Here is a 115,343-nt window from a genome sequence, read left to right as displayed (position 1 = left end):
ACCGAGTTGCTGGGTTTCGTGATTGACGCCCAGCAGGCTGGTGCGCAATTGCACCACGGCAACGTTGAGCGCCCGGCTGATGGCCGCTAATTCATCACGCCCTTCTACCGCCACTTCGACGCACAGGTTACCGTCGCGCAACGACTCGGCCAGCGTGGTGATGCCACTGGCACTGCGGCGAATCGAGGCTTGCAGGCAGGTAAACAAGTACAACGCGGCCAGGGCCAGCAGGCTGAACGTCGCCGCCACCGGAATAAAGTGCTGGAGCGAGCGCTCGCGGTAGTCACTCAGGCGCGTATCCAGTGAGTTAAGCGACTGGCTGCGCAACGCCCCCAACGCGCCCAACATGCTGTCGACGCTGCGGTCGAAGGCGGCGGTGTCCAATTTGATGGTGCCGCCAAACACGCCTTCATCCAAGGTTTTTAGTTCGTTATCCAGAAGCAGCAGGCTGCTGTCATATTGCGCCGTCCACGGCTCGATCCCAGGATATTGCTTGGCTTTGAGCGAAGCGGCGGCCTTGGCCAATTGGTCACGTGCATCGCCAATACGGCCGCGCAGGTCGCGCATCTGCAAGCGGCTTTGCAAGGTGAACTGCCCCGAAGCGATGGACGACTGGCCGACGCTGGCCGTGCGACCGATGCGCTCGATCAGGTCCGGGGTGTGCTGGGTGGAGATCTGCATCAGCAGGTAGGTTTCCAGCCACGGATCGAGGATCAGGCCAGTATCCAGAGTGATTTGCTCGCGCAAGGTTTGCAGCGCCGTCAACGCAGCAGTGAAACGGTCGTAGCCGTCCGGCCACCAGCCCACGGTGCGCAGGGACTGGGTGTCCATGCCCTTGACCGCCGCCTGCAATGCCTCAAACCGCGCAAGCGTGTCGGCGCTGGCGTTGCGGGCTTTGAGTGCTTCACCCAAGCCTTGCAGGCTTTGCATAATCATCGGGTTGCCTGCATCCACTTTGTCCATTGCTGCCTGGGCGGCAGGGGTTGGGGTGTGGAGGATATCCAATGCTTTCCAGCGCGCGGCCAGGTTGCGCTGCGCAGTCAATTGGCCATCGAGCGTGTCCAGGGCCAACAGTTGGTGCACGCCGGACTGCTCGCTGGTAATCACGTTCAATTTGCCGCGATAGTCCGAGCCAATCATCCAGAGGCTCCCGGCCAGGGGCAGCATGAACAGGAGAAACAGCACCTGGAATTTGCGCGCAAAACCGAAACGGCCGAGCAAATGGATACCGGGTGATAAAAGAGTGTGCATGGCCGACCGCTCCCAAAAACAAGCTGGAAATGACTAGAAGCAAAATGCCATGTCATTGATTAGCTTGGTTCTAGCAAGATACGGGCCGTTGCCGGAGGGGCCGGAGATAGGCGGTGCGGCAATCAAAAAGTGCGCGGGCGTGCGCAAAAATGGGGCAAAAACACTCAATGACGAGAGTGAAACGGTAACTGTGGGCGCCAGCTTGCCTGCGATGGCATCCGCTGGGGCTGCCAAGCTCACAGCCCCTCCCCCACCACCCTCTTAATCCGCCACTTTAACCCGCATGTACTGACTGAAATTATTGATGTGATCATCCAGGTTATCCTCAAGCATCATCCTGTACTGATCACAGAAATATTTCAGCATCGCCTCACGGGCCTCGGCCATCTCGGCGCCGGACTTGAAGTTGCGGGCGCTGGCCCAGGCATTGAAGCGCGTGGTGCCGAACATCATCGAGGCGCTGACCTCACCGAGGTTTTCACAGGTCTTGAGCTGCTCGTTCGACAGTTCGATATGCGCATCTGCGCGGTCGTAGAAGGCTTGGTCGGTGGTCTCGGCCATGGCAGGGTTCCTGGGTCAGCAAAAGAAGGCGGCTATTGGAGCATATTCGAGGCCAGCAAAGCAGGCGCCTCCCACTGGGAGACGCCTGGTGCTTCACGCCAACGCCAGCACCAACCGCTCAAGCCCGATACCGAAGCCCGCGCCTTCACGGTAAGCCCCGCCGCCCACGACTTGCTGTTGCGCACCCAATGTCGGGCAGCGCACCTCAAAGCCGTTGCCCTCCAGGTAGTAACTCAGCCCACGTTTCACGGCCAGGTTCAGCGCATAGTCGAGCCCCAGCGTGTCCAGAAACCCAGTACACAGGGCCTGGCTGCGCTGCAACGCCAACCCAGGGTCAGGGCTTAGAATCTCCAGCCCCAGTTGAGTGAACTCACGATAACGGCCGGCTTGCGGCCGCTCATAGCGATAACACCGCGCCACGTAAAAAAACATCGCCGCCGCGCGCCCCTCGAGCAAGTCGGCGTTGCGCTCCTGGAACAGCGCAGTGGCTTCCGGGATCAGGCAGCACTTGCGGCCCGCCTTGTCATCGAAGGCCCACATCTGCCCGATGATTTCACTGCCGCCGGTTTTTTCGATAAACGTGTCCTGGCCCCAAAGAGCCGGCACGATGACTTCTTCAGCGCCCGCTTCGATGAAGATAGCTCCGGAAACGGCCCTCTACTTCACGCATCGTTGCGGCTTCTTTGCCGGTGACCATTCGGGTTCCACGTATCATTGTCATGGGTTGAATCTCCAGTGTTTGCAGGCAATAAAAAAGGCGCCATAGGCGCCTTGGGTGGGGTTCATTGAGTGATCAGTGGGTCTGGTCAATCAGTGAGCGCAAGCAACCACGGCACCTGAAGGAAGGTCCGTGGGGATGATGGCGGTTGCTTTGCGAAAATTGAGTCATGGGCAGATCCTTGCACATGCGTAGGAAAAGTTACAAGTCACTTCACGCCAGCAGCTCGGTAATCCACCGCGCCTGCCGGGCAATTTCTTGCAGTTTTTGCTCCGGCACCGCCTGGCGTGCCTGCTCAAAACTGGCCAGGGTCTTGTGCTTCTGGCGCAGCATCCGCTGCCACTTGGCCAGGAACTCCGGGCTGCGGGCTTGCATTTGCAACGGGCCAAAGTACAGCTGCTGATCGGTATAGGTCACGGCGCCTGTGCGCTCGGCCACGATGATCTCGTAGTAAAAGCGGTTTTCCCGCAGCAACTCTTCGCTGAGGATGCGATAGCCGTTGTCCATCAGCCATTGGCGCAAGGGTTGCTCGCCACCATTGGGTTGCAGGACCAGGCGTTCCTGGCCGCTGAGGTGCACCTTGCCGTTGTCGAGGATGTCGCGGATCGTCTCGCCGCCCATGCCACAGACGCTGATCGCGGTGATCCCATCGCCCGGTTCAATCGCTGCCAAGCCATCGGCCAGGCGCACGCTGATGTGTTGCTCCAGGCCATTGTCGCGCACGGTGCGTTGGGCTGCGTAAAAGGGTGTGGTCGCCACTTCCCCCGCCACCGCTGCCGTGATCACGCCACGGCGCATCAAGGCCACCGGCAGGTAGCCGTGGTCCGAGCCGATGTCGGCCAGGCGCGCGCCAGCGGGCACGTTGGCGGCCACGCGCTCCAGGCGCATGGACAATGTGTGTTCGTTCAACGGTGGTTCCTTGTCATTCCCCGGAAAACCGGTCCCGGCTGTTGGTCAGGTGCAGCACCATGGCGGCCCGCGCCGCGTCCGGGTCCTGGCGCTTGATGGCATTGAAGATCGCCTCATGCTCAAGGTTCGCCAACTGCCCCAGCTTGGCGAAGTCGGCCCCGCCGCGTTCGACGCCCTTGACCTGGGTGCGCGGGATCATCGCACTGCCCAGGTGCAGCATGATTTCGGTAAAAAAGGTATTGCCGGTGGCCTCGGCGATCAGTTGATGAAAGCGCTTGTCCTCTTCCACACAGCTGTCGTTGCTGGCCAGCGAGGCCTGGTAATCGTCCAGCGCCTGGCGCATGTGTGCGAGCTGTTCGTCGCTCCTGCGCAGCGCGGCCAAAGCCACCGCTTGCACCTCCAGGCCCAGGCGCAGCTCGAGCATGTTACGCACGCTGGCGACCGTGTCCACATGCAAACGCAAACCTTGCTGGGCGTGCTGCACCAACACAAAGGTGCCGATGCCGTGACGCGTCTCCACCAGCCCCGACGCCTGCAGCTTGGAGATCGCCTCGCGCACCACTGTGCGGCTCACGCCATGCTCCAGCACGATGCTGGACTCGGACGGCAATTTTTCACCGGGTTTGAGCTGGCCCAGCAGGATGCGCTGGGTCAGCGCCTCGACCACACCTTGGGCGAGGTTATTGGAACGTTTACGCACAGGGTTTGCGCTTTCAATGGGCATCACTATGGGTCCACGGGGTTGGCTGAGGGGAGCTTAACACCCTGCCCCGAGTAGGCGCTGGCTTGATTCATAAAGCTCACAACTTGTATGACAACCAACCAGAATGACGCAATGCTCGCTGGCCTTTGCGGGCCGTGCGCGAAGGTAAAGATCGCGATAATTACATAGGCGATCGATCTACACACTCAACAAACGCTAGATAAATAACCAAAACACACAACCAATCAGCAGCCTTATAAGAACAAAAACAGTTGCAGGTGCATTGCGAACTCAAGAAAACCATTTGTATGATGTCTGGCAACAAAATACGCAAACCCGCATAAAAATAAATCAGGGGGAGTTTTTCAATTGTGAGCAATTCAAACCACGCATCTGCCGCTCCAGAAAGTGATTCGGTCCTCACGCGCGCCGTGAGCAAAGTGAAGGGCCACGTGCTCCCACTGTTCGTGATCATGTTTATTCTCAACTACATCGACCGGGTCAATATCGGCTTCGTGCGCACGCACATGGAGCATGACCTGGGTATCGGCGCGGCCGCCTACGGCTTGGGCGCCGGGTTGTTTTTCATCGGCTACGCGCTCTTTGAAGTGCCCTCCAACATGCTGCTGCAAAAGGTCGGTGCGCGCATCTGGCTGACCCGCATCATGTTCACCTGGGGCATCGTCGCCACGCTGATGGCGTTCATCCAGAACGAAACCCAGTTCTACGTCCTGCGCTTTCTGCTGGGCGTGGCCGAGGCGGGGTTTTTCCCTGGGGTGATTTACTACTTCACGCGCTGGCTGCCCGGCGTGGAGCGCGGTAAAGCCATCGCCATCTTCCTCAGTGGCTCGGCGGTTGCGTCGCTGATCTCCGGCCCGCTGTCGGGGGCACTTCTGCAGATAGAAGGGTTCGGGTTTCACGGCTGGCAATGGATGTTTGCCATCGAAGGCCTGGCTTCTGTGGCGCTGGGCTTTTTTGTGTGGTTCTGGCTCGACTCCAAACCCCACGACGCCCAATGGCTGACCCGCGAAGAACAGGACGCGTTAGTTGGCGCCATCGACCAGGAACAGCGCGAGCGTGAGGCGCTGACCACCATCAAACCGACCATTGCCAAGCTGCTCAAGGACCGCCAGATCCTGCTGTTCTGCGCCTTGTACTTCTGCATCCAGCTGACGATCTACGCCGCGACCTTCTGGCTGCCGAGCATCATCAAGAAGATGGGCGATCTGAGCGACGTGCAGGTCGGCTTCTTCAACTCGATCCCGTGGCTGATCTCGATCATCGCCATGTACGCCTTCGCCGCGCTGTCGGGCAAGTTCAAGTTCCAGCAAGCCTGGGTCGCCGCCGCGCTGTTGATCGCCGCCGCCGGCATGTTCATGTCCACCACCGGCGGGCCGATCTTCGCCTTTGTCGCGATCTGCTTTGCGGCCATCGGGTTCAAGTCCGCGTCCTCGCTGTTCTGGCCAATCCCACAGGGTTACCTGGATGTGCGCATCGCCGCTGCAGTGATCGCGCTGATCAACTCCATCGGCAACCTGGGCGGCTTCGTGGCGCCTACGACCTTCGGCTTTCTGGAGCAGACCACCGGCTCGATCCAGGGCGGCCTGTATGGCCTGGCCGGCACCTCGGTGCTGGCGGCCATCCTGGTGTTTTTTGCCAAGACTTCGCCTTCTGCCGTGCTGGCGCCGCAGAGCGTTGCAGCAACAGGCACCGCTATCAGCAAACCTCTTTAAGCTTATTAGGATCCTGCCATGACCACGCCCGTCGTCACCCATTTCCAAGTCGTTCCCGTCGCCGGCCACGACAGCATGCTGCTGAACCTGAGCGGCGCCCATGGGCCATTTTTTACCCGCAATATCGTGATCCTCAAGGACAGTTCGGGCAACACCGGTGTCGGTGAAGTGCCCGGTGGCGAGCGCATCCGCGAAACCCTGGAGGACGCCCGCAGCCTGGTGATCGGCCAACCCATCGGCCAGTACCAGCGCATCCTCAACCAGATGCGCACCACCTTTGCATCAAGGGACGCTGCCGGCCGTGGCCTGCAAACCTTCGACCTGCGCATCACCATCCACGCCGTCACCGCCATGGAGGCCGCCCTGCTCGACCTGCTCGGTCAATTCCTCGAAGTGCCCATAGCCGCCCTGCTGGGCGAAGGCCAACAGCGTGACGCAGTAAAAATGCTCGGCTACCTGTTCTATGTCGGTGATCGCACGGCCACCGACCTGGCCTACCGCAACGAGGCGGACGCCGATGACGAATGGTTCCGCCTGCGCCATGAAAAAGCCCTGACCAGCGAGGCCGTGGTGCGCCTGGCCGAAGCCGCCAAAGCCAAATACGGCTTCAACGACTTCAAGCTCAAAGGCGGCGTATTGAGTGGCGATGAAGAAATCGAAGCGGTGACGGCCTTGGCCGAGCGCTTCCCGGACGCACGCATCACCCTCGACCCGAACGGCGCATGGTCACTGAAAGAAGCGATCCGCCTATGCCGCGATCAACACCACGTGCTGGCCTACGCCGAAGACCCCTGTGGCGCAGAAAACGGCTACTCGGGCCGCGAGGTCATGGCCGAATTCCGCCGTGCCACCGGGCTTAAAACCGCGACCAACATGATCGCCACCGACTGGCGTGAAATGGGCCACGCGATCCAGCTGCAGTCGGTGGATATTCCCCTGGCCGACCCGCACTTCTGGACGATGCAAGGCTCGGTGCGCGTGGCGCAGATGTGCAATGAGTGGGGCCTGACCTGGGGCTCGCACTCCAATAACCACTTTGATATTTCCCTGGCGATGTTCACCCAGGTGGCCGCCGCCGCGCCGGGCGACATCACTGCGATCGACACCCACTGGATCTGGCAGGACGGCCAACGCCTGACCCGGGAACCGCTGAAAATCGAGGGCGGCTACGTCAAGGTGCCGAGCAAACCGGGCCTGGGCGTGGAGATCGATATGGATGCCGTGGCCAAGGCCCACGAACTGTACAAAGGCATGGGCCTTGGGGCGCGGGACGACAGCGTGGCGATGCAGTTTTTGATACCGGGCTGGGCCTTCAACAACAAACGGCCTTGCCTCGTACGCTGAGGTCTTCGCGTGCGGCAGCCAGGGCCAGCTTCACCAGCTCCTTGCGCTGCATCGCACGCCCAAGCACGGCCTGTGTACCTTGCCAATCGAGCGACAGCAGCAGGCTCAGCTTCTGCTGGCTGAGAGAAGGCTCGGCCAACCAATAGCTCTTGCGCTCGCGGATGCTGATAGCGTTCAACAGCCAGTCCTCACCTTGCGCCGCCAGCCATTGTTCAATGGCTGCGTGATGCCGCTGGAGCACCCCCTGCGCATCCCACACCGTCATTTGCGCAATGAGCTGCGGCAGGTTGCGCGTGGCCGTCATGTGTTTCATATCAGCCGCCATGGCGGCCTCAAGGTCGGCTTCGATCGCAGCCTGGCATTCGCTGAAATAACGCTGCGGCCAATCCGCCGTCAGCCCCGCCCGCCGCGCCAGCACCTCGTAGGCCCAGATATCCAGGGATGCGGTCATTTTTCCGGTGAAGTTCAGGGTATTGTCCAGAATCGCCGTGGCCAATAACGCAGCGCTGTGCCGGCTGATCTCCGGCAGCAGGCCGGACCTTTCCCAACGCTGGAAAACCAGCGTTGCCGCGGCACCGATTGGCCGGATATCAGCATCCGCACCCAGCTTCTGCGCCCAGTGGATTTCAAAGCCTGGATGATGGTCAATCACTTCGCACACCTGATCGAGTACCACGACCGGGTCAAAATGATGGTAGTCGGAGACATCCACCAACACGAACTCATCGTCGGCGCCGGGTTGGTAATCGTCCAGCGCGGCCTTCCAACCGAGCACACTGGCGCAAACGCTGAAATTGAGCGGCGCGCTGCTGACCGCACGCGCTTGAACACCTTGGTGATTCAGCAGTTCAGCGTAGGCTATGCAACAAGCGTAAGCGTCTATATCCAGATATGCAGAGCCTGAGGTCACGACCCTCATGATTAAATCTCCTTGAAGTACAACTCAGGCGGGGTCCGGTGCCGTGTGTTTTTTGGCTAGGGAACGTTCGCATCAGCGTGTGACAAGACCATGACTTCAAGGGGAAAGATACTGTGAAAACTGACAGTTGCTGATTATTGTCCGTTGTGCCGCGGCATTTTTTTGCTCGCGCCAGCTGCAACGGGCTGCACAGTCAGCTCAACGCCTAACGCCAGCATCAGCTTCTTGATCGTTTCAAAACGTGTTTTAGAGCCGCCCTTCAGGGTTTTATACAGACTCTCGCGATTGACCCCCGCCGCCTCGGCCACCTTGTTCACACCCTGGGCCTTGGCGACTTCAGCCAGCGCCTTCATGAGGATCTGCGGGTCCTGGGACTTCATGCTTTGTGCCAGATAAGCACTGATGATTTCCGGGCTGTCGAGGAAGCGCGAAGCTTCGTAGACGCTGGTGCCGGATGTATCAAGATCGAGGATCGGCATGTCCTCGGGTTTGAATGTCGCGTTGCTCATTTCATTTACCTCTCAGGGCAACAAGAATCTCTTTTGCCCGCTGTATGCCTCTTTTTTGGTCGGTTTTATCACTGCCCCACAGCATCAGGTAGGCCGTGATGCCTGTGCGTACAAAATAAATCCTGTAGCCAGGCCCGACGAATACACGCATTTCACTCAGGCCGTCACCGGCCGGCTCGCAATCGCCAAAATTGTTTTCTTCGGCGCGGTCCAGGCGAGTCAGCACCGCCGTTTTGCCCCATAAATCCTTCATACCGTCGAGCCATGTATCAAACTCCGGCGTCCTGCCGATTGAATTGGTCAAGGTCTCACCTGTAGCCTACTGGCTACTCCATACTGATGCTAGTGAATTTATTGTTCCGGCGCCAACCGGAACCAAAAACCCTAGCTCAGCCCCCGTATCAACAGGCGCCCGAGACTATTAGCGCGTGTTTCGTCCGCGTTTAAAGGGCCTGATCAAACAAGGGCGTCACGTCATAAGGCTGTTTGAGCATCTGCGCATCGACCAGGAAATCCGCCGTGGCCTGGGCTTCGCCGACAATGGTCGGGGAGATCGGCAGCACCTTGATCGCATCACGCTTGAACCACACCTTGGCAATCTCCGGTGCAGATTGGTTGGCCTTCGACCACGCCTGGGCATACTCATCAACGTGGCTGCTGCTCCACACCCGCGCACGGGTGAGACGCGCCACAAAATCTTTGATAATCGCGCGTTTCTGCGCCAGCGCCGGCTCATACGCAACGATGTAGGTCGGCGCGCTCATCAGGCCTTTGGCATTGCGGATCAGGGTGTTGCCCTCTTTTTCCTGCAACGAGACGTAGGGCTCCCAGGTGCCGAAGGCATCGATATCGCTCTGGCTCAGTGCGAGGCTGGCTTCGGCCGGCAGCAGGTATTTGAAGGTCACGCTGGTGCGCGGCACACCGGCCTCATCCAGGGCCTTGTAGGCCAGTTGCTGACTCCACGAACCGTTCCAGATCGCCACCGTTTTGCCCTTTAGCTCGGCCACCGAATGAATCCCTTTGCGCGCCACAATGCCCACGCCATCAAGGCTGGTCTGGGTGCTGGCGACCACTTTCACCGGCGCGCCATTGGCGGCGAGGCTGATCACCGGCGTATCGCCGACAATGCCCACGTCCAGCGCGCCACTGGCGACCGCCGAGGCCACCGGGGAGCCGGTATTGAAGCGTTTGAAGTCGATTTGATACGGCAGGTCTTTCAGCTCGCCGGACAGCTCCAGGACGATGCGATTGGAGAAGAACTGGTCACCCACCGTCAGGGTCTGCGGCGCTGCCGCCCACACCGATGGGCCGTGCAGTGTCAGCGAGGCCAGGCCCAGCACGGCAAGCAAATTACGACGATTGATCATAGGAGGAATCCACACAGTTAATGGCTGACTCAACCATCTGTGGGCGTGCAGTCTGGCAATGAGAGAAGGGTTTTGGCAGTCGCCGAGCGTGGCGCCCGTAGAAGCTAACGCAATAAAAGCGCCGGGTTTAATACTGTTGTGCACTATCGATAGAACCGCCGAACAGTGGGTTAGCTATTTTTCGTATTAAAAGTTTGCTGCCCACTGAGTTAGGGTGACGCCACCAGACCACTGGACCCCGCGCCTGAAACCCTTTCTGCAAGGTCCATTGCATGTCGACTCCCGTATTGAATATCTGGGGCACTGCGCCCTCCGCCCGTTACGAACAACTGGCCGCTCCGTTTCGCCCGCTGTTTGCGCAGATCCTGGCACACGCTGCCGAGGCGGATCAGACACGCGCCAGCCTGGCGACAGTGATCCAACAGCTCAACGCTCTGGGTTTGCCACGCTGGCGATTGCCAGTCAGTTACGGCGGGCAAGGCGCGACCTTCGCTGAACTGCTTGCGCTGCTGACAGAACTGTCCGCCGCCGACTCCAACATCACCCAGGCACTGCGTGGGCATTTTGGCTTTTGCGAAGACGTGCTATGCGCCAAAGACCGCGACTGGCGCGCCCAATGGCTCGACCGCCTCGGCCAAGGCGCCCTGCTTTCCCCCGGCAGCACCGAAGTCGGCAACCAGGCCCGTGGCGATTTCGGCACCCGCCTGCACCGCCACACCGATGGCACACTGCGCATCAGCGGCAAAAAGTTCTACACCACCGGCGCGCTCTACAGTGACCTGATCAACACCGTGGCCACCGGCGAAGACGGTGTGGTGTACAGCCTGGTGGTCGACCTCAAGGCGCCCGGTGTGCAGATCATCGACGACTGGAATGGCTTCGGCCAACGCCTCACCGCCAGCGGCACCTGCCTCTTCGACAACGCACCGGTGGTGGATGACGATGTGCGCCCCACCACCCAACGCTTCGCCTATGGCCAGTCGTTCTACCAGATCTACCACCTTGCCACCCTGGCCGGCATCGCCCGCCGCGCCGCACTCAGCGGCGCCGCCGAACTCAGCCAGCGCGCCCGCACCTTCACCACCGGCAACGCCGACACCGCCGCCCAGGATGTGCAGTTGCTGCAAGTGATTGGCGAAGTCGCCAGCCAAGCCTACGCCGCCCAGGCCATCACCCAGCACGCGGCGCAGCGCCTGGATCAGACAGCGCAGTATGTGATTGCGCGAGACCGGCCGCTGCAGGATGACGACTCGCAGGTTGCGTTGGCGGAATTGGAGGTGTGCCTGGCGGTCAATCCCGTGGTGGATGCAACACTGGCGGCGACCACCGGGTTGTTCGATGCATTGGGCGCCAGCGCCACGGCCAGCAATAAGGCGCTGGATCGGCTGTGGCGCAATGCGCGCACGTTGGCGAACCATAACCCGCGGGTGTACAAGTCGCGGATCGTCGGTAATTACCTGGTGAATGGGCTGCTGCCGCCCGCGCAGTGGCGAGTGGGCGTAGCCAAAGCCTGATCAACCACCCAACACAGTACCCGCATGATCGTTCCCACGCTCCGCGTGGGAACGATCAACCCTGTGGGAGCGGGCTTGCCCGCGATGGCGGAGGATCAGTTAACTAATTTATTGACTGACACACCGTAATCGCAGGCAAGCCAGCTCCCACATTTTGTTCGGCGTAAGGCTCATGTCCTACAACGAAGCCTGAAACAGGAAAGTCCGAAGCCACAGCGCCTTGCTCCATTGCCTACGCTTGCGTCAGAATCCGCCGGCTTGTGCGCTGTGGTGGGCGTCTCTAAGGTTGCTCGGTCGCTGACAACTCAGTGATCGGGTTTAGTAGCCCGAGTGACAACATAAAGTGCATGAGCCTCATCTCTCAGATGTTTTTGTCTGTGCTTGATGGTGGCTGTGCGCAGGGCGTCCTCGGGCGCGCCGGCTTTGTGTGTTTCCCCGGTCTACTAACCTGTGCACAGCTGCCACCCTTTCGTTTAGTAGCGAAAAGGTGTCGGCCCTAATCAGGTACAACACACATGTTCAAAATAACGCCGAACCCTCCCAGCGAACCGGACCTGAAACTCAATCAGGCCGCGCATCGCGCAATTGATCACTACCTCAATCCAAAAGCCGACCCGGCATTGTCACCACCTTCGCTGTTCAACGTCGCGGCCGATGCCAGCAACGAAACCCTGATCACCAACAGCTACGAAACCTTTTCCTCGGTCACCGCCTTACTGCTCGACCTGTCAGAAGACTTGACCGGAAAACAGCGCGACGTGGCGCTGGCGATTCACCAGTTGAGTGAGTTGGGGGTGTTGCTGATGGACAGGCTGCTGGAGCGCGAGGCCGCCGGCTAACGATCAAACACAAAACCCTGTGGGAGCGGGCTTGCCCGCGATGGCGGAGGATCAGTTAACTAATTTATTGACTGACACACTGTAATCGCAGGCAAGCCAGCTCCCACATTTTGCAACGATCATCTCGGCGGCCCTCAAGCCCGCTTCGGCAGCTTCCAGTTCGGCCGAATAAAGTGGCAGGTATACCCATTCGGTATCCGCTCCAGATAATCCTGATGCTCAGGCTCCGCCTCCCAGAACGGCCCTGCCGGCTCAATCTCGGTGACCACTCGACTAGGCCACAGCTTCGACGCGTCCACGTCGGCCGCCGTATCTTCGGCAATGTCGCGCTGCTGGTCACTCAAGTAATAAATCGCCGAGCGATAGCTGGGCCCCGTGTCATTGCCCTGGCGGTTAGGCGTGCTCGGGTCATGGATCTGGAAAAAGAACTCCAGAATCTGCCGATAACTGATCACCGCCGGGTCAAACACAATCTCGATGGCTTCGGCATGGTTGCCGTGGTTGCGGTACGTGGCATTCGGCACATCGCCGCCGGTGTAGCCGACACGCGTGCTGAGTACACCAGGATAGCGCCGCAACAGGTCTTGCATGCCCCAGAAGCAGCCGCCGGCAAGGATGGCGGTTTCGGTTGGGTTGGTCATGGTCTGCGCCCTCAGTGGATACGAGGGTAGTTATGGGGCTGGGTTGGCCAATACCAAGGTGGCACAGGCGATTAATCTCAAACACTGACAGACGAACGGGCTAGCGAAACGATCCCCAACGGGGCGGGTATTAACTGCAAACAGGGGATGTGCAGACCACAGGGTTTCAGGTGATGATTCGCTACCTAAATCAAGGACGATAACAACAATGAAAACCGCTCTACGCGCGCTGTTCCTGCTCTGCCTGGCCGCCCCCGCTTTCTCCGACGAAAGCTCGGTCGGTTTCAAAACCACCACCCTGCCCGATACGCACAACAACCGCCCACTGGAGTTGGTGGTGTGGTACCCCGCTACCACCACGGCCAAACCCACGCTGATCGCCGACAACGCGGTCTTCATCGGCGCCCTCGCCGTGCCCGACGCGCCGCCGGCTGCGGGCGAGCATCCGCTGGTGGTGCTGTCCCACGGTCACGGCGGCAACTGGGGCAATCAGGTGTGGCTGGCCAGTGCATTGGCGCACAAAGGTTACATCGTCGCGGCGGTCAACCACCCCGGCACCACCACCAAGGACCGCAACCCGCAAGCCGCCGCACAGCTATGGCAACGCCCGGCCGACCTGAGCCGCGCTATCGACGCCGTGCTGGCTCAACCGCAACAGTTTGGCGCGGTGGCGAACCAACACATTACTGCTGTCGGCCATTCCCTCGGCGGCTGGACCGTGCTGGAAATCGCCGGCGCGCGCTTCGACCCTGACCTGTTCAGCCGCGACTGCGCCGCACACCCGAAGCTGGGCGGTTGCATCGGCTACCATGAGATGAACCCCGCCGCGACACCCGACGGCAAAGCGCGTCTGGCTGCGGACTTGAGCGACAAACGCGTCACCGCCATCGTGTCTTTGGACCTGGGCCTGTCACGCGGCATGACCGACGCCAGCCTGGCGGCATTCAAGGTGCCTGCGCTGGTTATCGCAGGTGGCGTGCCAACCGAGGATATGGACCCCAACCTGGAATCCGCCAACCTGGTCAAGCGCCTGCCAAAAGCTACGACGCAGTACGTGGAAATCAGCGACGCCACGCACTTCAGCTTTATGTCGATCTGCAAACCGGGCGCAATCGCGTTGATTGAGGAACGCTCGCCGGGCGATGGCATGATTTGCCGCGATGGCGAGGGTGGTCGGCCACGGGCGGTGATTCAGCAGCAGGTGGTGGGGTTGATTACGGGGTTTCTGGAGCAGACAGCTCGCCATTAAAGGACAGGCTATCCAATGAATTGCTCGCCAAGGTGCACAACGGCATGAACCGCGCGATGGAGGGGAGTTTTCGGATTACCGAAGCTCCCCTCCATCTTTCGGAGCAGTAGGAACTAAAATGAGGGGTAGAAAACGCATTGCACCGGGGTAACGGGCATTAACTGCCGACTGCAATATTCTTACGCACCCAATTCACGCTGATAAATATTGAGAAGTTTAGCGTGCATCTCACCCATCCTCTCAAAGGTATTAAACACAACGGCGAGATAGCTTGACTCAATAACGGCGTGCAAGGCCGAAATAAACTGAGCCAGATTCAACTCCATTTCGTACCCACTAAAGTCAATGCGACCGTCTAATAGCGCGTCACGAATGCGACCTTCAACCATACTCCCATCATTATCCGTGGCGTCCATTATCGCCTGCTGTTTGTAGTCCGGACTCTCTATAATCTTCTGCACCAAGCGTTCCTGGTGTTGATTGGCAAATGCCAAAGCGTCAGTAACGTTATGGTGCTCTATAACGCTCTTGAGTTCGTCGATAAACTCGGAAAATGCTTCACCTTCAGCCAGCGGCATTTCCTTTGAGTAGATAGACCTAAGAACAGGGAGCACCTGATCCTTTTCCGGTAAAGACGCCTCATTGACCGACTCTATAGTTCGGGATATCTCAAACACGTCATCCGTAAATTCCTCATCCAACAGAAAGTCACCTACGTCAGCATAGAGAACTTCAAACAACTCATCGACATGATCTTCCGTCACCACTTTAGCTGCATAAATGCGCTGAACCAACGAAACCAAACATTGATTTTCTACAGCTCCCGGAACAAAAACCAGGCGTTTCTCTATTAATTCAGCCTTACCGAGAAATGTCTCCAAGGCGTTAGCAAGCTCCATATTTCTCTTATGAACCTCGTAGCTGAACCCCTTAAGTAAATGCTCAACTATATCAGTGGCAATACTTTTTCTAGATAGCTTTATATGCAGGCTGGGGTCGCATAAAATTTCATTAAAAATCGCCCGCGCGCAGGTCAAATCAGCGTCTTGAAATTCAACTTGCACCTCATGGTGTCTTGAGATCGGCGACGCCTGCGCATCCAAATACGGCAATGACGTCGACGAAATATTCTGTGAGCCCAACACTGTCACGGAACCGTAACTGAGCATTTTCACGTGGCACGCAGCATGAACATACAGCTCGACATGCGCGGGCAGGTACTTTATAAACTTTGTTAGCTGGTATTCGAACTTGGCACGGTCCAAGTCAAAGCCAAGCCCCCCAATACCGACAATTACTCTGGGTGCTTTGGACTTTCCGATAAAATTAACATTCAAAAAATACCCGGCACCCTGCAACTGTTTGTAGTGGGTATAGGTAACGATATGCGTCTGGTCGAGGGACTTTGCCCCATGTGCGCTCACATAGGCGTTATCAGCGTAGTGCTTGTGGAAAATATCGGCAGAAACCGACGCTAACTTTTTCATAGAAACATCCTTGTTCGTCAGAGCGTTATCGATTTGCAGGCTCCGCATACCCAAGCTGTGCTACAGGCATGGGAGACCGCTGTGGGGAACCGAGAGAGTCGCGATACTGCCGCTATTGCTGACAGGCTTTGCGTTGACGGCATCATAGCTCTTTATACTGCGGGGGGATTCACACTATAGCCGCCATGCAGCACTTCCTCTGACGTTGAACAGCGCTCAGAAAACCACCGATCGCTGACACACCGACGTCGCCACAATCTTCCCGCGCTTAAGCACCATCAGACGCGCGGGCAGATCAAGAATCACATCCCCCACCGCTTGCGTATCCAACAACACCAGATCCGCCGCCTTGCCCGGTGCTAACCCAAAGTGCTTAAGCCCCAAGGCTTTAGCCGGGTTGCTCGTGAGCATCGGCAACACCGTGGCCTGATCATCCGCTCCGCCCAGGTGGCAGGCGGGAATGGCCAACTGCGCAATATTGAGCAAGTCGCCGGTGCCAAACGGGGTGAATGCGTTGCGGATATTGTTGGTGGCCAGGCACACATTCACGCCGCCATCACGCAGGGCTCGCACCGGCGCCAGGGTGCGGCGCACGTTGTGACCATCGTTGCGTGCGCCAAGGTGCAGGTCGGTGGCGGGCAGGCACATTACGCTGATGCCGGCCTCGCGGATCAGCGCGATGATTTCGTGCTGTTTGTGCACAGGTACGGCGCCCAGGCTGGTCAGGTGCCCGACACACACACGGCCTTGATAGCCGTGTTCAATGGTCTTGCGAGCCAGGTATTCAATGCTCATGTGCTCGGCGTTGTCGGCAAAATCCTGGTGGAAGTCGATATCCTTGTCGTAACGCTGGGCCAGGCTGAACACATAGTCGATGTGTGCGTGCGCCGAGCTGTCGTTGTACGGAATGCCACCCACCACGTCGGCGCCCTTCTCCATGGCCTCGACCATCATGGCCTGCATGCCCGGTAGCTTCAGAATGCCTTCCTGTGGAAAGGCGACCACCTGGATATCGATCACGTCGCGTAGTTTGTCGCGCAACTCCAGCACCACATCAAAGCCGGTAAACCCTTGCTCGGGGTCGAACTCGGCGTGGGCGCGCACGTGGGTAGTGCCGGCTTGCACCAGGTCGCGCAGTACTTGAGTGGAGCGATCGAGGATGTCGTCGCGGGTCAAGGTGGGTTTGAGTTCGGCCGTGACGGCAATCGCCTCTTTCAGCGTGCCCGAACGGTTGGCCTTGCGGTGCATGACATGGGCTTTTTCCAGGTGCAGGTGCCCTTCGACAAAACCCGGTATCAGCACGTTGCCGTGGCCCTGGATTTCCTGCCGGGCGTGGGCTGAAATGTTCGGCGCGGTCTCGATGATCTTGCCGTTATTGACTGCCACATCCATCAGCGGCCGTGCGTCGTCGATGCGTACATGACGAAAGATCAAATCCATAACTGCGACCCTCAATATCGCTGCCGTGGCCCGAGCGCCTTGCAGCGCCGGGCCGTTACTCAGCTGATCAGAACGGTTTGGTCGGCAGGTACTTGCCATCCAGGGTGATCACGGCGCGGGAGCCACCGTCCGGGTCTTCAACCTTTTTGACGTCCAGCTTGAAGTTGATCGCGCTGATGATGCCGTCGCCAAACTTCTCGTGGACCAGCGCCTTGAGCGTGGTGCCATAGACCTGGATCATTTCGTAGAAGCGGTAGATGGTCGGGTCGGTCGGGATGCCGTTGCCGATGCTGCCGCGCACCGGGATGGTTTGCAGCAGGAGCACGGCATCCGCATCCAGGCCCAGGGTGTCGGCAACGGCTTGAGCGGCACTGGCCGGCAGTGGGTGCTGGCCGAGCAAGGCGGCGGTAACAAAGGCTTCGTGCAGGCCGGTGCCTTCGGCGATCTGGGCGAACGACAGGTCTTTGCGGGCTTTAGCCAAGAGGATGACGTCGGTCAGGGCAAGGCGAGTGGTCTGGCTGATTTGCGACTGGATCATGGGGTTATCTCCGTGGGTAAAAAGGAAGGTGTTGGTAGGAAACGGCGCGCGCAGTCGGGTTGTCGGCAAGGGCGACGAACTGGCCGGTGCGGCCATCGAAGGCCTGGATGCAGCCACTTTCGATGTCGTAGACCCAGCCGTGCAGGGTTACGCGTTTTTCTTCGAGGGCCAGGCGCACTGAAGGGTGCGTCTGGATATTGGCCAATTGCGCGATGACGTTTTCGCGCACCATGGAGGCGACTTTGGCGTGCTGGTCGACATGCTGGCGGGCCTCGTTGACCACCCGGCCGGAGTCAGCGTAGCGCAACCAGCCGGCCACGGCGGGCATGTGGTCCAGGCATTTGCAGGTGGCGATGGCGGTCATGGCGCCGCAATCGGAATGCCCGCAAATCACGATGTCGCTGACTTGCAGGGCGGCGACGGCGTACTCCACCGAGGCCGACACACCGCCCGGCTCGGGGCCGTAGGACGGCACGATATTGCCGGCGTTACGGATCACGAACAGGTCGCCCGGCTCGCGCTGCGTGACCAACTCTGGCACCAGGCGGCTGTCGGAGCAGGAGATGAACAGCGCCCGCGGGCTCTGCTGGTTGGCCAGGTCTTTGAACAGGCCGGCACGCTCGGGGAAGGCGTTACGTTGAAACTTCAGGAAACCGTCGATGATGTCTTGCATGGGTGACTCCTTTGGTTCGCGATGCGATGAAGCAAAGGTTACGCAGCCACTTAAATAAGGTAAAAGTCTCATATACGATCAAGCACATCAGATAATCTTATGAGTACAAGCATGCTGGCCCGACATATCCACTACTTCCTTGCTGTCGCAGAGCATCAGGGCTTTACCAAGGCAGCGACGGCCCTGCATGTCTCGCAGCCGGCGCTGTCGCAGCAAGTGCGGCAGTTGGAGGAGAGCCTCGGCGCGCAGTTGTTTGACCGCTCAGGGCGCAAGACCCGTCTGACCGACGCGGGGGAGGTTTACCTGCGCTATGCGTTACGGGCGGCGCAGGAACTGCAGGAAGGCCAGCGTGCGATCCATGACGTTGGCGATTTGAGCCGTGGGACGCTGAGGTTTGCTGTTACGCCCACTTTCACCACCTACCTGGTGGGGCCGCTGGTGGAAACCTTTCACCGCCGCTATCCGAACATCACGCTGAACGTGCGCGAGGTCGCTCAGGAGCAGATGGAGAACCAGTTGCTGGCTGACGAGCTGGATGTGGGCATTGCCTTTGATCAAGCGCACGCACCCGACATCGACAGCTACCCGCTGCTGGTGGAAACCCTGGCGTTGGTGGTCGGCAGCCAACACCCGTTGGCGGGCGAGGCTGCCATTGGGCTGCAGGCGCTCAATAGCGAATCGCTGATCTTGCTCAGCAAGGCGTTCGCCACCCGCGAGCAGATCGACCGCTACTGCAACCAACACGGCATCCGCCCACGCGTGGTGATGGAGGCCAATGTGATTGGCGCATTGATCGAGGTGGTGCGCCGGACCACGCTGTCGACGCTACTGCCGGCCGCGATTGCACGGGCGCATCCCGAGTTGGTAGCCATTGAACTGGGGCCGCAACGGTTGCAGCGCACGGCGGTGTTGATGCAGCGCAAAGGTGTGTACCAGAGTGCGGCGGCGCGGGCGTTTATCGAGGTGGCCAAAGAGGTAGCGGTAGCACTGGGAGAAGGGAGCTGACGTGCCGAATCGTCGCACCGCTGCGATGCTACAGGCTGAACGGGCTGTTGTGGCGAGCGGGCTTGCCCCGCGTTGGGCTGCGCAGCGGCCCCAGTAATGCCACCGCGCTCTTTCTGAAAAAAAGCAGCGCCTGATTTCAGGGCTGCTTCGCAGCCCAACGCGGGGCAAGCCCGCTCGCCACAAAGGTAGGCTCAACACTGCCCGGTGCTACGCTAACCACGCTCTGCACCATGCTGTTTGACCGGCGCTTTGTCTATCGCAAAACCTACTTCCCAGTCCCCCAAACTATCGCTTGGGCAACCACCACATACTCACCATTGAACGTGGCCGCAGGTGAACCATACAGCTGGTAACCCAGCGCAAGCGCTTCAGAGACTCGATGACAAAACGTGGCGTCATCTTTGCCGGTTAACAGCCGGTAAACCGGTAAGCCATCGGGAGGAGTGGTTTGCATGGACGTAACTTCCTGGTTCGACATGATTCATGTCGACTCTAGCACTCATCATTCCCTGCAAAAAACACCGACGACCCGATTCAAACCTGAGCAATCCGATAAGCACACCGCCGCGCGCCCAGTTGGATGTGCTCCACGCGCTCGACCTTGGCACGCAACACCTGCTCGAACACCTGCAATTCTGCGCGGCAAAACCCTTGGCACGCAGTAGCCGCTGCGCAGATCGGGCAGTGGTTCTCCACCAGGATCAGGGCACCGTCCGGCTGCTCGCTGCACTGGGCCATATAACCTTCACGCGTGCGCAGTGCCGCAAGCTTTTCGACCCGCGCTTTAAGGCCGCTGACGCCTTGCATCTCACGTTCATACAACGCCAGGGTCTGGCGCTCGCGCACGTCAATCAAACGCTCAATAGCCTCTTCACCAAAGGTCTCGCGTACGGTCTGCAACAGTTGCACGGTGAGTTCGGAATGGGTATCCGGAAAGCGCGCGTGCCCCGTCGCCGTGAGCTGCCAAACCTGGGTCGGGCGCCCTACCCCGCGTACCTCGGAGCGCGCCTCGACCAACCCACTGGCCGCCAGCTTCACCAACTGCTGGCGTGCCGCTTCACCGGTGGTGCCGAGGAACTCGCCAGCATCACTGGCCAATTGTGGCCCACGGGTCTTGAGCAGGTGCAGCAAACGCTCCGCCGGCGACACCGGCGAATATTCCAAGTCGTTTCTTGACAAAATAAACAGCCTCGTCGCAATATTCAAAGCAATTACTTGGCAAATTAACCCAAGCCTTCCAGCGGCACAAGGAATCGTCGATGCACACCCAAGACAGCAGCTGGAGCGAGTTGCTCCGGGGCAAGAATGCCACCCGTTCCATCGCCCTCTCCGGCGGCATTGCGCTGTATGCCACCAACACCTATATCGCCACGACCATTCTACCGTCGGTGGTCGCCGAAATCGGCGGTCTGGCCCTGTATGCGTGGAGCACCACCCTGTACGTGGTGGCCTCGATCATCGGCTCAGCCCTCACCTCCAAGCTGCTGCAACGCACCGGGCCGCGGCTGGCGTATACCGTCGCCACGTTGATCTTTATGGTCGGTGTGCTGATCTGCGCCTTGGCGCCAAACATGCCGGTGATGCTGGTCGGGCGTTTGATTCAGGGGTTGGGCGGCGGCATGTTGCTGGCCCTGTGTTACTCGATGATCCAACTGGTGTTCGAAGAGCGCTTATGGCCGCGGGCGATGGCGCTGGTATCGGGCATGTGGGGCGTGGCTACCTTGGTCGGCCCGGCGGTCGGTGGCGTGTTCGCCGAGATGGATGCCTGGCGTTTCGCCTTCGGCGCCATGGTGCCGATAAGCCTTGCTTATATGGTACTCACCCACCGTGCGCTGCCGCCCCGCGATCCCACGGCGAGCACGGCCAGCCGCTTGCCGGTGCCGCAACTGGTGCTGTTGGCCGCCGCCGTGCTGGCCGTGTGCGCAGGCAGCGTTTCGGCGCTGCCGAGCTGGAACCTGCTGGGCATCGCAGTGTGCGCCGTGCTGGTCTATGCACTGGTCCGCCACGAATCCACCGCGACCATACGCCTGCTGCCCAAGGACGCACTGAAGTTCGACGCCCCGCTGTGCGCGCTGTATGCAACCACTTGCCTGCTGGTGATCGGCATGAGCAGCGAGATTTTCATGCCGTATTTTCTGCAACACCTGCATGGTCAATCACCGCTGGTTGCCGGGTACATGGCGGCGCTGATGGCGGCCGGCTGGACCGTGTCGGAAATCCTCAGTTCCAGCTGGAGCGGCCGCAGCGCACAGCGCGCCATCCTCGCGGGGCCGCTGTTTATCGTGGCCGGGCTGGTGCTGCTAGCCATCACCACGCCGGTGGAAAGCCTGGGTGAATGGGCGCGGTTGGCGCCGATCTGCCTCGGGCTGTTCCTGGTCGGTTTCGGCATCGGCCTGGGCTGGCCGCACCTGCTGACGCGCATCCTGCAAGTGGCGTCGGAGCAGGACAAGGACACGGCCGCCGCGTCGATCACCACCTTGCAGCTGTTCGCCATGGCCCTGGGCGCGGCATTGGCGGGAGTGATTTCCAACGTGGCGGGTATCAACGACGCCACCGGCAATGCCGGCATCGCCAACGCGGCACAGTGGTTGTTTGCCCTGTTTACCCTGGCGCCGGTGCTGGCCTGGGTGATGGCGCGGCGCGCGACGCGGGTGAAGGTTGCGGCGGCGCAACTGACCCCGTCCTGACCACCGCCTACGCGCTACGCTTGGCGATCCAGCGGCGATACTGCCGCGTGCGCAAAGCGTTGCCCAGTTGCTGCTCGATCAATGCGCGTAACGGTGATACGCCGGGATCAGGCTGCTTGCGCTGGCTGAGTTTGCGCAGCTGGAACTTGACCAGCGCCATATTGGCCAAGGAGGCGAAGGCTTTGTTTTTCCAAGTGATCGGCGGCAGTTCGGGCGCTGTGTCTTTGCCTTCAAGCCACGCACGCGGCAGTTGCGGATCAATCGCCAACGCGGTGCCGATGCCCACCATATCCACGCCGCTGTGCACCACGCTTTCAGCCACCGGGCGTCGACGGATACCGCCGGTGACCATCACCGGCATCTTGGCGACCGTCTGGATGTCGTGGGCAAACTCAACAAAATAAGCCTCACGCGCCAGGGTTCGGCCGTCACGCGCGTCCCCCTGCATGGCGGGCGCTTCGTAACTGCCACCGGACAATTCCACCAGGTCCACGCCCAAGTCGTTGAGCCACTCAACCACCTGCTTGGCGTCATCGGCGGTAAACCCGCCGCGCTGGAAATCCGCGGAGTTGAGTTTGACCGCCACCGCGAATTCCCTGCTAACCACCGCCCGTACCGCCTTGACGATATCGAGCAACAGCCGCGCGCGGTTTTCCAGGGAGCCGCCCCACGCGTCTGTGCGTTGATTGCTCAACGGTGAGAGGAACTGACTCAACAAATAACCATGCGCCGCATGAATTTCCACGCCAGTAAAACCGGCTTGTTCGCCCAGGCGTGCGGTGCGCGCAAAACGCTGGATAACCTCGGCAATCACCTCGGCGGTCATCGCCTGGGGTCGGCTGAAGTGTTTGGATAACGTGCCCAGGTCCATGGCAACCGCCGAGGGTGCCCAGGTCTGTTGCCCCAGATTGGCCTGCATCTGGCGGCCGGGATGGTTGATCTGCAACCAGAATTGCGCGCCACCTGCGCGCCCCACTTGCGCCCAGCGCTTGAACTTGGCCAGTTGCTGATCATCCTGCAACACCACGCCACCGGGGCCGGTCATGGCGCGGCCGTCAACCATCACGTTGCCGGTGATGATCAGGCCGGCACCACCATCGGCCCAGGCCTGGTAGAGACGCAGCAAATCGGCGGAAGGCGCCTGGTCGGCGTCTGCCATATTCTCTTCCATGGCGGCTTTGGCGATGCGGTTATTGATGGTCGAACCGTTGGGTAATAACAGGGGATCGAACAGATTCATGGAGCAGTCCTCAGTTGGCGTGGGACCACCATAAGATTAAAGCCAACTTTAAGGTCAATGGCTTTTTTCAGGTCAGTGCACGGCTTTCTCGCGCTCATCCTGCAGGCGGTTGAGCAACAACTGCGCATTGTCCGCACACGCCACGCCCTCAGGCTTGCCTTCGATGCCGTCAATCACCCGCAGCAACTGGGCCTTATTCTGCGCCAGGCGTTGCTGCAACACCTCGATTTCCTCGACCTTGCGCTTGAGCCCTCCGAGCAACGCCTCATGCTGCCAGCCGCCAGCGTTCATCGGCAGCAATTGGCGGATTTCTTCCAGGGAAAACCCTGCCGCCTGTGCGCCCGTGATCAGTTGCAACATCCCCGCTGCCTCCGGCGCATAGTCCCGATAACCGTTGGCCTTGCGCGTGACCGACTTGATCAGGCCGCTCGCTTCGTAGAAACGGATGCGCGATGGCGCCAAGCCGCTGAGTTTCGCCAGTTCGCCTATTCTCATGTTCCACTCCGCGCGCACATTGACCTTGAGGCGGACTGTAAACCTCAAGTGATCAGGCAGCCAAGCGTGGCCGCCCATCGGTTGAGCCGCACTTTGTTCAACCGGTCACGATCAACACGTTGCTGTTGATGGCCGATCAATCACTTTGGAGAGATGAACATGGGGTATGTCACTACGCAGGACGGCGTTGAGATCTTTTACAAAGACTGGGGCCCACGCGATGCCCCGGTGGTCTTCTTCCACCACGGCTGGCCACTGAGCGCCGATGACTGGGATGCGCAGATGCTGTTCTTCCTGGCTAACGGTTACCGCGTCGTCGCCCACGACCGCCGCGGCCATGGCCGCTCCAGCCAGGTCTGGGACGGCCACGACATGGACCACTACGCCGACGACGTCGCCGCCGTGGTCAACCACCTTGGTGTACAGGGCGCCGCCCATGTGGGCCACTCCACCGGCGGTGGCGAAGTCATTCACTACATTGCCCGCCACGGCGAAGACCGCGTATCCAAAGCCGCCATCATCAGCGCCGTGCCACCGTTGATGCTGCAAACACCGAGCAATCCAGGCGGCTTGCCCAAGTCGGTGTTCGACGACATGCAGGCGCAGCTCAAAGCCAACCGTGCGCAGTTCTATCGCGACGTACCATCGGGGCCTTTTTATGGCTACAACCGGCCGGGTGCCAAACCGTCGGAAGGCGTGATCCAGAACTGGTGGCGACAAGGCATGATGGGTTGCGCAATCGCCCACTACGACGGGATTGTGGCGTTTTCGCAAACGGACTTTACTGAGGCTTTGCGGCGCATCACGATCCCCGTGCTGGTGATGCACGGCGATGATGACCAGATTGTGCCGTATGAAGATTCCGGGCCGTTGTCGGCAAAACTGTTGAAGAATGGCACGTTGAAGACCTATGCAGGGTTTCCCCATGGGATGCCGACGACGAATGCGGATGTCATCAACGCGGATTTGCTTGAGTTTTTACGAAGCTAAGTCACTCGTTGCTGCGGCGCCGCACAGAGAAGTAGTGGGCGTCGTCGCGCCCGGTTAGATGGTATTTTGCTTGAGTGGATTGATCGGTTGAACACACCGGTGTTCACTCAACGCTACCCAGCCGACCAACGAACCGAGCAAAAAAAACAATGAAACACCCCTCACTCGGGAGACAATTCAAAAGAATAGCGGCGTTGATATTAGTGCTTCTCGTCCTTGGGGCATGGATGTTTTACATGGGCTGGGCCTCTCGGGTTGCCAGGCAAACCATCTTGATGGCATGGATTCCTGAATGGACGACCTATGTGGTATTCGGCGTTGTGACAGGCCTCTATTGTGCGTTCAGGCCCGAACGCAATCGCCCGCCCAACAGCACTAATATGTCTTCGACTAACAAGTTTTTAGGGGGCTTCAGCCTTGGATTCGTTTTCCTCCTGAATAGTTATGCCGTGTGCGTCTACCTGCTGCCTGGCGAAGTAATCCACTATAAATCCGTCTATGAAATCAGGTTTCCGGGACCGGCTTATGGGAAATATAGTCGTTGCGAGGCGGGCTTATGGATCAAGGATCTACACACTGAGCGCGATATCGAACTGTGCACAACCCGATCAGAACTTGACGATCAAATAAAACGCGGTATGACCGTTGCCTGGGTGACAGCGCGTACGAACACGCTAGGCACTTACATTATTAACCACACCTTTACCTACCCGTGAACCACGCCCTGTGCGGCGATGTTGCAATACTGCCCCTTGAAATACAGCAAGGGCTTCGCCGCAGCCGCTGCTCGCAGACTTAACGCCTTTACTTCACCAATCACGATCAGGTGGTCACCGGCGGCGTGTTCGGCGTGAATTTCGCAATCCAGCCAGTGCAGGCTGCCGGCAATGATCGGATTACCCAAAGGCGAGTGCTGCCATTGCACGCCGTGCCATTTGTCTGTGCCGCGGCGGGCGAATTGGTTGGAAATCCCGGCCTGCTCACCCGACAGGATATTGACCACGAATCGACCGGCCTGGCGAATCTTGGGGTAGCTGGCCGAATTGGACATTACGCTGAATGACACCAGCGGTGGGCTCATCGACACGCTGTAGAACGACTGACACGTGAAGCCGACCGGCTCGTCATCCAGGTGCGAGGTAATCACCGTAATACCGGACGCGTAGTGCCCGAGCGCTTCGCGAAAGCTCAGTGGCTCGACCGTCGTAGTGGGAAATGACATGGTAAATCCTGAACAGGGAGTGCAACTTGGTACACCCCTTCCAATGGTGGCTCAACGCGCGTTATTGAGCTCTCTTCGAACGATCTCTGCGCCTGCACTCAATGCATTCAACTTGCCGCTCGCCACGCGGCGAGGCAAGGGCGCCATGCCACAGTTGGTGCACGGATAAAGCTTGTCGGCATCAACAAACTGAAGGGCTTTACGCAGGGTATCGGCCACTTCCTCGGGCGTTTCAATGGCGTGGTTTGCCACATCAATGGCCCCAACCATGACTTTTTTGCCACGAATGAGCTCAATCAGGTCCATGGGGACATGGGAGTTGTGACATTCCAGCGAAATGATATCGATGCTGGATTTCTGTAGCTTGGGGAAGGCTTCTTCATATTGCCGCCACTCCGCCCCCAGGGTCTTTTTCCAATCGGTGTTGGCCTTGATGCCATAGCCATAACAGATATGCACCGCCGTTTCGCATTTAAGGCCTTCAATGGCCCGTTCCAGGGTGGCGACGCCCCAGTCATTCACCTCGTCAAAGAACACGTTAAAGGCCGGTTCATCAAACTGAATAATGTCGACGCCCGCCGCTTCCAATTCCCGGGCTTCTTCGTTGAGGATCTTGGCGAATTCCCACGCGAGTTTTTCGCGGCTTTTATAGTGGTTGTCATACAGCGTATCGATCATGGTCATGGGGCCTGGCAGCGCCCATTTGATCGGCTGGTTGGTTTGCTGGCGCAAGAACCTGGCGTCTTCGACAAACACCGGCTTTTGGCGCGCAACGGCGCCTACGACCGTCGGCACGCTCGCGTCATAGCGATCACGAATCCTGACGGTTTCACGCTTCTCGAAATCAACGCCGCTCAGGTGTTCGATAAACGTGGTGACAAAGTGTTGGCGGGTTTGCTCGCCATCACTGACGATATCAATCCCGGCGTTTTGCTGTTCTTGCAACGCCAAACGCAAGGCATCTTGCTTGCCTTCAATTAATTCGTCACCTTGCAACTTCCAGGGTGACCACAGCGTCTCGGGCTCAGCAAGCCAGGCCGGTTTTGGCAAGCTGCCAGCTGTAGAAGTGGGTAATAACTTTTTCATGACAGGCACAACCTTGTAAGTTTGATGAGTCAAGCGGCGTATTGCGCGGACCACTGTTCAAGCACAGCGTGATAGGGCTTGATGAAATTTTCCTCAACAAACCTGCCCTGCTCAATCGCCAGCCGACCACGTTCCTCTCGATCATAAACAATGCGTGTTAATGAATAATCCTGATGCTTCAAACTGGGTTGGTAGCGTTTTCCGGCGACAGAATTGGCATTGTAAATTTCAGGCCGGTAAATCTTTTGAAAGGTGTCCATCGTGCTAATGGTGCTGATAAGTTCAAGCGTCGTGTAATCACTCAGCACGTCACCGAAAAAATAAAATGCCAAGGGTGCAACACTGTTGGGCGGCATAAAATAGCGCACCTTCAAGCCCATCTTCTTGAAGTACTCATCGGTCAGCGAATACTCATCCTGCTGGTACTCAACGCCCAATACCGGGTGCTGGTTTTCAGTCCGGTGATAGGTCTTGGTATTCGAAACGCTCAGGCAGATGACGGGCGACTTCTTAAAGTGCTGCCTGTACGCCGCTGAATTCACAAAGCACTTGAACAGCTTGCCATGCAGGTCGCCAAAATTATCGGGCGTGCTGAATTCAGCCTGGCCTCTGTTGTGGCCCAACAACACCACGCTAAAGTCATAGTCGCGTACATACGAAGAAAAATTATTGCCGACGATGCCCTCAAGGCGCTCATTGGTTTTACGGTCCACAATCGTCGTTTTCAACACTTCAATCAGCGGAATGGCCTGCCCATTGCCTTCAACACCGATCTGCATTTCAGCCGAAACAATCTCGAGTTCGAGCGCATACCGATCACCGCCAGCGTTATCCCAATGCGCCAAGGCATTGAAGCGGTTATTAATCATCGTCAAGGTATTGCACAAGTTTTCCTGACGACGCTCGCCCCTGGCCAAATTAGCAAAGTTAGTGGTGGTGCGCGTGTTTTCGGAGGGGCGATAGTGCTCGTCAAAACAAACACTCTTAATCGTAAATTCAAACGCGTTATCCATGACCACCTGACACCTTAAAAGTTGAGACAGACTTGAGTTCACTGCTTGTCTTTTAGCAACACGCCGACGTTTGACCCAAGTCTTTACAGTTTCAATAATTAAGGTGGAGTCTATGCTGGCTATAGAGCAAGAGATAATGAAACGATTTCACTAAACCTTTAGCCCTGTTCATGATGGGTTGCCTCAAACCCAATGGGCCGAGCCGTGGGCTGTTCAGCCCGAGACGCGCGCAAATAAGATCGCCTTGAGTGATACTGCCAGGCTCTCTTCCCACTCTGTTTTGCGCAGCTCAAAGGACCATGGATAAACCCAAAGACGCCGGCTTTGCCTATCAGACGGTCTACCGTTACCTCGTCGAGTTGATCGACGCCAGCCCATCGTCAGGCGAACGCAAACTGCCGTCCCTGCGCCAATTGGCCGAGCGCCTTGGCGTATCGGTGTCGACCACCAAGTACGCCTACGCCTTGCTTGAGGATGAAGGGCGGATCTACGCGCGGCCCAAACAGGGTTATTTCACGAGGGCCATGCCTGCACGGGTAACAACTGAAACCAACCTGCTCGACCAGGTGTTTGCCAATGCCCGCCAGCCGGGAATGCTTGCCTTGAGCAGCGATGCACCGGCGATGCTGTTGTCGCTGGAAAACCCGCTGCTGATGCTTGAGCGTGAACTGACTCGCCAGCACCCACGCTCTCTCGCGCCGCTTTACTTACCCTTCGGTGAGCCCGAGTTGCGTGCCGCGTTGGCCGAGCACTACACCCAATCCGCCGACCGCTACTGGCAGGCCGACCAGGTGTATATCGGCGCGGACTTGCACAGCGTGCTGGATGCGGCACTCAATGCCCTGGACCTGTGCGGCACCGTGGCGCTGGTGGAGTCACCGTGTTCGTGGGCGATTTTGCGCCAGTTGCAAGCGGCGAAGATTCGCGTGATCGAAATGCCGCTCGACGCCCACGGGCGTTTCGACCTGGCGGCGCTGGAAGGCGTGCTGATGCGTGAGCCGATTCGCCTGGCGGTGCTGTCGTCGACGGTGAATATCCCCCAGGGCGGCGTGATGCCGGCACAGGACAAGCAGCAGATCTGCGGCTGGCTGGCGGCGCGGGATATCTGGCTGTTGGAAAACGACACCTACGGCGAGCTGTACTTCGAAGCGCAGCCGCCGCGTTATCGCGACTTCGCCGACCTGCAGAAGCTGCTGGTGTTTTCGACCTTCGATAAAGTCATCGGCTCGGAAGCGCCGTATGGTTATGTGGTGTGCCGCGGGCACGCGCCGCAATTGCAACGGGTGTTTCTGGAGCGTGGGTTTCGCCTGTCACCGATCCGGCAAAAGGCGATCGCCAAGCTGCTCACCTCCAAGCGTATCGACGTGCATTTAAAAGCGCTGCGGGCGCTGCTGCTGGAGCGCATGACCGGCATGAAAGCCTTGCTGGAGGAACATTGGCAGGTGATCGCGCCCCAAGGCGGCGCCAGCTTCTGGCTGCAAGCGCCGCATGCGGTGGATATGCGTCAGGTATTTGAGCGCCTGCTGGCTCAACGCATCGTCATCGCCCCTGGCGAGCTGTTCAGCCAGCATGGCGCCTGGCCGCAACACCTGCGCCTGAGCTACACCCTCGACTGGAGCAAGGATATCGCCCAGGCCGTGAAGCGATTGGCCGAGGCGATCGATCAAAGCCCGTAGCAATGCCGCGCTTCAGGGAAACGGCCATGGCGCACATCGTCGGCAAACCGCTCGCAGGCATCGCGAATCACCGCGCCTACATCTGCGTACTGTTTGACGAAGCGCGGCAGGTGTTCGCCGCCCAGGCCCAACAGGTCTTCGGTCACCAACACTTGGCCATCGCAGGCCGGTGAAGCGCCAATGCCGATGGTGGGCATCCTTGAATCCAGGGTGATCTGCCGCGCGACGCCTTCGGCCACACCTTCGAGCAGCAGGCCGAAGGCGCCCGCCTCCAGGTTGGCACGGGCATCTGCGGCAATCACTGCAGCAGTTTCGGCGGTAAGCCCTTGGGCCTTGAAGCCGCCCATCACGTTGACGAACTGCGGCATCAGCCCCACATGGGCCATCACCGGAATGCCGCGCGCCACCAGAAACTCGACGGTGCCCGCCAACGCCACGTTGGCCTCCAGCTTCAGCGCATCGCAACCAGTGCGCGCCAGCACTTGGGCGCAGTTGCGAAACGCTTGCTCGTTGGATTCCTGATAACTGCCAAAGGGCATGTCGGCAATGACGCAGGCCAGGCGCGTGCTGTCGACCACGGCGCGGGTGTGGCCGATGATTTCTTCCAGCTGCATGCTCAAGGTCGAGGCCCGGCCGTAGCCGACCATCGCCGTGGAATCACCCACCAGAATGAAGTCGACCAGCGGGTCGATCAGCTTGGCGATGGCGCTGGAGTACGCGGTGAGGGAGACGATTTTCTGCTGGCCCTTCATGGCGACCAGTTGCGGGACGGTGAGGCGTTTGGTGCGGGTGTGGAGGCTCATCGGTGTTTTCCGTTTGTGCTGAATTCACGGCCCGATTATTGATAAAACCCCAGGGTGTTCAATGCACAGATTGACGCTAAAAAGCGACCCAGGTTTTTAACCTGATATCATCCGGGCCTTCACCCATCAGGCACCGACACATGAACCGCCAGAAAAAACTCAAGCAGCTCTTCAAGGCTAAAGCCAAGAAGGCCAGCGCCAAACTGGCGCCGAAAAGCAAAGACAAGTACATCAGCAAGGCAGACCGCGCCAAACTCGAAGCCGAGGCCGATCAAGCCTCAACCAGCGGCGCCGACACGCCCGCTTGAAGGCGTCCCCACCTCATATTTGCTCCAGATACGCCGCAGGTGCCGGGCTGACCCAAAGCCTGCGCGCTCGGCGACGGTTTCCATGTCCAGGCTCGACGCCATGAGCAGTTCACGGGCCACGGTGATACGCAGCGTGTGCAGGTAGTCCAACGGGCTGATGCCGACGTGTTCGTGGAACAGCCGCGCCAGGTGTCGGCTGCTGGTGCACGCCAGTTCGGCCATGCGTGTGACGGTCCAGGCTTCACAGGGCGCCGCGGTGATGGCGTCCTGCACTCGGTGCACGGCCGGGTGCAGGTGGTTGCGACCGGTGATCCAGGCTGAGAGCTGCGGGTCGGCGCCGCTGCGACGCATGTACACCACCATGTCGCGCGCCACACTGCAGGCCAGGCGTGGCCCGGCCAACTCGGCGAGCAGGTGCAGCATCAGGTCGATGCCCGCCGTGACACCGGCGCTGCAACTGACCGGGCCGTCCGTGACATACAGCCGGTTTTCCAGCACGCGGGCCTTGGGCGCCAGGGCCTGCAATGCCTCGCACAGCGCGTGGTGGGTGGTGCACTGGCGGCCATCGAGCAACCCCGCGCGGGCGGCACTTAATGCGCCGGCGCACACGCAAACAAGCCGCTGGCCCGACGCTGCAAACACGCTTTGCAGCCATTGGGTCAAGGTGTCGCTGGCCGACTCGAACGCCTGCTGCTGCGCCTTGCTCACCTTTGACGTGGAGCCGACCAACACCACCAGCGTGCCGGGCGCCAGGCTTGGCGGCAGGGGCGCCAAGCCGGCCAGCGGCAAGCCAATCGAGGTTTGCAGGGACGGCACCGGGCTGACGTACTGCAAGTCGAAGTCGAGAGCCGCAGGGTCCTCGCTCTGCGCGGCCAGGCGCAGCACCTCGGCGGGGCCGGCCAAGTCCAGCATCAGCACATTGGGCAACAGCACGAACAGCACCGGCACGCTCACGGGTTCAACGCTCCAGCGCCTGGGCGACGGTGACGATGCGCGCAAAGCGCTCTTCCAGCACCAGTTCGGTACGCTCACGAATCTCGGCGGCGCTGTATTCGCGGCCACTGCGTGCGTGGGTCATCGGGAAGGTCAGGGTCGCCTCGCTGACAAAATCCACCGCAAAACCGCTGTCCGACGCCTGCCGGGTGGTGGTTTCGCAGCACTGTTCGGTGCGGATGCCACTGATGATCAGCGCGCTCACGCCCATCTCCGTAAGCCGTGCAGCCAACGGCGTGCCGGCAAAGGCGCTGTGAAAGCGCTTGTGAATGATCAGGTCGGGGTTGATCGACAACTCACTCAAGGTTTTGACATTGCCCGATGCCATCGAAAAGTGCCCTTGGTCTTCAACATGGAAGACTTGTATCACCGGGATGCCCTGTTGAACACACCCATCGATCAGCGCTTGCTGTTTTTCCAGGAACAACGGCAGGTCATTTTCGGACCAGTAAGCAGAATGACGGAACGAATGCTGCACATCGATAACAATAAGGGCTTTATGGTTCATGACAGGTCCTCGTGGCTTGCATCACAGTGGTTGATGCAAGCCATGGTAAGCACCCGCGCCGATGAGCGACAGGCAGGTGCCGGACCACTTCAGGACCGATTCAGACATACCGGCTCAGCGGCGCAAATCACCCTGGGACGTTTGCGCACGGTGAGCAATTACTTGGCGAACAGCTGGCCCATGTCCTTGAACGCCTTGAACTCCAGGGCGTTGCCGCACGGGTCGAACAGGAACATGGTGGCCTGCTCGCCCACCTCACCCTTGAAGCGGATGTAGGGTTCGATCACAAACTCGGTCTCCCGCGCGCGCAGCCGATCGGCCAAGGCTTCCCACTGGTCCCATTGCAGGATGACGCCGAAATGCGGCACCGGCACAGCGTGGCCGTCCACGGGGTTGGAGTGCACCGATTCCTGGGATTGCGTCTTGGGGTGCTCGTGAATCACCAGTTGGTGGCCGTAGAAATCGAAGTCGACCCATTGCGCACTGGAGCGACCTTCCGAAAGGCCAAACACATCGCCGTAGAAGTGACGCGCGGCGGCCAGGTCGTAGACGGGAATCGCTAGGTGAAAGGGAGAAAGGCTCACGGTGGCTACCTGCAGGTTCTGTTTGGTTAGAACCCGATTCTTCACCAGAAAGCCCCACGGATAAAGCGGATATCCTTCGCCCTGAGCCTCTATAATTTCGATGCTCGCGCCCTACTTCGGCGCATCCAGCACTTCGATGACGCACGCCCTGAATAATTCGAAGAGCGGCAATTGGCGCTGGGTGTACTTGGTCAGCAGCACGATTTCACGGTAGAACGTGAGCTTGTCCAATCGCAAAACCCGCACGTCACTGCCGTGTTCCAGCCACAGGCCGGCCAGGGGCACCAGCGACACGCCGAGGCCGCTGCGTACCATCTTGACGATGGCGTCCAGCTCGTCGAGTTCCAGCGCTTGCCGGGTCTGGATCTTGTGTTCCTTGAGAAACTGCGTGACCTGGCGCCCGCCGAACGAGCCACGGTCATACCGCACGAAGGGTTGCTCGCGCAGGATCTGCAGCGGGTCGTCGCCCTGCACGTCCTTGGCGGTAATCAGCACAAAGGGTTCGCGGGCGATCACTTCGATATTCAGGTCTTTGGGCAGGTTGAACGGCGGGTGGATCATGATCGCCAGGTCCAGCTCACCGGCATCCACCTGGCTGAGCAGGTTGAGCGAAACGCCGGGCACCAGGCTGACCTCGATAAACGGCGCGCGGCGTTTAAGCGCGACCAGCGCCTGGGGCAGGAGGCCGGTTTGCACACTGCCGATGGCGCCGATGCGCAGCGAGCCGTGAAAGTTGTTGGCGCTGTCGGGCGCGCCCATGCGCGAGAAAATATCGAGGATCTCCTCCGCCAGCGGCACCGCGCGCTGCCCGGCCGCATTGAGCGTGGCGGAGCGACCGGTGCGGTCGAACAGCTTGACGCCCAGGGCGTCCTCGAGGTGTTTGATCTGCGCACTCACAGCCGATTGCGTCAGCCCCACCTGCTGCCCGGCGGCGGCGAAAGTGCCACGGCGGGCGGCGCTCACGAAGGTTCTCAGCTCTCTGATCATGGGGCTACCTTATCGATCGTTGGGGTTCAGCAACCGCTCAAGGCCACCTGCGGTCGCTCGCCTGCGAAGAAGAACGGGCGCAGTCGCACACCGACGCTGTTACCAATAAAGGCTGCCACCAACCACACCCAGCCATGCAGGCTGCCGGAGGCGATGCCGCTGAAGTACGCGCCGATGTTGCAGCCGTAGGCCAGGCGCGAGCCATAGCCCAGCAGCAAACCACCGATCACTGCGGCCACCAGCGAACGTGCCGGGATTTTCAGGTTTGGGGCAAAACGCCCGGCCAGGCCCGCAGCCAACAGCGCGCCGAGGACGATGCCGATGTCCATCACGCTGGTGATGTCTTCCCACACGGGCGCTGCCAGGGCTTTGGCATTGCCCGGCATTTGCCAGAACGCCCAACTGGCCACGTCCACACCCAAGCCGCTGGCCACTTTGGCGCCCCACAGCGCGAACGCCGAGGTAATGCCCCATGGCCGCCCGGCCAGCGCCAGCGTCGCATAGTTAAGCAGCGCCAAACCGATTGCCCCCCACACCAATGGCCAAGGCCCGCGCAGGAAGCGGCGCAGGCCGATGTGCTCGCTGCTCACGCCGGGTTCAAGCTGGCCGTGACGGCCCTTCTCCAAACGCACGGTGACCAGCGCGATGACCGCGAACACGGCAAGGCTCAGAATCATGGCCGGCAACACGCCGAAGCTCTTGACGATGGACACCGCCGGGAACGCCGGCAACGCGAACCACCAATCCACATGGTGCGTGGCAATCAGCGAACCGCAGATAAAAAACAGCAGCGTCACCAGCATGCGCGCATTGCCGCCGCCGACGGTGAACAGCGTGCCGGACGCACAACCGCCGCCCAACTGCATGCCGATACCAAAGATAAACGCCCCGAACACCACCGATACGCCAGCCGGTGCCACCAGCCCGACCACCGGCTGCCCGAACAACGTGCCCGCTCCCAGCGCCGGGAAGAACAGCAACACCGCCACTGCCAGCATGACCATCTGTGCGCGCAAACCGGCGCCGCGCCGATCATTGATAAATACGCGCCAGGCCGACGTGAATCCGAAAGCGGCGTGGTACAGGGTCAAGCCCAATGCGGCGCCGACCACCAGCAACAGCACCTGGCGCGAGCCGACGCTGTTTTGCAGGAATACGGCACCGGCCACCAGGATGATAAAAGCCGCCAACGGCGCGATAGGCTTGCGCGCGGGGGTCAGGGAAAGGGAGGTGCTCATGGGCTTTCTCGGATTTGATCGGAGGGGGAAGTTTGGCGGTGAGTATAAACCCTGACAGGGTCGGCCTTTGCAGGAATTCAGACGGCCAGGCAACGCCTGCGAAGGTGGCAACGTTTAGTTTCGCCGGGTGTATTGCTTGAACAAAAAACCTACAGTAACCTCCGCCAAGGCAGCCACCAATGGGTGGCAGGAATGGATTCTGGCCCGCTGTCCGGTGGGCTCTGACAAGGAAGTTAAAGCATGCACACGGCTATCAGTCCGACCATCTATACGCTCGGCCCCGAGGGTACCAATTGCGCCACCGCCGCGCAGTGGTGGCTTGATTCTCGTGAAGCGCGCAATGGCACGCAGCGAATTGTTCTGCATGAGACGCTTGAGCAAGCCTTTGATGAGTTGTCCGGGAAACAGGACGGCTATCTTTTAAGCTGCGCCGCGTACCCCGATTTGCATACGCTGATTTTTACCCGCCTGGGCGATATGGAGCTGTGCGACAGCTTCATCATGCCGACCCACTCCATGGTGCTTGCCAGCCGTACCAGCGCCGACCAGATAAAGAGTGTGGCAACCCATCCCGCGCCCCAATCCCTGGTGGCAAGCCACTACCGCAAAGTGTTCGCCAACAGCAATGCCGATGCCGCCGTGCTGTGCAGCACTGGCCAGGCAGATGCGTGCGTGACCACCGTGGTCGCGGCAGACCTGCATGAGCTGAACATCATTGAGGATTTCGGCCAGGTGCCGATGGCCTTTCTGGTCCATTCGCTGAAGCGAGCCGACCATGCAAAAGCCTGATCCGCTGTCGACCCTGGTCAATATCGTCGACGAAGTGCGTGCCCGCCAGGAACTGGATGGCAGCATCAAGGCGCCGAACGTAGCCGACCATGCCCTCATCAACCGCTTGATCACCGAGCTCGACCGGCACGCCGCAATGATCGACGGGCTATCTGCGCCGCTGTTGACGGCGACCCTGGAAGACCTGGGCAACTGGCTGAAGAATGGCCTGGATCAACGGCCTCTATTCGATAAAACTCTCGCCAGTTTCAACACCCCTGCACCCGGCGACGCCTTGTTTCTACTGGCCCCCATGCGCGCGACCAACGGCCCTGACCCCGAAGGCTTTCGGCTGGAGCTGGTCACCGGCTACCGCAGTGAAACCCCTTACCTGGCAAAGGCCGCGCAGTACACCGAGCAGTACGTGGCACCGTTTCAATGCATCAAGCTGGGAGCGGCCTCGAAGGGGTTCCTGCAAGGCAATTGCATAGTGCTGTTTCCAGAGTCCGTGGCGACGGCAGCCAAGGTCGATAAACAGACCTTCGCGCTGTTCTTCTTCAGCAAGTTTCTGCGTATCTACAACGAACAGACACTCGTCGAGGCAGACCGTCTGTTCGGGCGCCAAAGCCCGTTCCTGTTCGGCCAATTGAGCAGCCGCCAGATGTCTGAGCCAGACATGTACGACGCGCGTTGCCTGTGGGGTTATTACCATGACTATGCGCACCACACCGGGCCACGCCCGTTGGACAAAAACCTGTACATAAAGCTGAACTGGTTTACCGGCCTGCTGGAAGAAACCAAGTGTGACTTGATTACGGTGCGCCTGGTGCTGGAACACCGTCCGGACTTTTGGCGTGAAATCCCCGAGTTCATTCTGCTCGAGCGCATGTTCCGCTACCCCAAGGGCTCGGACCAGCATATGACGTTCGATGCCGGCACCGGGATTTTGCTCTTTGAGATGCTGATCAATGCCAACGCATTGGTCGAAACCGAGCACGGCCACCTCAGCTTTGACAGCGAGCGTCTTGACCAAAAGCTTGTGTCGATGATTGCCGATATCGAGGCCCTCGAAGCACTCGACGACGAGGCCTACCTGGCGGGTGCCAAAGCCTATGTTCAGCAACATCTGGGCACACCGCAAACCCCACTGGCACGTTTCAATTTCCCGGCCACGCACTACGCACGCCGCGTGCTGGCCGAGTGCCCCCAATGAATGCATTGAAGGTCCGTCTGCTGCTGTTCACCGTGGCCATTCTCGCGTTGTTCTCGATCAGTTGGCTGCTCTCGAAAAACCTGCTCGGTAGCATTTCGGTGATGCATGCCGTTGGGCTCAGGCTGTGGGCCACAACCGCCGCCTTATGGTTGATCGTGGCGTTCGGCACGCGACCGCCGCTGTCATCCAAGCCGCTGCTCGCCAGGATGCCGGGGTTTTTCATCCTGTCGATCCTGGGGTTCTCGCTCTATTTTGTCTGCAGCTTCGGCGCCTTGAAAACGCTGAAAGCCAGCGACCTGACCATGGTCCTGGCGACGATCCCGGGCATTACCTACTTGCTGGGCCTGCTGACACGCAGCCTGGGGTTTTCCTGGCTCAAACTGGCGGGTGTGGTGATCGTCAGTGTCGCGGCGCTGGCGTTCAATACCCACACCGGTGACGTTAGCGCAGTCAGCCCGTCTGGCATTGCGCTGGCCCTGGTCGCGGCGCTTTCCTACGCCGTTTATGGCCTGCTGTCCAAGCGCTACCTCAAGGATTTGCCACTGATCAACTCGCTGGCCTGGGTCACACTGATCGCCGCGGCGTGCTTTGTGCCGCTGTTCATTCTCGACCCCGCGCCCTTGTTGCGCCTGAACCTTGAGGATGCGCTCAAAGTGCTGATCCTGGGGGCTGCCTGCTCGGCGCCGGTGTATGTGTTGTACCAGAAGGTTTTGGCCGAGGGCGGCGTGCTGTATGCCAATGCGATTGGCTTGCTGGCACCGTTCGCCGTGGTCACCGGTGAGTGGTTGATCGGCTCCGGCACGACCTTGGGTGCAGTAAAAATCGTCGCGATGATTGCGGTCATGGTGGGGATCACCCTGTTATTCATGGATGCATCAGGCGCCTCGGGCTGGACGTTCAAGCGTCGTGCCCCAAACCAACCGGTTAGTGAGGAAATACAATGAAAAAGCTGGCGTTGGTTTGCCACCGCAGTACCAAGTTGTCCTTTGTATTTGAGGCCGCAGAAGCGGCAGGTATTGAACTGGTACTGATTTACGACACGACCGAAAGCGCCCCCGCGCACTTGCCGGCAGTCACGTCGACCTGGCAGCTGCCGGTTTTCGACGAGCCGCAGGTGGCGTTGGAAGTGTTCGGGGCCGGCGTGCAAGAGAGAGGGATTGGCGGGGTGATGACGGTTCGCGAAGAAGCGATCATCTGGACGGCACTGGCGGCGCAAAAAATCGGTACCCCTGGCATCGATCCGCATGTGGCGGCGCTGGCCCGCAACAAGTACCTGATGCGCCAGGCCTTTGCCGAGGCAGGCTTAAGGTCGCCGGGCTTTTGCTACATCGATAACCCGCACGACCTGTCGCAAACCCGCGCCCTGGGGTTGCCACTGGTGATCAAGCCGCTCTCCGGCTGGTCGAGCACCGGTGTGATGCTGGCCAAAACGGCCGAAGAGCTTCCTGCCCTCGTCAACGCGGTCTGGGAGGTCCAGAGCAAGGACCTGGCTCGTTTCTATGACCAGGACAAAGCCGCAGGCCTGGTTGTTGAACAGTATTTGCCGGGTAAAGAATTCGTTGCGGAGTGCTTTGTCGATATCGAAGGGGTGCATGTCCTGGCAGTGGGCGACAAGGGCCAACCCGAAGGGCCCTGGTTTGAAGAAACGATCTACCGCCAGCGTCGAGATATCGACGACCCCTTGATCATGGCCCTGTGTGAGACCGCGCGCGCCGGGGTCAAGGCACTGGGCATTACCATGGGCGCCGCCCATGTGGAGCTGCGCCTGGATGCCAACCAGCAAGCGTATGTGATTGAAATCGGCGCACGCATAGGGGGCTCGGGGGTCTCGCACTTTGTGGTGGAACAGAGCACCGGCGTGTCGTTCGCCGCACTGTGCATGAAGGCCGCCCTGGGTTTGCCCACCCCGGCACTGCCCGATGTGCTGCCGGCCGCCAGAGTGGCAGCAAACTACATCATTCCTCTGCGCGGCGATGGCCGTTTCAACGGTTTCAGCGGGCTGGAAAAGGTCGCGGAGCACCCTGAAACCGCCCGGATCGTGACTTTTTTCGAGGCAGGGCATCTTTCACCACCACCTCCCGCGTTTGGCGGCTACCCAGGGTTCATCTTCTCGGTACATGCCTCGGATGAGGCGGCGAGCGCTTACCACCAATGGCTTGATGCTTCCTTGAGCATCAACTGGAACCAATAAATACCACCCGTAGCCGGGTTCGGGAGTCGTGATATGGAACATCCGCAACTGGATTGGAATAACCTGGGTTTCAGCTACAGGAAAACCGACCTTCGTTACATCGCACATTGGCGTGACGGTCAGTGGCAGGAAGGTGCACTGACCGAAGATAACCAGCTGCATATCAGCGAAGGCTCAACCGCGTTGCATTATGGCCAGCAGTGTTTTGAGGGGATGAAGGCCTACCGTTGCAAGGATGGTTCGATCAACCTGTTTCGCCCCGATCAGAATGCTGCCCGTATGCAGCGCAGTTGCTCACGGCTGCTGATGCCGCCCGTCTCGACCGCGCAATTCATTGATGCCTGCAAGCAGGTGATCAAGGCCAACGAACGCTTCCTGCCGCCCTACGGAACAGGCAGCTCGCTGTATCTACGACCTTTCGTCATCGGTGTGGGCGATAACATCGGTGTGCGTACCGCGCCGGAGTTTATCTTCTGCGTGTTTTGCATCCCGGTCGGCGCGTTGTTCAAAGGCGTGTTGCAACCGAGCAACTTCATCATTTCGGACTACGACCGCGCCGCCCCCAATGGCACCGGCGCCGCCAAGGTCGGCGGAAACTACGCGGCCAGCCTGCTACCCGGTACCGAGGCACGGCAGGCGGGTTTTGCCGACTGCATTTACCTCGACCCGCTGACCCATAAAAAAATCGAAGAAGTCGGCTCGGCGAATTTCTTTGCCATCACCCATGACAACACATTTGTGACCCCGCGTTCGCCTTCAGTATTGCCTGGCATCACCCGCGCCTCGTTGATCGAGCTTGCGCAAAGCCGTCTGGGGCTCAAGGCGGTGGAAGAGGATGTGTATATCGACAACCTGGCGGCTTACAAGGAAGCCGGCGCATGCGGCACCGCAGCGGTTATCACACCGATTGGCGGTATCCGCTACAACGATCACCTGCATGTATTCCACAGTGAACATGAAGCCGGCCCGATGACCCAACGTTTGTTCAATGAGTTGACGGGCATCCAGAACGGCGACGTTGAAGCGCCGGCAGGCTGGATCGAAAAAGTCTAAAGCCCTGAGGCGCTCGCTGTGCCGACACCCCGTGGGTGTCAGTACAGCGGGCCGATCAAGCGTCAGACAGACCGGCCGAAAGGGCTCATGTCCGCCCCACTGAACCGGTAACCGGCAAGTTGCCAAGCAACTTGAGCCCGGTGCTTTTCACAAAGGTGTCGTAGTCCATCGGCTTCTGGATACGGGTTTCGGCGTTGGGCAGCACATAGGCCCAGGCACGTTTGGACGAAGCGTCGTACACCAGCTTGAACAGGCGTGTCGGCACCCACACCTTGTTGTCGCCGATGGTGCTGTAGCCGGCATCAAACAACGGGCCGGTGAACACAAACACATTACCGCCTGCACGTACCGCGAACTTGCGCACGTCGGCCTCGACCTTGCTCCAGATCTTGCGGTTATTGGTGGGGTCTTGCGGCACCATGTTCGACAAGGCGAAGGACTGCGCCATGGCATTTGCACTTGGCGCATCGGCGGCTGGGGACTGGTGGCCGCGGTCCACCGCCGGGTGCTGGCTGCGGTAGTCGCTCAGCTCGGCGCGGGCGCCTTTGGGAATGCGCGGATCGGGATAAAACTGGTTGGTGCGCTCTTCACCCTTGGCGTCTTTCAACTGTGCGGCGTTCAAACGCTCGACCACCACCAAAGGCGTCTTGCTGGTTTGCGAGTAGAGCACCGCAAAGTGATCCGAACACAGCGCCATGGGTTTCATCGAGGCGGGTACGGTGGCCGTGTTGATCGGCGTGGCGCCAGGAAACAGGTCCGCGCAGCCGTCGAAGGAGAGCTGTTTTTCTTGACGGGAATAGAGACCAAGGGCCGCGCTTTGGCTGATGGAGCTTGAGCGCGAAGTGTGTTCATGGGCCGGTGGTTTGATCAGGTCCAGCAGGCTGCGGGCCTGCGCGCCGGGCGAGAGCAGAACACACGCCGACAGGCCGACTGCAATGATGCGTAAGTGCATGTTTTATATCTTAAAGTGAGGAGCCTAATGGACCCTCACTTTAAACTTTAGTGCGACGCCTGACGGATCGAATTCCAGGCCACCTGCGCCAGGCTCCCCACCTCGTTAAAGCACGCCAGCGCTTCACGCAGGATGCTGCGCCTGCCGGGGAAGCAACTTGCCGAACTGGCAGGCGGCACCATGACCGTGAAGCTCGCTTAGCGCCTAGTGCCCCGCCACCGCAGGCCCATCGGCTGACCGCCGTCCCGGTTTGAAGCCATGGGCATGCGCCGTGCAGGCAATCACCAACGCCACCAGCAGCAACAGCGCCATTGCCCATGGAAATGAGGCGGCGCCCCACGTCTCCAGCAACACGCCACCGACCACGCCGCTGGCCGCAATGGCGCTGTTCCACGCCACCACGTTCAGCGACAGCGCCACATCGGCGCCCTCTCCAGCTGCATCGGCCAACGCGGTTTGCAGCAGTGTCGCGGCCCCCCCAAAGCTCAGGCCCCACACGGCCACGCCAAGGTAGATCACCTGCGGCACGCTGCCCAAAAAGCCGAACACCAGGGTTACTGCTGCAAACGTCACCAGGCTTACCAGCACCGTCTTGCGCAACAACGGCTCGACCAGCTTGGCCGTCAACCAGATCCCCACCAACGCGGCAATGCCGAACACCAGCAAGACTAAATCCACACGCTCAGCCAAGCCTGCACGCGCCACAAACGGGGCAATGTAGGTGTACAAAATGTTGTGCGCCAACATCCAACTGATCACCACCGCCAGCACCGGCCGCACGCCGGGCGTGGTCAGCACTTGGCCCAGGGACAGCCGCTGGTGCGCAGGCTGCGGTGGATAGTCCGGGACTTTCACCAGCACCCACACGATCAGCAGCAGCGTCAGCGCCGACATCAGGCCGAACGTCGTACGCCAGCCCACCAGGCCGCCCAGCCAAGTGCCCAGCGGCACACCCAGCGACAACGCAATCGGCGTACCCACCATGGCCAGTGCCAGCGCCCGACCCTGTTGATGCGGCGCAACCATGCGCCGGGCATAACCGGCCAGCAGGCTCCAGGCCAGCCCCGCCGCCACGCCGGCAAAGAACCGCGCCACCAGGGTTACGCCGTACTGGGACGACAGCGCGGTGATGGAGTTAAACAGCAGAAAGCCGACGATAGTCAGCAGCAACACGTTGCGCCGCCGCCAGCCACGGGTGGCAATGGTCATGGGAATCACCGCCAGCACCGACCCCAGCGCGTAGGCCGTGACCATCTGCCCGGCCATCGACGGCGAAATCGCCAGGCCGTCGCTGATCAACGGCAACAGCCCTGCGGGCAGGGTTTCAGTGACGATGCAGATAAAGCCGGTCATGGCCAGGGCGAGCAAGGCGCCAATGGGCAGCCGGTCGGATGCCGCGGATAAGCTGAGTGAGGGTGTCACGGGAGCCTCCTTGAGATGACTTAGATACTGATCGATATAAATGTTGCGTGCACACACAGCTCGTTGTCAACGACTTATGTATCGACTAGTATTTATCTCGCTTACCCAGAGGATTCCCGACATGGCACAAATGGGCCGCCCGCGTAATTTCGACCGAGACCAGGCCGTGGAACAGGCCATGCACCTGTTTTGGCAGCACGGTTACGACGCCACCTCCCTCGCCCAGCTCAAGGCCGGGTTGGGTGGCGGTATCTCCGCGCCGAGTTTTTATGCGGCATTCGGCTCCAAAGAAGCGCTGTTCGATGAATGCGTGCAGCGTTATCTGGCCACCTACGCCCAGGTCACCGAGTGCTTGTGGGACGAGGCTTTGCCCCCGCGTAAGGCTATCGAAACCGCGCTGCGCCAGTCGGCGCGCATGCAGTGTGAAGACGGGCACCCCAAGGGCTGCATGGTGGCGCTGGGCGTGATGAGCGCACCCAGCCCGGAGAACGCGCGGGTCGCGGACGCACTGACGCAATCGCGGGTGCGCACCCGGGCGGGTATCGTCGCCTGCGTTGAGCGCGGGATACGTCTTGGGCAATTGCCAGGCACCACCCAGGCAGCGTCGATGGCGACGGTATTTGACAGTTTCTTGCAGGGCGTTTCGATTCTGGCGCGCGATAACGTGCCGCATGTGGCTATCGACGCGGCGATCACTCAACTCCTGCTGACATGGGATGTTGCAGCCTCAACCGTCGCACCGCGCACCCACTTCAATCACGCCTGAACCGGCCCGTTATCGGCCCAGCCGATGCACACCCGCGAATTATCGATTTGAGCCTTTGTTGAAGCGCCCCGACTATGGGGCCACTTCCAACAACAAAAACAAAGGACTCGCCATGACTGCCCGATTTCACAACCCAGTAGACACGCGTTTCGGCTGCGGCAGCCTGCTCGAGCTTGCCGACATCACCCAGGGCCAGACCGTGGCGCTGGTGACCTTTCCCGAAGCGCGTGGGCTGGGCCTGGTGGAGCGTATCCAGGACCTGCTCGGCGACCGCCTGGTGTACCTCATCGAAGACGTGCAGCCCAACCCCGACGTGGCGCAACTGCGCGATACCTATGAACGTTTCTGGCAGGTAGCCGGCGACTGTGATGCGGTGATTGCCGTGGGCGGCGGCAGCGCGATCGACACGGCCAAAGCGCTGATTGTGGGCACCGAGTCCGGCCGTTTCGATGAGTTGCTGGCGTTGCTGGCCACGGGCAAACCCTTTGTGCCTGCGCGCAGCAAAATCCTGATTGCCGCGCCCACCACGGCGGGAACCGGCAGTGAAGTCACGCCTTGGGCCACCATCTGGGACTCGGCGAGCCTGAAAAAGTACTCGCTGCACCTGGCGTGTACCTGGCCGAAGGTGGCGATCATCGACCCACAATTGATGCTCACCGTGCCCGCCGGCGTCACCGTCTCCACCGGGCTGGACGCCTTGTCCCATGCGTTGGAAGCGGTATGGAACATCAATGCCAACCCCATCTCGGATACGTTCGCCATTTCGGCCATCGAAGACATCCTCGAATGCCTGCCGTTGCTGCGGCGTGACCTGGCCAATCAGGAACTGCGCTCGCGCATGGCGTTGGCGGCCCTTAAAGCCGGGTTGGCGTTCTCCAACACCAAGACCGCCCTCGCCCATTCCATCTCCTACGAAATGACCCTGCACCACGGCCTGCCGCATGGCATTGCCTGCTCGTTCACGCTGCCGCTGGTGCTGGGCCTGGCCTGGGGTCGCAACGCAGCGCGTGACCGAACCCTCCAGCGGATTTTCGGCAGCGACTTGCAGCACGCCCAACACAGGCTGCGCGACTTTCTGCACAGCCTTGAGGTGAAGACGGAGTTTGCCGACTACGGTGTAACAGCCTCCCAGGCCGAAGCCATGATCAACTTCGCCCTGCAGGGCGCACGCGGCAAAAACTTCATCGGTGCCCACGCCGCCTGAAGCCAGCCGTTTACCCCTGTAGCGACGATTTCCTGCCGCACCCTCGCAAGAGTGCGCCCACCGACACCACTCGGTGGGAACCAACAATAAAAAGGAAAAGATCATGAACCGTGCCCAAGCCTTGCCTGGCCTTACCGTGAAAACCGCCTCGTTTCGAGTCGCCCAATGGCGAATGCTGCTGGCAGCGATGTTCTGCTACCTGTTTTTCTACACTGGCCGGCAAACCTTCGGTTTTGCCATCCCCGGCATCCAGGCCGAGTTCGGCTTGACCAAGGAAACCCTCGGCTGGGCCTCTGCGGCCATGCTGTGGGCCTACGCTATCGGCCAGGCCATCAACGGCAACCTTGCCGATAAGTTTGGCGGGCGGCGCATCATGACCCTCGGCGCGGTGCTGTCGTGCGCCGCCAACTGGGTGACCAGCTTTGCCGGCGGTTTTGCCAGCCTGATCCTGCCCTGGGGCCTCAATGGCTATTTTCAGGCCTTGGGCTGGGCGCCCGGCAGCCGGCTGATCTCCAACTGGTGGAGCGCGGGCGAGCGCGGCAAGGTCTACGGCTTTTATGTCTTCGCCGCCGGTTGCGCCTCGATCCTGTCCTACGTCACATCGATTATCGTGCTTGAAGTGCTGCAACTGGAATGGCGCTGGATCTTCCGCTTGCCGGTGCTGCTGATGCTCGCCGGCGGCATCATCTTTTACCTGGTGGCCCGCGAACGCCCACAGGACATGGGTTTCGAAGCCCTTGCCGATACCGGCGTGGCCAATGCCGAAGACAAGAACCATGAGGTGGCGCACGGCGCCGTCGAAAGCTCGTTACAGCGCTACAAGGCGGTGCTGAAAAATGCCCGCCTGATCATCGCAGCCGTGTCCCTGGGGTTTCAGAACGCTGCGCGCTACGGCTTGATCGTGTGGGTGCCGGTGCACTTCCTGGGCGCCAACTGGAAAAGCGGCGACAGCCTGGTCGACCCCAAGTGGATCACCGTTGCCTTGCCCGTTGGCATGGCCATCGGCGCCTTGAGCAATGGCTGGGTGTCGGACAAGCTGTTCGGCTCAAAACGCTACCTGGCGATCATGCTGTACATGGTCCTCGGTGCCGCCACCAGCCTGTGGATGTGGAGCCTGCCGCCGCATAGCGCCATCGGCCTGGTCGCGTTGTTTCTGTGTGGCTTTTTCGTCTATGGCACGGCGTCGAGTTTCTGGGCTCTGTGCCCGGACCTGGTCGGCGCCAAGCGCGCCGGGACCGCGACCGGTGTGATGAATTTCTCGTCCTACCTGTTTGCCGGGCTGGCGGAACCGCTGATCGGCAGTATGCTCGACAGTACCGGCAATACGTCGCTGATCTTTCTGGTGGTGACGACTGCCTGCCTGAGCAGCGCGGTGGTCGCACTGTTCATCAGACGCTGAGCCAGCCACAGGACCTTTGCATGTACCAGTACCACAAGTGGCTGCGCTCCTTTCATGCGGTGGCGAAGACCGGCAGTTTCACCCTTGCCGCCGAGTTCCTGAGTGTTGGGCAGCCGACCGTCAGCGAACAGGTGAATGCCCTGGAAAGGAAGTTCTCCGTTGAGTTGTTCCACCGGCGCGGGCGTTTTGTCGAAATGAGCGCCGCGGGCCACCAGCTGTATGCGATCACCCAGGGCCTGTTCGGGCAAGAGGATGAAGCCGTGCAATTGCTGCAGAGTTTCAAGCAACGCAAGCTCGGCATGTTACGCCTGGGGGCGGTGTCGCCGCCGATTGCGATGAACCTGACGTACGAGCTGATGCAACGTCACCCGGATATCGAGCTGGAAACCTCCTTCTCACCCGAAAAGGAAACCCTGGACCGGCTGTTCAATTTTGATATCGATGTGGCGATCCTGGCGCTGTCCGAATTCGACCAGCGCTTCGACACGCAGCTTTACCACCGTTACCCGATCATTGCCGTGGTGCGCAACGACCATCCCTGGGCCAGCCAGAAGGAGGTGCATGTGGAGCAGATCAGTCAGGAGAAATGGGTGATGCGTGAAAAAAGCTCGCGCACCCGCCAACTGGTGGAGGAAAGCTGCACACGCCTGGGTGTCTCGCTTAATTGTGTGATGCAACTCAACAGCCGCGAAGCCATCGTGCATGCGATCGCCAAGGGTATCGGTATCGGTTTTGTATCGGCGGTCGAATACGCCGAAACGCCCGGTACGACCCCGATTACCTTTGTAAATCACCCGTTTTCCATCGACTACCACCTGTGTTGCCTGGGCATCCGACGCAATCGACCCATGATCGCCGAACTGTTCGACTCAAGCCCCACACCGACCACCTGAATACCCCACACGCTTGACCCTTGAACTGGCCGCCTACCTCTCGCACGCGAAAGGGACGGCCTCCCTGTACCCGCAACTGGAGATTGACCATGCATTACCAACAACCCAAGCAACTGCAAGCTGTCGTCCTCGACTGGGCAGGCACCGTGGTGGATTTCGGCTCGTTTGCCCCCACCCAGATTTTCGTCGAAGCCTTTGCCGAGTTTGGCGTGGCGGTGTCACTGGAGGAGGCGCGCGGCCCCATGGGCATGGGCAAGTGGGACCACATCCGTACGCTGTGCAACCAGCCGCAAATTGCCGAACGCTACCGCGCCGTGTTTGATCGCCTGCCGACCGATGAGGACGTCACCGCGCTGTATGAACGCTTCATGCCCCTGCAAATCGAAAAGATTGCACTGCATTCGGCGGTGATCCCCGGCGCCCTGGAAGCCATTGCAGCCCTGCGCAGCAAAGGCCTCAAAATCGGCTCGTGCTCGGGCTACCCGGCAGTGGTCATGGCCAAAGTCGTGGAGCTGGCCCGCCAGAACGGCTACGTCGCCGACCACGTGGTGGCCACCGATGAAGTGCCCAACGGCCGCCCGTACCCGGCGCAGGCGTTGGCCAATGTGATCGCGCTGGGCATCAGCGACGTCGCGGCGTGCGTCAAGGTCGATGACACCTGGCCGGGTATTCTCGAAGGGCGCAGCGCCGGCATGTGGACAGTGGCACTCACATGCTCCGGCAATGCCCTGGGCCTGACCTACGAGCAGTTCAAGGCGCTGCCGGCGCAGAAACTTGCCGAAGAACGTACACGCATCGGCCAGCTGTTCGAAGGCGCCCGCCCGCATTACCTGATCGACACCATCGTCGATCTGGCGGCGGTGGTTGAAGACATCAACGCCCGCCTGGCACGCGGGGAAACACCCCAAGGCGTCTGACCGGTTCGGGGCACGCCTGCTGTTAAAGCGTGCCCCATTCGTCCCGACATGCCAGCAAAAAATCCACAAACGCCCGCACCCGATGCGGCACATAGCGCCCATGGGGATACAGCAAGGTGAAGGGCCGTGAACGCCCGCCAAACGGCTTCAGCACTTCAACCAGGCTGCCGTCGGCCAATTCACGCTCAACGATAAACTTGTAGGTCTGAAACAACCCCGCGCCGTGTTTGGCCAGGGTTACGCCGCCCAGCACATCATGGGCAATGCTGTAACCGGCCTCTCCGGCAAACTCCTGCTCCTGGCCTTGCAGCTGGAACAGCCAGGGGATGCGCCGGCCATTGCTGGGCAGTTCAAACTGAATGCACTCATGCAATGGCAGATCGTCCAGCGTCTGCGGTGTGCCGACGCGCTGCAAGTACGCAGGCGCAGCGATAACCACCAACTCAGCATCTTCCAGCAGCCGCGCGATCAGCGACGAATCCGGCTGGGCGCGCACGCGAATGGCCAGGTCATAACCTTCGGCAACGAAGTCGATATTGCGGTTGCTGATGTGGATATCCACAGTGACTTGCGGGTACTGCGCACGGAACCTGGGCAGCAGCGGCAGCAAGCGGTGATGCGCGTAGGTGGTCGGCACACTGATGCGCAAGCGCCCGGACGGCACCGCCTGCGCGCCCATCACCTGTTGCTGGGCCTCCACCAGTTGCGTCAGCGCCTGGCGGCACTGCTCGTAAAATGTGCGACCGCTGTCGGTGAGGCGAATGCTACGGGTGGTGCGCACAAACAAGCGCGAGCCCAGGCGTTCTTCCAGGCGCGAAATACTGCGGCTGACGGCGGCCGGGGTAACGCCCGCAGCCTGCGCAGCAGCGGTAAAACTGCCGGCTTCGGCAGCGAGGCAGAACAGCTCGATGCTGCCCAGCTGTAAATCTTCGAAATGGCGTTTCATGATTGATTACATCGGCTCACTATCCGACGTCATTCTTACCAGCCTCTTGGCCTTTAATACAGCGCGCCGGACGAGAATGAGTCATCGGCCTTCTTTGTGTCCGGCAGGTTAACGCACGATGGCGGCGGCACTGAATGCGTGGATCTTGTCGACGATCTGGCGTGATGCCGTCCGGATTGCCGTGGTGGTATTGCCGGCAATGTGCGGCGTCAATTGCGCATTGGCAATAGCGGTCAATGGCGAGTCGAAGCGGTCTTTCTCCAGGGCAAAGGTATCGATGGCCACCGCTTTGATATGCCTGGGAAACTCGCCCATGAAGGCGGCCAACTGGTGTTCGTCGACGATCCCGCCACGCGCGGTATTGATGAGGATTGAGCCCTGGCGCATCTGCCGGAACTCGGCAGTGCCGAACAAGCCTCGGGTCTGCGGGGTGAGCGGTACGTGGATCGAGACGATGTCCGCCTCGGCCAGTAACGGTTCAAGACCCGCCCGTCGTTCAAGCCCAAGGCTGCGCGCCACCGCTTCGGTAAAGCGTTCGGACCCGGTGGCGATCACCTTGATGCCCAGCGCCGCAGCCTTGCGCGCCACCTGTCGGGCAATGCTGCCGGTGCCCACCAGCCCAAGCGTCAGTTCGGCGTATTCGCAGGCAGGTGCCAGGGTGCCTTTTGCCCAATGGCCGTTGTGCGTTTCGGTGTTGTAGTCATCCAGGTCGCGCGACAGATACAGCGCCTGGGCCACGACGTATTCGGCAACAGCGGCCGCGTTGGAACCCGGCGTGTTAAGGATCGCCACGCCACACTGCTCGCACGCCAGCCGGTCAATATGATTGACCCCTGTGCCAGCCTGGGCAATGGCGCGCAGTGGCGTGGCCAACGCCGGCGAGGTGGCAGCGCGGATCAGGCCGGCGCCCAAGGGGATGTTCAGGCGCGTCTTGAACACGCTGTAGCCCCCGGCCTGACTCACGGCGGCAATAAAGCCAGGCTCGTCATGACAGTTGATCTCGGTATAGTGAATGCGCGCGCCGTAGTGCTGCCGAATGCGCTCTTTGTCCGCGAAATAATACAGGTTGAGGGTGACACCCAGACCCAGCTCAAGAAAGCGATCGACTTCCTCAAACAGTAACGGCGGCCCGGGGGCATCCAGTATCAGGGTGGTGAATGCCATACAGTTGATTCTCCTGGAGGGTAGCGCCTGCCGATCCCCAGGTTGCCCTGGGGATAGGGGTTAATTGATCGTTCCCACGCTCCGCGTGGGAATGCCGCCCCGGACGCTCTGCTTCCAGCGCTTGAAGACGTGACGCGGAGCGTCACCGGATGCATTCCCACGCAGAGCGTGGGAACGATCACTGTGAAAAAAGCCAACACGGTGCTGATCACGCGCCACTATACCTTCACCAAGCCGGATGCCCTGTGCTCCCCGCAAGAGTTCGCGGCGATGAAGCCGGCGATTGAAGGCATGGTCAATGACTTGAAAAGCCAGATCATTGTGCAGGCGATGTAAGCTACTGAGAGCTAGGAACGGGCGCTGCCTGCCAGTGGGCGAGCGTGAACGACGAACACCGTCACTTGTGGCGAGCAGGCTTGCCACGGTGAAGGTGTCCAGCCTTAACCGATGGGCGTTGCCTGGCCCCTAGAACTTCGCCTGCACGCCCACCCGTAATGTACGCCCTGGCGCCGGCATGAAGCTTTGCGCCAGCGGGTCCAGGTAGTAGCGATCGGTGACGTTCTGCAGCGATACATTCAGGCTCGCGTCCTCCTGCAACTTATAGTTGAGGAACAGATCCACCAGTGCCACTTCGCGGTAGTTCAGTTGCGGCGTGGTGGCGCCGGTCTGCCAGGGTTTGTCGGCGGTGACGGTGGGGCCGCTGGTGTAGGTAATACGTGTGCCGAGCGTAAGGCTTTGGTCAAAGAAGCGCAGGCCAGTGGTCAGGTTGCCAGCAAGCCGGGGTGGGTTCTGGGTGTTGGTGTAGGAACCCATGAAGCTGCCCGGCGTGCAGTTCGGGGTGTCGGCGGTTTTCTGGTAGCTGTTGCTGGTAGCACGCAGTGTGGCGGCGAAGGCCGCGTCGCAGGTTTCGGTTTTCAAGTAGTAGGTGGACGACAGGTCGGCGAACACGCGCCCGGCATCGTAGCGGGCTTGCAGTTCCAGCCCGCTGGTCTTGTAGCTGTCGGTGTTGCTGAAACGCATCTGGCCCCAGGTGCCTGGGCTTGGGTCGTAGTAGCGGGTGATGTAGTTCTTGATGGTGTTGTTGAAGTAGGCGAGCTTGATCGCCGCCGCGTCATCCTCGACCAACAGCCCTTTGCGCAACGTGCTGGCGCCGACCTCCCAGTTGCTTGAGCGCTCGGGTTTCAAGCCCTTGCCGGGCAGGGTTTGCAGCACGCCCTGGCTGGTTTCAAACAACGAGGGCATGCGAAACCCCTGGGTGTAGGAGGCATACACAAAGGTGTCCGGCAGCACTTCGATATTGATGCCCAGCGCCGGCGAAAATGCCCCGCCGCTGTTGCTGGCCTTGCCGGAATAGTCATAGCCGCTCACCACGTCACCGACCTGGGACGGGTAAACCGTCGAATCGATCACGCCAAAGTCGTTGTAGCGCACGCCTTCGAAGGGGAAGTTGGTGTTCTGGAACACGATGCCGTTGTTCAGGCGCGGATCAGTGGCGTTGGTGTACTCGCCGTTCTGGTCCGGGAACCACATCATGTTGCCGGAATTGTTGCCGTTGTAGACGCGCAGGTAGCGCAGGTCACGCTCCTCCCGTCGCGCGGTGGCATTGGCAATATGGTCTTTGCTGCGGTAGTGGGTATAACGGCCGCCACCCCATAAGGTCAGGCGGTCCACCGGCTTGTATTCGAGTTTGCCATTGAAGCTGTATTCCTGCCGCGAGCCTTCGCGCAGCATGCGGTTGGCGTTGATATCGTGCTGGGTGGTGGCGACGCCTTTTTGCGGGCGCAGTTCTTCGAGCTGGAACGAGCTGCCGAGGTCGAGCTTCAGATCACCGTAGTCGGTCGCCCAGCGTGAGGTGTTGGCCAGCCCGCCGCCGATGCGCTGGTTTGCCTGGCGGCTCCAGGCGCGGTCGGAGCGATAAGCCTGGGACGCAGGTGCGGCCACCGAGGTGAGCTGGCTGGTTTGGGCGTCGGTCATCCACAGGTCGGCGGTCAGGTCCACCAGCGGGTTGCCCGAGGGCAGGTAGTTGTAGCGAGCGGTGTAGGTGTCGATCCTGGTATGGCCCAGCGGGTACTGATAGATGCCGCCGGTGCCGAAACGGAAGATATCCGACGGCATGATCTCGCCAATGCGCCCGTCATAACGACGATAGCCCAGGTCGAAGGTATGGCCGTCCGCCGGGCGCAGGGTGGTCTTGAGCAGGAACGATTCGGTCTTCGCCGAGGAGTTGAGCACTTCTTCGCCGGCGTTGTAGGTAGTGGCGACGCTGGTGTCTTCATCGCCCCAACGGTTGTAGGTGCGGTAGCGGTCCTGGCCTTTTTTACCGGCAAAATAATTGCCCTGATTGCGCTTGGCGTAGGCCGCCACCACGTCGAAAAACTCATGGGTGTAGGCAAACGCGGCGCTGCCGGCTTCGGCCTGCGAGCCGAACAGCCCGCCGCGGCTCTGGTGCGGCTCAGCATACAGGTCCTGGGTTTTTGAGTGCGGGTCGCGGGAAGCCGGGGCGACGCCGTTGTTCCAAACATCGCCCTTGAGGCGCAGGCCGATGTTCTGGCCGTCCTTGAGGATGTCGCCAACGCCCAGCGTGCGCATTTTTACCGTGCCGCCAATGGCGCTGGAGGTCAGGCTGGGGCCTTTGTCGATGGTGATGTCGCTGATCAAGTCCGGGTCGATATAACTGCGCTGCTGAGTACCGGCATAGCCGCGATACACATCCAGCGCCTGCTGCGAGCCGTCCACCGTGACCGCCACCCGGCTCTGGCCCTGGATGCCACGAATGTTCACATCCAGCCCGCCGCCATTGCGGCTGTCGCCCACCTGCACGCCGGGCTGGCCCTTGAGCACATCACCCACCGACACCACGCCAAAACGCTGCATGTCTTCGCCGGAGATATACACCGACGAACGCGGCGCGCGGTAGACCTCCTCTTCGTCGAGATTTTCGCCCGTCACTTTTTGCGTCGGCAACTGCACGGCCTCCTGGTGCAGGCGCAACACATAGCCGCCATCGGCCTGGCGCTGATAGTCCAGGCCGGTGCCCGAGAGCACCTGGGCCAGGCCGTTCTCGGTGTTGAATTCGCCCTGCAGCCCCTGGCTTTTCCTGCCCGCCGTGAGCAGCGAACTGCCCGCCATGCTGATCCCGGCTTCGGCACCAAAGCGCGACAGCACCTGGTCCAGCGGCCCGGCGCTGATGCTGTACGGGCGTTCACCGACGGCCAATACCAGCTCACCGCACAACGGTTGCAGGCCGAGAAACAACAAGCTGAACGTATGACGACGCAAGACACTAACGGGGGAAATCATGCAAGGCTCCTAGGGATCGAAACCCACCTGTGCCGGTGGGTAATACCTAAAGGCCAAGCCAGATCGAAAAAACTATCGCGTCGGCGAAAAAAAACTTTACGCGGGCACCACCGTCACCCAATAACGGCTTCTTCGCTCGATGCGCACCGGCAAGGTTTTGGCCACCAGGGCCAGCGCGGCATCGGTGTCGTCCAACTGGAAACTGCCGGTGATGCGCAGCGCCGCCACCGCTTCACTGCAACGCAGCAAGCCTGGGCGATAGCGCGAGAGTTCGGCGATCAATTGATCCAGGCGCATGCGTTCGGCAGGCAGGATGCCGTGCATCCAGGCCTGGGCCAGCAACAAGTCAACCGGGCTTGGGCGCCCGATTGCGTAGTCGTCAACGTTTATCTGCCAGCCAGCCAGCAACGGCACGGGCGTCGGCTGATGCCGCGCACTCACTTGCACCCGCCCGCGCAAAACAGTCACCTGCGTGCTCTGATGATCATGGCGCACCAACAGGTTGGCACCCTGGCTATAAAGCAGCGCGTTCGGGGTTTGCAGTTGTAACAAGGCAGACCCCGCTGGCGTATCGAGTGCCAGCTCGCCCTCGACCAACTGCACACTGCGTTGGCCTGCGCTCACGTCCAAGTTGACCGCACTGGCGGTGTTCAGCCACAGCGAACTGCCGTCCGCCAGGGTCCAGTGTCGGCGCTCGCCGGTGCGGGTGCGATAACTCGCCAGCGCCGCGCGTACCCGCGTGGAGTCCGCACCTTGCCAGGCAACGCCGCCGAGCAGCCCCAGCGCCAACAGGCACTTGAGCACCTGACGACGGCGATGAGGATCGGTCCCGGCTGCCTGCAATGCCCGGCGTGCGGTGGCGTCGGCCAACACATTGGCGCCTGGTTGCAACAACAGCGGCAAGCTGCTGACCCGCTGCCAGGCGTACTCATGCGCGGGGTTAGCCTGGCGCCATTGCTGCAAAGCCTGATGGTCGCCGGCATTCATCAAGCCGGACTGCAGACGCACCAGCCACTCGATGGCACTGTCGCGCACTTGCGGGTCAACCGCCACACTGCTCATTCAAACCGGCTCGCATAGCAGACACTGAATGCCTTACCCATGGCGCGCTGCACCTGGGCCACCGTCAGGCTTAATTGTTTGGCGATCTGCGGATAGGTCAGGCCATCGAGCTGCGACAAGAAGAAAATCTGCCGCACCCTCCCCGACAAACCGACCAGCAGCGAATCCAGCTGCAACAGCGTTTCGATCATCAGATGCCGCTCTTCCGGCGAAGGCTCCTCGGCCACCGACCGCGCCGCCAGCGCTTCCAGATAAGCCCGCTCGATGGCTTGGCGACGCCAACGGTTGATCAGCAAGCCGTTGGCGATGGTGGCCAGAAATGCCATGGGCTGGCGTAATTCACGCACGTCCTCTTGGGAGCGCAGCACGCGGATAAAGGTGTCATGTGCGAGGTCTTCGGCATCGGCCGTGTGCCCCAGCCGCCGATGCAACCAGCCTCGGAGCCAGCTGTGGTGATTGGCGTACAGCTGGGCGACGGGCGAGGGGGTGCTGTCGTGCTGCATTTCAGATCCACACTAATGATAATGGTTCTCATTTTATGGTCTGAGGAGAGGGGTTGTATAGAGGAAAAGTTGCGACGATCAGCCAAATCCAATGGCAAAAAAGCCTGCATTTCTGCAGGCTTTTCTCTATCTGGCTCCACGACCTGCAACGGAGCCACGAAAAACGTGCTGCAGACACTGAATCAATGCACCGCGTGACTATCAGCTATCGAGAAACCTTTATGCCTCACTTAACTTCCTGACCAACGTAGCCGCCATTAGCTTCAACGTTCTCTTGCTCACAGGCGCATCTCACTAACGCCTAAAGATGATTGATTTTGCGAAATCTGCATACTTATAAAACCAACTCAACGCAAACAAAATCGAGAATGGCATTCCAAACCATACAAATACCACATCAAATTCCACCTCAAACCCTGCGGAAATAAACAGGACTGGCAACAATGCCAGCAGGCAGCCTATGGAAAGCATTACGACTAAAATACCCGCCGCCATTATCGCCGAAGACATCAACTTACTTACCGTCACCCTTAGCCTCCTCGTAAAAGCCATAGCCTTTATAACCCACTCCGCCGACATACACACCCAGCGCAGTACCAAATGGCGTTTTCGTACCTAACAGCGGAATGATAAAATTATTATCCATCTTCGGAACCAAACCCCCGAAGATCGAACCCTTCCTCAACCCATCCGAAGCCCCCATCACGAGAGGGACTTTCCCAAAGCCAGCACCGGCGGAAAGTAACGTATCCGCCCCTTGGTAGACCAATGGACCATAGCCACCTGGAATCAAGTCAAACGCCGACTTAACAGGGTTGCCCGCGAAAGATGAAGGCCGCTCTGCGCGCTCCCAGATCAACGAGGGAGAAACTTTTAGAAAGGTCAGGGTCTTTTGCCACTTACCGCTTTGAACCGTCGTCGTCCAAATAGCCTTGCCTTCTGCGTTCACCTGAATGATCGCGTTGTCTTGCAGAACGTTGAATAACGTTGAGTTCGAAGTGGGGATCGATTCTGTCAGCTACCGAGCAACCTTCATGCCTCACTCAACTTCCTGACCAACGTAGCCGCCATTAGCTTCAACGTTCTACTGTCTGCCTCAAACCCCTCATCTAGAGCGCGTATGACCTGTGCCCTGTCAAGAATGTAGCCAGCCAAAAAAACTGACTCAATTGATTCAATTGCATGAATGACAACCGACTCCTCTCCAGCTTTTAGAAGCGTTAGCAAAACACGCAACGCCCGCTCATCATTCGAGTCACCGAGAGACTCCGCGCACCGACCTCGCCAGACTTCAGACTTCGCCAGAAGAGCAAACTCAAGTTCCTCCCAGTTTGAATTATCAAACTGAGAGATCTTGGAGGCCGCGATATTAATTCCTACATCCGACCAATAATCTTCTGACCCTATCGAATCCAGAAAACAATCATACTTCCCGAACATGAATCACCTATAAAATCCAGGAAAAAATGAAAACAAGGCTTCTTCAAGCTAAATAAATCCGTACCCTTTTACCCTTGGAAATATTGGAGCGAGCTCTGCGTGATGAGTGGCGCGATCAATCCCAGGGCTTAGGGTAAATGTGTGGGGATCCCTCAGGGTCCGTCTGCTTTTTTGGATTTATTTACCATGCGGCGTGACGATTCGACGGTGTCGACTTTCCGGAACGCCTCATCTTTTCAACTGTCGCTTTAGACGCTGAGTACTTATCAGCATATTTTTCCGGAGTGCGCCTGCGAAGCTCAGCCAAAATCGACGCCAGACTTTCATGACTCGCCAAGTCTGCAGGTTCTATTTCAATAGCATCTTCATAGCACTGCAAGGCGCCTTCAAGATCCCCCACCTTCACCAACATTGCACCGAGCTCAAGATACGTATCGACAAATGACGGTTCAGCTTCAATGGCGGCCTGATAATACTTAAATGCTTCGACATAATTAGACGCCCGCTCATTGGATACACCCGCCAGGAAAAGATAGCGCGCGATGACCTGGCCGGGGGCCAATTGGGTAGCCACCTCATAATGTTTTATGGCTTGGGCGAAGTCACGCTGATAGAAACAAATATCGCCCAAACACTCAGCGAATGTTGACTCCGACAGTGAGTGCGAGCGCTCCTTGAAATAGTCAACAGCCTTTTCGTCAAGTCCGCTTGAGAGGTATCGAATCAGCTGTCTCTTTATGTCTCTAAAATCAGATTCGCTCACACCTAGTCTCCGACCACTTTAACGTGCTTAACAATCAAATTGAATGAATCCAACAGCGTAGGTGGCACCCCGATGTTTCGAAAATTAGAAACCGGATCAATGCCTTCCACGGCAAAAAGTGGACAGATTTTTAATTAACAAAAGACTCGGAAAATTAAATAAATCTGTCTCCTTTACCGCTTATAACCTGCCCCGGCCCTTTTGCACCTATTCAACTCTTCAATGCTGGCAAAGACAGCACTTCATCGTACTGTGGCCAGTCTTCCCTTGCGCGTTTGAGCACACCTTGCATCAATTCGTCCAACTCAGGCACTGGCTGCTCGGGCGGCAATTGGTCAAAAGGCGCGGCCAGCAGCGGATGATCAATCTTCTGCGGATTGGCTAAACCTTCCCACTGGCGCAGGCGCAGGATAAAGAGAATTTCCACCGGCACGCGCTCCAAGTGCCAGTCCTGATTGAAGTCGTAGGAATTCTTCTGGCTCTCTTTGCCGGTTTGCCAAGTGTGGCGGTCACACGCGGCCAACAGACAGGGCATCAGGTCGTCGGGGCTGGGAGTGCGCCACTTGGCCAGCAAGGCTTCGTAGATGGGTTCGTCGTAAGCATAAGCAGGCCATTGATGCGAGACATCGCCCACCCAATCGGCAAACACACGCAGCATAAAGGCTTGGGCGCGGCGGTGTTGCTCTTCGTACTCAATCACTAATTGATGCCCACGGTTGAGAGCCGCATGGGTGAGATAGCCCTGATGGATGACGGCATCCTTCCAGCCCAGAATCGCCATGGCGGCCATCATGTTAGCAGCGGTTTGGATGCTGTAGTTTTGTTGGCGTCTGTCATTACCTACGGCTTTAGCCAAAACGTCAAACTGCCCCGCCCAAAAAAACAACTGCCAAATGCCTACTTGGTAGTAACGCATCCAGTGTGCCAATTCGGAAAGCCATCGCGGGTTTCCCGCTGCAGTGGCAAGTACTTTGTGAGCCCTTGTCACCGACATCCATTCTGCACAAGCATCTGTTGCATTGTTTCTGTTTGGAACCATCATTGAACGCTTCGGCGAAGCATCCTCGCGAGTAACGTACTCGCGAATACCGGCTATCTCATATTCATCCGAGACATGTGGCCCCTTGGCTATGCGCCCCAGCACACTTTTGCAAGAAGGCCATTTCGGGTTTGCGCCCGAGCGCTCGCACTGAATTATTTCTTGGACCATGGTTCCACCTTAAATTCTGCTACACCTGTTTTACCGGGGGCAGGAACACCGACTTTGACGGTCACGCCTTGGACTTTGACGTTTTCAGAACGCAGCGCTGCTTGCAAAGCATCACGTAACGCTGGGTCCGAATCGGCAATTGAGCTATTACCCAACCACCCTCTCAACCTCGTCGCCGGATCTCCGTGCGGCGTACCGGCCTTATTCACGCCATTCACCGAAGACTTCGCATCCCTCACCACCACGGTAATCGTATCGCCATTGATCGCAACCGCGCAGCCATCACAGCCGTGGTTGCTACTGTTTTGCAGAGGTTTGAAATTGAGGCCGGTTTTCTCGTTAAGGGTTTGCAGGGCCAGTTGCTCGCCCAACACCCCATCATTTACAAGCGAACCGGTCTTCCAATTGGGAAGGTGCGACAGCGGGATACTTTCAAATGTCTGCCCAAACAGGTCTTCAACCCGGCTGATCTTGGGTGGATTGATTGCATCAGGGATAACCTGCCCTGGTCCTTTTGCACCCTATTCAACCTTTCAGCGCTGGCAAAGACAGCACGTCATCGTAATTTGGCCAGTCTTCTCTGGCACGGTTGAGCACACCTTGCATCAATTCGTCCAACTCAGGCACTGGCTGCTCGGGCGGCAATTGGTTAAAGGGCGCGACCATCAGCGGATGATCAATCTGCTGCGGATTGGGCAAGCCTTCCCATTGGCGTAGACGCAGTATGTAGAGGATTTCTACCGGCACGCGCTCCATGCGGCAATCCTGATTGAAATCGTAAGAAGTCTTCTGGCTGTCTTTGCCGGTTTGCCAGGTGTGGCGGTCACATGCGGCCAGCAAACAGGGCAACAAGTCGTCGGGGTTGGCGGTGCGCCAGTTTGCCAGTAGCGCTTCGTAGATAGGTTCATCATATGCATAGGCCGGCCACAGGTGCGATACATCCCCCACCCAATCGGCAAACACGCGCAGCATAAAGGCCTGGGCGCGGCGGTGCTGCTCTTCGTACTCGATCACCAACTGATGTCCGCGATTAAGCGCCGCATGAGTGAGATAGCCCTGATGGATGACGGCATCCTTCCAACCCAAGATCGCCATCGCAGCCATCATGTTGGTACCGGTTTGGATGCTGTAGTTTTCCTGGCGAATGTGGTTGCCGTGGAATTGATCATACTGGTGCGCCCAAAAGAATAATTGCCAAACACCTACTTGGTAGTAGCGCATCCAATGAGCCAATTCTTGCAACCATTGCGGGTTGTCTTGGGCAGTGGCAAGAATTTTATAAAGTCTGCTCCGAACCATTCGTTCTGGGATGATACTTGTCGCATTATTTTTATTTGGAACCATCATTGGATCAGTGGGCCTTGCATCCTCCCTGGTGACGTATCTGCGTATCTCATTGACATAAAACGCGTCCTCAACATGCGGCCCTCTGGCGATGCGAGCGAGTACTGATTTGTAGGATGGCCACCTTGGATTCACACCCAAACGTTCAAACTGATTTACTTCTTGGGCCATGATTCCACCTTAATTTCTGCTTGACCTGTTTTACCGGCTGCTGGCAAACCGACTTTAACGGTAACGCCTTGGACTTTGACTCTACCGCTTTGCAACGCGGACTCCAATGCTGTAGCCAACGCAGGATCGGATTGGGTTATAGAACCATTATCCAACCACCCTCTCAATCTTGTCGCCGGATCTCCATGCGGCGTGCGTGCCTGATTCACGCCATTCACCGAAGACTTCGCATCCATCACCAACACGGTAATCGTATCGCCATTGATCGCAACCGCGCAGCCATCACAGCCGTGGTTACTACTGTTTTGCAGAGGTTTGAAATTGAGGCCGGTTTTCTCGTTAAGGGTTTGCAGGGCCAGTTGCTCGCCCAACACCCCATCATTTACAAGCGAACCGGTCTTCCAATTGGGAAGGTGCGACAGCGGGATACTTTCAAATGTCTGCCCAAACAGGTCTTCAACCCGGCTGATCTTGGGTGGATTGATTGCATCAGGGATAACCTGCCCTGGTCCTTTTGCACCATCTAAACCGTCAATTTAATCCAAATAAAATCTGTCTGAGAGCACGTTGTTTTTCTAGGGTTGAATCATCAGAAAAAACCTTATCAGACGTTACAACTTTCAATAACCTACCACACTCATAAACTTTAAATTCCTGGCTTTCCAACAACGAAATGCTTGCGAATCTATCCACGCCAACTCTCTCCCAGAAGAGATTGCCTAGCCACATAGTACTTCCAATCGCCTCAATATATCCTTGTCTGAGTACGTTACGGCCAGGATTCCCTGATGTATCAATTTCCATTTGATCCAAGGGGGGAGGCAAGCCATTAGACTTCATTGGAAGACCTGAAAGAGGACGACCCACGCATTCATACTCTAGAGGGTCTGTAGCGTTCTGCCAAAAATCATATTCGACATCAGAAACCCATGCCTGAATAAAACCTTCCACACCAAGAATAGGTCCTATTTCCTCTTCCAACTCAGTATTATTATGACCCTCTGATTCTTCTAGCACCAAAAAGCAATAACCCAGTGCTGGAAGCAACCCGAATCGGAGCTCAAACCCACCAGATACCAAACCACTAGGCCATGATCTTTTTTTCAATATTTTCTTTTCAAGCGTTTTGATATCAATCTTAACCCCATGCAGAAAAAATACCGAGGGGGAGGAAAACTTATTTAAAACCTCTCCAACCAAGGCAAGCATCTGCAAACCACTGATCAATTCAACATCAAAAACAAACTTGAATCGTTTCATATTTTCAGATCTCACTTGAATTCTTTAACAACCACTTTGACATTATATTCACGGCCGAATTCGACAAGCGACTTAGCAGCAGCCGAACCACCAGGCTGAACTCGCAGGTCAAGCACCATATTTGCTGGTAGACCATTGACTTTCGCGCCGTTTGTACCTAAATCTATAATATGATCTTGCATTCGGCCTAACCACGTACTTCCTACCGTATCTACAGATTTCAGACTGACGAGCGTATTACCATTCTGAAAATCAACAAGCGGGAAATATCCATTTCTTTCGGCCCCTACGTTATACCAGCCGCTCTGCGGTGAATACTCAGTTTTAGCAAGGTATGACTCAATGTCTACCCCTCTTTGAGTCGGTCTAAGAGTCCAAACCTCTGAAAGATTCGTTGTGAGATCTTTTGCACCTGTAAAACTCGCATCGTTAGCCGCTGGTGCACCATCACCTACTACTTTTGTTTCACCAGACAGTAAATCGGTCGCAGGTCCTTTTGCCCCATCCGTCAGCAGCAACGGCGGCGTATTCACCTTCGAATATGAAGCAAGCTCACTACGCCCATCAGCGTACACAACCTTCATCGTATCGTCACTGACAGTGACAATGCTGCCCTTGGGAATCACTTTCCCACTCTGCAGCGTTACGCTCTCACTGAGTTCGACTGTCGTATTGGCCTGAATCGTGGCGCTTTTAACGTATTGGGGGCCGCCCACCGGCACGTGATTGGGCACATCGATCGGATGTGGCCCTACACGTTCAAACTTGGCCAGCTTACCTTCAACACCACCCGCAGCCTTGGTGGCTGCAGCAATCTCTTTGAACCCATTGATAGAGACCTCGACGCCAGCTTTAGAAAGTGTTGACGCGCCCTGAGCAGCTCCCCCTGTTCCGCCGGTAGCAATGACTTGGGCGTACAACGCCACCGCCTCACCCATTTGCTTACCAAGCTTCTCGGCGTTTTCATCACCACCAACAACCAGCGCATCGCGAAGCTGACTAATTTGCGACTTGAAGCCAGCGGCAGCCGCACCGAAGAGCTTCTCCCCCTCCACTGACAATATGAACGCGTTCATAGCGTCAATGCTTGCAACTGGATCGCGCAGAACACCCACTGCACCGTTCAGAGTATCTATGCCAGCGCCTGCCATACTGTCTTTGAAACTATTAAAGAGCGCGCTGGCTGAAGCCATATCTTGGCTACCAGAAATGGATAACCACTTGCCCGTCACCTTCATTTTTTCAGTGAACGTTTTGGCTTCTGCTACTTCCTTGACCATTTGGACTATTTGTTGGGTTGCCAACCAATTGTTGTCGACGTTCGCAATCGCAGCGTTAGTAGCCGTCGCCGCGCCGTTCGGGTTGCTCATTGCAGCAATGCCGGTCACCATCGACGCGATAATGTTGCGCTTGGCCTCTCGCTCCTCGCTGGTTTCGTTAGGGCTGGTTTCGTTGAAAAGGCCTGCGAGTAAACTACTGGCCGAACCACCCAGCGCGCCCGCTGAGCAGCTCTGGCTACTGGCGGCAGCACCGGCACAGCCGAGAATGGCATGCAAGCTGGCGTGCTCGGGGCTGCCTTCTTTCAGCCCCTTGATGACCAGTTTGCCGATGTAGTCCGAGCCTTGTTGCTGGACGTAGTTAACGACCATGTTCTGTGCAAACTGCGCACCACCACCGGTTACGTTGCCGCTCGCACCCGCGACCAATGCGGTCGCGATTTGTCGATAGGTACCGCCCGCGCCCCAATCAGCGGCGACGGCATTGGCTTGTTTATTCAGGTCCAGGTATTTCTGTCGATGAACCGCTTGTACGTTAGGGTCGACTTCAGGGTCGCGGGACTTGGCAAATTCCTTTTCAGCGTCGCTACGCAGCGTATCCGCCTCACGGCCGCGAGTCTCCAGATACGCCGCGACGTTCTGAACAAACTTGCCGGTAATCTCGAAGCCGACCTGAATTTCCTTCGCGTCGAAAATTGGCTTTAGCTTGTTACTGCCATCTCGATCACTGGACACGTCAGTATTGATTGCAGCCACAGCTTGCTCGGCCGTCTGGCCGGTCAACGCCTGCTGCTTGGCGCTGTCAGTAACCGTCACTGTTGCGCCGCTGATACCGCTCAAGGTTTTACTGCTGGAGCTGTCACCGGCGTACAGCGCAACAGGGGCGTTGACGCCGAACCCGCCTTTATCAGCCACTGGTGTACCGGTCTTGGTGGCATCAACGTTGCCGTTCGCATCCCTGCCAACCTTCCCGCCAGCGCTGTAGCCACCGCTCAGATTGATACTGGTGGCGTCGTAATCGGCTTTGTTCTTGATGTCCGAACTGGTTAACGTGCCTGTTGTGAGCGTGTTCTTACCATCAGCGACTGCTTTATCAGTGCTGGCGATGATTGCGCCCTTGAGGTCGGTATTACCCTTAACCTCAATCTGGAATCCACCGTCGCGCGCCTTGATGCCCGATTGATCACTGACACTGGCATAGTCGCTGTGCATTTTTTGCTGACCAATGCCACCACTGACACTGCTCATGCCCACACAGAACGGTGGTACGCAAATGCTGACCCCGACGTTTGCACTCAGTTGTTCCGAGCGATAGGTGCTGGTGTCTTGCAGGCTCTCGATATTGAGATCGCCGCCCACGTTGGCCCGAACCTGCTGACCGGTAACGACCGCCCCCTTGAGATTAGTATCCCCAGCGCTATCAAGGCGCACCGTCTGCCCAGCCTTTACGGACGTGTTGGTCTGAGTGACGTCATCACCATCGGACATACCCCGGCCTTTGTTGGCCGCCAGGTCCAATGTGAACCCGTTTTGCTGCCCACCAAAACTGAAACCAACACCCGCGCTCCAGCCGCTGTTGTTATTGGTGCTTTCCTGATGTGCCGTATTTTGTGCAGCGAGCAGATTGATTTTGCCGTCAGCCTTAAGGTTGGCGTCACCTCCTGCGTCAATCCGACTGCCCACCACATTTAAATTGCTATCAGCGCCCGCCCCCTTGGCAGTGATGTTGACGTCCCCCCCTGCAACCACACTGCTGCCGACCACGTTGCGACCACTTTGCTCACTCTCGCTGTGGCTGCGGCTGTCGCTCAAGTTGACGCTGATCTTTACCCCAGTGAGGTTTTTGCCCATCAACGCCTGGCCACCCTCGATGGCCGCATTGGCACTCATGGCGGCATTGACGGCAGACAGCGCAAGCATGCGGCCGTCGCTGGTTTGTTGAGCCGACTCAGCCGTTCCCTGGAGGCTTCGCAACGCGTCAACCATTGGAACGCTGACCGTCCCGCCAATTGCCGTGCGGCTGGTACTCGCCGTATTGCTGGCTTTGAGGGTGTCGAAGCCAGCCACGATGTCCACATGCTTGGCTTTGATATCGATGTCGCCTTTAGGCGCAACAACCTGGCTGGCAATTTGGGTGTATTGCTCGCCTGCTGAAAGGCCGACGTCCCCCCCCAGCGAGGCGATCTGGCTACCCGTTTGACGCGTGGTTTCGCTCTGCTCGGTTTTCTTGGTCTTAACGACACCCGTCGCACTTTGCCACCAGGAACCTACCTCTCCGACCTTTTTGCTATTGGCCTTGGAGCTGGCGCTTTCACTGTTCTCAGCACTGACCACTTCAAGATTGCGTCCCGTGTTGATCCGCAGATCGTGGTCAGTGACCAACGTACTTCCGCGCACGGAGGTATCGCGACCGCTGGTGATCTGCAAGCTATCAGCGCTGATGTCACTGCCGATGCTTTGCGAGGCACTTTGCTGGGCCTGCTGGCCTTTCTGCGTCGCAGACATACCAACAGTTAGGGACAGACCGACTTTGCTGGACTGCTTTGATTGGCTTGAGGTTTGCTGCACCTGTGCCGTGCCGATTTCAACGTCATTGCCAGCGTTGAGCTTTACGGCGCCCTCTGCCCGCAAAGCCGCAGCCTCTAGAGAAATATCGTTATCCGCTCGCAAGTTGATTGACTGGGCAACCAGCTCGGTACTATTGAGCGTTGTTTGACTGCTCGACTGGCTGCGAGACTTACTCGAAAACATCCCTTTTTTGGAGGAAGCGCTGGCCTGACTGGCATAGTTTTGCGCAGCCTCCAGATTGATGTCGTGCCCAGCGGTAGCCAGCAGCTCACCGCCACTGTTGATTTTCGCCCCTTCAAGATTGATATCCTGAGACGCAGAAATAACAACCTTCTTGCCCGCATCAATGGATGAGCTGATAGCAATATCGCTTTCACTCTCAGTCATTTTTTTACTCTTTTTACCCCATGACCCTTTTTTGGTTTTGGAGTAATAGGAGTAATCGCTGTCCTCGGCAGTGTTGAGATTCAAATCCTTACCGGCAAACAGATACGCTTCATCCCCAGCGGAAACCCGACTAGCCGTAACGGCTAAGTCCTGCCCTGCACTCAAAGACACATCCCGTCCGGCTTTTACCGTAGTCGACACCTGACTTATATGGTCTTCTTGAGCCTTAACTTTCTTCGAGTTGTACGCTGAGTGTTGCTCATCCGCCGCAGAGATCAGGCTCAGATCCCCAGTAGCCGACATAGCGACATCACGTTTGGCCTCAATCTGGCTAGCAATAGCCGTCAAATCCCGACCAGACACGGCCGAAAGGTCACGACCCACGCTGACAGAAGAACCGTGCTGGGTCACCGTACTGCTGCTGTTGCGACCTCCGGCGTAGCTGATGACCTGCTCTGCCGATCCAAAGCTCAGGTCGCGCCCGGCCTGAATAGTGGTGTCGCGACCGCTCTGCAACACTGCGCCCTGGTTTGAGAAGTCCTGCCCCGCCTTGATACTCAGATCATTCGCCGCCTCAACCCGCGCAGCGCTATCCACATAATCGCGATGCTGCGAGTACCCTGCCCCTTTGTCATCCCAACCGGTCACGCTGCGTTCGTTGATCACATCGCCATTAATGGCGGTCAGCGTCACATCGCGCCCTTTGATGATGCCTCCGGCTTTGTTGACGATATTGTTGCCCGCCAGCAGGTCCAGGCGGTTGCCTGCTTCGATCAGCCCGCTGTTGGTCATGTCGTTGGCGGCCTTGGCCGACAGGTTGTTGGTGGCCCGCAGGGTGCCGGCGTTAACCAGGTTTTCGCCGGCAATCAGGTTCAGGTCGTTACCCGCGATCAAGGCTCCGGTGGGTGCAAGACGGTTGTTGGCCTGGGCCAGATACAGCACCGGCACCAGGACTTTTTCACCGTTCACTTCGTGCTCTTCCAGCCACACGATGTCATGCGTCAACGCCGCGACCTGTTGCGAGGTGAGGCTGACGCCCATCGACAGGTTCAGTTGCTGCTTGCTGCTGATGGCGTTGTCCATCAGGTACTTGAACAGTTTTTCGTCGGTGGTCTGGCCGTCGATAAAGCGTTGGCCGGTGCGTGCTTGCACGGCCTGCTGAATCAAGCGCTGTTCGTAGAGGCCATCGCCCAGGCGCTTCCAGCTTTCGTCCGGGTTGTAGCCCACGCCTTGCAGCAGGTAGTCCGAGCTCATGAATTGCTTGAGGTCGGTGAGTACCGGGTTGGTTTCGATCAGGTATTTGTGCGGTTGCGATACGGCACGACTTTCCGGCAGCCCCTGGACGCGGCTGATGGTTTGGCTGGCCAATGCCGTGGGTTGGCTGACCTGCGGTGGCTGTACGTTACCGACAACGGGTACGTCGTGGGCCGCCGGGGTAAGGCCCGGCAGTTGGGTATCCGGCGGTGCGATCGCAGCAACGTCTGCACTGCGCGCAACGGTCGACAAGCCCGGCACACGCAGATCAGGGAGAGCCCCGTCAGATGACGTATGCACAACCCTATCGCCTGGCGTTACGGCAGGCAGGTCGATGCCCGGCCGCGAACCATCGACCGCAGGCTGGGGGACACCCGTAGGATTGCGGGCGTCAATGCCATCGACGCGGGTGATGTCTATGCCACTGGTGCGACCCGGTGGCAGGGGCTGCACATCGGCGCTGCCCACGGCGCCGGTATCAATGGCACTGGCAACCGCGTTGACGACACCGGCTTCACGAGCGGCCACGGCAACTTGGCGCGTGCTGGTGGTCACTTGCGCCGCGCCACCCACCTGAATCACACGTTCGTGGGCGCCAGGCAGGGCTTGTTGGCGTTGGCTTGGGTCCAGGCTGGCGCTGCCCAGCGTCCAATCCTGATTACCAGCACCTGCCTGTCCTGTAGTGCCGCTTTGGCCACTTAAACGAAACAACCCGTTCTGCCCGCTGGGCAAACCGAAGCCCGGCAGGGTCAAGGGGTTGACCTGCTGTTGGGCAAGGTCGGGCGGCAATTGTGCATTGAGCACTACCACCCGGGTTTTGTTGGCGCCTACGCCGGTGTCCAGCGAACGGCCATCAACCGCCAGCGCGGTCTTGATCACGTTGATGTTGTTGATGCTTTTACTGGCGGTGAGCGCAGCGTTGCCACCGGCCTGAATAATCGCCGGGGCCACCACCTGGGTGCCGCCTTGTACCGCGATGGGCTGGTTGATGCCGGGAAACAGCGACGGGCTGAACCGCGTCATCAAGGCCGCAAACGCCGCCTCATCCACCGGCGAACCCTGCGGGTGCGCACGGTTATAGGCCTGCACCGCGGCGACCATCTGGTTGTATTGGCCTTTGGAGATTTTGGTAATGCCGCCGTACTCCTGGCTCTGGGAGCCGGAACCACCGGTGGCCGCCAGGTTCAGAATGTTCTCGCCGCTGATCGACAGATCGTTAGCAGCCGACACCACGCTATAGCGGTTGGTGAAGTTCTGACCGGTAATCACCATGTTGCGCCCCGAACTGATCGTGGCGGAAGGCGAGTTCGCTTCGATCACACTCTCAACCGTGCGGCTCAGGGACACCGCCGGGCGCCGGTCGCTCCAACCGCCGCTGCAATGCTGGGTGCAACGGATGCTCACGCCCACCGAGGTCAGCTGCTGGTTGAGGGTGAATTTCTCGCGCTCGTTGACCACGTCATTGGCCGACAGTCTGAGGTCGCCCACACTCTCGATGCTGGCAGAAACGTTACGCACACTCTGCGCCAGAGTGCCAGCGGCTACACCGGCCACCGTAAGGTTGCCCAGGCTGTAGATATCCGAATAGTTGTTGGTCAGGCTGCCGAGGTTGAGGTTCGAATCCTGGCCGCTGAACAGGAAGCCACGTGCCCCGATGCCGCTGGCGGCGTGGTCGTTGAGCAGGCTTTGTGCCGTCAGCACCAGGTTCTGTGAAGCCCCCAACGTGCCGGTGTTAACGATGCTGCCGGCGTTGATGCGCAGGTCGCTGCTGGAGGTCAAACGCCCTCGGTTGAGCAGTTGGCCCCCGGTGGTCAGTTGGGAGGCGCCGCCGCCTGCCACACTGGCGGCTTCATTCACGGTTATCTGCGCGGCACTCAAGCCCAGGTTGCCCAGGCTGCTGTAGCGCCCATTGCCGCCATAACTGCCGGCCAGCGTCAGATTGGCCGTGCCGTCACTGGCGATCAGGCCATCGTTATTCCAGTTGCCGCCGTTGCCCGTCAGGCTGTCGGAGGCGAGTAACTGGCCACTGGCGGTCTGGTTCAAGGTATTGACGTTGACCGTCAGGCGCCCGGCCTGGATCACGCTGCTGTTGGTCCAGCTGTCTGCGGCCAGGGTCAGGCCACCACGGGTCACCAGATTGCCGCCGGCATTGATCAGGTTGGCGGTGGCGATATCAAAAGTGCCGGTGCCGCCGTGCAGCAGACTGCCGCCCTGGTTCAGGAAGCTGCCGGCATTCAGGGTCAGGTCAGCGTTGGAGGTTTCCAGTCGTCCATTGCGGTTATCGAACGCACCGCCGAGCTGGAAATTGGTTTTGCCGCTACGGCCCAGCGCGCGCAGTTGCCCGCCTTGGTTGTCGACACTGGCGCCTGTCACGCTCAGGGAGCTATCGCTTTCAATCACACCGCTGCGGTTGATCAACGCGCCACCAGCGCTCAGCTCAACCGCGCGACCTGCAATTTGCCCGGCGCTGTTGTCCAGCTGTGCACCACTGACTCGCATCAAGCCGGTGGCATACACCCCGCCGTTGGCATTGGCGAAGTAGTTGGCATTGACCACTGCATCGCCGGTCTGCGCAGCGATGAAGCCGTTCTGGTTGTCGAGGCGGTTGGCAGTCAGGTTCAGGCTATGGGCCTGGAGTGTGCCACCCTGGTTATTGAGGTCACCGCTGACGCCCAGGCTCAGGCCGGTCTGGCCCTGCACCTTGCCCTTGGCGTTATTCAATCCCACTGCGTTCAATTGCACGTCGGCGTCCTGGCTATAGATCAGGCCGTCGTTAGTATTTTGCACGATGCCGGTGCTGGTGATCGACACACGATCCTTACTGGCAAGGGTGCCGCCGCCACTGTTGTTCAGGCCACCGGCGAACAGCGTCAGCAGGCTTTGGCTAATGATTCTGCCCTTGGCGTCGTTGTTGACCTGCATCGCCCGTTGCAGCAGCAGTGGGCCGGAACTGGCAATGCTGCCGCCGCTGTTGTTGAGGGTGCCGAGCAGGTTGAGGGTCAGGCGACCGTTGGTGGCCAACGTGCCGGCGTTGTTGTTCAGGTCGGTGCCGGTGACGGTCATCGCTTGTTGGGCGTTGATCGTGCTTTGGTTGGTCAGTGTTACCGCTTGCAGATCCAGCGTGGTGCCGCTTTCGATCAAACCGCCATCGGCGTTGGTCAGCGCACCGGTCACGATAAGCGTTTGCCCATCGCCACTGGAAAGTACGCCTTTGCCACTGTTATCCAGGCTGGCGGCACTGACGCCCAAGCGTCCCTGGCTAACCAGCGCGCCTTCGTTGTTGTTTTGCAACGCGCCGCTCAGGCGCACATCGATTGCACCGCTGCGGCTGGAGAGCGTGCCGTTGTTACGGTTGTCGAGGTTGCCACCACTGACGTTCAGGCCTTGCCAGCCGGACAGCAGGCCTCTTGCGGTGTTGTTCATGGTGTCCGCGTTGACAGTCAGCACTTGGCTGCTGATCAGCTTGCCGGCGCGGTTGTCCAGGTTGCGCGCCGTCAAAGCGAAGCTTTGCAGGCTGGAGATTTCACCGCCCTGGTTATTAAGGTCGCCCAGGTTTTTCAGGGTCAGCGGGCCGTTAGTCAGCAGCAGACCGTTGCGGTTGTCCAAATCACTGTTGTTGAGGTCCAGGGTCATTCCCTGCTCACCCACAACGCGACCGCCCGCCAGGGCCAGAGCGTTGAGGTTCGCGGTCAACACACCTTTGGCCGAGACCTCACCGCCGTTGCCGGTGTCGAGGCCGGCGGCGTTGAGATTCAGGGTTTGCTTGGCACTGATCAAGCCTTGGTCCTGGTTGTTCAGCAGGCCATCACTGGTCAGTTGCAAGTCGCTGCGGCTATTCAAAGTGCCGCCTCGGTTGTCGACGGAGCCTGCGTGAGCGTCGAGGCTGGCGGCGCCGATCAGGCCTTTGAGGTTGGCCAGGGCTTGATTGACGCGCAGGGTCAGGCCCTGATTACTCAGCAGCTTGCCGTTGCTGTTATCCAGACTTTGCGCGGCCAAGGTAAAGGCTTGGGCGCTGGAGATTTCACCGTTCTGATTATTGATGCTGTTGAGGTTGTTAAGCGTCAGCGGGCCAATAGCGTTGATCAATCCGCCTTGGTTCTTCAGTTGGCCGTTGTTCAGGTCGAGACTCAAGCCAGCGTTGCTGAACAGCTTACCGCCCTGCTGATCCAGCCCGGTGACGCTGGCGGTCAGCGTCTTGGCGCTGCCGATGCTGCCGCCGTTGGTCAACTGTGCGGTGGTCAGGGCCAGGGTGTCGCCGCTGTTGAGGCGGCCGGTTTGGTTGTTCAGCTCGCCCGTGCTGACCGTGACCGGGCCTTTGCCGCTGATGATGCCTTGCTGGTTGCCAAGATTGGCGCTTTGCAGTGTCAGGCCGCCGTCGGTGACCAGTTTGCCTTCGCTGTTATTGAGGCTGTCGGTGACGGCGACGCTCAAACCATTGGCGCTGGACAGGCTGCCTTTGCTGTTATTCAGGCTGCGGGCTTTGACGGCCAATGCGTCTTCGCTGCTAAGTACACCCTGGCTGTTATCGAAATCACCGGCGAGATCCAGCTTCAGCGATTGCTGGCTGAGCAGCTTGCCGCCGTTGTTGTCCAGCATGGAGCCGGTCAGCGTCAGGCGCTCGCCGTTGAGTTCGCCGAGGGTGCGGTTGATGACCTGATCGACTGCAAGGCTTAACGTACCGCCTGCGAACACCACACCTTTGTCGCTGTTGTTGAGCTGCTGACCGGTGACGCTGACGTCGGCGTTGCCGGTCAATTCGCCGGTGCGGTTGTCGAGCGTCTGCACGTCGAGTTTCAGCGCTTTTGTGGCACCTACCAGACCGTTGCGGTTATCAAGGTTTGCGCCGCGCAGGTTGAGCTCGTCGGTGCTGATCAGTTTGCCGTTTTGGTTATCGAGGTTGCTGGCGCTGATCGTCGCAAGCGCCTTGCCCGCGATCTCGCCATTGCGGTTGTCCAGCGTTGCGCTGGTCAGCAACAAGGCACCGTCGGCGATCACGCTGCCGCGTTGGTTATCGAACAATTGGCTGGCGCTGAGGGTGACATCGCCACGCCCGCTGAGCACGCCTTCGGTATTGTCCAGGCGAGTGCTGCGCACATCCAGGCTGGCGGCGTTGAGATGGCCTTTGAGGTTGGCCAGCAGTTGGTCGACACGCAGGGTCAGTGCCTTGTTGCTGATCAGTTTACCGTTGCTGTTATCCAGGTTTTTTGCGACCAAGGTAAAAGCGTTCTGGCTGGAGATTTCGCCGTCGCGGTTGTTGATATTGGCGAGGTTGTTCAGTGTCAGCAGCGGTGCGTTGATCACACCCGCGTTGACCAGTGCGCCGTGGTGCAGGTCAAGGTTGAGTTGTGTGGTGCTGACCAGTTCGGCGCCGTCCAATTGCGTCAGGCCGGTGACGCTGGCATTCATTGCGCCGACGCTGGCGATATGCCCGCTGTTGGTGAGCTGGGTGGCGCTGAGGTCGAGCTTGTCGGCGCTGATCACACGGCCGTCGATGCCGTTGGTGAACTGTCCGGTGTTAACGGTTGCCAGGCCTTGGCTTTTGAGCAGGCCGTTGGTGTTATCCAGGCTGGCACTGGTCAGTGTGAGGTTTTGGGCGCTTTCGACGGTGCCGCCTTGGTTGATTAGCGCCGCTGCACTCACAAGGGTCAACGGTCCTGCGCTGGAAATTTTGCCGCTGGTGTTGTCAATACGCTGGCCTGCCAGCGCCATCGAGCCTTCGCTGGTGAGCTTGCCGCCTGTGTTGTCCAGGCCTGCCTTCAGTTGAAGCGCCAAAGCACGCTGAGCGCCAACAGTGCCATCGGTGTTATCTACTGCAGTGCCGGTAAGCCGAGCGTCCTGGGCAAAGATCAAACCTTTGGCCTGATTGATCACCTCGGCCATCGCCAATTCAAGCGCAGTGCCGGCCAACAACTTGCCTGCACTGTTATCCAGGCGTTGCCCGCTGAAATCGACGCTCTGCTGGCTGGAGATTTCCCCGCTGCGATTGTCGGTGCTGCCTGCCTTGAGTTTCAGCACTTTTGTCGCGGCGAGCAAACCGCCGTTCTGGTTATCCACGGTGGCAGCGTTGAGACTCAGATTACCCTTCGCGACCAACTGACCGCCCTGCTGATTCAGCACGCCAATCGTGGCGTCCAGATCATCCTGGCTGGCGATGCGCCCTTTGGCGTTTTCAACGGTATCGAGGGCCAGGCGTACCGGGCCAATCGCGCTGGCCAGGCCGTTCTGGTTGTTCAAGGACTGGCCGTCGAGTGCCAGCGCCTGCTTGCTGTTAAGCACACCTTCACGGTTGTCGAGCTGGCCGACGTGCAGGTTCAGCCCCTGATTGGCGCGCACCGCGCCGCCACGGTTATCCAGGCTATTGCTGCGCAGGGTCAGCAGGTTCTGTCCGGACAGGCGACCGGTGCGGTTGTCCACACTCCCAGCCTGGATGTCCATCACGCCTTTGGCGAGCACGGCACCTTTGGCTTGGTTATCGAGCAGGCCGTCGACTTTCACCGTCAGGCTGCCATCGGTCGCCAGACTGCCGGACTGGCTGTTATCCAGGCTGGCCGCGGTCACGTTCAAACGCTGGCCGGCGCCCAAGGTGCCGGCCTGGTTGAACAGTGCACCGCGGGCGGTCAAGTCAAGGCTGATGTCGCCCATCACATGACCGTCGTTGCGGTTATTCAGGGTCATCGCGTTGACCACTGTGGCGCCGCCGCTGGAGACTTCGCCGTCGTCGTTATGCAGGTCAGCCGCCAACGTTAACGCGAGGTCTTTGGAACTGCTGAATACGCCGTGGGTGTTATCCAGTCGCCCAGCTTGAGCAGCCAGGCCTGCCGCAGAAATGACGCCCTTGAGGTTGATCAGCGCTTGGTCGACTTTGAGGGTCAGCGCCTGATCACTGAGCACATGGCCGTTGCTGTTATCCAGACTTTGTGCGGCCAGGGTGAAGGCACGCTCGCTGGAAATTTCGCCGTACTGGTTGGCGACCGTGGAGAGGTTTTTCAACAGCAACTGACCCGGCGCATGGATCAAGCCACCGGTGTTATCAAGAACGCCGTGATTCATGTCCAGGCTCACGTCGCTGGTGCTGTAGAGCTGCCCACCGTTGCGTTGGTCCAGGCCCGCGAGGCTGGCGGTAAGTGCCTTGTTACTGGCGATATGGCCGTCAAAACGGTTGTCCACGTTCCCTGCCGTCAGCGCCAGGCGATCAGCACTGGTCAGGCGCCCGCCACTCTGGTTATTCAACGCGCCGGTCGTGATGCGCACAGCGCCGTCACCGATCATTTTGCCGCCGCTGTTGTCGATGCTGGCGCTGCTCACGGTCAACGCCATCGCGCTGAGCAGCTCGCCGCTGCGGTTGGTCAGTACGCCGCTGGCGGTCAGATCCAAAGCCGCACCGCCGCTGAGGCGGCCGCTGTCGTTGTTCAGTGTGGCGGTTTGCAGGGTCAGGCTCTTGTCACTGCGTACGGTGCCTTGCTGATTGTTCAGTTGGTCCAGTTTCAGGCTCAGTGCGCCGTTCGCTAAAAGTCGACCTTTGTTGCTGTTGTCGAACTGCCTGCCGTTGAACGACAGGTCGGTGAGGCTGGAGACTTCGCCGCCCTGGTTATTCAGGCTATCAACTTTCACCACCAGCGACTGGCGAGCGTTGAGCAAGCCACCCTCGCGGTTATCCAGTTGCGTGGCGCTTACCTGCATCGGCCCGGTTGCCGTTACGCTACCGCCACGGTTATCGAATTGCTCAATCGCCAAGACCGCCTGCTGACCGCTGACAAACCGACCGCCACGGTTGATCGCGATGCCGCGGGTAGTGACGTTAAGCAAGCGGTCACCCTGCAACAGTCCCTGGCTGTTATCCAGGCTCATGCTGCTCAAGGTTGTGGTAGCACCGATGACTTCACCGTGGTGATTGTCCAGGGCAGTGTCGACGGACAGTGCCAGATCATCGCGGACGTTCAGCTTGCCTTCGGCATTAACCAGGCTGTTTGCGTGCAGGTCCAACCCCGTGGCAGCGACCAAGCCTTTGGTATTGTCCAGCGCGCCGGCAACGCGCACCAAAAGCCCTTGCTCGCTGAGCAACTTGCCGCCTCGGTTGTCGAGGCTGCCTGCAGTAAACGCCAGGGCCTGGGCGCTGGAAATTTCCCCGGACTGGTTATCGACACTGCTTAAGTTGCTCAGTAGCAGCGTGCCCGGCGCGTGAATCAAGCCGCCTTGGTTATTCAGGTGGCCGTGGTTCAGGTCAAGGTTTACACCCGCCTGGCTGTGGATATTGCCTTTGGCACTATTGTCCAGGCTTGCCGCACTCACCAGCAACGGGCCGGTTGCGCTGAACAGCCCGGCCTGGTTCAACAGGTGCGCGCTGATCAACGCAGTAAGGCGACCGTCGCTGGTCAGCTTACCGCCACTGTTGTCCAAGCGCGTAGCGGTGATGTCCAGCGCCTGCCCGGCGAACAGCGTGCCCTGGCGATTGTCGATCAAGCCTGAGCTGTTGAGCGAGAGCATCGCGTCGCCTTGCAGCAGGCCCTCGCGGTTATCCAGCGACGCACTGTTGACCGACGCCGTGCGCGCCAATAGCTTGCCACTGCGGTTATCCAATGCTCCGTCGATCTGTGCGATCAGGCCATCACCCGCGCTGAGCGTGCCGCCTTGGTTAGTCAGGCTGGCGGCGCGTACATCCAGCGTTTTAGCCGAGATCAAGCCTTGCGTGTTATCCAGTGCGTGGGCGATACGCAGGGCCAAACCCTGCTCGCTGAGGAGCTTGGCGTGCTGGTTATTCAGGGTATCGGCGGCCAGGGTAAACGCCTGGGCGCTGGAAATTTCGCCGCCTTGGTTATCGACGCTGGCGAGGTTGCTCAGCAGTAATTGGCCAGGGGCGTTGATCGTGCCGCCCTGGTTATTCAAATGCCCATTATTGAGGTTGAGGCTTACGTCACCCTGGCCGAAGAATCGACCATCGTTGTGCTGATCAAGACCACTGATACCAGCATTCAGCATTTGGCCCGCGCTGATGCGGCCGCCCTCACTGTTATCCACTTGGCCGGCGTTCAAATTAAATGCGACGTCACCGCGCAAGGTGCCACGCTGGTTGTTCAGCGGGCCGCTTGATTGCACGGTGAGGTTACGGGCGACGAGACTGCCCTGTTGGTTATCAAGGCTACCCAGGCTGAGGCGTACATCACCTTTGGCGGCAAACAGACCGGTCTGGTTGAGCAATTGCCCGGCAATCACCGCGACCAACACGCCGTCGCTGGTGAGCGTGCCTGCGCTGTTGTCCAGCCGGGATGCATAGAGGGTAAACGTTGCACCTGCCGCCAATGTACCGCGCTGATTGGACACCACGCCGCTGTTGAGCACCAGGGAGCGATCACCTTGCAGGCGGCCACTGTTGTTGTTTAATTCACCCGTGGTGGACGCCAGGTCGGTGGCCAGCAACTCGCCGCCGCGGTTGTCCAGCAGGCCTGCGGTGTTCGCCGTCAGTTGATTAAATGCGCGGAGCTTGCCGCCCTGGTTGTTCAGGCTGGCGGCGTTGACGTCGAGGTTCGACGCCGAAACCAGGCCCAACGCATTGTTCATTGCACCGGCGATACGCAGGGTCAGGTCTTGGTCACTGAGCACTTTACCGGCGCCGCTGTCGAGGCTGTTGGCGGCCAGGAGGAATGACTGCGCGCTGGAGATTTCCCCTTGGCGGTTATCGACCGTGTTGAGGTTGTTAAGGGTCAATTGACCGCCGGCGTTGATCAGGCCGTTGCGGTTATCCCAGTGACCTTGGTTGAGGTTCAACGTCAGTGAGCCTTGGCCGTTGAGCGAGCCCTTTTGGCTGTTGTCGAGGGCGCCAGTATTGACCTGTGCCGCCTGACGCGATGCAATTCGCCCGCCCTGGTTATTGATCAGCCCCGTCGCATTCAGGCTCAGCGATTGGCCGGCCGAGACCAGGCCGGCGACGTTATCCAGTTCATTCAGTTGCAGCGTGACCTGCGCCTGGCTCGACAATTCGCCGTTGCGGTTGATCAGTTGCCCGATGCCCGCCGTGAGGTTGCCGGTGCTGGTGACCAAACCACCTTGGCTGTTGAGCAGTTGCCCGGCGGTGATCCCAAGGCTGCCTGCGCTGAGGAGGCGGCCCTGGTTCTGGTTGTCGATCTGCGTGGCCGTCAACTGTGCGTCGCGCCGGGCGCTCAAGGTACCGCCCTGGTTGGCCAGCTCTCCGGTGTTGACGCTGAGGTCGCGGCTGGCGATCACGGTTTTGCCGGTGTTGTCGATGGCCTGCGCGGTCAAGCGCACATCGCCCTGGGCATTGCGGCTGTTATCGGCGTTGACGCCAGCTTCGATGATCCCGTTGTTGGTCAAGCGGCCGCCGGCGTCCAGCGCGATGCTGTCCTTGGCCGCCAGGGTTTGTTGCGTGGTGAGCGCACCTTGGGTTTTTACCGACAGATCAGTACCGGCGTAGACCGCCGCCTTGGCTTGCAAGCTGGCCGCTTTGACGGCGACAGAGGTGCCTGCCGTGGTTGTGCCCATGACCACATTGCCCGCAGCATCAATCTGGATATCACCACCGGCGACCATATCGCCCGACAGCTTCACGCCCACACCGGCCTCGGTGCCGATCAGCTTGACCGCGCCCACATACATGCCGCCCAACGCCGACGAGTCAATCGCCAGGTCTGGCGCCTGGCTGCCATCTGCCGCCCGTGCGGTGGCATTTAAGGTGCGTGCGTCGACATCGTTGCGCCCGGCGACGATGGTGAGTTTTTTCGCCTGGATCTGCGCATTGATGGTGGTAGCGCGGGTGATGATTTCAAACTGGTCGACATTGGTCGCGTTGAGGCCCGCGCCTTCGATGGCGACGTTGCCTTGATCGACTTGATAGCGGCTGATCTGGCCGTTTTCGATCACCGCTTTACCGGTGGTCAGCGTGACTTGCGGCGTGTTGATAAAGCCGCAACCGTTGCAACTGATGCCATACGGGTTGGCGACAATCACATGGGCCGACTGCCCCGCCACTTCGGTGTAGCCGCGCAGTTGGCTGGGGCTCCCGCCGTTGACTTCGTTGAGGATGATATTGGCAGCGGTGCCGCGCAGGTTCGGGTTGCCGACGATGATGCCACCCAGTTGTGTGGCCTGGGTGCGGTCGGTGGCGTTGTTGAGGATGACGCCGTTGGCACCGACGTTATAGTCATGAAATTGGTTGTGCGAGAGGCCATTGGCATTCGGTGCGGCGATATTGACGATGGGCACGCCATTGCCCGCCTGCGCGAGGCCTGTGCCCGGCGCACTGACCATAATGCCGTCGGCCTGGGCCAGCAACGGGTGCCAGAACATCGCGTTGGCCAGGATCAACGCCAACCCGCGTTTAGGCAGCCCCAAAAAGTGGGAACGGCTTTTTACGGCAGCAGAAGGCTGGCGCACGAGGAAGGCGAACTGGCGAACGTCCATGTTGTGTCTCGATACCCGAAGGCGGTAAAAAAATTAAAGGAAAAAATCCATACGGAAATAGATCGGCGCTTCACGCTCTGTGATAGCGGCCGGTCGTTCCAAAGAGTGGGCAAAGGTCACGCTGGCGGCGACGTTTTTGCCACGGGCAAACAGCTCCACCGAGTTGCTGCTCATGCGCCCATGCTGCTCGGCGTTGTAACGGTCGCGGCTGATCACGCCCTGGTCATAACCTAGGCTGGTGCCGTATTCGCTGAGCACCGGTTGCAGCCAGGCCCAGGTCACCGGGCGGCTCCAGCGCAGGTCGTTGCGCCAGTAGCCGCCGCTGTCGCCGGACAGCATCTGGTCCTTGTAGCCACGGATCGACGACTGCCCACCCAGGCTCATGCGCTGCGGGCTGAACAGCACATCTTCGCTGTGCTGGCCGGTCATCAAACTGCTGAAGCTCAAGGACTCGCCCCACAGCTTGAACGGGTACAGGTAGCTGACGGTGGCGGTGTATTTGCGGTAGCGCGCATCGGCCTGGCCGTGGCGCGGGTTGTGATTGGCCTGGGCGTCAAAGGCACCGATGCCGTCTTGCATGCCGAGGTCGATGTTGAGAAATGCACTGCCAATACGGCGGCCGTGGTTGATGCCGAACTGGGCTTCGCTGAGGCGGTTGCTGCTCAGCGCCAGCTTGCTGTCTTCAATGAAGTTATTGGTGCGCAGGTAGGCGACGCCGGTGCTCAGGGAGGTTTTGCTCAAGGCGTCGCGGTGAACGACACGCTCCAGGCGCAACTGGTGGCTCTGGCTGTCGCCGGTCTGCTTGAACTTGAAGTTGTTGGCCTCGGCCCGAGAGCGGTATTCGCTTTCGGTGTAGCTGTAGGTGAGGTTCCACCAGCCGAAGGGCAAGCTGTAGTTGAGCATCGAATTGCGCGAGGTTTTCTGGTGATCGCTAACCGCATCGTGGCCGCCACGCAACGAAAGTTGGTCGGCCAGGCCCAGCGGGTTGTCCCAGTCGAGGCTGGCGCCCCACTGTTGTTCGCCGGTGCTGCGCTGGCCGCCGTTGTGCCGCGACAGGCCGACACGCCAGGGCTTTTGCGGGGTGTTTTTGACCAGTACATCACTGCCGCCCACGGCCTTGCCCGGCGCCAGTTCCATCTGCGCCTGGTTCGAGGGCAAACGGTTTAGCTGATCGACCATCTGCTCGATTTCACGCAGGTTGAGCAAATCGCCTTGTTTGCCGGGAAAGCTCATCGCCAGTTGGCGGTCGGTGATGCCGCTGCTTTGGGCACCTTTGAGGCTTTCGAGTTTGCCCTCGACTACCTGAATTTTGAGGTTGCCGCTGGAAAGGTCTTGCTGTGGCAGATACGCGCGACTGGTGACCAGGCCCTTGGCCAGGTAGCGGTCGGTGATGACCTTGAGCACTTCGTTGAGCTGCGGCACGCCGAGGCATTGGCCGATGTAAGGCTTGATCAGCGCGCTGCGCTCGTCTACGGACAGGGCGTCGGCGCCTGCGAGCTCGATGGTTTTGATCGGGAAGCAACGGGTGTCGGCAGGCGTCGCCGGAGCTGCAGGGGCGGCGGATTTACCGGGCAGATCCTTGAGTTCTTCGAGGCGCCGCTGCTGCTCTTCGAGCAGGCGGTCCTGACGGTCGCGGATCAGGTCGGTGATGCCGGGGGTGCTCTGCGGGGGCGCGGCGTGCGCTAATCCGGCGGTGCCCAGGCAGAAAAAAACGGACAGCAGGCAAAACCTGGTCCGGCGTTCCAAACGCCACATGTCTAGATCCCTCTACATAGCGTTGTGCTATCAATGGGCGGCGATTCTAGGATGGCACTTTGATGGCGTCAATAAAATGTACAAATTTGTTTCAAAAGTGAAACAAATCAGGTTCAGTTTGAAAATTATGTTTTTTTAAAATCATGCACTTAACAAAAATTTCAAAAAATCCAAGCAAAAAAAAAGCCTGCATCTCTGCAGGCTTTTCTCTATCTGGCTCCACGACCTGGACTCGAACCAGGGACCCAATGATTAACAGTCATTTGCTCTACCAACTGAGCTATCGCGGAATGCGCCGTATGTTACTGATTAAAAAGAAGAAGTCAAGCATTGAGGAGCATTTTGACGAATTCCTGCAAATTACGGCCGCAGCCCGCTACACCGGGCTGGCCATTTCCTTGGCCATTTCCTTGGCCAGATCCAGCCACGCACGCGCCGCCGGTGGCAGGTGTGCGCTGGCCCGCCAGGCCAGGGCGATATGCCAGTCGGTGTGTGGTTCGTCCAACGCAATCAAGGCGATACCCGCGTGTTGATGTTTGAGCGCGAGCATGCGCGGCAGAAACGCAACGCCCAGCCCGGCTGAGACCAGGTCAACGATAAAGTCGATTTGCCCGCTGCGCGCGGTCACTCGGGGCGTGACGCCTTTGCGCTCACACGCGGCGAGGATCTTGGCGTTCAGGGCGAAGCCGGCTTCGAACAAGATGAACGGTGAATCGGCCAGGTCGGTGAAGTCGATGTGTTTGCGCTGGGCCAGTGGGTGGCTGATGGGCAATACCGCCATCAGCGGTTCATTGCGCACTGGCTGGTAGTCGAAGGCTTCGTCCACCGGCAACAGCAGTGCGGCAAGGTCGACCTCCCCGGCTTCCAGGCATTCGCGCAGTTTTTTGCTGCCGTATTCGGTGAGTTCGATCTCGATCTCCGGGTAGCGGCTGCGGTACGCCGCGAACATCGCCGCAAACAGCACGCCGCAGCCCACCGGCGGCAGGCCGATGCGCAGCACGCCGCGCTTGAGGCCGCGCAGGTCGTTGATCTCGGCCACCAGGTCGTTGTGCTCGGCGAGGAGTACCAGGGCGCGGCGGTAGGCGATTTCGCCGGCGGCCGTCAGCTCGTTACGGTGGCCCAGGCGATTGAGCAGCGGCGTGCCGAGCTCGTCTTCGAGGGTCTTGACCGCCTTGCTCACGGTGGATTGAGTCAGGGCCACCACCTCAGCCGCCTGGGAGAAACCGCCCTGGCGCACCACTTCGACAAAGGCCCGCACGGTTCTCAGGTTCATCGGTATTCCTATAGCGACTGGGTATTAGTAATAAAAGTTGTTTTTATCATGCCAGCTTTTTGCTTATGGTGGTGCGACCCAGCTCTGTGGAGAACCCGTTCATGATCATCTCGTCCGCCGCCGACTACCGTGCAGCCGCCAAGCGCAAACTGCCGCGCTTTCTGTTCGATTACATCGACGGCGGCGCCTACGCCGAGCACACCCTGCGCGCCAACAGTTCGGACCTGGCCGAGATCAGCCTGCGCCAGCGCATCCTGCGCAATGTCGACAACCTGAGCCTCAAGACCACGCTGTTCGGCCAGGAGCTGGCCATGCCAGTGATTCTCAGCCCCGTGGGCCTGACCGGCATGTACGCGCGACGTGGTGAGGTGCAGGCAGCCAAGGCGGCGGCCAACAAGGGCATCCCGTTCTGCCTGTCGACGGTGTCGGTGTGCCCGATTGAAGAGGTGGCGTCGCAAAGCCCGCAGTCGATCTGGTTCCAGCTCTATGTGCTCAAGGACCGCGGCTTTATGCGCAATGCGCTGGAGCGCGCCCAGGCAGCGGGCGTGACCACGCTGGTATTCACCGTCGATATGCCCACACCCGGCGCGCGTTACCGTGATGCGCATTCGGGCATGTCCGGGCCGTATGCTGCGCAGCGCCGGATGCTGCAGGCGGTGTGCAAGCCGCAATGGGCCTTCGATGTGGGCCTGATGGGCCGCCCTCATGATCTGGGCAATATCTCCAAATACCTCGGCAAGCCCACCCACCTGGAAGACTACATCGGCTGGCTGGCGAATAATTTCGACCCATCGATCAGTTGGAAAGACCTGGAGTGGATCCGTGAGTTCTGGAAAGGCCCGATGATCATCAAGGGCATCCTTGACCCCCAGGATGCCAAGGACGCGGTGAGTTTCGGTGCCGACGGCATCGTGGTCTCCAACCACGGTGGGCGCCAGCTCGATGGTGTGTTGTCGACCGCCAAAGCCTTGCCGCCGATTGCCGAGGCCGTGGGCGATGATCTCACGGTGCTGGTGGACTCCGGCATTCGCTCCGGGCTCGACGTAGTACGCATGCTCGCCCTGGGCGCCAAGGGTTGCCTGCTGGGGCGTTCGACCGTGTATGCGCTGGCCGCCGCCGGCCAGTCCGGGGTGGAAAACCTGCTGGATATCTTTGCCAAGGAGATGCGCGTGGCCATGACCTTGACCGGCGTCACCTCGATTGACCAGATTGACCACTCCACCTTGGTTCAAACAGCCAAATAACTGACGTCACTGCACAACGACTGTGTTGAGTTTTTTAAAACAGTCGTTGATTTATAAGGCGTTTTTGTAAGTTAAACAAAGTGGCATGAATCTCGCTCTAACCCCTTTCAAGCAGGTTAAGCGATGACAAGACGTGTGGCAGGGCCCAGGGGTTATAACCCATGGCAAAGCGGTTTAAACTGTTTCCAATGTTTTACGGAACTGAAGGAACAGTAAGACGCTTGGCATTTGCCGCTCTCGTGCAGCCTGTAAGACAGTTAAGTGCTTAGAGGCCGTCAGCTTATGAAATCACCGACCCAGACCAACGCAATTGACTTCGACAGTGCCAAATTGCAACGCCTGGGGTTTGGTCAGCCGTCCCTGCTTCCACGTCGCCCCACCACACTTGCGCAACTTCGTCAGCAACTGAACCAGCAGTTGCAAACCAGCCTTGAGCCGGAGCGCATTCTGGCGCTGTTCTTTCGCGAAGTTCAGCGGCTGGTGCCGTTGGACGCGCTGCAATATCGCCATGAGGCCAGCGACTTGCGCCTTGAGTTCGGCCATCGTGGGCATCACTCGGTGAGCTACACCTTGAGCCATGAAGGCGAGCATCTGGGCGAGTTGATATTCCGGCGCAACCAGCGTTTGCTGGACGACGAGTTGGCGCAACTTGAGTCACTGCTGTCGACGTTGCTGTACCCGATGCGTAACGCCCTGCTCTACCGCGCCGCCACCCGCAGCGCCCTGCGTGACCCGCTGACCGAAACCGGCAACCGCATTGCGATGGACCAGACGCTGCAACGGGAAATCGACATGGCCCGGCGGCACCTGAGCCCGCTGTCTTTGTTGATGCTGGACATTGACCACTTCAAGAAAATCAACGACACCCACGGCCATGCAGCGGGCGACATCGTATTGCGCGCTGTCGCCGACTCGATCAAAAGCCAGTTGCGCAATGTGGACATGGTGTTTCGCTTTGGCGGGGAAGAGTTTCTGATCCTGCTGTCGAACACCGGCCGGGACGCGGCAGGTATGGTCGGCGAACGCCTGCGTCGGGCGGCAGAGGCTCAGGACTATTGGGCCGATGGCAAGCGAATTGAACTGACGGTGAGCCTGGGTTGCTCGACCCTGTTGGCCGCCGAGTCGGCAGAAAGCCTGTTGCGGCGGGCCGATAACGCCCTGTACGTGGCAAAGCGCGAAGGCCGCAACCGCTTGGCAATGGCGGGGTAAAACCCCGCCATCACGCTTACATCACGCCTCGCTGGCGGCGCGAACCTGACGTTCACGAACAACTGCTGGCGCCTTTGCTTTTTCGTTCTCCAACCGCATGCAACTTTCCAAAAACAGGTACATGTAGTCGTAGCTCTTGCACACCGCCTGACGCAGTTCTACCTGCAAGGCCTTGCTCGGGTTCATCCCGGCCAGGGTGCAGATGATTTCCAGGGCTTCCCAAGGATGGGCATCGTCGTATTGCGCGTGCATCTTCAACCACTTCATGGCGCGTTTACGGTCTTCTTCAGGGAAGGCGGCCGCATACACGCCGGTCGAACACACCACGGCAGACCACTCCCCAGTCGCCCCCTCAATCGCGTAGTTGGTCGCGGCAATCGCCACGATCAACGAATCGGCCGAGCTGGTGTGCCAGCACCAGTGACTCAGTGCGTGCAACTCCGGTGGTACGTTCTGCGCTTGCAACTCTTCCAGGCTTACACCGTGGGCGCGCGCCCAGTGCACCCAATAGTCGGCGTGGTTGAGTTCCACGCGAATATTGCGCATCAGCCACCGGCGCGCCATATCCTCCCCAGGATGACGGGCAAACTTGGTCTTGGTGAGGTTCTGTGCCATGTACAAGGCAAACTGTTCAACCACTGGCCAGCCACCGATCAGGTAGTGGCGCATGGTCTTGGCGCTGAGCGTGTTATCACGCATGCGCTGGTACAGTTCGTGTTCGACAACCCGGCGCTTGCTCTCGCTACAGTCCTGGATCAGTTGTTGCGCCCAGGCTGGGTAACTCGAGGCTTCCATAAGCGGGCCGGTTCGGTTGAAGGTGTCGATCACTGTAGGGCTCCTTTTCTAGTGTGATTGTACAGACCGTCGAATGCTTCAGCGGAATGTGCCGGGCGCCTTTAGCAACAGTGGCTGCGGCCGCACGGGTCGGCACTGCAGACTATCAAAGGTAAACAATTGCGGACGTTCGATCAGGTAGCCCTGAGCATAATCCACACCGATCTCAAGTAAAGCTTGCTCGATCAGCGGTGTTTCAACAAATTCGGCAATTGTGCGCTTACCCATGACGTGGCCGATGTGGTTGATCACTTCGACCATGGCACGGTTAATCGGGTCGTCCAGCATATCCTTTACGAAACTCCCGTCGATCTTCAGGAAGTCTACAGGTAAATGTTTAAGATAAGCGAACGAGGACATTCCGGCACAAAAGTCATCAAGTGAAAAATGGCAACCTAAGGCCTTGAGTTCATTAATAAAGCGGATTGCACTGCCCAAATTGGCAATAGCGCTGGTCTCTGTTATTTCAAAACAAATCATTTCCGGCGGAATGCTGTAAGCCTCGAATTTCTCACGTAAAAACCCGAGAAAATCATCATCGCCAATAGTTATGCCTGACAGATTAATCGCACACATAGCCATAGGACGGCCTGCACGCTCTTGCATACAACGGGCGATAATCTTAAAGACGTTTTCCACGACCCAACGATCCAGCGAAGTCATCAAACCGTAACGTTCTGCAGCCGGAATAAAACTGTCCGGCAAGATGATCCGACCCGCCTCGTCGTGCAGGCGCAGGAGGATCTCAATATGACCATTACCACCATCGGTATGGCCCAACGGCGAGATTTCCTGGGCGTAGAGGCAAAAACGATCTTCCTCCAGGGCCATGTGCAGGCGTTGTACCCAGGCCATTTCGCCAAAACGCATGGACAATTCCGAATCATCGGCATGGTAGACCTGCACCCTGTTACGGCCCTTTTCCTTGGCCATATAACAGGCCATATCAGCGGCGCGCAGCGAAGTTTCCAGGGTGGTCGGCGATTGCGAGATATGCACCAGACCAATGCTCACGGTGGTCATGAACGGCCGGCCCTTCCACACAAAATGCAGGCTTTGCACGGTATGGCGCAGGCTTTCAGCGATCTTTTCCGCCACCGCTGCCGGGCAGTTCTCCAACAGGATGCCGAATTCATCGCCGCCCAGGCGCGCCAGGGTGTCGCCTTCGCGCAGGTCCGATTGCAGCAACGCACAGATATGCCGCAGCAGCTCATCGCCCGCCGCATGCCCGCAGGTGTCGTTGACCAGCTTGAACTGGTCGAGGTCGAGGAACATCAAGGCATGCCGCCCGCTCTGCTGGCGCGCTACCTGTTGCAGCACCTGCTCCAGCCGGAACTCGAATTCGCGGCGGTTGGCCAGGCCAGTCAAGGCATCGTGGGTCGCCTGCCACGACAGGTTGGCGATGTACTGGCGCTCCTGGGTCATGTCGTGCAACACCAGCACCGCGCCGCTGACCTTGCCGGCGTTGCGGATCGGGGCACCTACCAGGGTGACTGACACCGTGCTGCCGTCCACGCGCTGGATCAGCTTGGAATGCTCGCTGCCACCGCTGAGTTCACCCTTGATAATGTGTTCAATCAGGGCGAAGCCATCGGGCTCGGCGTTCTCATCAAGCAGGTTGAACAACGCCGCCAGCGGCAACCCTTGGGCCTGCGCGTTCTTCCAATGGGTCAGCGCCTCGGCCGCCGGGTTCATGTAGGCAATGGCGCCGTCGACATCCGTGGTGATCACGCCGTCGCCAATCGACTCCAGGGTGATCTGCGCCCGCTCCTTCTCGGCTTGCAACGCGGTGGCGAAGGCGTGGCGCTGGGTCAGCAGTTTGTGGGTACGCAGCAGTGCCAGCACGATCAACCCCAGGGCGGTGGCCAGGTTGGTGATCAGCAACAGGCGCAGGATCATCCGCGAACCTTCGCCCAAGGCATCGCTGAAGGCCTTGGCGGCTGGCGTCACGCCGTCGTTGATGGCGATGATGCGCGTCTTCCAGCCAGCAATGTCGCCAGGGCTGACCTGATCACTGCGGATCGCCCGGTGCATCGCCTGGGCCAGGTCATCCAGTTGCACCAGGTAACCATCGCCCACGGTCCACAACTCGATGGCTTTTTCCAGGTAGCTGAAATGGCGAAAATTGAGGTACAGCCAGATCAGATTGGACACGTCATCGGGGTGGTTGCCGCCCTTGAGGATGCCCAGGCGCGCGGCCGCAAGGTCGGGCGTGGGACGGTCCAGCGCGACGCGCAGCTCATGGCCGCCCTGGGGCACCGCGATGGCTTGCCGGTATTTGAGGAACGTCGCTTCGTCGCGGTTATCGGCGTAAAGGCTCAGATAGTAGATGGCGTCTTTCTGGCCCTTGGACCACAAGCTCTCGCCTGCTACATAGCCGCGCACCGCTGACAGCATGTAGAGGCTGACGCAGCCCAGCAATGCCTGGAACAGCACGACGGCGATAAAGGGCCAGACAATGCCCAGCAACCGAGGCTTGCTTAACGTCGCTGCGAGAGTACGCTTTTGCTTCATGAGATCCCTTGCACATGCACTGCTTGATACGCACGCGAGAATCCGCTCTCGATAGCTCAGCCAAATCAACGCACTTGTTGCAGATGCCCGTAGAGCTTGGCGTATAACCCTCCATCGGCAATCAACTGCTGATGGTCGCCATCTTCGGCGATATGCCCGCCATCAAACACCAGTACCCGGTCGGCCTGTTTCACCGCAGAAAGCCTGTGGGCGATGATCAGTGTAGTACGCCCACTGAGAAACCGCGCCAGCGCCTGGTGCAGGTTGTACTCGGTGGCTGCGTCCAGGGCCGAGGTGGCCTCGTCCAGTATTACCACTTTGGGCTCGGCCAGCACCATGCGTGCAATCGCCAGGCGTTGGCGTTGCCCACCGGAAAAGCGCACCCCCGAGCGCCCCACCACACTGTCCAGGCCCAAGGGCAGTGCCTTGACGGTAGCATCCAACTGGGCGATTTCCAGTGCCTGCCAACAGGCTTGGTCACTGCGGGCGCGGCCCATGGTCAAGTTGGCGCGCACGGTGTCGTTGAACAGCGCCGGGTGTTGCAGCACCACTGCGACGTTTTCGCGGATGGTCGCCAGGCCGATTTCCTGCTGGGTAGCACCGCCGAAACGGATACTGCCCGCTTGTGGGGTATAGAGCCCCAACAGCAGTTGCACCAGGGTACTTTTGCCGCCGCCGCTGGCGCCGACAATCGCGACCTTCTCGCCGGGTGCGATAGCCAGGTTCAACTGGTTGAGTACCAACTCTTCGCCATAGCCGAAGTTGAGGCCGCGCACCTCGATGCCGACGGTCTCACGCCCGGTGAACGGGTCTTCGCCGCCGGCATATTGCGGCTCGTCGGCCCGCGCCAGCAGCTCGTTGATCCGCGTCAGCGCACCACCCGCCGCGTAGTAGGCATATTGCAGGTTCAGCAGCTGCTCCACCGGGCCGATCATGAACCACAGGTAGCTGAACACTGCGAGCATCTGGCCGATGGACAGGTCGGAAAACAACACCGTGAGCATCGCCGCCGCGCGGAAGATGTCGATGCCGAACTGGAACAACAAGCCACTGGCGCGGCTGGAGGCATCGGTTTTCCATTGCGAATGGATCGCGTAGTCGCGCACTTCCTTGGCGCGCTGGCCCAGGCGCCCGAGGAAAAAGCCTTGGCGATTGCCGGCGCGCACTTCCTGGATGGCGTCGAGGGTTTCGGTCAGCGCCTGGGTGAAGCGCGAAGTGCTGTCGTTCTCGAGCTTCTTCAGGTGTTTGACGCGTTTGCCCAACTGCACCGTAGCGTAGATCACCAAGGGGTTGAACAGCAGGATCAACAGTGCCAGTTGCCAATGCATCCACACCAGAATCGCCGAGGTACCGACCAGCGTGAGCATGGCCACCAGGAAGCGGCTGAGAGTCTCGCCGACAAACTTGTCCAGGGTGTCCAGGTCGGTGACCAGATGCGTGGTCACCGTGCCACTGCCCAGGCTTTCGTATTCGCCCAGGGAAATCCGCTTGAGCCGTTCGATCAGGCGCACGCGGATGCGGTACACAATGTCCTTGGCCAGCCGCGCAAACAGCCGCGCCTGCACCACGTTAAACACCAGCGCACCGCAGCGCAGGCATAAGGTCACCAACAGCATCAGGCCGATATAACCGGCTGCCTTCTGCCAACCCAGTGGCAACGCGTGGTTCATCACCTTGAGCGCAGCATCGCCGTGGCCCAGCAGCACTTCGTCCACCAGCAACGGCAACAGCAAAGGGATGGGCACGCTGCACAGGGTCGCCAGCACGGCAACGCCATTGGCGATCCACAGGGATTTCTTGTGACGCAGGGCCAGGCGGCGAACTTCCGCCCAAGTCAGTCGGTCGGTGCGTTTGGGCTCATCCTGCACAGGTGGCACGCTCCAGCCATCGGGCGAGCAAGGGCGACAGCTCGGACAACGGCTGATAACCGTTGGTCAGCAACGCCAGCTGGCCATTACGCTCGGCCAGCAGCGTCGGGAAACCGGCGATGCCCAAGTCCTGCACCCAGGTAAAGTCAGCCGCCGTCGCCGCATGTTGCTCGGCGCGGTCGAAAGCGCCGGCAAACTCGATGCGCGGAATGCCCGCCTGCTCGGCCAGTTCCACCAGCACGCTGGCAAGGGTCACATCGCGGCCCTCGACATAAAACGCACGCTGGATCAGCCCCAGCAGTGTCCAGGCGCAATCGGGCGCCAGGCTGCGCGCGGTGACGATGGCGCGGCACGCAGGCTCGGTGTCATAGACAAACCCGTCGGGCAACGCGCCTTCGCGCTTGAACGGCTGGCCGGTGGCGTCGGTAACGGCCTGCCAGTGCTCAAGGATATAGCGCCGCGTAGTCGGCTCGAGTGCCGCGCCGCTGCCGGTGCGCAAACCGCCCACCACCAGGTGCACATCCACGCCGGCCACCTGGGCCTGCTCAACCAGCGCCTGCGCCACCGGGGCAAAGCCCCAGCACCAGGAACACATCGGGTCCATCACATAGAGCAGGCGCGCGGGCATGGGTCAGGCCTCGGAAGGGGTTTGCTTGTAGTTGAAGCCAATCGGGTGCGGCATGTTGCGGGCCTTGGCCAGTTCGATCTGCTTTTGCCGGTCGATGGCGCTGCGACGGGTCTTCTCCGGCAGCTTATCCCAGCAATGCGGGCAACTGATGCCAGCCACATAATGCTCGGACGCGCGGTCTTCTACGCTGACCGGTGTGCGACAGGCATGACATTGATAGTAGTCGCCTTCGCTCAGGTCGTGACGCACGGTCACGCGATTGTCGAACACAAAGCAGTCGCCCTGCCATTTGGTTTCTGCCTGCGGCACCTCTTCGAGGTACTTCAGAATCCCGCCTTTAAGGTGGTAAACCTCGTCGAAACCTTCGCTGAGCATGTAGCTGGAAGCCTTCTCGCAACGAATGCCGCCGGTGCAGAACATCGCGACTTTCTTGTGCCTGGCCGGGTCGAAGTTGGCTTTGATATAGTCAGGAAATTCGCGAAAACTGGTGGTTTTCGGGTCGATTGCGCCTTCAAAGGTGCCGATCGACACTTCGTAGTCGTTGCGCGTGTCGATCAACAGCACTTCAGGGTCGCTGATCAACGCGTTCCAGTCCTGCGGGTCGACGTAGGTGCCGACCTTTTTGTTCGGGTCAACGCCTTCGACGCCCAGGGTCACGATCTCTTTCTTGAGCTTGACCTTGGTGCGGTAGAACGGCTGATCGTCGCAGTACGACTCTTTGTGGTCGATGTCGTCCATGCGTGGGTCGTTCTTGAGCCAGGCCATAAGACCATCAATGCCTTCACGGCTGCCGGAAACGGTGCCGTTGATGCCTTCTTCGGCGATCAGCAAGGTGCCTTTGATGCCGTTATCGACCATTGCCTGCAGCAGTGGCTCGCGCAGGGCGACGTAATCTTCGAGGGTGACGAACTTATACAGTGCCGCCACGACAATCGGTTGAGTCATGGGTGTTCTCTCCAGGTGGCTACCCTCGTAAGGGGTGAACCGGATGCAAAAAAAAACGCGCCGGCTAAGCGGCGCGTTGCGGATTCTAACAAAATTGGCGACGTTTATGGGCCGCCTCTTTACTGTGGCGAGGGAGCTTGCTCCCGCTGGGCTGCGAAGCGGCCCCGATAAGGCGATTGTGACCTTTCACAAAGATCGCAGTGATGGGCATCAGGGCTGCTGCGCAGCCCAACGGGAGCAAGCTCCCTCGCCACATAACGCCCATGCGCCACAGTGTCAGTGCCCGCCGGCGCAGGTCGGCGAGGCCGGGGCTGCGTCGATTTTCGCCCATTCGTCAGGCGTGTAGGTATGCAGCGCCAACGCATGGAATTCGCTCATCAGGTCAGCCAGGGTGGCATAGACCTTCTGATGGCGCTTGACGCGGTTGAGCCCCTCGAACTGCTGGCTGACCAGCACGGCCTTGAAGTGGGTCTGCAACCCACGGCTGTGCATATGGCTTTCATCCAGCACGCTCAAGTATTCCGGGCTCAGGGCGACGAGTGCCGATTCGATACGCTGTTGCATAGTCATTCCTGTTTACTTCTTCTTGACCGGCGCCGGGGCTTTTGGCGTCAGCTCGTTGGTCATGTCTTCGAGCAGCTTGTTCACCACAGGTACCGCGCTTTCCAGCTTGGCCTGGGTCATCTGGGCCGATTGCTGGGTCAGTTGCGGCATTTTTTCCAGGACTTTCTTGCCCAGCGGCGACTGGTAGAAGGCTACCAGGTCCTTGAGCTCGGATTCGCTGAAGTTGGTGGTGTAGAGCTTGACCATGTCCGGCTTCAGCTTCGGCCAGCCGATGGCCTGGTCCAGCGCAGCATTGGCCTTGGCCTGGTAGCTGTCGAGTACGGACTGCTTGGCGGCAGGTGCCTTGGTCTGGGCGAAACGCTGGGCAAACATTTGCTGCACTTGCATGTACACCGGGGTACCCAGCTTGTCAGCGTGGGCCAGGGTCAGGAAGGCTTCGGCACTGGCGTTATGGCTGGCGGTATCGGCAAAAACCTGGCCGCTGGCGCAAACCAGAGCAACCGCGGTACAGATGGCACGAAGACGAGTCATCGAGTTTCCTTTCTAGCAGGCGAGGTAAGACCCCAAGGGCGACCATTCTGCGCCTAAAAAACCTTGCGGCTCAACCCCAGGCCTTGTTCAGCCTGGTTTTGCGGGGGCACGGGGCTGGGATCTGCCTTTCTATGCGAGCCGGCTTGTCGAATCGTCGCACCGCTGCGATGCAAGCACCGCGGTTTATCAGTGACAACCCGTTGACGCCATCACAGGCGGCCTGAACCGCATGGGAATACCCTCGATGAAAAGTCTTTTATGGAACCCCACCAACGGATCACAGCCTAAACTGCGCAAACGAACCTGAAGGAGTGTGCCCGATGAGCCGTATCGAAACCGACAGCCTGGGAGACGTCCAAGTCCCGGATGACGCTTACTGGGGCGCCCAGACCCAACGCTCGCTGGTGAACTTCGCCATCGGCGAGCAACGCATGCCGCTGGCGGTGTTGCACGCGCTGGCCCTGATCAAGAAAGCCGCAGCACGGGTCAACGACCGCAACGGCGACTTGCCCGCCGACATCGCCCGCCTGATCGAACAGGCCGCCGATGAAGTGCTCGATGGCCAGCACGACGACCAGTTCCCGCTGGTGGTATGGCAGACCGGCAGCGGCACCCAAAGCAATATGAACGCCAATGAAGTGATCGCCGGCCGCGCCAACGAGCTGTCGGGCAAGGCCCGTGGCGGCAAAAGCCCGGTGCATCCCAATGACCATGTGAACCGCTCGCAAAGCTCCAACGACTGCTTTCCCACGGCCATGAGCATTGCGGCGGTGCAGGCGGTTCATCAACGCCTGTTCCCGGCGATCGCCACGCTTTCTGGCGGTTTGGCCGAGCTGGCTGCACGCCATATGAAACTGGTGAAAACCGGCCGCACCCATATGATGGATGCCACGCCGATCACCTTCGGCCAGGAAGTCTCGGCCTTTATCGCCCAACTCGACTACGCCGAGCGCGCCATCCGTAGCGCCCTGCCCGCTGTGTGCGAGCTGGCCCAGGGCGGCACCGCCGTGGGCACCGGGCTCAATTCGCCGCATGGCTTTGGTGAGGCGATCGCCTCCGAGCTGGCGGCCTTGTCCGGCTTGCCGTTCGTTACCGCCCCCAACAAGTTCGCCGCCCTCTCCGGCCATGAACCGCTGGTCACCCTGCACGGCGCACTGAAGACCCTGGCGGTGGCGCTGATGAAGCTCGCCAACGACCTGCGCCTGCTGGGTTCCGGCCCACGCGCAGGCCTGGCCGAGGTCAAGCTGCCAGCCAATGAGCCGGGCAGCTCGATCATGCCCGGCAAGGTCAACCCCACCCAGTGCGAAGCGCTGTCGATGCTGGCCTGCCAGGTGCTGGGCAATGACGTGACCATCGGCATCGCCGCCAGTCAAGGGCACTTGCAGCTGAACGTGTACAAGCCGGTGATCATCCACAACCTGCTCGAATCGATCCGCCTGCTGGCCGACGGCTGCAACAACTTCCAGGAGCACTGCATCGCAGGCCTTGAGCCGGATGCCGAGCAAATGGCCGAGCACCTGGAGCGCGGCTTGATGCTGGTAACGGCGCTCAACCCGCATATCGGCTACGACAAGTCGGCGCAGATTGCCAAGAAGGCGTACGCCGAAGGCTTGACGCTACGCCAGGCGGCGCTGGACCTGGGTTATCTGACTGATGAAGAGTTCGACCAGTGGGTGCGCCCGGAGAACATGCTGGAAGCCGGCCACTGAGAGAACTGGCGACTCGGTGAGTCAGTTAAAGCTGGCTGGGGCTGCTGTGCAGCCCAACGCAGGGCAAGCCTGCTCGCCACAGTGAGAGTGTTCGTCCTTAATAAGGTATTAAGACGCCATACGCACCCGCCGGGCCTTGAGCCCGGCGAGCAGCGACGGCGCCAGTGCTACCGTCGCTGAACCCAGCATCACCACCAATGCCCCTATATAGCCCACGGCATTGATCTCTTCTGCCTGCACATAGTCCGGCCACAGCCACGCCGCCACCGCCACCGCCACAAAGGTCACCAACGGCGTCAGCGCCAGGGTCGCACTGACGCGCGAGGCCTCCCAATGCGCCAGTGCTTCGGCAAACGCACCATAGGCCACCAGTGTGTTCATGCAGCACGCAAGCAGCAACCAGCCTTGCAGCGGACTCAATTGCAACGCCTCCAGCGGATGTGCCCATGGCGTGAGCAACAGGGCGCACGACAAGTAGATCACCATCATCACCTGCAGCGAATTCCACACCGTCAGCAACTGCTTCTGGCCCAGGGCGTAGAACACCCAGATGGTGGTAGCCAGCAGGATCGTCAACACGCCCGCCGTGTAGGTGCCCATGGAGGTCAGCAGCTCAGCCAGGCGCTGGTTGAAGAACAGACCAAAGCCCAAGATCAGCACCACCAGCCCCATGCCCTGCCCCAGGCTGAAACGCTCCTTGAACACGAACACACTGGCGATCATCAAAAAAATCGGCCCCATCTGCACCACCAATTGCGCGGTGCCGGGGCTGAGCATTTTCAGGCCCACCAGGTACAACACGTAGTTGCCCACCAAACCACACACGGCCATCGCCACCAGCCAGCCGCCCCTGGGACCAAGCACCTTGCGACTGGGCAAGCGTTTGCTCAGCGCCAGGTAGATAAACAGGCAACTGCCGGCCACCACCAGGCGAAACCAGGTGACGGTGATCGGGTCCATCACCTGCAATACTTGCTTGAGTTTGATCGGCAGAATGCCCCAGAGAAACGCAGTCAGCAGGGTCAGGCCAAAACCATAGACCCAGCGACCGGAAGAGATGTGCATGAGCGCCCCAAAATGCCAGAGGTGGAGGAGCTGGCATTCTAGGGCGAGGCGTTGTGCTTTGGGTATCGATCATTTGGGGGTCAGGGCACCCCCATCACCAACACACCACTGCCGCTGATGGCGCCAGGCGTCGGCAGTGAACCATTGCGCCGCACCAGCGAAAACGTCACATCATCGCCGCCCACACTGTTGGTGATACGGGTGAGGAATGAGCCGTTGACAGACACTGCAGCACCGCCGCGCAACAACGCCGTGCCCACATCGGGATTGCTCATGATCAGCAGGCGCGGGTCGAACGCGGAACGGGTGCCTTTGTAGGTAATGGTGATCGGTGTGTTGATCCCACCGTCGGGGCATGAGTAGGTCAGCCTGCGGTTACTGACGACGGAGGATGTCAACGGGTCGGAGCCTATGGCGCGTTGGTGGACGTCGCCGAAGTTGATCTCGATCGGGTTGTTATTGTTGATGGTGCAGGTGGAGGGCGAGACGGTGAAGTTGTTGGCCGCCGTGTAGGTCACCGTGAGCTGTGGCCGGGTGCCGTCGTAATTGTTCGAGCTGGTCAGGCGCAACAGGCCGAGGTTGTCGCCGATGCGAACATCGAACGGGTTGGACGGATAATTACGCAGCAGAATGTAGGGGGTGACATTGATCGGGTAAAACACCCCGTTGTTGGGAATCGTGGCTATTGCTATGCCACTGGGCACGGGCGTGTTGTAGAACGAGCCGTTGATGCGCAAACCGGTGCCTTCGCCGGCAAACTTTGGCCCGGGCGTCCACGCGGTACCCGCAGCACTCCCACTTGCCCAGAAGTCCGAATGCCAGGCGGGGCCGCCGCTGTAAGTGAAGCGACATTCCAACCTTGCCCCTTCCAACATGACCCGGGTGCGGTCTGCACTCAGGGTCACCGTGACCGGAACCTGCAGGTTGGGGTTGCCATTTTGCCAAGGCCCACCATTTACGCGACAGTCGACGGCATACGCGGTCGTCGTCATACCCGCCAGCACGATAAGCACTGCTGCTGCATAGAGTCGTTTCATGTTTATCTCTCGTTGCTCCTGTCTACCCGGATGCCACCAATTCATGTCTGGACTGACGGCTCGCCGCTAGGGGTAGTCCAACGTAAAAGTAGAGGTCACCGTATACGCACCGTGCCCTATGGTTTGATCCCTGATCGCGGTCGGCTCGCCCTGCACATAGGCTTTGAGCTCAATGACATTGTTGCCATCGCTCAACAGCTGTTTGTCGCTGACGGCATTCAAGGGCAAGGGCTTGTCGCTCAGGGTTTCTATGCCCACGCCAATCCCCGTGGCGCCACTGCCACCATCCAGCGCCAGCAAACCCGGAAGTTCGCGGTTTTCCGTACCGCCGAACATGATGGTCACCGAGTCGCCAATGGTGGTGTCACAGTCCTCCAGGTGCAGCTGGAAGCGCTTACCCACTGAACGCGTGTTGAGGTAGAGGTACTTGCTGGTCAGGTCCCAGAGTTCCAGGGTTATGGCCTCATCACCAGGACGGATGGTGCAGGCCTCTTCCACCAGGTTGCCCTTGAAGCTCAGGTTGTCCGCCGCATGCCCCATGGGGATCAGGCCTAAACCGAGCAGCACTGCCAGCCAGGCCTTATGCACAATTTCATATCGCATCAACTCAGCTCCTACTGGTATTCGGCCAACAATGTGGCCACTGCCGTAAACCGCGCCGGGGTCAGAACCGCGCCAGGCTGTTGCACCGGCACCACCTCCAAGGTCGGCGGGGACGACAGGTTGATGTCCATTGGCGTATTGAGTGGAAATGGCAGGCTGTTCTGGAAAACCCGAATGCCCAGCGCCGGCACGCTGGTCTGCACAGCAGCGCCGTCAAACGTGGTGGCGGTGCCGTTGACGCTTAGCTTCAACTCCCACGGCAGCGTATCGGTGCCACAGTTAATGGCGTAGCCGACGCCTTTGCGGTATTTCACCCCATCGACGCGCTTGACCCCGACGTCGCCAAAATCGACTTCAATGGTGTTGCCGCCGTCAATGGTGCAGGGCGGAGGTTCATTCAGCGTGCCGCTGAACGTCAGGTTGGCCGACACACCACTGCACAGGCCGATGGAGCACAGGGCGAGCAAGGCCCGCTGTGGCCAAACCTTCATTGATCGTTCCTCATAGAGATAGCCGTTATCGGTCGCCGTCATTGGTAATCGACCACCAGGGTCGCGGTGGCATCGAACGCCCCGCCGGTCAGCTGGCTGCCCGCACGCTTGACTGGCACCGCCTGCACCACAGGGAAATTGGGATAGGTAAAATTCACCCGGGTATTGAGCGGCCAGTCAGCGCCATTCACGAACAGCTTGACCCCAAGGTCGGGCTTGCGAGTGGAGAGCACGCGGCTGTCAAACGCTGCACCGGTGCCGTTGAGTGCCAGGGTCAACGCATTGCTGTAGGGGGAATCGCAGGTGACGGTATACGGCACATCGCGACGATAATTGACCCCGTCCACCCGTGACGTCTGCAGGTCGTTGCCAAACGGTACATCCAACGTATTGCCGCTGTTAATCACACATGGCGGCGGTGCAATGATGACCGCGCGAATCGTCAAACTGGTCTGTGCCTGCACGCCTTGGCTGACAGCCAACAGCAGGCTGCCAGCGATCAGAATGGCCCACGGGCCGATTGAGTTAGCCATCGCTCTGCCCTTACTCATAGTTGAGCCTGAATTCCACCACGGCCCTGAAAGCCCCACTGCTCAACGGCGCCGAGGTGCGCGTAGGCCGAACATTCCAGGTCTGGGTATTGCGGCCCACGGGCAGAATCAACGGTTCGCCCTTTGAGCCCAGCTGTACATCCCGGCCAAGGGGATCGGTCAATTGCAGGCCCATCCCGGTGATGCCCTGGACTTTGACCAACCGTGGATCATCGGCGTCGGCCGGCGCGACAAACGCCACCGACAACACAGGTTGGTAAGCACTCCATGTCAGGTTGCCCGTGCGTTCGTTGCGCACGCGACCGGCGGTGCGCATACAGTCGGTAAAACGCAGTTGAAAAGCCTTGGCGGGCGCCTGATCACCAGGCCGTTGCAAATGGCTGGTCGACACTGCGTCCAGGTCCACCGTCTGGTGCAATGAGGTCATATCCAGACTGCAAGGCGACTCATTCATGGCCCCGAGGACATTCAACATTCCGCTCATCCCTTCGATATCTTCGTCATCGTCGGCGGCGTGCGCGCCCATCGCCAAGACCCATAACAGGCAGCCCAAGACCTTCACACTTTGCGACTTCATGATGTTCTCCAGCAGCATTACTCATTTCGGCGCTGAGGCCTGCGCGTTGACCTGGCACGTATTGCCATTGCAGGTGAACGCCAGGAGTGGACGGCCGCCGTAATCATTCACATAGGCCAGATAAGGTGACGTACCCAGTGCCTTGGCACTGGGGCCCAGGGTCAGCGCGTCCTTGGGGGGAACCATCACCGGCGCAAAGCCCGGCACGGTTTTACCGTCTTTGCTGGCACGTGCATCCACCAGGGTCACGTAGTACGGCGTCGGGTTATGGACCCGGTATTGATCGCCTTCGCGGGTCAGGGTCAGTTTCTGCTGCCAGGGGTTGGACAGGTCTTGCTGGCTCGGCGCAATCGCATCCGGGCGGTAGAACAACTTGATGCGGGTTTGCAGGGCAATTTGCAGGGTGTTGGATTTATCACTGCGCGGCGGGATTTCGCGCAAATTGAAGTAATAGACCGTCTCGCGGTCCTGCGGCAACGACTTGGCGGCCGGCAGCGCCTGGACTTTCACCTGGCTTTGTTTGCCGGGTTCCAGGCGCTGGACCGGCGGCAGCACGATCAAGGGTGAATTGATTTTTTTACCGGTTTCATCCTCGATCCAACCCTGGGCCAGGTACGGCAGCTGAGTATTGTTGTTGGTGATGTTCACGCTGGTGGCATCTTTGCCGCCATCGAAAATCACCCGGGTACGATCCAGGCCAACCGCGGCGCTGGCGCCCTGGCTCAAGCCTAGGGCCAGCAGCGCGAACGCTGGGAAGGTGAGGCGCATATCAAGCTTCATGAGGCTGTGTTCTCCGTGTCGGTAAGCTCCCCGGTCAGCGTGGCTGGCTCGGGCAGGGATGGGGCAGCGGCAACTCTCTGGCAGCGCAGCTGCAGGGCGTGCGTCAAGCCATCGACGGGCAGAACGGTGGGGAGCGTGAGGATGCATTGCTCGTTGCCGCCCCAACTGACGACCATCTGCTCGCCGGCCTGCAGGCCGCTGAGGTAGACACTGCCGCCGTCATTCACAATGCCGGTGTCCTGTTGCTTGAGGTTCTTCACCGTGGCGCCAAAGGGCGGCGAACTGCCATCCGGCAGGCGCAGAATCGCCATGGCTTTTTCACCGGCAATCACGCTCAGCGAGCGATAACCAATCGCCCCTTCGGTGAGCGTCAACTGCGTGACCGATTGAGTGGCTTCGACCGTGCTCGGCAAGCGCTCCAGGTCCACGCTGGCTGCCGTACGCTGATAGCTGCTGATATCGGAAATAACCGCTTTGCCGAAGGCATTGCTGCGGGTCGGCGAGCCGTAACCGCGCACCGGCACGTCGGGTACACCGCCGGTGTCGAGCATCAGGCGCGTGCCGCCGGTACTGGTGGTACGGTGCAAGGCCGCGCCATATTGCGTGACCGTGCCACCGCCACGCGCCGACACACCCAGGCTGCTGTAGCCGCCCTCTTGCGTGCTGGCGCTGACGTCGATATCGGCCTGGTCGCCCATATGGCTCAAGTAACCGCTGGCGGACGAATCGCTGGCACTGAGCTGATAGCTGTTGCGCTCATCGAGACGATCGCTGTAGCGCGTCGCAAAGTTGTTCCTGCCGGCGGTGCGGTTGGCGTCCATCGACAATGTGCCGGTGCGCCCCAGCGGCAGGCTGACCGTGACGGCCATGCCGTTGTCTTTGTAGTTGTATTCCTGGGTGCGGTACATGTTCAAGGACAGGCTCATGTTCTTGACCGTGCCCACGTTGAAGTAGCGCGACAGCGACAGGTTCCAGCGCTGGGTGTCGGGCCTATCCCAGTAGGTTTGCTTGTTGTAGCTGGCGTAGACGGTGGCGCCCAGGTCACGAAACTGCTTGTTGACCGTGACCGTGTACAGCGCCTTGCTGCCACCAATCGGCTTCCAGCCCTCACTCGGGTCACGGTAATCACCACGCCCGCCGAGTTCACCGTTCAGCCCGTAATACCGGGCATCCAGGTATTCACTCATGCTCAAGAAGTTTTTCTCGGAGAACCGGTAACCGGCGAAGGTCACCTGGCTGTCGTACTGCTCAAAGTTCTTGGAGTATTGAAGGCGGTAGGATTTGCCCGACAGCGTCTCGTTCCACACCTCGGCGTGAGACTGCGTCACATCCAGCGAGACCGCGCCGAACGCCAGCAAGTCGCGCCCCGCCCCCACGGACAACGCCCGATAGTTGTTATCGGTCATGCCGCCGCCAAATAACGACCAGCCATTGCTGATGCCCCAGGAAAACTCCCCGGTGCCGAAAAAGTCGCCGTCACCGCCATGCTGAAGGTTGGACGGGCGCCCGGATGCCAGCTTGTAACGCACTTGCCCCGGGCGGGTAAGGTAAGGAACCCCGGCCGTATCCATCTGGAAGCTGTGGACCGAGCCGTCCTGTTCTTCCACCCGCACATCGAGCTTGCCCGTCACTGCATCCTGCAAGTCTTGAATACGAAAAGGCCCCGCCGCTACCAGGGTTTCGTAAAGCACGCGGCCCTGTTGGCTGATGATGACTTTGGCATTGGTCTTGGCCACCCCGACCACTTCCGGCGCATACCCACGCAGGTTGGGCGGTAACTGGCTTTCATCCGAGTTGAGCGCGGCACCGGTAAAGCGGAAGCTGTCGAACAGGTCCGAATACAGGTAGTTCTCGCCCACCACCAAACGTGCCTTCAGCGCAGGAATGGCGCGGTACGCGTAGTAGCGACTCCACTCCAGCTTTTGCGGCCCGGCCGCTTCCTGCCGGCCACGCTCGACGCGCCCCTGCCAATCGGCCCGCAACCGCCAGGCGCCGGCATTGGCGCCAACGGTGCCGTTGCCACTGAGGTTATTGCGGTTACCATCGCCGCGCTGGTAGTTGGACTGCGCCGTCAGACTGTAGTCAACCAACAACCCCGGCACCCCTTCGTCCCACCGCGAGGGCGGGTCCCAGTTGATGGCACTGTATTCGAGGTAGGCCTGGGGCAGATTGATGCTCAGCGTGGACGTGGCCAGGTCGCCACTGACCTCGGTGCCTGGCAAGCTTTGAACATCAAGGCATTCGCCGCCCTTCCACCAGGCAAGTTTGTCGGCATCCGCCGCTTTTAGCCCCAACTGCTCCACCAGGCTGCGAGATAAACACGCCTGACTGCCTTTGGGATCATTATCGGGGTGATAGAACGCCACCGATTGTTCGGCAATTGGCTGGCCGTTGATGTGCACGACCATCGAGTACGTGCCGGGCAAAATAAACCCGCTGCGCGCAAATTGAGACAAGTCAATGTTGGTGCGATCAATCAAGTCAAGAACGTCGGTATTAAACTCGATATCGCCGGCACCCAATGCAGTTCCCGCCAGAGACATCAGCCCGCCAAACAGACTCGGGCGCAGCGTGTTTTTGATCTTCGCTGTATTCAACATGAAAGCCTGTCCATCAATGTTCAAAAGTATTCCAACTTGAACCGCACTGCGGCACTGTGGGCGCCCACTACCAGTGGCAGTCCATTGCCAACCAGATAAAACCTGTAGTTAAGTGTCATATCGCCCTCCGACAGTGGCGTAGGCGACATTCGCTGCCCGGGAATACTCTCTTCGCCGGCCGCGTCCACAATGTGCAGGGCAACCCCCTGGGAGCCACCGAACACAGCGAAGGAAAGCCCAGCCCGGTCGGTCGGCCCATCAAACGTCACCCGCATGTGCTCCCAGTCAGGCAGGGTTGCCCCTGGGCGCGACGGGTCCGGACGTGTCAGTGAGCAGTTGACCAAACGCAACTGAAACGGGTGATCTTCTCCCCGCGTGTTGCGCAACAGCCGGCCAACTGGCTCCGACGGCATCTCGATGGTTTGATCGATACTGCTCAGCTCCAGCCCGCAGGCTGAGTCCACGACTTCTCCGCCCAACAGGACGACGCCTTCACCCTGCGAAGCGTCCTGGGCCAGAGCGTAAGGGCAGATCAACGTCGTCAATGAAGAGGCGATAGCTAAACGTAGGAATGTTTTCACCTGGATCTCCCGTCAGCGTCCCCCCGCCACACGTGGCGGCGGGGGGAAAAACTTACTGATAAGCCAAGGTAAAGTTGGTTACTGCGCTGAAATCGCCAGGAATGATCGGGTCCGTGGCGGCACCTTGCACATAAGCGCCGAACTCCAGGGTGTTGTTGCCGGTGGAGATGACTTGCGGGGTGGTAGGAACACCCAGCTCAACAGGTGCGCCACCGTGGGTCATCATGATGCCCACGCCGCCAGCGCCGCCGACCGTACCGATCGCACCTGGAACCACGCTCGACGGTGCGCCGGTGAAGGTCGTGGTCACGGTGTTATCGGTCAGGCCGGACAGGTCGCAGCCTTCCAGTTCAATCAGCACGCGGCGCGCTTCAGACTTGCCGCCCGATTCCAGTTGGTGTTTGGCAATCGCCCCCAGGCGAACGGTCTGATCCACAGAGTCAGGCTTGATGGAGCAAGCACCCGAATGCACCGACCCCAGAAACGTGACGGTCCCATCCGCTGCCTGCGCAACAGAGATCGAGCCGGCCAACAGACCGATAGACAACAGCGCAGCTTTCATTTTGGTATTCATCTACAGATTCCCACTTATTAACAAGTGTCATTAAAGAAGCCCGGCCACAGGTCGGTGCAGGGCTGATTAAACGAGCGGTTATAACCCGTGCTGTTAAGCCGATGATTCCTGAGTTTTTCCAACTTGTTGTATTGCAATCCAGGAATCAGCTCAACGCCGGGCAATTCTCCACTTCACACTTGAGCAAGTAAGCCGTCTGTTTCCGCAAACCAAGTAGCCGCAGTACGCCAAAGCGCGCAGGAAAAACATGGCTATTTGCCAAAACTTTAAAACTGGCTGAAGGAAAAGGACTACATGCAGATTAATGAGAACAATTCAAATCAGACCGTCTCTGTAAGATGGGGATTACGCGCATTAAAAAATAACCGTGTTTACGGACTTTGAGCAACTAATCAAACAAGCAGAGAAGTACCTGATTATTACCAAACAGCGAATGCGCAAAGGGGGAGCACGCTCCCCCTTTTGTATGGATAGGTGTGAGCTGTCGATTGACTAACGCACCGCCTCAAACAATCCGGTAGCGCCCATGCCACCGCCCACGCACATGGTGACGATGCCGTAGCGCAGGTTACGTCGCTGCAACTCACGCACCAGGTGCCCGACCTGCCGCGACCCGGTCATGCCGAACGGGTGGCCAATGGAGATCGAGCCACCGTTGACGTTGTATTTGCCATTGTCGATTTCCAGGCGATTGCGAGCATAGAGGCACTGCGAGGCAAACGCTTCGTTAAGCTCCCACAGGTCGATATCCGCCACCTGCAAACCCTTGGCCTTGAGCAATTTGGGTACCGAGAACACCGGGCCGATGCCCATCTCGTCCGGCTCGCAACCGGCCACGGTAAAGCCACGGAAAAACGCCTTGGGTTTGAGTCCCAATTGCAGGGCTTTTTCCAGGCTCATCACCAAGGTCATCGAAGCGCCATCGGACAACTGCGAAGAGTTGCCCGCCGTCACCGAACCGTCTTCGGCAAACACCGGCTTGAGGCCATTGAGGCTGGCCAGTGTGGTGTCCGGGCGGTTGCAGTCGTCACGGTCGACCACGCCATCGAGCACCTGCACCTCGCCGGTGTTTTTGTCTTCGACCTTGTACTTGACGGCCATCGGCACGATTTCATCGTTGAACAAGCCGTCGGCCTGGGCTTGGGCGGTACGTTGCTGGCTTTGCAGGGCGTACAGGTCCTGTTCTTCGCGGCTGACGTTATAGCGGCGCGCGACGATCTCGGCAGTCTGGCCCATGGGGAAGTAGATGCCCGGCACCTGCTCTTTGAGCAGCGGGTTGATCAGGTTATCGGTGTTGACACTTTTCATGGTCAGGCTGATGGACTCGACGCCACCGGCAACGATGATATCGCTGCAACCCGAGGCAATCTGGTTGGCCGCAATCGCAATCGCCTGCAAGCCCGAGGAACAGAACCGGTTGAGGGTCATGCCCGCCGTCCCGGTGCCCAGTTGCGAGAGCACCGCCACGTTGCGCCCGATGTTGTAGCCCTGGGCACCTTCGTTGGAGCCGGCGCCGACGATGCAATCCTCGACCGTCGCCGGGTCGACGCCATTACGCGCCAGCAGCGCGTTGACGCAATGGGCCGCCATGTCATCCGGGCGCGTCTGGTTGAACTTGCCACGAAAGGACTTGGCCAGGCCGGTTCGCACGCTGTCGACGATCACTACTTCACGCATGGGCTACCTCGATCTTGTGGTTGGGAGATGGACCGAGCATAGAGGCCGGCCTGCCCAACCGCGACGATCATTCACCTGGCATATACAAAAGCATGACCGCCTGAACGAGGCTTCTGTGGCGAGCAGGCTTGCTCGCGCTGGGCTGCGCAGCGGCCCCAAAACCTGCCAATGAGGTCTACCAGAAAGAACGCGCTGCCTGGGTCGGGGGCTGCTGCGCAGCCCAACGCAGGGCAAGCCTGCTCGCCACAGAAGCCTCTGTTCACCACAGGACTTGAAGGCGACGCAAACTGTGGCGAGCGAGCTTGCTCGCGCTGGGCCGCGAAGCGGCCCCAAAACCTGCCAATGAGGTCTGCCAGAAAGAACGCGCTGCCTGGGTCGGGGGCTGCTGCGCAGCCCAACGCAGGGCAAGCCTGCTCGCCACAGAAGCCTCTGTTCACCACAGGACTTGAAGGCGACGCAAACTGTGGCGAGCGAGCTTGCTCGCGCTGGGCTGCGCAGCGGCTCCAAAACCTGCCAATGAGGTCTGCCTGAGAGAACGCGCTGCCTGGGTAGGGGCTGCTGCGCAGCCCAACGCAGGGCAAGCCTGCTCGCCACAGAAGCCTCTGTTCACCACAGGACTTGGAGGCGACGCAGACTGTGGCGAGCGAGCTTGCTCGCGCTGGGCTGCGCAGCGGCCCCAAAACCTGTCAATGAGGTCTACCAGAAAGAACGCGCTGCCTGGGTCGGGGGCTGCTGCGCAGCCCAACGCAGGGCAAGCCTGCTCGCCACAGAAGCGTCGCTCACCACGGGAACCTCACCACAGGAAGTGCCGCCAGCTTTATTTCTTTTTCTTCTTATCGTGCTTGTCGGTCTTGTCGAACGCTTCTTCCAGCGCGCGGTTGATGGTGCGCAGCACCTTGACCCGCGCCCAGCGTTTGTCGTTGGCTTCCACTAGGGTCCAGGGCGACACTTCGGTGCTGGTGCGGTCGACCATGTCACCCACCGCCGCCCGGTAGTCATCCCACTTGTCGCGGTTGCGCCAGTCGTCTTCGGTGATTTTGAAGCGTTTGAAGGGAATTTCCTCACGGGCCTGGAAGCGCTCCAACTGTGTATCTTTGTCGATCGCCAGCCAGAACTTGACCACGATCACCCCCGCATCGCGCAGTTGCTCCTCGAAGTCATTGATCTCGCCATAGGCACGCATCCAGTCCGTCGGGGTGCAGAAGCCCTCGATGCGTTCCACCAATACGCGGCCGTACCACGAGCGGTCGAACACGGTGAACATGCCGCGAGCCGGAATCTTCTGCCAAAAGCGCCATAGATACGGCTGGGCGCGCTCGTCTTCACTCGGCGCGGCAATCGGCACGATATGGTACTGGCGCGGGTCCAGCGCTGCCGCCACGCGGCGGATCGCGCCGCCCTTGCCCGCCGCATCGTTGCCTTCAAACACGGTGATCAATGCGTGCTTGCGCATGCGCTTGTCGCGCATCAAGCCAGAGAAGCGCGCCTGCTCGGTAATCAGTTGCTCTTCGTAATCATCTTTTTCCAGGCGCTGGGTCAAATCGAGGCTGTCGAGCAGGCCCTTCTTGTCCACGGAGGCAATCAAAGGCGCCGGGTTCATGCCGCTGGCCTTGCCCTTGGGCAGCTTCAAGGCGTTTTGCAGGCTTTCGAGCAGGATCTTGCCCACCGTGAGGCTGCGGTAATTCGCATCCACGCCTTCGATCACATGCCACGGCGCGTAGTCACGGCTGGTGCGGCGCAGGATGCGCTCGCCGAAATGCACAAACTTGTCGTAGGTTTTGGACTGCTGCCAGTCCAGCGGGCTGATGCGCCAGCTGTGCAGCGGGTCGTCGGCCAGCGCCTTGAGGCGTGCCTTCATCTGTTTCTTGGACAGGTGGAACCAGAACTTGAAGATCAGCGCGCCTTCATCACAGAGCATCTTTTCCAGGCGCTCGGCACCGGCGATGGCCTGGTCCAGGCGCGCGTCCTTGATCTGGCCATGCACGCGGCTTTGCAGCATCTGGCTGTACCAGTTGCCGAAAAAGATGCCCATGCGCCCCTTGGCCGGCAGTTGACGCCAATAGCGCCACGCCGGTGGGCGCGCCAGTTCTTCGTCAGTCTGCTGGTCAAAGGTGCGCACTTCGATCAGCCGTGGGTCCATCCATTCATTGAGCAGCTTGACGGTTTCGCCCTTGCCCGCGCCCTCGATGCCATTGATCAGGATGATCACCGGGAAGCGCTTCTGCTGTTGCAGTTCGTACTGTACTTCCAGCAAGGCTTCACGCAGGGCCGGCACTTCGGCGTCGTACGTGTCTTTATCGATGGCGTGACCGATTTCGGCGGATTCGAACATGGGCAGCTCCATTTCAAGATGGCTCAAGACTAGCGGATTGGGCACCACGCCACTCAAAGAATTCCAAAACAGTTGCCATGGATCAATCGCCGTCCCCTATGGCTAGTTCCCTGGCAGATGGCAAATGCCAAGGTCATGCTGCCTCAACATCTGCTGTGTGAGCCGCTCTACCACTTCGGTAATGGCCTGCCGGCGAGGCGAACGCAGGGCCTCCATTTGCTCAAGGTACTGCGCGTCGGTGAGATTCTGGCTGTTCTCAAAAAGTGCTTGTTGCTGCGTATCAAAGGGTTCTGTCGCCGACTCGAACGCACCGGAAAACTGCTGCTTGAGGTGGGTTTTCCAGAACGCCAGCTGTGAAATAAAACGCAAGAACGTGGGGGACAGCTCTGCCGTGCGCACTTGGGAGTGCGCCACCTCCAGACTGTCGCTGGTCACATTGGCAAATTCTCCATATTGAATGTGCTTGGGCTGCCCCGGTAGCTGCAGGGTTTTGGCCAACCCTACCCGGAATGCCAGGCTGACTTCCAGCGGGTCCACGGACGCGTTTTCGACAGCGTAGGTGGCCGCAATTTTCTCCAGCTCGCTGAGGCGAAACAACCCTCGGCCCAAGTTCAACAGCGCCCCGGAATTGCCTTTTACACGACCGGCCTGCTGCGTTGCCTTCTCGACCTCCTTGAGCACCTCCATCTGACTGAAAATCTGCGCGGCGTCGTCTGCGCAGTTCGCCGGATGAGCCGCCAGTTGAAAGACCTGCTCGCGCAGATCGGTACTGTCGTGGGTCGACTGCAACACGTCCCAGACCCGCCGGGTCAAGTCCTCGTGCACATGACGATTGTCGGCAGTACCGGACAGCTCAGCCAGCAAGTGGAACAACGGCGTCGAGTCCGGGTCATCCCGCAGGTTGGCCCACACGGTAGATTTGTGGGCCTCTCGGGCGGCCACCTCGTCCGGCAACCACAATGCCCTGGCCTTCAGTTCGGTCATGCGTGGCTGATCGTCCTCTACAAACCCCATGCCAATTCCCACTTCGTCACGGTAACGCGTAAGCGCGGTTATCGTGGTACTGGAGAGCGGGTTGCCGCCCAGGTCAATCGACTGGCTGAAACTGCGTGACACCGTAAACAACCACTCAGGCAACACGGTGATCACGTTATCGCGCAGGTCCACTTGCTCCAGGTGAGCCAGGCGCCCAAGCCCTGCGGGTAAGTCGACGATTTTGGTGTCCTGCAACAACAGGGTGTGCAGGTCACGCATCCGGCTGACATCCACCAACTTGTCCAGCGGGTTGTGGCTCAGATCCAGCAGGCGCAACGTATTCAGGTCTGCCAGTTTCAGTCGGGTGTATTCGGTGAGCACAAGACGGTTGCGGGGCATCGACAAACTTTCCAGGTCGAGCATTCGCGAAAATACCTCCGGCAAGCGGGTCAGTCGGTTACGCCCCAGTTTCAAATGCTGCACGCCTTTAAAGCACTTCAGGAAATAGGCGACGTCATCGCCCAGTCGCATGTTCCTGAGTGACAACTGCCGAACATGGTCGAAACGTATGTCGGCTGGCAGCGTCGGCAGTGAGCCAACGCGCATCCCATCCAGGTTCAAACTGGCAACGGACGTCTGATGCTCATCCAGAGCAAAGCTTTGACGCCGCCAACACGCTTCAATGCGCTCAGCCACCTGCTGGCGGCTAGTACGAACGTCACTCAGGCCCGGCTGTGTCTCCATGCCCTGGATATCGGTTTTCCAATGCTTGAGCAGCGCGCGCAAATGGCCGAGTTCTGCCTTCAAACGTTTGACCGCCTTGGCCCGGGCCAGATGGTCAGCGCCCAACGTCATCAATAGCGAAGACACTTGAGCCTCACTGAACAATGGGTACAAACGCTTTACCTTACGCACCAGTGCGGCTGGATGAACCAACGGCCCCGTCGGCAAATCGGCCATTTCACAGCTCACCCCCTGCGACGCCGGTTCGCTGACCTGGCTGGAAAAAGCCTCGACAGCCAGTTCCCGATCGCCTTTCGCTTGCGAGGCGCTCATGTATCGCAAACGCCAAATGTTACTGGCGTCCTTCAGCGGCAATCCCAATGCCACTCGCTGGCCATCCATCAGCGTTGCATCGATCGCCTCGAACAGGCCGTCCGGCCCGGCATAAGGTCCGCCGAGACTGCGGCCGTTGTCGTTGAACGCTTCAAACCCTGCGTTCGACCTGACTACTACTCGCCGCACACCAGCGTCTTTGAACGCGCCCAAGGCCAACAAGTCGCCTTGAGGCGAGTCCTGGCGCAACTCAAGCCGCAGCTCTGCCCCCCACCCCGCCAAGCGCGGCATTGTCCGAACGGCGATGAGGGCAGTATCCAGGCTGGCCAACTCTGGCTGCTCAAACCCCATCAAGGCGCGGTCCAGGCGTTGTGCCTCAAGAGCACGTTGCACTGACTCGGCCAACGCCATGGGAACCCGTTGATTATCGCGCAGGGACTCACGCTGCACGGTGGTCGTTTCGGCCATCAATTCGCGCATCAGCGTGCAGGGCAATTGCGGGTAGGTGCGCCTGAGCAACGCCCATTCCGGCGGTACGGGCCCATCATAGGTCTGATACAACTGCTCAAACAGCGGCTTGCGATCAGCCTTCAGATGCGCGAGCAACTGACGCGCCAGCACGGTGTGCGCCTGATCGGCGTCTACGCCCTCTCCCAACAAGCCGGTCTTTTGTGCGTCATCCAGCCCGGACAACAGCACTTCAAACACTTTCCCCTCACTGAGCATCGGCTCGGTGATCGTCAAACGCAGGCCTGCATCGTAAGGTTCGCTGGCAGGGTAACGCGCCATGACACTGCGCTTTGCATCCAGCAGCTCAAAATAGCGCCCGGCGGGCCACCCCGGTAACAGGGGCAAGGCATGCATCTGCAAGGTCGAGTTTTCAATGTTGGGGGAAGCACCGCTTTCCAACTGCCAGTTCAAATCGCGAATGGACTGATCGAGCCTGAAACGTTCGTACAGATCGCGAAAGCGTGCGGGAAACGGCAGACACTCCTGGGCCTGATAGACGCCCCAATCATCGGGCAAATCCATAATGGCCTTGATCTGTAGAAGTTTGCGAGGAGGGAGCGAAGAGCCGGGACCTGTCGGTTTCAACCGCGAAAAAAGATACTCCGGGTTCTCCCACTCGTCGGGCTTCTCGAACGCAAAACGCCAGCTACCTTCACCGTTATGCAGCAATTTCGGGCGATAAGCCGTCTGCCGCACCGGGTGGCTGGCCCGCCATTGATCCAGTCTCGCGTCGAACGCGATCCGGTGGATACAGTCATTGACCTTGACGTACGAATGCCCCTCCACCGTGTAGATTCCCGACGCGTCGGCAACCTGCTCGTCGCCAAGGCGCTGATCATGGACGTATTGCGTGATATCCGGACGCCACAGCCGCTGGTTGCCCACAGCGGGGTTTATCACCTCGAATTTACGGAAAAAACCATTCAGATTAAGGCCGGTACGCTGCATGGCCGAACCGACAACCTTGCTCCCTGCCGCGAACAACACCATCGACGTGATGTTTTGCGCGATCACTGCCAACTGCTGGAACGCCTCATTCTTATCACCACGGCGCCAGTCTTCAATGCCCTCATAGAGTTCGCCGAGCATCTGGCCTACCGCCACGGCTGTCATCAATAACCCCAGCTCCGGGACGACAAACCCTGCGAGGTTGAGCACCGTCAAACCGGCGTCCAGATACGTCTGCAAGCGCTGCTCACGGACGTCCTCATCGACCTCGGCCACCGGCACCGCCAGGGCCCGTGCATCGGCTTGCAGCTTTGCGGCGTAAGTGTCGAAAAAGTGCCGCGCCAGGCTGGCCGTAATGGGGTTGGCGTCCAGCGCCCCCAGGCTCTGGGCTTGATCGAAACGGGTGAAGAACCCAACCCGGTCCCCCTGGCTCAGGTAACGCGTAAAGAAGGCACGGTACGCGGCCAGTGCAAGCTTGCGCTTGAGGTAGACCTGAAAGTCGTCAAGCGAGGCATACTCAAAGAATGGCCGTTCCGGTTCATTGGGCATGTACACCACACAAGGCGCTTGCGGGTATTGCGCAATCGAGCGAGCGGAAAACACCAGAATGCTCCACAGGCATCCGCCCTGGGTATTGAGCCCTTGCCAAATGACCGGGCGCCCGTCGTACAGCACCCCTTCGGCCTGGGCCTGGGACGGCGTCAATTGGCGGTCCAGCAATGTGCACAACATCGCGTAGGTGCCTTGGGTAATGTCCCCTCGCATCAAGGCAATATGGGCGTCGACTTTTACGTCCAGGATTTTCATCCGACCGATATCGGTCGCTACATTATTGAGGTAAGGCTTATCACCTGCCGGGTCGCTGTCAAGTTCAAGCACGTCACTGATGTGCTGCTGATACAAGCGGCCAAGATCCAGGGCGCGACACCCCTGCGCAAACTCGAGGGGTGTAATGCCAATGACTTCACGATCAGCAGACCCCGACTGCAACAGCGACCCGACGGGAAAGTGCTGCGCCCGGGCTTCATCCTCTGAGAAATTCTGCATCGCCACATGCAGCAGGCTGTCCTGCACCAACCTCACCGTCTTCACATACTTCAACGGCAAGACCTCTTTCTCGTATTCGTTTACCGCACGAATAAAAAGATCTTTTTTGGGGTCCACAACCCGTTGCCATCGCGTAGAGCAGTATTGCTTGAGCCGCTCACTGCAAAACTCATCCAGCGCCTGCAATGGCTTCAATCGCTCGGCGACGGCTGCCTGGGCATCTGCAACCTGCAGGCCATCTTTAGTCAATGCATCCAGCACGCCGGGCGGCGCGTTGACCATCCAGCCAGGCAGTTGCTTTTGCAGCACCTGAGCTTTGTCCAGATCGCCCGTCATTTCCAGCAAGGCCGCTTGCAGCTGGCTCTGGGTCAATTGGCTCAGTTTATTGTTCAAATCATCCTGGGTGCGCATCAGCAATATCCTTTATTGCCTATCAATCAAGGAATGACGATACCGCAGCAATCTGCCCAGGATTAGCGCTGATTGTTGATGGCTTGGAGGCTGCGCACAGCAGTTTTTTCCATGCAAAATCTATTGGGTTACCACCCGCAATCAGCCCTCTGCCCCGTGATCGGCTAGAATGGCCGCCTTGCCTTTGTCTGCTTTTTTTATGAGTCGCCCATGAACCCCATCACCCACGCCCAGCTCGATTGGGATGACCAAGGTCGACCGCACTCGCGGGTCTTCGATGATGTGTACTTCTCCGACAAGTCGGGCCTTGAAGAAACCCGCTATGTGTTCCTTGAGCAGAACCGCTTGCAGGCGCGCTTTGCGGCCCTGCCGGTGGGTGGGCGACTGGTCATTGGCGAGACCGGCTTCGGCACGGGTTTGAATTTTCTCTGCGCATGGCAACTGTTTGAACAGCACGCCGTGGCCGGTGCGCGACTGCACTTCGTCAGTGTGGAAAAGTACCCTCTGAGCCACACCGACCTGCAACGCGCCCTGGCCCTCTGGCCGGAACTCAGTGCCTTCGCCGAGCAACTGTTGGCTCAGTACATTGCGATCCATCAAGGCTTCCAGCGCCTGGTGCTGGATAACGGCCGGGTGACCCTGACGCTGTTGATCGGCGACGCCCCGGAGCAATTGCCGCAACTGGACGCGCAAATCGACGCGTGGTTTCTCGACGGTTTTGCCCCGGCCAAGAACCCCGACATGTGGACCGCTGAGTTGTTCGCCGAACTGGCGCGCCTGGCGGCACCGGGTTCGACCATCAGCACCTTCACCAGCACCGGCTGGGTACGCCGGTTGATCAATGCCGCCGGGTTCAAGATGAAACGCACACCGGGCATCGGCCATAAATGGGAAATACTGCGCGGTGAGTTCCTCGGCTGGCCCGAAGATACGCCACCGCCGGCCACACCCAAACCCTGGTTTGCGCGCCCGGCAGGCATCGAAGGCGAACGCCACGCCATGGTCATCGGCGGCGGCCTGGCCGGTTGCGCCACCGCCGCCAGCCTGGCCGCTCGCGGTTGGCGCGTGAGCTTGCTGGAACGTCACGCCGCCCTGGCCCAGGAAGCATCGGGCAACCCGCAGGGCGTGCTGTACCTCAAGCTGTCGGCCCATGGCACAGCATTGTCGCAGCTGATACTCAGCGGTTTCGGCCACACCCGGCGCCTGCTGGAGCACTTGCAGCGCGGCGTTGACTGGGACGGTTGCGGTGTCCTGCAACTGGCGTTTGACGCCAAGGAAGCCCAACGCCAGGCGCAACTGGCCGAGGCCTTCGCACCGGATCTGTTGCACCTGCTGGGCCGCGATCAGGCTCAACTACAGGCCGGCATACAATTGGCCCAGGGCGGGCTGTTTTTCCCCGAAGGTGGCTGGGTGCATCCACCGGCGCTGTGCCAATGGCAAGCCACGCATCCGCTTATCAAGGTGCTTACCCATCACGAGGCGCTGGAGCTGCACCGCGTCGACGAGCAGTGGCAAGCCCGTGACGGCGATGACGTACTGGCAAGCGCCAACGTGGTAGTGCTGGCCGGTGCAGCCGAAATCAAGCGATTCCCGCATAGTGCGGGCTTGCCGCTCAAGCGCATTCGCGGGCAGATCACACGTTTGGCGCAAACTCCGGCGAGTGCGGCATTGGCCACCGTGGTGTGCGCCGAAGGTTATGTGGCACCCGCGCGCCTTGGCGAACACACCTTGGGCGCCAGTTTTGATTTCAACAATGAAGACCTCACCCCTACCCTCGCCGAGCACACGGGCAACCTTGCGATGCTGCGGGAGATTTCCGAAGACCTGCTGCTGCGTCTTGGCGCTGACTCACTAAACGCCGAACACTTGCAAGGCCGCGCCGCCTTTCGTTGCACCAGCCCTGACTACCTGCCAATCGTCGGCCCCTTGGCCGAAAGCGCTGCGTTCCAACAGGCTTATGCCGTACTGGGCAAAGACGCCCGGCAAGTCCCGGATACGCCCTGCCCGTGGTTGCCGGGCCTGTATATCAACAGCGGCCACGGCTCACGCGGGCTGATCACCGCGCCCCTGTGCGGCGAACTGCTGGCCGCCTGGTTGAGCGACGAACCGCTGCCGGTGCCGGCCAGCGTGGCCGAAGCCTGCCACCCGAACCGGTTTGCCTTGCGCGCGCTGGTTCGAGGAAAACCGGCGACACGCTGATCACCGTGAGGGAAGAAACGACGCCGTCGCGAGCATCGCGGCTATTTGCCTTATAACTTATCGGTCTAAAACTCCACGCATAGCACTGGGTCAGTTTCTGGGTACGCGCCCTGTCGGGCGTATCGAGTATTGCCCTCCCCAACGGAAAAACCGGTAAGGAATTTATGTGTGGACTAGCTGGCGAGTTACGCTTTGATCATCAACCTGCCGACCTGGCAGCCGTAGAGAGAATCACCCATCACCTTGCCCCGCGAGGCCCGGACGCCTGGGGTTTCCATGCCCAAGGGCCGATTGCCCTGGGCCACCGCCGCCTGAAGATCATGGACCTGTCGGACGGCTCCGCCCAACCGATGGTCGACGCCCAGCTGGGGCTGTCCCTGGCGTTCAATGGTGCAATCTATAATTTCCCGGAATTGCGTGAAGAGCTGGAAGCCCTGGGCTACGCCTTCTATTCCGGCGGTGACACCGAAGTGCTGCTCAAGGGCTATCACGCCTGGGGCGAAGCCTTGCTGCCCAAGCTCAATGGCATGTTTGCCTTTGCCATCTGGGAGCGTGACGCGCAGCGCCTGTTTATCGCCCGTGACCGTCTGGGTGTGAAGCCGTTGTACCTGTCGCGCACCGGCCAGCGCCTGCGTTTTGCCTCAGCGCTGCCGGCCCTGCTTAAGGGCGGCGATATCAACCCGATCCTGGATCCGGTCGCACTCAACCACTACCTCAATTTCCACGCCGTGGTGCCTGCACCGCGCACCTTGCTGGCAGGCATCGAAAAGCTGCCGCCGGCAAGCTGGATGCGCATCGATGCCAACGGCACCACCGAACAGAAAACCTGGTGGACCCTGCCTTACGGCCCGCACGAGGATGAAAAAAACCTCAGCCTCGAAGACTGGACCGACCGCGTGCTCGACAGCACCCGCGAAGCCGTGGCGATCCGCCAACGTGCGGCCGTGGATGTCGGCGTGCTGCTCTCGGGCGGTGTCGATTCGAGCATGCTGGTGGGCCTGCTGCGGGAAGTCGGCGTGCAGGATTTGTCGACCTTCTCCATCGGTTTTGAAGACGCCGGTGGCGAACGTGGCGACGAGTTCCAGTATTCGGATTTGATCGCTAAACACTACGGCACCCGTCACCACCAGTTGCGCATCGCCGAAAGCGAAATCATCGAGCAACTGCCGGCAGCGTTCCGTGCCATGAGCGAGCCGATGGTCAGCCATGACTGCATCGCCTTCTACCTGTTGTCGCGGGAAGTGGCCAAACATTGCAAAGTGGTGCAAAGCGGCCAGGGCGCGGATGAACTGTTCGCCGGTTACCACTGGTACCCGCAGGTGGACGGCGCCAACGACCCGTATGCCGCCTACCGAGACGCATTTTTCGACCGCAGCTACGACGACTATGCCGCCACCGTCGCGCCAAAATGGCTGACCGCCAATGACGCCGCCGGTGACTTTGTGCGCGAGCATTTTGCCATGCCCGGCGCGGACGCCGCCGTGGACAAGGCCTTGCGCTTGGACAGCACCGTGATGCTGGTGGACGACCCGGTCAAACGCGTCGACAACATGACCATGGCCTGGGGCCTGGAGGCGCGCACGCCGTTCCTGGACTACCGCCTGGTAGAACTGTCAGCCCGTGTGCCAGGCAAATTCAAATTGCCCGATGGCGGCAAGCAGGTGCTCAAAGAAGCCGCGCGCCGAGTCATCCCCAGCGAAGTCATCGACCGCAAGAAAGGCTACTTTCCGGTGCCGGGCCTCAAGCATTTGCAGGGCGATACCTTGAACTGGGTGCGCGATCTGCTGATGGACCCAAGCCAGGATCGCGGCCTGTTCAACCCGGCCATGCTTGACCGCCTGCTGACCGACCCGCAAGGCCAACTGACGCCGCTGCGCGGCTCCAAACTATGGCAGCTGGCAGCGCTGAACCTGTGGCTCAGCGAACAAGGAATCTGATCGATGAAACCTCTTGCAGCGGCTTACAGCCAACGCTTGCTCAAGGGCCAGGCGCCGACCTACGAGCGCCTGCAGGCGCGCCTGGCTGAAGACGGCAGCCCACTGGGCGCCGAGCCGATTGCCGTGCATTGCGGCTGGGGCCGGTTGTTGATCGGGCACACCTTTCCGGACCCGGCCAGCCTGGCCGAGGAACTGCTCAATGAGCAGGCGGGCGAGCGCGACATCGCGCTGTACGTGGCGGCGCCCCAG

The 115,343-nt window shown here is 59.5% G+C and carries 92 protein-coding genes and 1 tRNA gene (2 of these 93 running past the window's edge); 27 read left to right on the top strand and 66 right to left on the bottom strand.

What is annotated here, in order from left to right; all coding sequences use genetic code 11:
- The 5 genes from HBO23_RS09545 to HBO23_RS09525 form a co-directional block, all read right to left on the bottom strand.
- Positions 1 to 1,251, bottom strand: partial view of a methyl-accepting chemotaxis protein gene (locus tag HBO23_RS09545; RefSeq protein ID WP_170037912.1) — the 5' portion only. 807 nt of this gene lie to the left of the window's left edge; only the first 1,251 of its 2,058 coding nucleotides appear in the window; its start codon is at positions 1,249 to 1,251; its stop codon lies beyond the left edge, outside the window.
- Between the two features lie 261 nt (positions 1,252 to 1,512).
- Positions 1,513 to 1,812 carry a DUF3144 domain-containing protein gene (locus tag HBO23_RS09540; RefSeq protein ID WP_017136956.1) on the bottom strand — a complete coding sequence of 100 codons (300 nt, stop codon included), beginning with the start codon at positions 1,810 to 1,812 and terminating at the stop codon, positions 1,513 to 1,515.
- A gap of 93 nt (positions 1,813 to 1,905) precedes the next feature.
- The gene (locus tag HBO23_RS09535; RefSeq protein ID WP_026013702.1) at positions 1,906 to 2,451 is read right to left on the bottom strand and encodes an ATP phosphoribosyltransferase regulatory subunit; all 546 of its coding nucleotides are present in this window, start codon (positions 2,449 to 2,451) and stop codon (positions 1,906 to 1,908) included.
- A 292-nt stretch (positions 2,452 to 2,743) separates the two neighbouring features.
- Complete coding sequence (locus HBO23_RS09530) at positions 2,744 to 3,439, bottom strand: tRNA (adenine(22)-N(1))-methyltransferase TrmK (RefSeq protein WP_017136958.1); 696 nt, start codon at positions 3,437 to 3,439, stop codon at positions 2,744 to 2,746.
- A 13-nt stretch (positions 3,440 to 3,452) separates the two neighbouring features.
- On the bottom strand, positions 3,453 to 4,163 hold the full coding sequence (locus HBO23_RS09525) for a FadR/GntR family transcriptional regulator (RefSeq protein WP_099548970.1): 711 nt from the start codon (positions 4,161 to 4,163) through the stop codon (positions 3,453 to 3,455).
- Positions 4,164 to 4,513: 350 nt separating this feature from the next.
- Here HBO23_RS09525 and HBO23_RS09520 point away from each other — a divergent pair, with 350 nt between their 5' ends.
- Together HBO23_RS09520 and gudD are read left to right on the top strand one after the other, a co-directional pair.
- Positions 4,514 to 5,875 (top strand): MFS transporter, encoded by a 1,362-nt coding sequence (locus HBO23_RS09520; protein WP_170037910.1) that lies wholly within the window; start codon positions 4,514 to 4,516, stop codon positions 5,873 to 5,875.
- 18 nt (positions 5,876 to 5,893) lie between these two features.
- Positions 5,894 to 7,219 (top strand): glucarate dehydratase, encoded by a 1,326-nt coding sequence (gene gudD, locus HBO23_RS09515; protein WP_138451478.1) that lies wholly within the window; start codon positions 5,894 to 5,896, stop codon positions 7,217 to 7,219.
- On the opposite strand, the gene HBO23_RS09510 is transcribed toward gudD, so the two are convergent.
- From HBO23_RS09510 to HBO23_RS09495, 4 genes are all read right to left on the bottom strand, one after another.
- A complete protein-coding gene (locus HBO23_RS09510; protein WP_170037908.1) occupies positions 7,188 to 8,138 on the bottom strand; it encodes a DHH family phosphoesterase in 951 nt (316 codons plus the stop codon). The genes gudD and HBO23_RS09510 overlap by 32 nt on opposite strands.
- A 134-nt stretch (positions 8,139 to 8,272) precedes the next feature.
- Entirely contained in the window at positions 8,273 to 8,647 is a 375-nt protein-coding gene (locus HBO23_RS09505; RefSeq protein WP_099548968.1) for an addiction module antidote protein, read from the bottom strand.
- Between the two features lies 1 nt (position 8,648).
- Positions 8,649 to 8,951 carry a type II toxin-antitoxin system RelE/ParE family toxin gene (locus tag HBO23_RS09500; protein ID WP_099548967.1) on the bottom strand — a complete coding sequence of 101 codons (303 nt, stop codon included), beginning with the start codon at positions 8,949 to 8,951 and terminating at the stop codon, positions 8,649 to 8,651.
- 139 nt (positions 8,952 to 9,090) lie between these two features.
- Positions 9,091 to 10,014, bottom strand: coding sequence for an ABC transporter substrate-binding protein (locus tag HBO23_RS09495; RefSeq protein ID WP_170037906.1), 924 nt, complete (start codon positions 10,012 to 10,014; stop codon positions 9,091 to 9,093).
- A gap of 272 nt (positions 10,015 to 10,286) precedes the next feature.
- On the opposite strand from HBO23_RS09495, the gene HBO23_RS09490 reads away from it, so the two are divergent.
- On the top strand, positions 10,287 to 11,528 hold the full coding sequence (locus tag HBO23_RS09490; RefSeq protein WP_170037904.1) for an acyl-CoA dehydrogenase family protein: 1,242 nt from the start codon (positions 10,287 to 10,289) through the stop codon (positions 11,526 to 11,528).
- 515 nt (positions 11,529 to 12,043) lie between these two features.
- Positions 12,044 to 12,367, top strand: coding sequence for a DUF6124 family protein (locus HBO23_RS09485; RefSeq protein WP_138451181.1), 324 nt, complete (start codon positions 12,044 to 12,046; stop codon positions 12,365 to 12,367).
- 134 nt (positions 12,368 to 12,501) lie between these two features.
- Here the strand turns inward: HBO23_RS09485 and msrA are convergent, their stop codons facing one another.
- Complete coding sequence (gene msrA / locus HBO23_RS09480) at positions 12,502 to 13,008, bottom strand: peptide-methionine (S)-S-oxide reductase MsrA (RefSeq protein WP_138451182.1); 507 nt, start codon at positions 13,006 to 13,008, stop codon at positions 12,502 to 12,504.
- 208 nt (positions 13,009 to 13,216) lie between these two features.
- Between msrA and HBO23_RS09475 the strand changes: the two genes are divergently transcribed.
- The gene (locus HBO23_RS09475) at positions 13,217 to 14,257 is read left to right on the top strand and encodes an alpha/beta fold hydrolase (RefSeq protein WP_170037902.1); all 1,041 of its coding nucleotides are present in this window, start codon (positions 13,217 to 13,219) and stop codon (positions 14,255 to 14,257) included.
- A 179-nt stretch (positions 14,258 to 14,436) separates the two neighbouring features.
- Here HBO23_RS09475 and HBO23_RS09470 read toward each other — a convergent pair whose 3' ends face one another.
- The 4 genes from HBO23_RS09470 to HBO23_RS09455 form a co-directional block, all read right to left on the bottom strand.
- Positions 14,437 to 15,744 (bottom strand): hypothetical protein, encoded by a 1,308-nt coding sequence (locus HBO23_RS09470; RefSeq protein WP_138451186.1) that lies wholly within the window; start codon positions 15,742 to 15,744, stop codon positions 14,437 to 14,439.
- A gap of 216 nt (positions 15,745 to 15,960) precedes the next feature.
- Positions 15,961 to 17,184: an amidohydrolase family protein gene (locus HBO23_RS09465; RefSeq protein WP_170037900.1), complete on the bottom strand. Its 1,224-nt coding sequence runs from the start codon at positions 17,182 to 17,184 to the stop codon at positions 15,961 to 15,963.
- Positions 17,185 to 17,251: 67 nt separating this feature from the next.
- Positions 17,252 to 17,722, bottom strand: a complete 471-nt coding sequence (gene cynS / locus HBO23_RS09460) for a cyanase (protein ID WP_138451189.1) — start codon at positions 17,720 to 17,722, stop codon at positions 17,252 to 17,254.
- 4 nt (positions 17,723 to 17,726) lie between these two features.
- Complete coding sequence (locus tag HBO23_RS09455; RefSeq protein WP_170037898.1) at positions 17,727 to 18,395, bottom strand: carbonic anhydrase; 669 nt, start codon at positions 18,393 to 18,395, stop codon at positions 17,727 to 17,729.
- 111 nt (positions 18,396 to 18,506) lie between these two features.
- Here HBO23_RS09455 and cynR point away from each other — a divergent pair, with 111 nt between their 5' ends.
- Positions 18,507 to 19,400 (top strand): transcriptional regulator CynR, encoded by an 894-nt coding sequence (cynR, locus tag HBO23_RS09450; protein WP_138451195.1) that lies wholly within the window; start codon positions 18,507 to 18,509, stop codon positions 19,398 to 19,400.
- Positions 19,401 to 19,665: 265 nt separating this feature from the next.
- Here cynR and HBO23_RS09445 read toward each other — a convergent pair whose 3' ends face one another.
- Both HBO23_RS09445 and HBO23_RS09440 read right to left on the bottom strand, forming a co-directional pair.
- Positions 19,666 to 19,854: a DUF1737 domain-containing protein gene (locus tag HBO23_RS09445; RefSeq protein WP_170037896.1), complete on the bottom strand. Its 189-nt coding sequence runs from the start codon at positions 19,852 to 19,854 to the stop codon at positions 19,666 to 19,668.
- A gap of 80 nt (positions 19,855 to 19,934) precedes the next feature.
- On the bottom strand, positions 19,935 to 20,564 hold the full coding sequence (locus HBO23_RS09440; RefSeq protein WP_202884318.1) for a metalloregulator ArsR/SmtB family transcription factor: 630 nt from the start codon (positions 20,562 to 20,564) through the stop codon (positions 19,935 to 19,937).
- A 95-nt stretch (positions 20,565 to 20,659) separates the two neighbouring features.
- On the opposite strand from HBO23_RS09440, the gene HBO23_RS09435 reads away from it, so the two are divergent.
- Positions 20,660 to 22,087: an MFS transporter gene (locus tag HBO23_RS09435; protein ID WP_170037892.1), complete on the top strand. Its 1,428-nt coding sequence runs from the start codon at positions 20,660 to 20,662 to the stop codon at positions 22,085 to 22,087.
- Between the two features lie 7 nt (positions 22,088 to 22,094).
- Here HBO23_RS09435 and HBO23_RS09430 read toward each other — a convergent pair whose 3' ends face one another.
- Both HBO23_RS09430 and HBO23_RS09425 read right to left on the bottom strand, forming a co-directional pair.
- The gene (locus tag HBO23_RS09430; RefSeq protein WP_170037890.1) at positions 22,095 to 23,327 is read right to left on the bottom strand and encodes an NADH:flavin oxidoreductase/NADH oxidase family protein; all 1,233 of its coding nucleotides are present in this window, start codon (positions 23,325 to 23,327) and stop codon (positions 22,095 to 22,097) included.
- Positions 23,328 to 23,399: 72 nt separating this feature from the next.
- Positions 23,400 to 23,822, bottom strand: a complete 423-nt coding sequence (locus HBO23_RS09425; protein ID WP_017136978.1) for a MerR family transcriptional regulator — start codon at positions 23,820 to 23,822, stop codon at positions 23,400 to 23,402.
- Between the two features lie 159 nt (positions 23,823 to 23,981).
- Here HBO23_RS09425 and HBO23_RS09420 point away from each other — a divergent pair, with 159 nt between their 5' ends.
- Entirely contained in the window at positions 23,982 to 24,812 is an 831-nt protein-coding gene (locus HBO23_RS09420) for an alpha/beta hydrolase (RefSeq protein ID WP_017136979.1), read from the top strand.
- A 706-nt stretch (positions 24,813 to 25,518) separates the two neighbouring features.
- On the opposite strand, the gene HBO23_RS09415 is transcribed toward HBO23_RS09420, so the two are convergent.
- From HBO23_RS09415 to HBO23_RS09405, 3 genes are read right to left on the bottom strand one after another with little or no spacing between them, the layout of a single operon-like run.
- Positions 25,519 to 26,034, bottom strand: a complete 516-nt coding sequence (locus HBO23_RS09415) for a flavin reductase family protein (RefSeq protein ID WP_017136981.1) — start codon at positions 26,032 to 26,034, stop codon at positions 25,519 to 25,521.
- A gap of 51 nt (positions 26,035 to 26,085) precedes the next feature.
- Positions 26,086 to 27,120, bottom strand: coding sequence for a methionine synthase (locus HBO23_RS09410; RefSeq protein WP_170038008.1), 1,035 nt, complete (start codon positions 27,118 to 27,120; stop codon positions 26,086 to 26,088).
- A gap of 29 nt (positions 27,121 to 27,149) precedes the next feature.
- Complete coding sequence (locus HBO23_RS09405; RefSeq protein WP_170037888.1) at positions 27,150 to 28,133, bottom strand: DUF1852 domain-containing protein; 984 nt, start codon at positions 28,131 to 28,133, stop codon at positions 27,150 to 27,152.
- A gap of 299 nt (positions 28,134 to 28,432) precedes the next feature.
- Between HBO23_RS09405 and HBO23_RS09400 the strand changes: the two genes are divergently transcribed.
- Positions 28,433 to 29,809 (top strand): PLP-dependent aminotransferase family protein, encoded by a 1,377-nt coding sequence (locus HBO23_RS09400; RefSeq protein ID WP_170037886.1) that lies wholly within the window; start codon positions 28,433 to 28,435, stop codon positions 29,807 to 29,809.
- On the opposite strand, the gene panB is transcribed toward HBO23_RS09400, so the two are convergent.
- Positions 29,797 to 30,612, bottom strand: a complete 816-nt coding sequence (panB, locus tag HBO23_RS09395) for a 3-methyl-2-oxobutanoate hydroxymethyltransferase (protein WP_170037884.1) — start codon at positions 30,610 to 30,612, stop codon at positions 29,797 to 29,799. The two genes, HBO23_RS09400 and panB, sit on opposite strands and share 13 nt — an antisense overlap.
- A gap of 140 nt (positions 30,613 to 30,752) precedes the next feature.
- Here panB and HBO23_RS09390 point away from each other — a divergent pair, with 140 nt between their 5' ends.
- Positions 30,753 to 30,920 carry a DUF2986 domain-containing protein gene (locus HBO23_RS09390; RefSeq protein ID WP_017136986.1) on the top strand — a complete coding sequence of 56 codons (168 nt, stop codon included), beginning with the start codon at positions 30,753 to 30,755 and terminating at the stop codon, positions 30,918 to 30,920.
- Here the strand turns inward: HBO23_RS09390 and HBO23_RS09385 are convergent.
- The 5 genes from HBO23_RS09385 to HBO23_RS09365 form a co-directional block, all read right to left on the bottom strand.
- Positions 30,891 to 31,874: a helix-turn-helix domain-containing protein gene (locus tag HBO23_RS09385; RefSeq protein WP_017136987.1), complete on the bottom strand. Its 984-nt coding sequence runs from the start codon at positions 31,872 to 31,874 to the stop codon at positions 30,891 to 30,893. The two genes, HBO23_RS09390 and HBO23_RS09385, sit on opposite strands and share 30 nt — an antisense overlap.
- Before the next feature lie 4 nt (positions 31,875 to 31,878).
- Positions 31,879 to 32,421, bottom strand: a complete 543-nt coding sequence (locus HBO23_RS09380; RefSeq protein WP_170037882.1) for an isochorismatase family protein — start codon at positions 32,419 to 32,421, stop codon at positions 31,879 to 31,881.
- Between the two features lie 158 nt (positions 32,422 to 32,579).
- Positions 32,580 to 33,005, bottom strand: a complete 426-nt coding sequence (locus tag HBO23_RS09375) for a VOC family protein (RefSeq protein WP_170037879.1) — start codon at positions 33,003 to 33,005, stop codon at positions 32,580 to 32,582.
- A gap of 111 nt (positions 33,006 to 33,116) precedes the next feature.
- Positions 33,117 to 33,992 (bottom strand): LysR family transcriptional regulator, encoded by an 876-nt coding sequence (locus tag HBO23_RS09370; RefSeq protein WP_169984752.1) that lies wholly within the window; start codon positions 33,990 to 33,992, stop codon positions 33,117 to 33,119.
- 26 nt (positions 33,993 to 34,018) lie between these two features.
- Positions 34,019 to 35,230: a YeeE/YedE family protein gene (locus HBO23_RS09365; RefSeq protein ID WP_170037877.1), complete on the bottom strand. Its 1,212-nt coding sequence runs from the start codon at positions 35,228 to 35,230 to the stop codon at positions 34,019 to 34,021.
- A 240-nt stretch (positions 35,231 to 35,470) separates the two neighbouring features.
- On the opposite strand from HBO23_RS09365, the gene HBO23_RS09360 reads away from it, so the two are divergent.
- Genes HBO23_RS09360 through HBO23_RS09340 form a run of 5 tightly spaced genes read left to right on the top strand, consistent with a single transcriptional unit; the run spans position 35,471 to position 40,455 of the window.
- Positions 35,471 to 36,019: a hypothetical protein gene (locus HBO23_RS09360; protein WP_017136993.1), complete on the top strand. Its 549-nt coding sequence runs from the start codon at positions 35,471 to 35,473 to the stop codon at positions 36,017 to 36,019.
- The gene (locus HBO23_RS09355; RefSeq protein ID WP_170037875.1) at positions 36,006 to 37,211 is read left to right on the top strand and encodes a DUF6421 family protein; all 1,206 of its coding nucleotides are present in this window, start codon (positions 36,006 to 36,008) and stop codon (positions 37,209 to 37,211) included. The genes HBO23_RS09360 and HBO23_RS09355 overlap by 14 nt, the downstream gene beginning before the upstream one ends.
- Complete coding sequence (locus tag HBO23_RS09350; protein ID WP_170037873.1) at positions 37,208 to 38,155, top strand: DMT family transporter; 948 nt, start codon at positions 37,208 to 37,210, stop codon at positions 38,153 to 38,155. The genes HBO23_RS09355 and HBO23_RS09350 overlap by 4 nt, the downstream gene beginning before the upstream one ends.
- On the top strand, positions 38,152 to 39,402 hold the full coding sequence (locus HBO23_RS09345) for an ATP-grasp domain-containing protein (protein ID WP_170037871.1): 1,251 nt from the start codon (positions 38,152 to 38,154) through the stop codon (positions 39,400 to 39,402). Before HBO23_RS09350 ends, HBO23_RS09345 begins: the two co-directional genes overlap by 4 nt.
- Positions 39,403 to 39,435: 33 nt before the next feature.
- A complete protein-coding gene (locus HBO23_RS09340) occupies positions 39,436 to 40,455 on the top strand; it encodes a branched-chain amino acid aminotransferase (protein ID WP_017136997.1) in 1,020 nt (339 codons plus the stop codon).
- Positions 40,456 to 40,540: 85 nt separating this feature from the next.
- On the opposite strand, the gene HBO23_RS09335 is transcribed toward HBO23_RS09340, so the two are convergent.
- Together HBO23_RS09335 and HBO23_RS09330 are read right to left on the bottom strand one after the other, a co-directional pair.
- Positions 40,541 to 41,407 carry a DNA/RNA non-specific endonuclease gene (locus tag HBO23_RS09335; protein ID WP_017136998.1) on the bottom strand — a complete coding sequence of 289 codons (867 nt, stop codon included), beginning with the start codon at positions 41,405 to 41,407 and terminating at the stop codon, positions 40,541 to 40,543.
- A 204-nt stretch (positions 41,408 to 41,611) separates the two neighbouring features.
- Positions 41,612 to 42,829 carry an MFS transporter gene (locus HBO23_RS09330; protein ID WP_170037869.1) on the bottom strand — a complete coding sequence of 406 codons (1,218 nt, stop codon included), beginning with the start codon at positions 42,827 to 42,829 and terminating at the stop codon, positions 41,612 to 41,614.
- 121 nt (positions 42,830 to 42,950) lie between these two features.
- On the opposite strand from HBO23_RS09330, the gene HBO23_RS09325 reads away from it, so the two are divergent.
- The 5 genes from HBO23_RS09325 (at position 42,951) to phnX (ending at position 48,008) form a co-directional block, all read left to right on the top strand.
- Positions 42,951 to 43,595 (top strand): TetR/AcrR family transcriptional regulator, encoded by a 645-nt coding sequence (locus HBO23_RS09325; RefSeq protein ID WP_170037867.1) that lies wholly within the window; start codon positions 42,951 to 42,953, stop codon positions 43,593 to 43,595.
- A gap of 112 nt (positions 43,596 to 43,707) precedes the next feature.
- A complete protein-coding gene (gene psrA / locus HBO23_RS09320; RefSeq protein ID WP_026013707.1) occupies positions 43,708 to 44,799 on the top strand; it encodes an iron-containing alcohol dehydrogenase PsrA in 1,092 nt (363 codons plus the stop codon).
- A 103-nt stretch (positions 44,800 to 44,902) separates the two neighbouring features.
- The gene (locus tag HBO23_RS09315) at positions 44,903 to 46,198 is read left to right on the top strand and encodes an MFS transporter (RefSeq protein WP_170037865.1); all 1,296 of its coding nucleotides are present in this window, start codon (positions 44,903 to 44,905) and stop codon (positions 46,196 to 46,198) included.
- Between the two features lie 20 nt (positions 46,199 to 46,218).
- Positions 46,219 to 47,091 carry a LysR substrate-binding domain-containing protein gene (locus HBO23_RS09310; protein ID WP_017137003.1) on the top strand — a complete coding sequence of 291 codons (873 nt, stop codon included), beginning with the start codon at positions 46,219 to 46,221 and terminating at the stop codon, positions 47,089 to 47,091.
- An 89-nt stretch (positions 47,092 to 47,180) separates the two neighbouring features.
- Positions 47,181 to 48,008: a phosphonoacetaldehyde hydrolase gene (phnX, locus tag HBO23_RS09305; protein ID WP_017137004.1), complete on the top strand. Its 828-nt coding sequence runs from the start codon at positions 47,181 to 47,183 to the stop codon at positions 48,006 to 48,008.
- 22 nt (positions 48,009 to 48,030) lie between these two features.
- Here phnX and HBO23_RS09300 read toward each other — a convergent pair whose 3' ends face one another.
- Together HBO23_RS09300 and HBO23_RS09295 are read right to left on the bottom strand one after the other, a co-directional pair.
- Entirely contained in the window at positions 48,031 to 48,954 is a 924-nt protein-coding gene (locus HBO23_RS09300; protein ID WP_170037863.1) for a LysR family transcriptional regulator, read from the bottom strand.
- A gap of 108 nt (positions 48,955 to 49,062) precedes the next feature.
- Entirely contained in the window at positions 49,063 to 50,118 is a 1,056-nt protein-coding gene (locus HBO23_RS09295; RefSeq protein WP_170037861.1) for an NAD(P)-dependent oxidoreductase, read from the bottom strand.
- A 183-nt stretch (positions 50,119 to 50,301) separates the two neighbouring features.
- On the opposite strand from HBO23_RS09295, the gene HBO23_RS09290 reads away from it, so the two are divergent.
- Entirely contained in the window at positions 50,302 to 50,454 is a 153-nt protein-coding gene (locus HBO23_RS09290) for a hypothetical protein (RefSeq protein WP_017137007.1), read from the top strand.
- 129 nt (positions 50,455 to 50,583) lie between these two features.
- Here HBO23_RS09290 and HBO23_RS09285 read toward each other — a convergent pair whose 3' ends face one another.
- The 15 genes from HBO23_RS09285 to HBO23_RS09215 form a co-directional block, all read right to left on the bottom strand.
- The gene (locus tag HBO23_RS09285) at positions 50,584 to 53,418 is read right to left on the bottom strand and encodes a TonB-dependent receptor (RefSeq protein ID WP_170037859.1); all 2,835 of its coding nucleotides are present in this window, start codon (positions 53,416 to 53,418) and stop codon (positions 50,584 to 50,586) included.
- A gap of 96 nt (positions 53,419 to 53,514) precedes the next feature.
- The gene (locus tag HBO23_RS09280) at positions 53,515 to 54,480 is read right to left on the bottom strand and encodes a FecR domain-containing protein (protein WP_170037857.1); all 966 of its coding nucleotides are present in this window, start codon (positions 54,478 to 54,480) and stop codon (positions 53,515 to 53,517) included.
- On the bottom strand, positions 54,477 to 54,983 hold the full coding sequence (locus tag HBO23_RS09275) for a sigma-70 family RNA polymerase sigma factor (protein ID WP_017137010.1): 507 nt from the start codon (positions 54,981 to 54,983) through the stop codon (positions 54,477 to 54,479). The genes HBO23_RS09280 and HBO23_RS09275 overlap by 4 nt, the downstream gene beginning before the upstream one ends.
- 294 nt (positions 54,984 to 55,277) lie before the next feature.
- A complete protein-coding gene (locus HBO23_RS09270) occupies positions 55,278 to 55,511 on the bottom strand; it encodes a hypothetical protein (protein ID WP_017137011.1) in 234 nt (77 codons plus the stop codon).
- On the bottom strand, positions 55,498 to 55,932 hold the full coding sequence (locus tag HBO23_RS33630; RefSeq protein WP_178131761.1) for a hypothetical protein: 435 nt from the start codon (positions 55,930 to 55,932) through the stop codon (positions 55,498 to 55,500). Before HBO23_RS33630 ends, HBO23_RS09270 begins: the two co-directional genes overlap by 14 nt.
- 672 nt (positions 55,933 to 56,604) lie before the next feature.
- Entirely contained in the window at positions 56,605 to 57,186 is a 582-nt protein-coding gene (locus HBO23_RS09260) for a tetratricopeptide repeat protein (protein ID WP_170037855.1), read from the bottom strand.
- Positions 57,187 to 57,397: 211 nt separating this feature from the next.
- Positions 57,398 to 58,072: a hypothetical protein gene (locus HBO23_RS09255; RefSeq protein WP_170038006.1), complete on the bottom strand. Its 675-nt coding sequence runs from the start codon at positions 58,070 to 58,072 to the stop codon at positions 57,398 to 57,400.
- Between the two features lie 308 nt (positions 58,073 to 58,380).
- Positions 58,381 to 58,770 carry a hypothetical protein gene (locus tag HBO23_RS09250; protein WP_346343056.1) on the bottom strand — a complete coding sequence of 130 codons (390 nt, stop codon included), beginning with the start codon at positions 58,768 to 58,770 and terminating at the stop codon, positions 58,381 to 58,383.
- A gap of 151 nt (positions 58,771 to 58,921) precedes the next feature.
- Positions 58,922 to 59,617 carry a hypothetical protein gene (locus HBO23_RS09245; protein ID WP_170038005.1) on the bottom strand — a complete coding sequence of 232 codons (696 nt, stop codon included), beginning with the start codon at positions 59,615 to 59,617 and terminating at the stop codon, positions 58,922 to 58,924.
- A gap of 278 nt (positions 59,618 to 59,895) precedes the next feature.
- Positions 59,896 to 60,285, bottom strand: a complete 390-nt coding sequence (locus HBO23_RS09240; RefSeq protein WP_346343055.1) for a hypothetical protein — start codon at positions 60,283 to 60,285, stop codon at positions 59,896 to 59,898.
- Between the two features lie 157 nt (positions 60,286 to 60,442).
- Positions 60,443 to 61,171: a hypothetical protein gene (locus tag HBO23_RS09235; RefSeq protein WP_170037838.1), complete on the bottom strand. Its 729-nt coding sequence runs from the start codon at positions 61,169 to 61,171 to the stop codon at positions 60,443 to 60,445.
- An 11-nt stretch (positions 61,172 to 61,182) separates the two neighbouring features.
- Entirely contained in the window at positions 61,183 to 78,069 is a 16,887-nt protein-coding gene (locus tag HBO23_RS09230) for a hemagglutinin repeat-containing protein (protein ID WP_170037836.1), read from the bottom strand.
- A 33-nt stretch (positions 78,070 to 78,102) separates the two neighbouring features.
- A complete protein-coding gene (locus tag HBO23_RS09225) occupies positions 78,103 to 79,824 on the bottom strand; it encodes a ShlB/FhaC/HecB family hemolysin secretion/activation protein (protein WP_170037834.1) in 1,722 nt (573 codons plus the stop codon).
- 214 nt (positions 79,825 to 80,038) lie between these two features.
- Positions 80,039 to 80,114 (bottom strand) — tRNA-Asn (locus HBO23_RS09220).
- Positions 80,115 to 80,200: 86 nt separating this feature from the next.
- Entirely contained in the window at positions 80,201 to 81,097 is an 897-nt protein-coding gene (locus tag HBO23_RS09215; protein ID WP_170037832.1) for a LysR family transcriptional regulator, read from the bottom strand.
- Positions 81,098 to 81,198: 101 nt separating this feature from the next.
- Between HBO23_RS09215 and lldD the strand changes: the two genes are divergently transcribed.
- On the top strand, positions 81,199 to 82,341 hold the full coding sequence (lldD, locus tag HBO23_RS09210; RefSeq protein ID WP_017137790.1) for an FMN-dependent L-lactate dehydrogenase LldD: 1,143 nt from the start codon (positions 81,199 to 81,201) through the stop codon (positions 82,339 to 82,341).
- A gap of 282 nt (positions 82,342 to 82,623) precedes the next feature.
- Positions 82,624 to 83,550 carry a GGDEF domain-containing protein gene (locus HBO23_RS09205; protein ID WP_017137791.1) on the top strand — a complete coding sequence of 309 codons (927 nt, stop codon included), beginning with the start codon at positions 82,624 to 82,626 and terminating at the stop codon, positions 83,548 to 83,550.
- Positions 83,551 to 83,571: 21 nt separating this feature from the next.
- Here HBO23_RS09205 and HBO23_RS09200 read toward each other — a convergent pair whose 3' ends face one another.
- The 7 genes from HBO23_RS09200 to HBO23_RS09170 form a co-directional block, all read right to left on the bottom strand.
- A complete protein-coding gene (locus HBO23_RS09200; RefSeq protein ID WP_017137792.1) occupies positions 83,572 to 84,378 on the bottom strand; it encodes an iron-containing redox enzyme family protein in 807 nt (268 codons plus the stop codon).
- A gap of 45 nt (positions 84,379 to 84,423) precedes the next feature.
- A complete protein-coding gene (locus HBO23_RS09195) occupies positions 84,424 to 86,898 on the bottom strand; it encodes an EAL domain-containing protein (RefSeq protein ID WP_099548937.1) in 2,475 nt (824 codons plus the stop codon).
- 65 nt (positions 86,899 to 86,963) lie between these two features.
- On the bottom strand, positions 86,964 to 88,766 hold the full coding sequence (locus HBO23_RS09190; protein WP_017137794.1) for an ABC transporter ATP-binding protein: 1,803 nt from the start codon (positions 88,764 to 88,766) through the stop codon (positions 86,964 to 86,966).
- Complete coding sequence (locus HBO23_RS09185) at positions 88,756 to 89,394, bottom strand: DsbA family protein (protein WP_017137795.1); 639 nt, start codon at positions 89,392 to 89,394, stop codon at positions 88,756 to 88,758. Before HBO23_RS09185 ends, HBO23_RS09190 begins: the two co-directional genes overlap by 11 nt.
- Positions 89,395 to 89,397: 3 nt before the next feature.
- Positions 89,398 to 90,339 carry a rhodanese-related sulfurtransferase gene (locus HBO23_RS09180; RefSeq protein ID WP_170037830.1) on the bottom strand — a complete coding sequence of 314 codons (942 nt, stop codon included), beginning with the start codon at positions 90,337 to 90,339 and terminating at the stop codon, positions 89,398 to 89,400.
- Positions 90,340 to 90,615: 276 nt separating this feature from the next.
- The gene (locus tag HBO23_RS09175; protein ID WP_099548936.1) at positions 90,616 to 90,909 is read right to left on the bottom strand and encodes a BolA family protein; all 294 of its coding nucleotides are present in this window, start codon (positions 90,907 to 90,909) and stop codon (positions 90,616 to 90,618) included.
- A gap of 6 nt (positions 90,910 to 90,915) precedes the next feature.
- Positions 90,916 to 91,434 (bottom strand): DUF2059 domain-containing protein, encoded by a 519-nt coding sequence (locus tag HBO23_RS09170; protein ID WP_170037828.1) that lies wholly within the window; start codon positions 91,432 to 91,434, stop codon positions 90,916 to 90,918.
- 320 nt (positions 91,435 to 91,754) lie between these two features.
- On the opposite strand from HBO23_RS09170, the gene HBO23_RS09165 reads away from it, so the two are divergent.
- Complete coding sequence (locus tag HBO23_RS09165; RefSeq protein WP_017137799.1) at positions 91,755 to 93,143, top strand: class II fumarate hydratase; 1,389 nt, start codon at positions 91,755 to 91,757, stop codon at positions 93,141 to 93,143.
- Between the two features lie 108 nt (positions 93,144 to 93,251).
- On the opposite strand, the gene HBO23_RS09160 is transcribed toward HBO23_RS09165, so the two are convergent.
- The 13 genes from HBO23_RS09160 to HBO23_RS09100 form a co-directional block, all read right to left on the bottom strand.
- Positions 93,252 to 94,208 (bottom strand): DMT family transporter, encoded by a 957-nt coding sequence (locus HBO23_RS09160; RefSeq protein ID WP_169984776.1) that lies wholly within the window; start codon positions 94,206 to 94,208, stop codon positions 93,252 to 93,254.
- Between the two features lie 80 nt (positions 94,209 to 94,288).
- On the bottom strand, positions 94,289 to 95,245 hold the full coding sequence (locus tag HBO23_RS09155; protein ID WP_138450433.1) for a fimbrial protein: 957 nt from the start codon (positions 95,243 to 95,245) through the stop codon (positions 94,289 to 94,291).
- Between the two features lie 66 nt (positions 95,246 to 95,311).
- Positions 95,312 to 95,848 (bottom strand): fimbrial protein, encoded by a 537-nt coding sequence (locus HBO23_RS09150; RefSeq protein WP_138450431.1) that lies wholly within the window; start codon positions 95,846 to 95,848, stop codon positions 95,312 to 95,314.
- An 11-nt stretch (positions 95,849 to 95,859) separates the two neighbouring features.
- Positions 95,860 to 96,339, bottom strand: coding sequence for a fimbrial protein (locus tag HBO23_RS09145; protein ID WP_138450429.1), 480 nt, complete (start codon positions 96,337 to 96,339; stop codon positions 95,860 to 95,862).
- A 38-nt stretch (positions 96,340 to 96,377) separates the two neighbouring features.
- Complete coding sequence (locus tag HBO23_RS09140; protein WP_138450427.1) at positions 96,378 to 96,872, bottom strand: fimbrial protein; 495 nt, start codon at positions 96,870 to 96,872, stop codon at positions 96,378 to 96,380.
- Between the two features lie 10 nt (positions 96,873 to 96,882).
- Positions 96,883 to 97,467: a fimbrial protein gene (locus HBO23_RS09135; protein ID WP_026013763.1), complete on the bottom strand. Its 585-nt coding sequence runs from the start codon at positions 97,465 to 97,467 to the stop codon at positions 96,883 to 96,885.
- A 21-nt stretch (positions 97,468 to 97,488) separates the two neighbouring features.
- On the bottom strand, positions 97,489 to 98,247 hold the full coding sequence (locus HBO23_RS09130) for a fimbria/pilus periplasmic chaperone (protein WP_170037826.1): 759 nt from the start codon (positions 98,245 to 98,247) through the stop codon (positions 97,489 to 97,491).
- Complete coding sequence (locus HBO23_RS09125; protein WP_170037824.1) at positions 98,244 to 100,847, bottom strand: outer membrane usher protein; 2,604 nt, start codon at positions 100,845 to 100,847, stop codon at positions 98,244 to 98,246. Before HBO23_RS09125 ends, HBO23_RS09130 begins: the two co-directional genes overlap by 4 nt.
- A gap of 20 nt (positions 100,848 to 100,867) precedes the next feature.
- Complete coding sequence (locus HBO23_RS09120) at positions 100,868 to 101,428, bottom strand: fimbrial protein (protein ID WP_017137809.1); 561 nt, start codon at positions 101,426 to 101,428, stop codon at positions 100,868 to 100,870.
- Positions 101,429 to 101,480: 52 nt separating this feature from the next.
- On the bottom strand, positions 101,481 to 102,002 hold the full coding sequence (locus tag HBO23_RS09115) for a fimbrial protein (RefSeq protein ID WP_099548931.1): 522 nt from the start codon (positions 102,000 to 102,002) through the stop codon (positions 101,481 to 101,483).
- Between the two features lie 492 nt (positions 102,003 to 102,494).
- A complete protein-coding gene (locus HBO23_RS09110; RefSeq protein WP_017137811.1) occupies positions 102,495 to 103,679 on the bottom strand; it encodes a thiolase family protein in 1,185 nt (394 codons plus the stop codon).
- 817 nt (positions 103,680 to 104,496) lie between these two features.
- Positions 104,497 to 106,011, bottom strand: a complete 1,515-nt coding sequence (gene pap / locus HBO23_RS09105) for a polyphosphate:AMP phosphotransferase (RefSeq protein ID WP_099548929.1) — start codon at positions 106,009 to 106,011, stop codon at positions 104,497 to 104,499.
- A gap of 102 nt (positions 106,012 to 106,113) precedes the next feature.
- Positions 106,114 to 110,958, bottom strand: a complete 4,845-nt coding sequence (locus HBO23_RS09100; protein ID WP_170037822.1) for an NEL-type E3 ubiquitin ligase domain-containing protein — start codon at positions 110,956 to 110,958, stop codon at positions 106,114 to 106,116.
- Between the two features lie 210 nt (positions 110,959 to 111,168).
- Between HBO23_RS09100 and mnmC the strand changes: the two genes are divergently transcribed.
- The 3 genes from mnmC to ngg form a co-directional block, all read left to right on the top strand.
- Positions 111,169 to 113,157, top strand: coding sequence for a bifunctional tRNA (5-methylaminomethyl-2-thiouridine)(34)-methyltransferase MnmD/FAD-dependent 5-carboxymethylaminomethyl-2-thiouridine(34) oxidoreductase MnmC (mnmC, locus tag HBO23_RS09095; RefSeq protein ID WP_170037798.1), 1,989 nt, complete (start codon positions 111,169 to 111,171; stop codon positions 113,155 to 113,157).
- A gap of 164 nt (positions 113,158 to 113,321) precedes the next feature.
- Positions 113,322 to 115,094 carry an N-acetylglutaminylglutamine amidotransferase gene (locus tag HBO23_RS09090; protein WP_169984785.1) on the top strand — a complete coding sequence of 591 codons (1,773 nt, stop codon included), beginning with the start codon at positions 113,322 to 113,324 and terminating at the stop codon, positions 115,092 to 115,094.
- Positions 115,095 to 115,097: 3 nt separating this feature from the next.
- On the top strand, positions 115,098 to 115,343 hold the 5' end (the start) of the coding sequence (ngg, locus tag HBO23_RS09085; protein ID WP_170037796.1) for an N-acetylglutaminylglutamine synthetase. The gene runs 1,500 nt beyond the window's last position; only the first 246 of its 1,746 coding nucleotides appear in the window; the start codon lies at positions 115,098 to 115,100; its stop codon lies beyond the right edge, outside the window.

The sequence above is a fragment of the Pseudomonas sp. WS 5532 genome (genome assembly GCF_012985445.1).
Classification (GTDB): domain Bacteria; phylum Pseudomonadota; class Gammaproteobacteria; order Pseudomonadales; family Pseudomonadaceae; genus Aquipseudomonas; species Aquipseudomonas edaphica.
The sequence above is the reverse complement of the archived record's forward strand: the minus strand, read 5'-3'. Positions and strand labels throughout refer to the sequence as shown.

Coding starts and splice junctions, on each gene's coding strand:
- HBO23_RS09115 (WP_099548931.1), bottom strand. CDS start 102,002: ATGAATACCAAAATGAAAGCTGCGCTGTTGTCTATCGGTCTGTTGGCC.
- HBO23_RS09100 (WP_170037822.1), bottom strand. CDS start 110,958: ATGCGCACCCAGGATGATTTGAACAATAAACTGAGCCAATTGACCCAG.
- lldD (WP_017137790.1), top strand. CDS start 81,199: ATGATCATCTCGTCCGCCGCCGACTACCGTGCAGCCGCCAAGCGCAAA.
- HBO23_RS09090 (WP_169984785.1), top strand. CDS start 113,322: ATGTGTGGACTAGCTGGCGAGTTACGCTTTGATCATCAACCTGCCGAC.
- HBO23_RS09135 (WP_026013763.1), bottom strand. CDS start 97,467: ATGAAGTCGCAAAGTGTGAAGGTCTTGGGCTGCCTGTTATGGGTCTTG.
- HBO23_RS09145 (WP_138450429.1), bottom strand. CDS start 96,339: ATGAAGGTTTGGCCACAGCGGGCCTTGCTCGCCCTGTGCTCCATCGGC.
- HBO23_RS09165 (WP_017137799.1), top strand. CDS start 91,755: ATGAGCCGTATCGAAACCGACAGCCTGGGAGACGTCCAAGTCCCGGAT.
- HBO23_RS09465 (WP_170037900.1), bottom strand. CDS start 17,184: ATGGATTTGATCTTTCGTCATGTACGCATCGACGACGCACGGCCGCTG.
- HBO23_RS09160 (WP_169984776.1), bottom strand. CDS start 94,208: ATGCACATCTCTTCCGGTCGCTGGGTCTATGGTTTTGGCCTGACCCTG.
- HBO23_RS09410 (WP_170038008.1), bottom strand. CDS start 27,120: ATGAAAAAGTTATTACCCACTTCTACAGCTGGCAGCTTGCCAAAACCG.
- HBO23_RS09285 (WP_170037859.1), bottom strand. CDS start 53,418: ATGATTTCCCCCGTTAGTGTCTTGCGTCGTCATACGTTCAGCTTGTTG.
- HBO23_RS09490 (WP_170037904.1), top strand. CDS start 10,287: ATGTCGACTCCCGTATTGAATATCTGGGGCACTGCGCCCTCCGCCCGT.
- HBO23_RS09230 (WP_170037836.1), bottom strand. CDS start 78,069: ATGGACGTTCGCCAGTTCGCCTTCCTCGTGCGCCAGCCTTCTGCTGCC.
- HBO23_RS09360 (WP_017136993.1), top strand. CDS start 35,471: ATGCACACGGCTATCAGTCCGACCATCTATACGCTCGGCCCCGAGGGT.
- psrA (WP_026013707.1), top strand. CDS start 43,708: ATGACTGCCCGATTTCACAACCCAGTAGACACGCGTTTCGGCTGCGGC.
- gudD (WP_138451478.1), top strand. CDS start 5,894: ATGACCACGCCCGTCGTCACCCATTTCCAAGTCGTTCCCGTCGCCGGC.
- HBO23_RS09435 (WP_170037892.1), top strand. CDS start 20,660: ATGCACACCCAAGACAGCAGCTGGAGCGAGTTGCTCCGGGGCAAGAAT.
- msrA (WP_138451182.1), bottom strand. CDS start 13,008: ATGACCAACCCAACCGAAACCGCCATCCTTGCCGGCGGCTGCTTCTGG.
- HBO23_RS09400 (WP_170037886.1), top strand. CDS start 28,433: ATGGATAAACCCAAAGACGCCGGCTTTGCCTATCAGACGGTCTACCGT.
- HBO23_RS09280 (WP_170037857.1), bottom strand. CDS start 54,480: ATGAGCAGTGTGGCGGTTGACCCGCAAGTGCGCGACAGTGCCATCGAG.
- HBO23_RS09125 (WP_170037824.1), bottom strand. CDS start 100,847: ATGTTGAATACAGCGAAGATCAAAAACACGCTGCGCCCGAGTCTGTTT.
- HBO23_RS09390 (WP_017136986.1), top strand. CDS start 30,753: ATGAACCGCCAGAAAAAACTCAAGCAGCTCTTCAAGGCTAAAGCCAAG.
- HBO23_RS09140 (WP_138450427.1), bottom strand. CDS start 96,872: ATGGCTAACTCAATCGGCCCGTGGGCCATTCTGATCGCTGGCAGCCTG.
- phnX (WP_017137004.1), top strand. CDS start 47,181: ATGCATTACCAACAACCCAAGCAACTGCAAGCTGTCGTCCTCGACTGG.
- HBO23_RS09365 (WP_170037877.1), bottom strand. CDS start 35,230: ATGAGCACCTCCCTTTCCCTGACCCCCGCGCGCAAGCCTATCGCGCCG.
- HBO23_RS09325 (WP_170037867.1), top strand. CDS start 42,951: ATGGCACAAATGGGCCGCCCGCGTAATTTCGACCGAGACCAGGCCGTG.
- HBO23_RS09470 (WP_138451186.1), bottom strand. CDS start 15,744: ATGAAAAAGTTAGCGTCGGTTTCTGCCGATATTTTCCACAAGCACTAC.
- HBO23_RS09455 (WP_170037898.1), bottom strand. CDS start 18,395: ATGCAAGACATCATCGACGGTTTCCTGAAGTTTCAACGTAACGCCTTC.
- HBO23_RS09130 (WP_170037826.1), bottom strand. CDS start 98,247: ATGAAGCTTGATATGCGCCTCACCTTCCCAGCGTTCGCGCTGCTGGCC.
- HBO23_RS09495 (WP_170037906.1), bottom strand. CDS start 10,014: ATGATCAATCGTCGTAATTTGCTTGCCGTGCTGGGCCTGGCCTCGCTG.
- HBO23_RS09275 (WP_017137010.1), bottom strand. CDS start 54,983: ATGCAGCACGACAGCACCCCCTCGCCCGTCGCCCAGCTGTACGCCAAT.
- HBO23_RS09340 (WP_017136997.1), top strand. CDS start 39,436: ATGGAACATCCGCAACTGGATTGGAATAACCTGGGTTTCAGCTACAGG.
- HBO23_RS09525 (WP_099548970.1), bottom strand. CDS start 4,163: ATGCCCATTGAAAGCGCAAACCCTGTGCGTAAACGTTCCAATAACCTC.
- HBO23_RS09170 (WP_170037828.1), bottom strand. CDS start 91,434: ATGACTCGTCTTCGTGCCATCTGTACCGCGGTTGCTCTGGTTTGCGCC.
- HBO23_RS09180 (WP_170037830.1), bottom strand. CDS start 90,339: ATGACTCAACCGATTGTCGTGGCGGCACTGTATAAGTTCGTCACCCTC.
- HBO23_RS09475 (WP_170037902.1), top strand. CDS start 13,217: ATGAAAACCGCTCTACGCGCGCTGTTCCTGCTCTGCCTGGCCGCCCCC.
- HBO23_RS09215 (WP_170037832.1), bottom strand. CDS start 81,097: ATGAACCTGAGAACCGTGCGGGCCTTTGTCGAAGTGGTGCGCCAGGGC.
- HBO23_RS09350 (WP_170037873.1), top strand. CDS start 37,208: ATGAATGCATTGAAGGTCCGTCTGCTGCTGTTCACCGTGGCCATTCTC.
- HBO23_RS09155 (WP_138450433.1), bottom strand. CDS start 95,245: ATGAAACGACTCTATGCAGCAGCAGTGCTTATCGTGCTGGCGGGTATG.
- HBO23_RS09175 (WP_099548936.1), bottom strand. CDS start 90,909: ATGACTATGCAACAGCGTATCGAATCGGCACTCGTCGCCCTGAGCCCG.
- HBO23_RS09310 (WP_017137003.1), top strand. CDS start 46,219: ATGTACCAGTACCACAAGTGGCTGCGCTCCTTTCATGCGGTGGCGAAG.
- cynR (WP_138451195.1), top strand. CDS start 18,507: ATGCTGGCCCGACATATCCACTACTTCCTTGCTGTCGCAGAGCATCAG.
- HBO23_RS09505 (WP_099548968.1), bottom strand. CDS start 8,647: ATGAGCAACGCGACATTCAAACCCGAGGACATGCCGATCCTCGATCTT.
- HBO23_RS09295 (WP_170037861.1), bottom strand. CDS start 50,118: ATGGCATTCACCACCCTGATACTGGATGCCCCCGGGCCGCCGTTACTG.
- HBO23_RS09300 (WP_170037863.1), bottom strand. CDS start 48,954: ATGAAACGCCATTTCGAAGATTTACAGCTGGGCAGCATCGAGCTGTTC.
- HBO23_RS09510 (WP_170037908.1), bottom strand. CDS start 8,138: ATGAGGGTCGTGACCTCAGGCTCTGCATATCTGGATATAGACGCTTAC.
- HBO23_RS09430 (WP_170037890.1), bottom strand. CDS start 23,327: ATGAATCTGTTCGATCCCCTGTTATTACCCAACGGTTCGACCATCAAT.
- HBO23_RS09195 (WP_099548937.1), bottom strand. CDS start 86,898: ATGAAGCAAAAGCGTACTCTCGCAGCGACGTTAAGCAAGCCTCGGTTG.
- HBO23_RS09205 (WP_017137791.1), top strand. CDS start 82,624: ATGAAATCACCGACCCAGACCAACGCAATTGACTTCGACAGTGCCAAA.
- HBO23_RS09425 (WP_017136978.1), bottom strand. CDS start 23,822: ATGAGAATAGGCGAACTGGCGAAACTCAGCGGCTTGGCGCCATCGCGC.
- HBO23_RS09150 (WP_138450431.1), bottom strand. CDS start 95,848: ATGCGATATGAAATTGTGCATAAGGCCTGGCTGGCAGTGCTGCTCGGT.
- HBO23_RS09415 (WP_017136981.1), bottom strand. CDS start 26,034: ATGTCATTTCCCACTACGACGGTCGAGCCACTGAGCTTTCGCGAAGCG.
- HBO23_RS09370 (WP_169984752.1), bottom strand. CDS start 33,992: ATGATCAGAGAGCTGAGAACCTTCGTGAGCGCCGCCCGCCGTGGCACT.
- HBO23_RS09110 (WP_017137811.1), bottom strand. CDS start 103,679: ATGCGTGAAGTAGTGATCGTCGACAGCGTGCGAACCGGCCTGGCCAAG.
- HBO23_RS09355 (WP_170037875.1), top strand. CDS start 36,006: ATGCAAAAGCCTGATCCGCTGTCGACCCTGGTCAATATCGTCGACGAA.
- pap (WP_099548929.1), bottom strand. CDS start 106,011: ATGTTCGAATCCGCCGAAATCGGTCACGCCATCGATAAAGACACGTAC.
- HBO23_RS09245 (WP_170038005.1), bottom strand. CDS start 59,617: ATGCGCTACTACCAAGTAGGTGTTTGGCAATTATTCTTTTGGGCGCAC.
- HBO23_RS09315 (WP_170037865.1), top strand. CDS start 44,903: ATGAACCGTGCCCAAGCCTTGCCTGGCCTTACCGTGAAAACCGCCTCG.
- HBO23_RS09225 (WP_170037834.1), bottom strand. CDS start 79,824: ATGTGGCGTTTGGAACGCCGGACCAGGTTTTGCCTGCTGTCCGTTTTT.
- HBO23_RS09405 (WP_170037888.1), bottom strand. CDS start 28,133: ATGGATAACGCGTTTGAATTTACGATTAAGAGTGTTTGTTTTGACGAG.
- HBO23_RS09235 (WP_170037838.1), bottom strand. CDS start 61,171: ATGAAACGATTCAAGTTTGTTTTTGATGTTGAATTGATCAGTGGTTTG.
- HBO23_RS09185 (WP_017137795.1), bottom strand. CDS start 89,394: ATGCCCGCGCGCCTGCTCTATGTGATGGACCCGATGTGTTCCTGGTGC.
- cynS (WP_138451189.1), bottom strand. CDS start 17,722: ATGATCCAGTCGCAAATCAGCCAGACCACTCGCCTTGCCCTGACCGAC.
- panB (WP_170037884.1), bottom strand. CDS start 30,612: ATGAGCCTCCACACCCGCACCAAACGCCTCACCGTCCCGCAACTGGTC.
- HBO23_RS09420 (WP_017136979.1), top strand. CDS start 23,982: ATGGGGTATGTCACTACGCAGGACGGCGTTGAGATCTTTTACAAAGAC.
- HBO23_RS09540 (WP_017136956.1), bottom strand. CDS start 1,812: ATGGCCGAGACCACCGACCAAGCCTTCTACGACCGCGCAGATGCGCAT.
- HBO23_RS09345 (WP_170037871.1), top strand. CDS start 38,152: ATGAAAAAGCTGGCGTTGGTTTGCCACCGCAGTACCAAGTTGTCCTTT.
- HBO23_RS09445 (WP_170037896.1), bottom strand. CDS start 19,854: ATGCAAACCACTCCTCCCGATGGCTTACCGGTTTACCGGCTGTTAACC.
- HBO23_RS09380 (WP_170037882.1), bottom strand. CDS start 32,421: ATGAACCATAAAGCCCTTATTGTTATCGATGTGCAGCATTCGTTCCGT.
- HBO23_RS09485 (WP_138451181.1), top strand. CDS start 12,044: ATGTTCAAAATAACGCCGAACCCTCCCAGCGAACCGGACCTGAAACTC.
- HBO23_RS09335 (WP_017136998.1), bottom strand. CDS start 41,407: ATGCACTTACGCATCATTGCAGTCGGCCTGTCGGCGTGTGTTCTGCTC.
- mnmC (WP_170037798.1), top strand. CDS start 111,169: ATGAACCCCATCACCCACGCCCAGCTCGATTGGGATGACCAAGGTCGA.